Raw genomic sequence first — 94,904 nt, 5'->3', positions numbered from 1 at the left:
ATCCGCCGCGCCCGCGGTCGCATCGGACCCGTTCGGGGACTCGGCGGTCCCGCACGCCGCGAGCGCACCCCCCCCCCCCCCCCCCCCCCCCCCCCCCAACACCCCCCCCCGGGGGGGCCCCCCCCCCGCCACCCCCCCCCCCCCCCCCCCGGCGGGTCCCACCCCGGGGGGGGCGCGCCCCCCCCCCCCCCCCCCCCCCGCAACACGACAGCATCACCGGCCGCAGCAGGCTGTCGATCATTGTCCGTTCAGGACAACTTGAACAGTGCCGAGCTGTGCGGCTGGAGCTTCACCCGCAGATGATCCCCCGGCACGATGTCCGAGCGGCTCCAGCAGTCGCGCACATGCACCGGCTGCGCCAGCCCCAGCGTTTCCCAGGGCAACTGCAGCTCGGCCGCTTCGGAGCCGCGGTTGAAGACCGCCGCGAAGGCCCCATCGGCGGAGGCCCAGGCGACGTGCCGGCCCTCGCGCCAGACCTCGCGGGCGTCGGCGGAGTGGCGCTGGGCCGCCAGCACTTCGGGGTTCGTCAGCAGTTCGATCGTTTCAGCGCTCGACGTCGGCAGATCGGCGCCGACCATCAGCGGTGAGCGGGCGATGCACCACAGGGTGAGCATCGTCCGCTGCTCGTCGGGCGTCAGCAGGCTCTGCCTGGGCTCGCCGACCTCGGCGCGGATACCCATGTGCCCCAACGGGAGCATGTCGGCGTCGGGCCAGTGGCCCGGGCCCGCGAAGGGCGACCAGTCGCGGAGCAGGTCGAACTGGGTGTCGATGTCGCGCCAGCGGTCCCACAGATCCGCCGAGATGCGCCACAGGTGCGAATGCGCCTGCAGGTGCTCGGCGTGGTCGGTCGAGAGGCTCATCCCGGGGGAGAGGCTGAGCACGATGTCGCGGTCGACCGCGTCGACCGCGTGCCAGAACGCCTCGACCTCGTCCTCCCAATAGGGGGCGATCATGTCGTCGGCCTTGATGTAGTCCACGCCCCATGCCGCGAACTGGCGGACCAGCGCGTCGTAGTAGGCCTGCCCGCCCGGGTGGGAGTGGTCGATGCCCCAGTTGTCGTCGATCCACGAGGAGACCCGCTCGCGGTCGGGGATCTGCGCCGCCGAGTACTCGCTGCCCTTGATGGGGGTGTCCGCCGCGACCGCTTGGCGCGGGATGCCCCGGAGGATGTGGACGCCGAACTTCAGACCCAACGAGTGCACGTAGTCGGCGAGGGGCTTGAACCCGGCCCCGTTCGCGGCCGACGGGAAGCGGTTCGGGGCCGGCTGGGGCAGGCCGTACTCGTCGAGGGTGAGGCGGGTGCCGAGGTTGTAGCCGCCCGCGCGGGCCGCGGGGTCGTACCACTGGATGTCGACGACCACGTACTCCCAGCCGTGTCCGGCCATGTGCTCGGCGATGAAATCGGCGTTCGCGCGGGTCTCGGCTTCGGTCACTGAAGTTCCGAACACATCCCATGAATTCCAGCCCATGGGTGGCGTAGCAGCGAGTCGGGTCACAGAAACCTCCTCGGGGGTCGGGGCCCATTACGCTACCCGCGCCCGCCGACGCCCCTGACCACGCCTCCGGAAGGGGTTGCGGCCCTTGGGTTCGGCCAGTTCAACCCCGTGCGAAAGGGAAGGCGTGCCCGCGGAGGGCCGCCGTCACGTTCGCGGCAATGCCGCATGGAGCGAGTGACCGGCGGTGCTGTACAGTGTTCACGGCGGTGCGCAAAGTGCACCTCCTGGCCAGGTAGCTCAGTTGGTACGAGCGACCGCCTGAAAAGCGGTAGGTCGCCGGTTCGATCCCGGCCCTGGCCACCACTCGAATCCCGTTCGCCGGTCGTGAGACCGACGGACGGGATTTCTTGCTGCAGGGGGTTGCCGCAGGCCTTGTGACTGCCGACATGCGGGCATCGCGTGAGGTGAACGTCCGCGATGAATACACTGGTCGCGAATGTCCCCCGAGACGCGGCGGGCGTCCGCATCACGCAGAGGGATCCACGGCATGGCAACACGCAAGACCCTGCTCTCCATGGCGGCCGACTCCTGGCCCGTCGCCAAGGAGGAACTCCTCCACCATGTCGAGGACGCCGTCGAGGTCCGCCGCGTCGGCGAGGAGTCCGCCGTCATCGAGACCGCGCACTCCACCGCCAAGGACCTCGCCGTGCTCGCCAGCCGGGCGCCGCTGGTCTTCCCGCGGCACCTCACCAACGTCGTCGCCGAATACGACCACGCCGCCACCGGGCTCGAATCGGTCGTCGACTTCCTCGACACCGCGATCCGGGAGTACGCGACCTCCGAGGTCGCTCTGCAGATCTGGTTGAGCGGCAAGACCGCCTACAAGTTCAGCCGCCACGACGCCTGGGAGCGGGCCGCCCAGGTCCTGACCGACCGCGGCTACCAGGTCACCCGCACCGGCAGCCCCGTCGCCGTCTCCATCTGCTTCACCCCCAAGACCGCGATCGTCGGCGTCAACCGCGTCGCCGACAGCCTCTCCTCCTGGCCCGGCGGCGAAGTCCGCCTCTCCAAGACCCCCGACCAGGTCTCCCGTGCCGAGTTCAAACTCGAAGAGCTGTTCAAGGCCTATCCGATCGACGAGGGCATCGAGCCCAAGGGCACCGCCCTCGACTACGGCGCCGCGCCCGGCGGCTGGACCCGCATCCTCGCCGAACGCGGCTACCGCACCACCGCCGTCGACCCCGGCGACCTCGATCCGCGCGTCCTGAAACTCCCCGGCGTCGTCCACGAGCGCACCACCGCGGGCAACTTCCTCCGTGAGACCGGGGACCGGTTCGATCTCCTCGTCAACGACATGAAGATGAGCCCCGACCGCTCCAGCCGCCTCATGGTCGACTCCGCCCGACTCCTCAAACCCTTCGGCGTGGCCGTGACCACGCTCAAGACCGGCGCCCACCACGTGCTGGAGCAGATCGACGAGTCCTTCGCGATCCTCGGCGCCGCGTACGACATCGAGTTCGCAAGGCAGCTGCGGCACAACCGCAACGAGCTCACCGTGGTCCTCCGCCGCTTCGACTGAACGCGAGCGCCCGCCGCGGAGCCTGGCTCGAATTGGGGATATCGGCGTCGGCCCGTCATGACAGAGTTGTGACGGGGGGTTCTAGCGTTGCGAATCCAATCGCCGAAACAGGAGCCGTCGCATGAAGCCACTCCGCGATGACCAGCCGCGGGAGATCGGGCCCTACCGGGTCCTCGCCGAACTCGGCGAGGGAGGCATGGGCCGCGTCCTCCTCGCCGCCGCAGGCGACGGACAACTGGTGGCGCTCAAGGTCATGCGTCCCGACCTCCTCCACGACCCCCAGTTCCGGTTCCGCTTCCGCCGCGAGGTCATCACCTCCCGCGAGGTCGCCGCGAGCCGTTGGACCGCCGCCGTCCTCGGCTCGGACGAGCACGCCCCCGAACCTTGGCTCGCCTCGGAGTTCTTCCACGGCCCCACCCTCGCCGAAGCCCTGAACGCCAACGGGCCCTTGGATGAAGCCTCCACCAGGCGCCTCATGCACGGCCTCGCCGCCGCGCTGGCGGAGATCCACTCCTACGGTGTCGTCCATCGGGACCTGAAGCCCTCGAACGTGATCCTCGCGGACGACGGCGTGCGCCTCATCGATTTCGGGATCGCGCGCGTCACCGAGGAGGCCGGGGGCGAGGCTTCGATCACGCAGACGGGCGCGCTCATCGGAGCGCCCGCGTACATGTCGCCCGAACAGGTCGCGCGGCAGTCCATCGGGCCCGCCTCGGACCTGTTCTCCTTGGGCACCACGGTGATCACCGCGAGCACGGGCGTGAATCCGTTCGATGCCCCAGCGCTGTACGAGATCATGAACCGGGTCGTGCACGGCGACCCCGGTCTCGAGCGTCTGCCCGAGGCGCTGCGGTTCCTGGTCGAACCCTGCATGCGCAAGCAGCCCGCGGAGCGGATCAGCGCGGCCGAGCTGGTGCTGCGCATCGGTGAGCCGTTGGCCGCGCCGTGGCCGCCCGCCGTCGCCGCTGCGGAGCAGCGGCAGCGGGCCGAGGTCGCCGAGCTGGCCCGCCGTCACGGCTGGGACACGTTGGTGCGTCCTGACCGGACGGTGGTGATGTTCGGCCCGGGCATCGTCCCCGCGCGGCCGGGGCCGTCCGAGCCGGCGCCGATCAGCTATGCGCCTGAGCCGCCGTACATGTCGGCGCCGCAGGGGTATGCGCCCGTGCCGCCCGCGGCTCCGGCGTACGCGCCCGCGAACCCGGTTCATGCGCCCGCGGGCGCGCCGACGCAGCCCGGCGGGCCGGTACTGCCGCCGGCTGGTCCCTATCTGCCGCAGCAGGGCCCGAAGCAGGACCGGACGGTCTTGTACGCGGTGCTCGGGGTGCTGGCCGTGGTGGTCATCGCGTTGATCGTGGTGCTCCCGAACCTGGGCGGGGACGCCGGCGAGGACCCGGACCGGGCGCTGAGCGACGGGGCGTCGGACGGGGACGGCGGTGGCGACTCGGGTCTGGGCGGTGAGGAGACCGATCCGGTCGAGACCGAGACGGATCCGGTGGTCGCCGCGGTGGTGGGCGACTGCTTCTGGGATTACGGCGATGCGACCTCGGCGGACCTCGAACCGTCGTCCTGCGAGGACGGGAGCTTCGAAGTGGTGGAGGTCGTCGACGGCACCACTGACCTGTCCTCGTGCGATTCGGTCGACGACGTGACGACCAGCGTCTCGTCTTCGGCGGGGAACCTGGTGCTGTGCTTGAGTTACCTGCACCCCAACGGGGAGGCGTATCACGCGGAGGTCGGCGAGTGCGTGTTCGGGCCGAACGACAGCGTCTCGGAGTGGTATCCGATCGACTGCCAGGAGGGCGCGTTCGAGGTGCTGGAACGCCTTGAGGGCGTGAGTGATCCGGGTTCGTGCTCGGCGTCGGTGTACTACAACCAGAACTACACGTTCACCACCGCGCAGTCCTATCTGGATGTGGTGTTGTGCTTGAGCATGATCTATCCGGACGACATGGGGTACGCGACGCAGGACGACTGCATGTCGATGAGCGGTGACCCGGATGCGGGGACGGCGTTGTTCACGTTCGCGGACTGCGACAGCGCGAACACCTATGTCACCGGTCGCATCGACGAGTACGAGAACCTGGACTGGTGCGGGAACGACGGCTGGAGCACCTGGATGAGCAATGACTTCCCGGAGCACGCCTACACGGTCTGCTGGCGTTACCTCTAGGTCCAAAATAGACTGGAGCGTCCTGTAGAGTCCTACGACTTCCTTGGGGGCGTGGGTGATCCGGTTCCACCGGCCCTGCTCTAGCGCGCGCAAGTGAGTTGGTATGATCTTTGCAGACTTGTCTTCGAGGGGTAGAGCCCTGGCCGTCGTCACCGTCGGCCAGGGCTCTTTTTTCGCGCCCCGGGGCGTCCTCGGCTCACGCGAGCCTTCCGAGCAGGCCCAGAACCGCGTCGGCGATCGCCTCGGGCGCGTCTTCGGGGGCGTGGTGCCCGACCTCCTCGCCGATGCTCGCGACCTCCAGGCCCGCCACGTGCTCGCGGGCCCATGCGATCATCGCGGGCGAACCGAGGCCGTTCGGGCCGGCCGTGAGCAGGAGCTTCGGCACGTCGGGGGTGCGCGCCATCCAGTCGCCGTAGGCCCTGAAGCGCTCGGCCACCGCGGCCGGTTCGTGGACGCCGCCGTCCTCGGCGAGCGGAATCTGCCTGGGCCAGGCCAGGAGCGGCTTGCGCGAGGCCGGGTCGGGATAGGGCTTGCGGTAGACGGCCAGGTCCTCGTCCGAGATGCCGCCGTTGGTGGCGCGGAGGGCGTTCTCGATGAACCAGTTCTCCTCCAGGGCCATCTGTTCGCCCGCGCCGGGGGTGCGCAGGGTGCGGAAGAACTCGACGGCTCCCGCGGGGAACTCGCTCCAGGTCATGGGCCGCAGGAAGGTCTCCATGAGGACGACGCCTCGCGCCCGCCCGGGACGCTTCGCGGCATGTCTCGAAGCGGCCCAGTCGAGGGCGAGCGAGCCGCCCCAGTCGTAGCCGACGAGGACGGGGTTCGCGACGCCGAGCGCTTCGAGGAAGGCCTCGAGGTACGCGGCGTGGTCGGCGTACTCGTAGGCGATGTCGGGTTTGCCGGAGGCGCCCATGCCGATGAGGTCGGGGGCGATGACGCGGGCCGCGCCGGAGATCCGGGGGATGACGTGCCGCCAGATGTGCGACGAGGTCGGGTTGCCGTGCAGGAGCACCACGGTGGTGTCGCCTTCGCCGGCTTCGACGTAGGACAGGTGCGAGTCGAGGAGGTCGACGGTGTTCATGGTCTGGGGTCCCTTTCGGTTGCGGTGGGGCGGTTCAGAGGGCCCGGTCGAGGGCGGTGGTCAGGGCGACCGGCTCGACTCGGAGCCGGTCGAAGCGCCAGCCGTCCTCGGTGCGGCGGGCCCGGTAGTGGTGGATGCCGGCGGCGATCGCCGCCGTCTCGTCGTCGTAGATGAAGACGCCGATGTCATGGGCTCGGACCGTGGCGGTGTCGCCGTCGAGGTCGATGATGACGCCGGTCTTGTTGTGCAGGGTGCTCGCGATGGTGTCGTGGCCCTTGTCCACGAGTGCGATCAGCGCTTCGATGCCGTGGGCTTCGCCGCGGAGGGACGAGGCGACGACGTCGTCGGTGAAGAGGCGGTCGGTCTGGTCCCAGCGCGCCTCGTCGATCCACACGCTGTGGCGGGCGACGAGGTCGTCGAGCGCGGCGCGGTCGGCGAGTTCGCGGATGAGGGTCGCGGTGTCGGTGCTGTCGAGGGACACGGGAACGCTCCTTGGATTCGTTCGTCTGACTAACGGTTTTGGGTGCAGTGCGGCCCTGTCGCGGATCGCGAAGGGGCGCTACAGGGTCTGCTCGACGCCGACGGTGCGGGCGATCGGGGTGACGGCGATGCTCGAGAAGCGCCAGCCGTCGGCGGTGCGGCGGGCGCCGAACCGATAGCGGGCCTCGACGAGCTGGACGGCCTTGCGTCCGTTGACGATGAACACGGCTTTGACGCCGCAGTCGACGACGGCTTCGTCGCCGGCCAGGTCGATGATCGGGCTGTGGATCGCGTGGACCGTGCGGTCGTACTCGCCGTGGCGGCTGATCGCGTGCTCGGCGACGGCCTCGGCGCCGTGGACGTGGCCGCCCGGGGTGCGGGCGACCACGTCGGCGGTGAAGATCTCGGCGGTCCGGTCCAGGGCGCGCTCGTCGAGCCAGAGACTCTGGCGGGCAAGGAGTTCGGTGATCTCGGCGCGGTCGGCGAGTTCGCGGATCAGGGTTTCGGCGGTGCGCATGAAGGGCTCCTTAAATTGATTAGTGTTACTAACGTTCGTGTTGCTAACGAATATACATCGTTAGGAACACTAACGCAAGCGGGCTAGGATCGATCCATGGACAACAACGCTGAACTGCGGTTCGACCTCGGGGACAAGACACCGCAGCCGCTCAAGCGCCAGTTCTCGCGCCTCATGGGCATGACCGCCGCACAGGTGAGCAAGGTGGCCCAGGAAGCGCTGGCCGCGGTCGGCGCGACGAGGTTCCACTTCGTGGTGCTCGCGACGCTCCACCAGTTCGGGCCCTCCAGCCAGGCCGCCATCGCCGACCGCACCGGGATCTACCGCTCAGACCTGGTCGCGGTGATCAACGCGCTGGAGCACGGCGGCTACGTGCAGCGCGGACCCGACCCGGCCGACAAGCGCCGCAACGTCGTCACCATGACCGAGGCCGGAGCCGGACGCTTCGCCGAACTCGACGGCCTCCTCGCCGGCGTGCACGAGCACGTCATGGCGCCGCTCAGCGAAGCCGAGCGCGAGCAGTTGTTCAGCCTGCTGACCCGCGTCAACGCCCACCTCGCCGGGAGCTTACGGTCAGCGCAGCCGCCGCAGCACCTGCTCCTTGAAGGCCGTGAACGGCGGGTACACCACCCGCATCGTGTCCGGCGCCAACGGCTTGTCCAGCACCGACTTCGCGTGGCTGAACGTCTCGATCGAGGCCTTCCCGTGGTACGCCCCGAGCCCGGAGCGCCCGACCCCGCCGAACGGCAGGCCCGGGACGTCGATGTGCGCCATCGGGACGTTGAAGCCGACCGCGCCTGACGCCGTGCGGGTCAACAGCTTCCGCCGTGTCAGGTCCGAGTTCGTGAAGGCGTACAAGGCGAGCGGCTTCTCGCCCTCGTTGACGTAGGCGATCGCGTCGTCGATGGTGTCCACGGCGAGGATCGGCAGGATCGGCCCGAACACCTCTTCGCCCATCACCGAGTCGTCAGGAGTGATGTCGGCGAGGACGGTGGGCGCGATGTAGCGGCTCTCCCGCTTGTGCCCGCCGCCGATCACGAGCCGGCCTTCGCCGAGGAACCGCGCGAGGCGGTCGAACGCCCCCTCGTCGATGACCCGGCCGAAGTCGGGGCTCTCGCTCGGCGAGTGGCCGTACATCTCCCGCACGGCCTCCGCCAGGTGCTTCTCCAGCTCGGGGCCGACGCCGTCGACGGCGAGCACGTAGTCGGGGGCGATGCAGGTCTGCCCGGCGTTCATGAACTTGCCCCACGCGATGCGCCGCGCGGCCGTCGCCAGGTCGGCGCCCGGTTCGACGATCGCCGGGCTCTTCCCGCCCAGTTCGAGTGTGACGGGCGTGAGGTGCTCGGCGGCGGCCTTCGCGACGATCTTGCCGACCCGCGCCGAACCGGTGAAGAAGATGTGGTCGACCCGCTCCGCCAGCAGCGCCGCCGTCTCGAACGGGCCGCCCTGCACGACGGCCACCGCGTCGCCGTCGAGGTACTCGCGGATGAGCCGGTCCAGCACCGCCGCCGTGGCCGACGCGGCCTCGCTCGGCTTCACGACCACCGCGTTCCCGCAGGCCAATGCGCCCGCGAGCGGGGCGAGGAGCAGCTGCACCGGATAGTTGAACGGCCCGATGACGGTGACGACGCCGAGCGGTTCGCGCAGCACGTACGCCTTCGCGGGCTGGAGGTGCGGCGGCGTGTGGACCCGCTTGGGCCGGAACCAGGTCCGCAGGTGCTTGCGCAGCGCCCGCACCTCGGCGGCGACGAAGTCGATCTCGGCGAGGAACGACTCGGGGGCGGACTTGCCGAGGTCGGCCCGGAGGGCGTCGGCGAGTTCGTCTCCGGCTTCGCGCAGCATCCGGTCGAGGCCCTTGAGCTGCTCGAGCCGCCACGGCAGCGGCTTGGTGCGTCCGGTGGCGTAGTGCGCGCGGAGTCGGGTCACCGAGGAGTGAATGTCGTTGCCGGTCATGCCATGAGCCTAGCGGGAATCGCCTCGGGGCGGGAGGGCCGCGCACGCGCCCGGTGCCCTCCGATGCTGCCAGGGACAATGGGGACGATCAACGGTGTGTGGGCGGTTCCATCGGATCGGTGAAGACGCACTGCCGCGCAGGCGGTTTGTGAAACCATGCGCCCATGGCCGCCGTCAAGGGAAACCCGCTGCTCGCTCCCCATGTCATCGCCCCGATCCTCGGGGTGGCGGTACTGGCCGGGGTCTGGGGCCGGGAGCTCGGTGCGCCGCTGGTGATCCTCGCCGCGCTCGCCCTCGTCGCCACCGTCCTCGCCGCGGTCCACCACGCCGAGGTCGTCGCCCACCGCGTCGGGGAGCCCTTCGGCTCCCTCGTCCTCGCCGTAGCCGTCACCGTCATCGAGGTCGCGCTCATCGTCACCGTCATGGCCGGCGGCGGCTCCGAAGCCGAGACCCTCGCCCGCGACACGGTGTTCGCCGCCGTCATGATCACCACCAACGGCATCGTCGGCATCGCCCTCCTCGTCGGCGCCCTCAAATTCGGCACGACGCTCTTCAACCCCGAAGGCAGCGGTGCGGCCCTCGCCACCGTGGCCACGCTCGCGACGCTCGGTCTGGTGTTGCCGACGTTCACCACCAGTGAGTCCGGCCCGGAGTACTCGTCGTCGCAGCTGGTCTTCGCCGCGCTCGCCTCGATCACGCTCTGGGGTCTGTTCGTGTTCACGCAGACGGTGCGCCATCGCGACTTCTTCCTGCCGGTGACGGAGGGCGGGGTCGTCGCCGAGGAGTCGCATGCCGAGCCGCCGAGCGGGAGGACCGCGCTGCTGAGTCTCGTGATGCTCATGGTCGCGTTGGTGGGCGTCGTGGGTCTGGCGAAGGCCGAGTCGCCGGCGATCAAGGCCGGGGTGCTCGCGGCGGGGTTCCCGGCGTCGTCGGTGGGTGTGGCGATCGCGCTGCTGGTGCTGCTGCCGGAGTCGATCGCGGCGATTCGCGCGGCGTCGCGCAACCGGATCCAGACCAGCATCAACTTGGGCTACGGTTCGGCGATCGCGTCGATCGGTCTGACGATTCCGGTGATCGCGGTGGCGTCGTTCTTCATGGACGGGCCGCTGCTGCTGGGTTTGGGTTCGACGGAGATCGTGCTGCTCGGTCTCACGGTGGTCGTCAGCGTCCTGACGATCGTGCCGGGCCGGGCGACGCGCTTGCAGGGCGGCGTGCATCTGGCGCTGCTGGCGGCCTATCTGTTCCTGGCGGTCAACCCTTAGCGGCCGGTGTAGACGTCCCAGGTCAGGCGGGCCAGGAGTGCGAGGACGACGATCACGAGGACGATGCGCACGAACTTGCTGCCCTTGGACATCGCGGTGCGGGCGCCGAACCAGGCGCCGAGCATGGTGCCCAGGCCCATGACGGCGCCGAGCAGCCACCAGATGTTGTCCTGGGCGGCGAAGACGATGAGCGCGCCGAGGTTGGTGGTCGCGTTGACCACTTTCGTGTGGGCGGCGGCGGCGAGGAAGTCCATGCCGAGGAGGGTCGTGAAGGCGACGGCGAGGAAGATCCCGGTGCCGGGGCCGATGATGCCGTCGTAGAAGGCGATGGCGAGTCCGCACACGACCATGACGGCGGCGCCGCGCAGCCGGGTGTGCAGTTCGGGTTTCGCTTCGAGGCCGAGTTGCGGTTTCGCGGCGACGAGGACGAGCACGGCGAGGAGTACGGCGATGATGATGGGTTTCAACGCGTCCGAGGAGACCGAGAGGGCGGCGAGGGCGCCCGCGCCGGAGCCGAGCAGGGCGAGGCCGACGGTGGGCCACAGCAGCCGGTGTTCGAGTTTGATCTTGCGGGCGTAGGCGATCGCGGAGGTGGTGGTGCCGAAGACGGAGGCCATCTTGTTCGTGCCCAGCATGAGCGCGGCGGGTGCTGTGGGAAAGGCCACCAGGAGCATGGGGAGCTGGATGAGGCCGCCGCCGCCGACGACCGCGTCGACCCATCCGGCGAAGACGGCCGCGGCGATGAGCAGGGCGAACAGGCCGGGGTCGATGTCGAAGGGCACCTCGCCAAGTTACTTGCCGAGCGGCTGGCAGACACGCCGATGAGGTGAGGAACACGTGTCGGTGTGTAATCGTCTGATATCAACAGGTCATGGACATGACGAAGCCTATGACCCACTTGGTGAAACGCGGCTACGAGTATACGTTCGACCCCGATGAGCAGCAGCGGCGGAACCTGGAGGAGACGCTGGAAGCGGTTCGGGCCGTGTACAACTGGTCGCTGTCGGTGTTCCAGCGTGAGTGGCGCGCGAAGGGGGAGAAGATCTCGTACGCGGAGATCTCGGCCCGTCTCACGAAATGGAAGAACCAGCCCGCGAACCGGTGGGTGAAGGTCTATTCGTCGGTGCCGCTGCAGCAGATCGCGCGGCAGCTCCACACGGAGTACCACTCGTTCCTCAACGGCCGCTGCCGTGAGCCGGCGCCGAAGGAGCACGGGGAGCAGACGCAGCTGGTGTACTCGCGGGCCGGCTACTACCTGAAGGGCCGTGAGGTGAAGCTCGCGAAGCACCAGGCGCCCTTGGACATCATGTGGGGCCTGGAGCGGCCGAGCCGGGACGACATCACGTCGATCACCGTCAACCGCGAGGGCGACGGGCAGTGGAAGCTGTGGATCGTGGCCGAGGAGTTCATCGAGGTGCCTCGCCAGAAACCGCCGGAATGCGGCGAGTGCGGGCGGGTCCTGGAGGACTGACCCGCGAAGCGGACGGGCCCGGCGGTGCGAACCGCCGGGCCGCTTCGCGTTCAGGGACAGCCGGTTCGGGGCGCGGGGTCGAGGATGCGATGTTCAGGGTGCTGCGGCCGCGGACGCGAAACGCCCGGTCGGGGTGCCCTTCCCAAGGCCCCGACCGGGCGGTCGGATTCGGGCCGGCGCCCCTCGCGGGCGCACCGGACCGGATCGCTGTCGAGAAGCCGCGGGCCTGGCGGCTACTCCCGCCCGCCGCTCTCAACGCGTCTTACTTGCGCAGCTCCGCTACCGCGGTGGCGAGGCGCTTGCCGTAGTTCTCGTCGGCCTTCGCGAAGTTCGCGATGGCGCGCTCGGCGATGTCGTCGCGGCTGACCTTCGCGATGAACCCGGCGAGGTTCGCGATGAGGCGGTCCTGCTCGTCCTCGCTCATGAGGCGGTAGAGCTTGCCGGCCTGCACGTAGTCGTCGTCCTCGGCGTGCTTGGGGGTCTCCCACTCGCCGGTCGGGCCGCTGAGCTGCGTCGGGCCCCACAGCGGCCGGCCGGTCTCGTACGGGCCGCCGAAGGAGTTCGGCTCGTAGTTCTTCTGGCCGCCGTGGCGCCCGTCGTAGCCCTGGCCGTCGCGGTTGCCGTTGCGCGCGACGGTGGCGTGCGGGCGGTTGACCGGCAGGTGGTCGGCGTTGACGCCGACGCGGTAGCGGTGCGCGTCGCCGTACGCGAACAGGCGGCCCTGCAGCATCTTGTCCGGCGACGGGCCGATGCCCGGCACGAAGTGCGCGGGGGAGAAGACCGACTGCTCGACCTCGGCGAAGATGTTCTCCGGGTTGCGGTTGAGCTCGAGCTTGCCGATGGTGATGCGCGGGTAGTCCTCGTTGAGCCACACCTTGGTGAGGTCGAACGGGTTGTACCGGTAGGTCGCGGCCTCGGCGGCGGGCATGATCTGCACCTGCACGGTCCAGGACGGGAAGTCGCCGCGCTCGATCGACTCGCGCAGGTCGCGCTGGTGCGAGTCGGGGTCCTCGCCCGCGAGCTTGTTGGCCTCGTCCTGGGTGAGGTTCTTGATGCCCTGGTCGGTCTTGAAGTGGTACTTGACCCAGAACTGCTCGCCGGCCTCGTTGACCCACTGGAAGGTGTGGGAGCCGAAGCCGTCCATGTGGCGGTAGGACGCGGGGATGCCGCGGTCGCCGAACAGCCAGGTGACCTGGTGGGTGGACTCGGGGGAGAGGCCCCAGAAGTCCCACACGTTGTCGGCCTCCTGCGAACCGGTGTACGGGTCGCGCTTCTGGGTGTGGATGAAGTCGGGGAACTTGATGGCGTCGCGGATGAAGAACACCGGGGTGTTGTTGCCGACGAGGTCGTAGTTGCCCTCTTCGGTGTAGAACTTCAGGGCCCAGCCGCGCGGGTCGCGGCGGGCGTCGGCGCCGCCGAGGGAGTCGGCCACGGTGGAGAAGCGCAGGAACGTCTCGGTCTCCTTGCCCACCTGGGAAAGGAACTTGGCCTTCGTGTACTCGGTGACGTCGGCGGTCACGGTGAAGGTGCCGTAGGCGCCCGCGCCGCGGGCGTGGACGACGCGTTCGGGGATGCGCTCGCGGTTGAAGTGGGCGAGCTTCTCGAGCAGCACCTGGTCCTGGATGAGCAGCGGCCCGCCGACGCCGGCGGCCTCGCTCTGGTTGTTGTTGGAGATCGGCGCGCCGGACTCGGTGGTCAGCGGCCCAGCAGTGTTGTCGAACTGCTCGCTCATAGCGTGGCCCTCTCTTGTGTTCGCAGATCCCCGCAGCACGGCCGCTGGCGGAATCCTTGGTTTCGACACGATCCTAGCTTAGACTAAGTCTAAGACAAGATCCAGTCCAGGGTAAGTAGTGCCACAGCGTTTCGCCTGCTAGAGTGGTGTTCAATGCCCCGACCGCGTGAGAGAACAGTATGAGCGACCTCGTTACCCGACTTCGGCGCCACAACTGGCGCATCACTCCTCAGCGACGCGTGATCGCTGAGACGCTCGAGGGCTCCCACGTGCACTTCACCGCCGAGCAGATCCTGGAGCGCGCGGTCGAGCGCATGCCCGAGCTCTCGCGCGCCACGGTCTACAACACGCTCAACGAGATGGTCGCGCTCGGCGAGGTCCTCGAGCTCACGCTCGACGGCCGTTCGAAGCGCTATGACCCGAACGCCGACCACGAGCACCACCACCTCATCTGCGAGGGCTGCGGCCTCATGAAGGACGTGCACGCCATGGCCGACCCGGTGGACTGGCTCCCGGGCGACGAGCGGCACGGCTTCAGCGTCACCCGCGCCTCGATCACGTACCGGGGCCTGTGCCCGGAGTGTCGAACGGCCGCTGCTGAAGGCGCGCAAGCCTGAGGGGCGCGAGCACGCTCGAGTGACGGCTGCGCGGACGGACTGTCGCGCTCTAGTCGCGCTTCGGTGACGAAACGGTCACGACCACGCCATTGGCTTGCTTTGTCCTATTCCGCTCCGTTACGGTCGGCGGGCCGTCGGCGACCCTGAACCGGTGGCGCACACCCTGCTCGCCAACCAGGTTCAGGTCACGAGCCTGCCCGCCGCCCGATCGAAGGAGCCCCGAGTGGACGACCTCGTCAAGCAGATACTGACGGTCAACGACCAGTTCTGGCAGTGGGGCATCATCCCGCTGATCGTCATCACCAGCGTGATCTACCTCGTCGTCACCAAGGGCGTGCAGTTCCGCCTGATCGGCCAGATGTTCCGCGGGCTCCGCGAGGACCCGGGCGACCTGCCCGACGGCACGAAGAACATCTCGGCGTTCCAGGCGTTCGCGGTCTCCTCCGCGGCCCGCGTCGGCACCGGCAACATCGTCGGCGTCTCGGCCGCCATCGCCGTCGGCGGCCCCGGCGCGGTCTTCTGGATGTGGCTCATGGCGATCGTCGTCGCCGGCACCGCCTTCGCCGAGTCCACGCTCGCGCAGGTCTACAAGGAGCGCACCGCCGCGGGCGGTTTCAAGGGCGGCCCGGCCTACTACATGAAGCACGGCCTCGGGCTCCCGTGGATGGGCGTGATCTTCTCGGTCATCCTCATCTTCACCTACCCCTTCAGCTTCAACATGGTGCAGGCCAACACGTTCACCGGCGCGGTCAACGACTCGCTCTCCGGCATGGGCGTCGCGACGAGCGACGGCACCTCGGTCGTGGTCGGCATCGTGCTCGCCTCGCTCACCGCCGTGGTCATCTTCGGCGGCCTCAAGCGCATCGCCCACGTCACCCAGATCGCCGTGCCCTTCATGGCCCTGGTCTACCTGCTCATCGGCACGGCCGTCGTGGTCGTCAACGCCGACCGGATCCCCGGCGCGGTGTCGGACATCTTCAACTCCGCCTTCGGCATCGAGCAGTTCGCCGGCGCGACCATCGGCACCGTCCTCATGATGGGCGTGCGCCGCGGCATGTTCTCCAACGAGGGCGGCATGGGCTCGGCGCCGAACGCGGGCGCGACCGCGTCGGTGTCCCACCCGGTCAAGCAGGGCCTCACCCAGGCGTTCGGCGTCTACTTCGACACCCTCTTCCTGTGCACCATCTCGGCGTTCATCATCCTGACCACCAGCCCGGTCTACGGCGACTCGAACGTCAACCTCGTCACCCGCGGCGTCGACGCCGCCCTCGGCGGCTGGGCCCTCCAGATCATGGCGCTCATCCTGGTGCTCTTCACCTTCACGTCGGTGGTCGGCAACTACTACTACGGCGAGGCCAGCGTCAAGTACCTGTTCGACCGGCCCTTCATGGTCCACGGTCTGCGGATCATCGTGGTGGGCCTGGTCTTCCTCGGCTCGATCGCCTCGCTCGACACCGTGTGGAGCTTCGCCGACGTCACCATGGGCCTCATGGCCACGGTGAACCTCATCGCCGTGCTCGCGCTGTCCGGTGTGGTCGTGAAGGTCCTGCGCGACTACGACCGGCAGCGCGGCGAAGGCCTCGACCCGGTGTTCACCCGCGAGGCGGCGCCCGGCTTGAAGGGCTTGCGCGTGTGGGAGTCCGAGACCGCCGAGGAGGCACCGGCTCCCGCATACGAAAAGTGACGACACTTGTACATGCGGCCTATGCGTCGATAGGCTCTCCCGCATGGAGCAGTCGAAGGAACCGTGGAAGTCACCCATCTGGCGCTCGGAGCCGGCGTTCCTCTACTCGCGAAGCTCGTTCGCCCGTTACGTAGGCCGCCCCGCCGCCGAGTTCCTCAAGATCGAACCGGCGGCGGGCGTCGTCCTCGTCGCCTGCGCCGTCGTGGCCATGCTGTGGGCGAACTCCCCGTGGGCCGACTCCTACACGGCGGTGTGGGGCCTCGACATCACGTTCGCCTTCGGCGACTTCGAACTCCACCACACGTTCAAGGACTGGATCAACGACGGCCTCATGGCCATCTTCTTCTTCGTCGTGGGCGTGGAGATCAAGAGCGAGATCGTCTCCGGTGAACTCTCCAACCCCCGCAACGCCGTCCCGCCCATCGCCGCCGCCGTCGGCGGCATGGCCGCGCCCGCCCTCATCTACATCGCCCTCAACAGTGGCGGCGCGGGCGCCGACGGCTGGGGCATCCCCATGGCCACCGACATCGCGTTCGCCGTCGGCGTCCTCGCCCTCTTCGGCTCCCGCATCCCCTCGTCGGCGCGGATCTTCCTGCTCACCCTCGCCATCGTCGACGACCTCGGCGCGATCGCCGTCATCGCCCTGTTCTACACCGACGACCTCTCCATGCCCTGGCTCGCCGCGGCCGGCGTCCTCACCGCCATCGCGATCCTGCTGCGGATCCTCAACGTCTGGTCCGGGCCCGTCTACCTCATCATCGGCGTGCTCCTGTGGCTCGCCATGCTCGAATCCGGCGTGCACGCCACCATCGCCGGCGTCATCATGGGCCTCATCATCTCCGCCAAGCCCCTCCTCGACCCGCAGGTCGCCCACGCCGAAGCCCAGCACATGGCCAAGGGCGGCCTCACCGCCGAGGAGACGGAGCAGCTCGTCAAGTTCGCCCGCGACGCCGTGCCGCCCACCGAGCGCGTCCAGGCCCGCAACCACCGGTTCTCCTCGTTCGTGGTCCTCCCGCTGTTCGCCCTCGCCAACGCCGGCGTCGCCCTCTCCTCCGACCTGTTCGCGACCGCGCTCACCTCCACGGTGACGCTCGGGATCATCCTCGGCCTCGTCGTCGGCAAACTCGTCGGCATCACCGCCGTCACCTGGATCGTCGTGCGACTCGGCTGGGGCCGCATGCCCACCGGCACCACCTGGCCGCTCCTCGCCGCCATCGCCATGGTCGCCGGCATCGGCTTCACCGTGGCGCTGTTCATCACCGAGCTCGCCTTCCGCGGCGGCGGCGCCCAGCTCCTCACCGACGAAGGCAAGATCGGCGTCCTCTGCGCGTCCTTCATCGCCGCCGCACTCGGCGCCCTCGCGGTCCACCTGACCGCCCCGAAGACCCCGCAGTCCGAGGAAGATCCCGAGGACCAGCGGGCTGTGGAGGACGCCGCGAACGCGGGGTTAGGCTTGGCCCACTGCTTTCACAGCGACTCGACCCTAGAGTGAGAACCCTACTTTTGGAGGGACGCCGTCTTGGCTCCGCAGAATCTCATGTCCCAGCCTCCGGCGACGAAACTGCCCGAGGACACCGAGGCCAGGAAGTTCCTCGACGAGCACACGCCCGAGGACACGGTCCGCCGCTTCCCGTGGTTCTGCGCCGCCTGGGCCCGCCTCGCGAAGAACGCCCTGGAGTCGGGCGACGACGTCGCCGCGTACGCCTTCGCGCGCACCGGATACCACCGCGGCCTCGACCAGCTGCGCCGCAGCGGCTGGAAGGGCCACGGCCCGATCCCCTGGGACCACAAGCCGAACCGCGGCTTCCTCAAGTCCCTGCACCAGCTCTCCCGCGCCGCCGCGGCCATCGGCGAAGCCGACGAGGCCGCCCGCTGCGCGCAGTTCCTGCGCGACTCCGACCCGGCCGCCGCCGACGCCCTGACGTAGGGCGGCGCCCGCGAACCGGACGGGGCCCGCGGGCCCGAACCGCTCGGAGCGAAACCCGAGAGCCCTGAACGGGCAATGCGAAAGCGGCCGGAGCGCCAAGCGCCCCGGCCGCTTCTCGCTGGTGCCTAAGCGAGTGAGATCTGGCCGTCCTCGACGGTGATCGCCACCTCGGACAGGGCCGACTCCGCCGGGCCCTGCTCCAGCTCGCCCTCGATCGTCCACGTCGACTGGTGCCGCGGGCAGATGATGTTGCCGTCCGCGTCAGGGGCCGCGACGATGGCGCCCTGATGCGGGCACACCGCCGAGAACGCCAGGAACTCGTCAGCAGTCGGCTGCACGATCACCGTCTCGTCCACCACGAGGCCCCCGCCCACGGGAACGTCCGAAGTCGACGCGATGCCCGCCGCGCCGCCGCCGTCCGTCGAACCGCCCTCAGTGGACGAATCCGCCGCGCCCGCGGTCGCATCGGACCCGTTCGGGGACTCGGCGGTCCCGCACGCCGCGAGCGCACCCGCCGCCCCCAGCCCCGCCAGCCCGCACATCACGCCGCGGCGTGAGGCCACGCCCCTGGACAGCACCTGCCCCGCCAGATCGGATCCGTTCGTGGTATCGGTCATAGTCAAGCTCCTCGCGCTCGGGGCGCCATGGCCGGCCGCGGCGTGCCTGCGAGCCGGGGCCGTGCCGTTGCGACGCCTGCGGCCGCAACGCTAACGCCGCAAACCCGAGCTTGTCACGCCGCAACGCCCCAGATCAAGGACTTTAGTTGAAGCTTCATCAAGTTCTCAGGAAGCTCACAGGCCCGACCCCGACCCCCTACAACCCCAACGACCGCGCGATCAGCATCCGCTGCACCTCATTCGTGCCCTCCCCGATCTCCAGCACCTTGCAGTCCCGCCACGCCCGCGCCACCGGCGTCTCGTTCATGAACCCGTACCCGCCGAAGATCTGCGTCGCCTCCCGCGCGTTCTCCACCGCCGCCTGCGACGCATGCAGCTTCGCCAACGCCGCATCCGTCCCGAACGGCTCCCCCGCATCCGCCTTCACCGCCGCGTCCTGCCACGCCAACCGCGACGTATGCGCACGAAGCCGCATGTCCGCCAACATGAACGCGATCGACTGGTTCTCCGCGATCGGCCGCCCGAACGCCTCCCGCTCCTTCGCATGCGCCAGCGCCTCGTCCAGGCACCCCTGCGCCGAACCCGTCGCCAGCGCCGCCAACGCCACCCGACCCGAATCGAGCAGCTCCAGGAACTGCACGAACCCGCGACCGCGCTGGCCGACGAGGTTCGCCTCGGGCACGCGGCAGCCGTCGAAGTAGACGGGCCGGGTGTCGGAGGCGCGCCAGCCGACCTTGGAGTACTCGGGGCCGATCTCGAGTCCGGGGGTGCCGGGTTCGACGGCGATGCAGGAGACCTCGCCGGGGCCGGTCTGGGCGGTGGCGACGATGAGGTCGGTCATCTCGGTGCCGGCGTTGGTGATGAAGCACTTGGCGCCGTCGATGACCCATTCGCCGTTCTCCAGGCGGGCCTTGGTGTCGGTGTGCCCGGCGTCGGTGCCGCCGCCGGGTTCGGTGAGGGCGAAGGCGACGAGGCCCTGTCCGGCGGCGAGGCGCGGGAGCCATTTGGCCTGCTGCTCGGGGCTGCCGAAGCGGGCGATGCCTTCGGCGCCGAGGGTCACGGAGGCCTCGACGGTGACGGCGACGGAGGCGTCGACGCGGGCGATCTCCTCGAGGGCGAGGCCGAGCATGACGAGGCCGGCTCCGGCGCCGCCGTGCTCCTCGGGGAGGGTGACGCCGAGGACGCCGAGTTTGCCGAGGTCGCGGACGAGGTCGGCGGGGAATTCGCCGCGCTCGTAGAAGTCGCCGATGACGGGTTTGATCCGGTCCTGGGCGAAGGCTCGCACGGCGGCGGCGAATTCGGTCTGCTCGAGGTCGAGTCTCATGGCTGCTGCTCCTTCGGTATTGCGGCCGCGGCTACACCGGTGTGATCGGGTGTCTGCGGTCGGAGAACCGGCGGTCCTTGTGGGTGAGCCGGCGGTATCGGGCGATGAGGTCGTCGCGGAGTGCGGCGGGTTCGAGGATGTCGTCGACGACGAGTTCGCCGGCGAGGCGGCGCAGGTCGACGTCGGCTTCGTACTCGGCCCGTTTGTCGGCGACGAACTGCTCGCGTGCGGTGGGGTCGTCGATCTGTGCGATCTTGTTGGCGTACACGGCGTTGACGGCCGCTTCGGCGCCCATGACGGCGATGCGGGCGCTCGGCAGCGCGAGGCAGGCGTCGGAGCCGAAGGCGGGTCCGGCCATGGCGTAGAGGCCGGCGCCGTAGGCCTTGCGGACGACGACGCAGATCTTGGGGACGGTGGCTTCGGCGACGGCGGCGATCATCTTGGCGCCGTGGCGGATGATGCCGCCGTGTTCGACGGCGGAGCCGACCATGAAGCCGGGGACGTCGGCGAGGAACAGCAGGGGCACGTTGAATGAGTCGCATGTGGATACGAAGCGGGCGGCCTTGTCGGCGGAGTCGGAGAAGAGGACGCCGCCGCGGACCGCGGAGTTGTTGGCGACGATGCCCACGGGCCTGCCGTCGAGGCGGGCGAACGCGGTGATGAGCTCTCCGGCCCAGCGGGCCTGCACCTCGAGCAGGGAGTCGCGGTCGACGAGCCCGTCGAGCACGGTGTGCATGTCGAACTGCGCGGACTCGCTGGCGGGGACGGCGGCGGCGAGGTCGACCGGGAGCGGGGGGCGGGCCGCGCGGACCGGCGCGGGCTGGGTCCAGTTCGAGGGCAGGTAGGAGAGCCACCGCCGGACGGAGGCGATCGCTTCGTCCTCGTTGCGGCACAGGAAGTGCCCGACGCCGGACTGCTCGCAGTGGACGCGTGCGCCACCCATCTCCTCGAGGGTCGTCTTCTCGCCGGTGACCATCTCGACCATGCGGGGGCTGCCGAGGTACATGGAGGCGTTGCCGTCGACCATGGCGACGATGTCGCAGAACGCGGGGATGTACGCGCCGCCCGCGGCGCTGGGGCCGAAGAGCGCGCACGCCTGGGGGATGCGGCCGGAGGCGCGGACCTGCTCGTGGAAGATCCGGCCGGCGCCGCGGCGGCCGGGGAAGAGCTGCACCTGGTCGGTGATGCGGGCCCCGGCGGAGTCGACGAGGTAGACGATCGGGTGCTGTTCGAGCTGGGCGGCCTCGACGGTGCGGATGATCTTCTCGACGGTGCGGGCGCCCCAGGACCCGGCTTTGACCGTGGAGTCGTTCGCGACGAGCCGGATCGGGCGGCCCTGCACGGTGGCGGTGCCGACGACGACGCCGTCGGCGGGCAGCTGCGGGTCGGGGTTGGCCCAGAGGTTGTCCTCGCGGAACGAGTCGGGGTCGCACAGGCGGCGGATGCGCTCGCGCGCGTGGTACTTGCCCGCGGCGGCCGCGGCCTGGTGGTACTTCTCGGCGCCGCCGCGCTCGATCCGTTCCCGTTCGGCCGGGTAGTCCCCGAATTCCACGGCACGGCCTCCTCGCCGATGTCGGTCCCTTAACGATCGTTAAGGCAAGCATATTGTGTCCCGCGAATCCTCGCGTGTCAACGCATTCGCCGCACGGGTAATTCAGTTGATCACCGGCGGGTTCGCCCCTGCCGCCGCGCGGCTGTCGTACCCGTAGGGCATCATCGATCCAGGGGCGCCCGCGAACGCCCGATTTGCGAAGAACCGCCGAGGCGCGCCGCATCCGCGGGCCGCCACCGGCCGCGACACCGCCCCACGAGACCCCGCCTGACGCGCCCCGCCCGACCCGGTCCAGTCCGGTCCGCTCCGGCCGCCCCGAGCCGTCCCGCGACCCGCCGCGGCTACCCTCGGAGGACCACCGCACCGAGCCGCCAGATCGTGCCCCCAGCACGCCGCCTCTCCCGGAGTCCGATGACCAGCCCCGCGAGCACCAGCGCCCCGACCGGCGCCGCCCCGCCCCCCGCTCCCGCGCGGCCGCCGCGCCTGCACGAGATCGACGGCCTCCGCGGCCTCGCCATCGTCGTGATCGCCGTCTACCACATCTGGTTCGACCGCGTCTCGGGCGGCGTCGACGTGTTCCTCCTGCTCTCCGGCTTCTTCATCACCGCGAGCCTGCTCCGCTCGCTCGAACGCACCGGCTCCGTACGCCCCCTCGCCTTCGCCGCCCGCATCGTGCGCCGCATCTTCCCGCCCGCGCTCGTCGTCGCCGCGGCCGCCGTGCTCCTCACCGTCCTCTGGCTCCCGCGCGCCACCTGGAACCAGCAGCTCGGCGACATCCTCGCCTCCGCGCTCTACTACGGCAACTGGAACCTCGCCGTCCACTCCGTCGACTACCTCTCCTCCAACAACGGCGCGAGCATCGTCCAGCACTACTGGTCCATGGGCGTCCAAGCCCAGTTCTACGTGCTGTGGCCGGTCCTCATCGCCGCCAGCGCCGGGCTCGCCGCCCGCACCCGCTGGAGCCGCCGCCGCGTCCTCGCCGCCGCGCTCGCGCTCGTCTTCGCCGCCTCGTTCGCGTTCGCGCTGTGGGAGACCGACGCGAACCAGGCCTTCGCGTACTTCGACCTCCGCGCCCGCCTCTGGCAGTTCGCCACGGGCGGACTCCTCGCGGTCGCGCTCCCGCGCCTGCGCACCGCCTTCGCGGAACCCGATGCGCCGCAAGCCAAATGGACGGCCGCCATGCTCGGCTGGGCGGGCGTCGCGGTCCTCCTCGGCGCCGGGTTCTTCCTCGAGAGCACCGAGTTCCCGGGTCTGGCCGCGCTCTGGCCGGTCGGCGGCGCCTGCGCGGTCGTCGTCGCGGCCTCCCTCAGCCCCGGCGGCGGCGCGGGCCGGCTGCTGAACACGCGACCGGTGCAGTGGCTCGGCGACCTCTCGTACACCCTCTACCTGTGGCACTGGCCGATCCTCATCTGCTACCTCACCGCCACCGGCCGCGACACCGCGACGGTCCTCGGCGGACTCGGCGTCCTCGCCGCCGCGACCCTCCTCGCCTGGGCCACGCACTGGGGGCTCGAACAGCGGCTCCCCGCAACGGGATTCGGCCAGCGGACGATCCGCGGCGCGTTCGCGCTCGGCGCGGCGTGCCTCGCTCTCGTCCTCGCCGCCCATGCGGCCCTGACCTGGTACATCTCGTTCGAACGTGACCGCCTCGCCGAGGCGGCCGCCGACACCGGCCGGTACCCGGGCGCGGCCGCCCTCGCCGAAGGCCTCACCGTCCCCGAAGCCGCCTTCGCCCCCTCCACACTGGACGCCGCCGAGGACTACGACCCGGCGCTCTCGGGCCGCTGCAACCAGACCATGGAAGGCTACGAACCGATCCGCTGCGACTTCGCCGGAGGCGAACTGGTGCAGAGCGCCGGAGTCGAACTCGTGCAAGGCGGTCGGGAAGCGGAAGACGCCGCCGCCACGGTCGTCATGTACGGCGGCTCCAAGATCTGGCAGTGGCTCCCGGCCGTCCTCGACGCCGCCGAGGCCCGGGACTGGCACGTCATCGCGTACACCAAGAACGCCTGCATCATCGAGACCGGCCAGGAGGCCCTGGGGGAGGAGCGCTACCGGTCGTGCGCGGCGTGGAACGACGCCGTCGTCGCCGAGATCGACCGGATCGCCCCCGACCTGGTCCTCACCTACGGCTCCCGGGTCGGCTACGAGGCGTACGAGACCTTCCCCGACTACACCGACCGCTACGGGCAGCTCGTCGCCACCGGCGCTGCGGTCGTGGCCCTGCGCGACACCCCGAGCCCCCGCTTCGACATCCCGCTCTGCGTGGACCTCAACGGCCGCAGCGCGAGCGAGTGCACCGTGGACCGGGCCTCCTATTACGACGAGGGCGCGTTCGAGGCCCTGGAGGTCCCTCCGGGCGTCCACAAGGTCGACCTCACCGACTACATCTGCGGGCCGCGGGCCTGCCCGCCCGTGGTCGGGAACGTCCTCGTCTACCGCGACGACGCCCACCTCACCAACACCTACGCCGCGACCCTCGGCCCCTACTTGGAGGCCGAGCTCGCCGCCGTCCTCGCGGATCCCGCCGCCGGATAGGCGAAAGGCCCGGCTCGCGCGAGCCGGGCCGCTCATCGAAGTCCTAGGCGGTGACCGCGTCCAAGGCGATCTCGACCATTTCGGAGAACGACTCCTGACGGTCGGCCGCGGGCAGCTCGGTGCCGTTCAGGATGTGGTCGGAGATCGTGCACAGCGCGAGCGCGCGCGCCTGGAACTTCGCGGCGAGCGTGTAGATCGCCGCGGCCTCCATCTCGATGGCGAGGATGCCGTAGTCGGCGAGCTTGGCCTCGACGTCGGGCGCGTCGGTGTAGAACGTGTCGGAGGAGTACAGCTGGCCGACGTGCAGGTTGATCCCGCGCGCGGCCGCCGCGTCCACGGAGGCGCGGAGCAGGCCGAAGTCGGCGACCGGCGCGTAGTCGACGACGCCGTTGAAGCGGATGCGGTTCATCGAGGAGTTCGTGGACGCGCCGATCCCCGCCACCACGTCGCGCAGCTCGATCCCGTTGTGGATCGCGCCCGCCGAGCCGACCCGGACCACCGTCTTGACGCCGTAGACGTCCAGCAGCTCGTGCGTGTAGATCGACGCGGACGGCTGGCCCATCCCGGTGCCCTGCACGGACACCCGCTTCCCGTTGTACGTGCCGGTGTAGCCGAACATGTTCCGGACCTCGGTGTAGCGGGTCGCGTCCGTGAGGAAGTTCTCGGCGATCCACTTCGCGCGCAGCGGGTCCCCGGGCAGGAGGACGCTCTCGGCGATGTCGCCCGGCTTGGCGGAGATGTGTGCAGTCATGACGCCAGCTTCTCATAAACATCCCATGAATTTGCGAGGACCGGCTGTGAGCTGGATCGCCGAGCCCGGTTCTGCACGGGCCGCCGCAGTCCGGTAGTGTTCTCCGCGGTGGCGTGTCCGAGCGGCCGAAGGAGCTCGCCTCGAAAGCGAGTGTTGGGTAACCCTCAACCGTGGGTTCAAATCCCACCGCCACCGCCATAAGCAGTACGAACGCCGGGCCTCCCGATCGGGAGGCCCGGCGTTCGCGTTTCAGGGTCTCATCAAGGGTCTCAACAGGGCCCTGTCCAGCGGCGGCATCGCCCTTCTGACCGCCGTCCTCCTCGGCGGCCTTCCAGAACGCCTCCCCGACACGCTTGGCGATGTCCTGGCGGATCGGGTCTACGACGTGCGTGCGGAGACTGTCGCCGTCTCCGCTCTCGCGCAATCGAGCATTTCCCCAGAGCTGCAGGTAGCGTGGCCAATGGGGTTCTAGTTCACGGGTAGGACGAGTGGGGCACTGTGGCACACGGCATCGCGGACCTGGATTATGCGGCGTTCTTCGAGCTGACGCCGAGCCCGTCCGTGGTGCTCGACCCGGATCTGGTGATCGTGGAGGTCAACCATGCCTATCGCAAAGCCACCGGTCGCACCCGCGAGGATCTGCTCGGGCGGCACCTCTTCGACGCCTTCCCGGGGAACCCGGCCGATCAGGAATCTGACGGGGTGCGGAATCTGAGCGCCTCGCTGCAGAGGGTCATCGAGTCGCGGGAGCCGGACACGATGGCCCTGCAGAAGTACGACATCGCCATCACGGGTCGGCCCGGCGTGCACGAGGAGCGCTGGTGGTTGCCGACCAACACGCCGATCCTGGGTCCGGACCGCGCACTCAAGAGCATCCTCATTCGGATGGACGACGTGACCCCGCTCGTCAATGCCCTCTCCTCCGGCGACCGGCCGCCGGCGAGAACGTCGATCGAGGGGGACGGCTTGGGGGCCGAGCTGTACACGCGGGCCCGCGAGCTGCAACTCCTCAACCAGGGACTGCGTTCGGCCCACGATCGCGAGCACGAAGTGGCCGTCACCTTGCAGAAGACCATGCTGATGACGCCGGACCTCCAGCACCACGACGGCGTCGCGGTGCGCTACCTGCCCGCCGTCGAAACCCTGAACGTGTGCGGGGACTGGTACGACTTCATCGACCTGCCGGGGGACCGCGTCGTGCTGACGATCGGCGACGTCGTCGGCCACGGCTTGGAGGCGGCCGCGGTCATGGGCATGATGCGCAGCGCGCTGAACGCCGCCATCCGCACCTCGGAGCGCCCCGCCCAAGCCCTGGAGGTCCTGGGCCTCTACGCCCGCTCGCTGGAGGGGGCCGTGAACACCACGGCCGCCAATGCGATGGTGGATCCCGACAGCCGGGTGATCACCTACAGCAACGCGGGGCACCCGCCACCGGTTCTGGTGCGCGCGAACGGCGAATGCGAGCTGCTGAACCAGATCGTCGACCCGCCGCTGGGCACGCGCCCCCGCCACGTCCCCCGCTCGCAGGCCGGGCATGTCTACACCCCCGGAGACACCCTCGTGCTCTATACCGACGGACTGATCGAGCGGCGCGGGGAGGACATCGACGAGGGTCTCGCCCGCCTCGTCGCGACGCTGGGTCGCCACGGCGCCCACAGCCCCGAACGCATGGCCGACGCGCTGCTTTCCAACCTCGTGGTCGCGGGCGGCGCACGCGACGACATCGCCTTGATCATCTTCCGGCTGTGACCTCTTCCCGCGCGTCGCCGGCGTCGCCCGTCGACTCGGCGCATGAGCCGGGGTCTCGGCGGCATCGGGTTCGAGTCCCTCCGCCACCGCCAACGTCGGGAATGCCGGGCCTCCCGAATCGGGAGCCCCGGCATGTCGTGATTGCAGGGCTCGAGCAGCGCCTCATCAAGGTCGCGCCCTACGGCGTCAACGCGCCGGCGAGGACCTCGTCGCCCGCCGCGCGGTCGCCCGACCAGGTGATCGACGCGTCATCGGCGGACACCCTGCCCCAGAGCACGAGGAGCAGCCGCTCGGCCGTCCCCGAGACCTCGGCGGCGGGCTCGCCCGGACCGTACGTCCAAGACCCGCCGGTGTCGGTGGCGCGCACCCGCAGCGCATGCCGAGGCGGCACGGCCCGACCCAGCCCGACCTGGCGCGGCGCCATCGTGTCGAAGACCTCCGCCACGCCGTCCTCCGCGAGCGCCGGGTCGAAGGGCAGCGCCCGCCCCAGCGCGTGCTGCGCGTCCCACCGGTGGATCAGCGTCTCCTGGGCGCGCCGCCGATGCCAGAAACCGACGGTGCGCGGCGGATGGAGCGTCCACGCCTCCTGCTCGGGGTCCGTGTCCAGGACGGCCAGCAGATTCTCCGCCGAGGCGTCGAACCAAGCCCGGATCGCCGCGTCCGACGCCGGCGCGGGCGGCGCCTCGAAGTCGCCGCGCCGCTCGGTCACCGCGGCGATCACCCAGCGGTTGTCACGGCCCAGATGCCCGGCGAGGTCGCGCAACCGCCAGTCCCCGCAATGGGGAACGGGCACAGCTAGATCGCCGTCGAGGCAGGCGCTGAACGCCGCGGACTCCGCACGCAGCAGCTCGAGATAGGGGAGGGACGCCATGGCGCGAATCCTATCCGGGTCGCGGCCCACCCGCCGGTACGCTCGGTTGCCGCCGGCCCGGGGCGCCGTCACGGGCCGCATTCGCCGCTGTTCGCTTCGGGCGGCTAACCTGTCGGGACCGCGCCGCCGCCGGCGGCGCGCAAGGCGCAGCGGCGCCGCTCACACTGAGAAAGGCGGGCAGCGGGTGAGCCGATCATCGACGGGCGGGAAGATCTTCAGCGGGGCGCTCATCGTCCTGTCGCTGCTCCTCGCCGCGATCCTGCTCCTCCACCGGTTCATCCCCAACCGCTGGTTCAACCTCGGCAGCCTCATCGAGACCTTCCTGCCGTGGTTCGGCCTCGCCGTCCCGCTCCTCCTCATCCTCGCCGCCATCCGCCGCAGGCCCCTCGCCATCCTCTGCGCCCTGCTCCCCGGCCTCGTCTGGTTCCAGATGTACGCCGGGCTCATCCCCGACAAGCACGGGGGCGAGGGCGACTTCCGCATCGTCGCCCACAACGTCAACGCCAACAACACCGACACCGAGGGCACCGCCGCGACCCTCCTCGCCGCCGAACCCGACGTCATCGTCCTGGTCGAACTCACCGAGGACCAGCGCTACGCCTGGGCCGACCTCCTCGACGACCAGTACGAGTACTCGGTCTCCTACGGCACCGTCGCCCTCTGGTCCACCCACCCCGTCGTCGACTCCTACGAGGTCGACCTCGACCTCGGCTGGGCCCGCGCCTTCCGCGCCGCCGTCGAGATCGACGGCGAACCCGTCGCGGTCTACGTCGCGCACCTCCTCTCCGTGCGCGTCAACACCGAGGGCTTCACCTCCGTCCAGCGCAACGAGACCGCGCGGCTCCTCGGCGAAGCGCTCGCCGACGAGCGGCTCGACCGCGTCGTCCTCGCGGGCGACCTGAACGGCACCTCCCAGGACCGGGCGCTCGCCCCGATCACCTACCAGCTGCATTCGGCGCAGGCCGACGCCGGGAAGGGCTTCGGGTTCACCTGGCCCGCCGACACGCCGATGGCGCGGATCGACCAGGTCCTCTACCGGGGCCTCGAGGCCACCGGCTCGGACGTCCTGGACGCGACCGCCTCCGACCACCGCCCGGTGATGGCCGACTTCGCCTTCGACTGAGGTTCGCGGACTCGGACCGGTCCGGCGTGCAACCACTCGCGACGGTTCGGGCGTCTTGGAGACGTGACCGAAGACGACGCGACCATGATCCTGCCGACCGTCAGCGGCGGTGCCGCGAACGGCCCTGCCGCCGTTGACGACACCGCGGTGTTCGCGCGCGTCGAGGCCGGGCCCGCCGAGAGCGGCCGTGCGCTGATCGAACTCGACGGCGTGGGCATGACCTATCCGGGCCCACCGCCCGTGGAGGCGCTGAAGCCGGTCGAGCTGCGGATCGAGGACGGCGAGTACGTCGCGATCGTCGGCCCCTCCGGCTCGGGCAAGTCGACGCTCCTCAACCTGCTCGGGCTGCTGGATGCCCCCACGGCGGGCACCTACTGGCTCGACGGGCACGACACGTCGAAGATGAAGGAGGCGCACCGCACGCAGCTGCGCGCCGACAAGATCGGGTTCATCTTCCAGGCATTCCACCTCATGGCGCACCGCACCGCGACCGAGAACGTCGCGATGTCCCTGGTCTACCAAGGGGTCCCGAAGCGCAAGCGGCGCCAGATCGCGCGCGAGAAGCTCGAACTCGTCGGCCTCTCCCACCGGCTCGACGCGCTGCCGACGACCCTCTCGGGCGGTGAGCGCCAGCGGGTCGCGATCGCCCGCGCCCTCGCGGCCGGGCCGAGCCTGCTGCTGTGCGACGAGCCCACCGGCAACCTCGACTCCAGGACCGCCGACTCCATCATGGCCACATTGGACGAATTGCATGCCGAGGGCCTGACCATCCTCATCATCACCCACGACCACGAAGTGGCCGAACGCGCCCAGCGCGCGGTGACCATCCGCGACGGCCGGCTCCGCGAAGGCAACCACCTCCACGACGACGGCCGCCAGACGATCCCCACCGACCGGGCCGCCCCCGGCACCCTGGTGATGCCGAAGTCCCCCTGACGACCTTCCTTCCTCCCAAAAGGACTGCGGGCCCGCGCCGAGAGGCGCGGGCCCGCAGTTCGCTTACGGCTCAGTCCTGACCGGGTGGCGTGGTCCCTGTCGGCGGTGTCTCGCCGTCCTCGGGCTTCTCGTCCTCCTCCTTGTAGCCCGAGCCGTTCGAGACGAGGATCCAGATCGGCGTGCCTTTCGGGGCGGAGCCGGTCATCGAGGTCGAGAACGCTTCGCCCTCTTTGCATTCGGAGTCGAACCGGCCCGACGCGATGGAGGCCTCGAAACCGGCGTTGGCGACCCGCGACCGCGCGTCGTCGGCGTCCATGCAGTCGATCTTGGGGATCGACACCAGGTTCTTGCCGTTGGTCATCTTGTCGTTCGGTTTGCTCCAGTCCTCTTCTTCGAGGTCCTTCACCGCCGATTTGAGGATCGAGACGCCGACCTCCTTGACCGAGACCTTCAGATCCGCAGTGGCCACATTGGACCGGAAGCTGGCGTCGGGGTCGCCGACGAAGGTCGCGGTGGTGGCGTTCGGAGTCGAGGCGATGAACCAGTAGGCGCGGTCGGAGTCGGCGGTGCCGGTCTTGCCGAAGAGCGGGCGTCCGAAGTTCCCGGTGTAGCCGGCGGCGGTGCCGTTGCCCGAGCAGCGGGTGCCCTCGGCGTTCTGGCCGACCACGCAGCGTCCGGCGCTGACGGCGGCGTTCGCGACTTCCTTGGGGAAGGCCTGGTCGCATTGCGGCGCGGCCGCATCGGCCCATTCCTTGCCGTCGGAGCCGATCACCTGCATCACCGGCAGCGGCTCGCAGTGCACGCCCTCGGCGGCGATGGTCGCGTAGGCCTCGGCCATCTCCAGCGGCGTGGTCGCGTCGAACCCGAGGGTGAACGTGCCGTAGTTGTCGAGGTCGTCCTTCTCGGCGCGTTTGGCGGCCTCGCTGCTCGGAGCGAAGTCGATGCCGGCGGCCACCGCGGCCTCGTACGCCTTGCTGGTGCCGACGGCCTGCTGCAGTTGCACGAACGCGGTGTTGGAGGAGCGCCCGAACATGGCCCACATGTTCATCGGCCCGGCCGACCAGTTGCCGTCGTTGCTGGGGCACCAGTGGCGCTGGTCGTTGTTGACGATGCTGCCGCACGCGGACGGGTCGTCCTTGCCCGTGAGGTACTGCGAGGTGAGCCGCCCGGGTGAGGGCAGCGCGGTCCGCAGCGGGAATCCCGCGTCGAGGGCGGCGACCATCGTGAAGATCTTGAACGTCGAGCCCGCGGGGAAGCCGGAGACTTCGTCGTTGCCGCTGAGGAGCGGGATCGTCGTGTTCGGATAGTTCGAGGGCTTGCTGTCGTCGCCGTCGGTCCGGGGTTTGTTCTCGGTCTGGTCGAGACTGTAGTTGCGGTTCACGGCCATCGCGCGCACGTGCCCGGTGCCCGGGGTGATGGTGACCGAGCCGAGCGCGGCGGAGTTGTTCACGCTCACCTCTTCGGTGAGGCGCTCGGTGGCCTTGTCCTGGAGCTCGGCGTCCAGGCTGGTCACGATCTTGAAGCCGCCGCGCTTGAGCAGGCTGATGCGGTCGCGTTCGGTCTCGCCGAAGGCCGCCTGGTCCGCCCACCACTCCTTGAAGTAGTCGCAGAAGAAGCCCCAGTTGGAGGTCGCGACGTCGACGCATTCGCTGCGGACGGGGCGAGGGTTGAGGCCGAGCGGCTGGGCCTTCGCCTCGTCGGCCGCGGCCTGGTCGAGGGTGCCGAGGCTGACCATGCGGTCGAGGACCCAGTTGCGGCGCTCGACGATCCTCTGGTCGTCGCCTTCGCCGTCGAGGAGGCCGTCGGCGAAGGAGGGGAATTTCGGCAGCGAGGCGAGGGTCGCGGCCTCGGATGCGGTGAGCTCGCTCGGCGGCTTGTTGAAGTAGGCGTACGACCCGGCGTGGACGCCGTACGCCTGGTTGCCGAGGTAGATCACGTTCAGGTAGCCCTCGAGGATGTCCTCTTTGGACATCGTCTCTTCGATGCCCATGGCGTATCGGGCCTCTCGGAGCTTGCGTTCGTACGTGTCCTCGGACGCGGCGATCACTTCGTCGATGGTTGAAGCCGAGTAGATCAGGGTATTGCGTACGAACTGCATGGTGAGGGTCGACGCCCCCTGGGAGTCGCCGCCCTGGTTCGCCACGGCGGCCCGGATGATCCCGGCCCAGTCGACTCCGTTGTGTTCGTAGAACTTCGAGTCCTCGGCGGCCAGGAGTGCGTCGATCATGACTGGGGAGACCTCGTCGAGGGTGACCTCGCGGCGGTTCTCCTCGTAGAAGGAGGTGATGAGCGTCTCGCCGTCGGAGGCGTACACATAGGTCGTCTGCGGCAGGGTGGGTTTGGTGAGCTCCGTCGGCAGCGACTCGAACGAGTCGACGCTGTTCTCGGCAACGAGGCCGCCGAGTCCGACGAGGGGGAAGGCGGCCGCGGCCGCGAGCACACCGGCGAGTACGCCACAGATCAGCAGCGCGATGCCGTCCCTCAGGGGACTCCGGTCGCGTTTCAAGGTCTCCACCGCCTCAGATTAGAACGAACGTCGGGAAGTGCGGCACGGCGGCATCCGGGGTATCGGAAGGCGGCTCGCAAGCAAGGCGACATGTATGCCCGTATTTTGATACGCCGCGATCCGGAAGAGCGGATGCGCTCGTATCGGAATCGTTATTATCGCGAGCCGCCATCGCGTAATGAGCCGTAGGGGTGAAGCCATCCCGCGGAGTCCGATTTTCGTCTCGGAGAGTAGTCAAACCCTTACGAGAGGTGTAAGGTCCGTTCTGACGGCCACATTCTGTGATCGAGAGATCACTCGAATGTAGTCGTCGGGGGGTATGAAGGGAAAGATCTCACGGGGAGGTCATGCGGATGGGACTGCTGATCGACTGGACGACCAAGGCGCTATGTCAGGAAGGTGATCCTGACGCCCTGTTCGTGCAAGGAGCAGAGCAGAACAACGCGAAGAAAGTGTGCCGCGGCTGTCCGGTACGGCTGGAATGTCTCGCCGACGCGCTCGACAATCGCATCGAGTTCGGTGTCTGGGGCGGCATGACCGAGCGGGAGCGGAGGGCACTGCTGCGCAGACACGCGGACGTCCGCTCCTGGAGAGCGGTCTTCGAGGTCGCACTTGAGGAGGAGCAGCGAAGCGCCCGCAAGGGCAACCGGCGCCGGATACCGGTGGACGTCAACTACTTACCGGCTGGCCTCTCGAAGAAAGGCACGGGCACCGCGCCTGGGCGGCATCACCGTCCGGGCGCGTTTTTCATGCCCTGTGGAAAACACTGCGCCTCACGAACAGGCAAAACAAACAATGCTCACGAAGTTATCCACAGGTGGAAAAAGCGTGCTTGGCTTTCGCTACCGGACATGTGATCGTTGAATGGAAAAAACGACTGCTTCAGGTGGAGGAGGAGCGAAGCAGGAGACCGGTCCGGCAGGACTGGCGGCGAAGAGGGAACCCCGGGGGCCGCCCCCGAAGACCGAGCGCGGGTGCACCCGCGCTCGGCTCCTGCCGGAACATCTCGCGAGGTGAACGCGGGCGCCTCGGCACCCAGCCGAGGCGCCCGCACCGAACCCACCGGGCCCGAGCGAACACCCGACCGCGAACACCCAGAACCGCGCCCCGACCGAACCGAGGCCCTCACCGCACCGGACACGGCTCGACGGGCCGCCACCGGCGAACGGGGACCGGAATGCGACCGGCCGGACGCACAGGCCGGTGCCTAGGCGCCCGCGGCCACCGCGCCGAAGGCGCGCAGATCGTCCAGGTCCACGACCTCGACGCCCAGCGCAGGCAGCCAGCGCTGCGGGACCTCCGGGCATGCCGCCGCGTACCGGGCCGCGACGCGCTCTTCAGCGGCCCGCCGCCGGGCCAGATCCGCGTGCGTGCGCAGGACCGCCGCGACCGGGTCGTCCGCGTCGTCCTCCTCAAGGGACGCGGCCGCGCCGAGGGCCCGTTCGGCCGTCAGGTCGGCCGCGACCGGGGTCAGCCGGTTGAGGATCATCCCGTCGAGGGGCATCCGCTCCTCGGTGAGCCTCCGCGTGAAGTACACGGCCTCGCCCACGGCCGCGGGCTCGGGGGCGGCGATCACCAGGAACGAGGTCTGGTCGTCCTGCAGGGCCCGGAAGGTCGCTTCGGCCCGCTTCCGGAAGCCGCCGAAGGTGTCCTCGAGGCTCGCGGTGAACTCGGCGACGTCCGTGAGCAGGTGCCCGCCGAGGACCTTGTTGAACACCCGGGTGAACACCGCGGCGCTCGCGCCCATCAGGGAGAGCATCGACCGCCGTGCGCCGGGGGTCGAGGCCGAGAGGAGGCGGATGACGCGGCCGTCGAGCAGCCGGGCGAGCCGCGCGGGGGCGTCGAGGAAGTCGAGGGCCGAGCGCGAGGGCGGCGTGTCGAGCACGATGAGGTCCCATTCGCCGGTCGCTCGCAGCTGGCCGAGCTTCTCCATCGCCATGTACTCCTGCGTGCCCGAGAACGTCGACGAGACCGCTTGGTAGAACGGGTTCGCGAAGATCTCCGCCGCCCGCTCCGGGGTCGTGTGCGAAGCCACGACCTCGTCGAACGTGCGTTTCATGTCGAGCATCATCGCGTCGAGGGACCCGCCGCGGGCGGCCGTGACCGCCTTCGGGGCGTTGTCGAGCGACTCCACCCCGAGCGATTGGGCGAGCCGCCGCGCCGGGTCGATCGTCAGCACCACCGTGCGCCGCCCGTGGACCTCGGCCGCGCGCAGCGCCAGGGCCGCGGCGGTCGTGGTCTTGCCGACGCCTCCCGAACCGCAGCAGGCGATCACGTGCTTGTTCTCGTCGCCAAGCAGGGCGTCGACGTCGAGTGCGGGGATCTCAGACATGGCGTCGCTCTCCCATGACGCCGGGCCGCAGCTCGCCGGCGAGCTGGTACAGGCCGGACAGGTCGACCCCTTCGGGCAGCAGCGGCAGCTCCTCGACGGGGCGGCCCAGCTGCTCGAGCCGGTCCCGGTAGGCGTCCACCGACTCGATCTCCGTCCTCGCCGCCGCGTACTCCTCGACCAGGCCGGAGACGAGGGCGTCGTCGGGGTTCAGGCCGGCCCGTTCCAGGCCCGCCCTGATCGCCTCCGCGCCCACTTCCACGGCCTTGGCGCCGGCGACCTTGTTCAGCACCAGGCGCCCGACCGGCAGGTCGGCGGCCATGAGCTCCTTGTACGCGTCCACGGTCTCCTGCACCGGCATCGCCCCGGGGGTCGTCACGACGTGGACGGCGGTGAGCGAGGAGTGCAGCATCCGCGCGACCGACCGGGAGTGCTTCCCGATCGGGCCGGTCTTCGCCAGCCGCCCCGATTCGACGGTCACGTTCAGGAACTTCACCACCCGGCCCGTCGGGGGCGCGTCGAGCACCACCGCGTCGTACGTCATCCGCCCGGACTCGCTGCGCGACACGGCCTCTTTGAGCTTGCCGGTGAGGAGGATGTCCCGCAGGCCCGGCGCGATCGTCGTGGCGAAGTCGATCGCCCCGAACTTCTGGAGCACCTTCCCGGCCGAGCCGAGCCGGTAGAACATCGTCAGGTAGTCGAGGAGGGCCTCGTCGGCGTCCACCGACTGCCCGAACACCTCCCCGCCGTCGAGGCCCGCGGCGAGGTGCCGCTCCTCGTAACCGAGCGAAGGGGCCTCGAACAGCGGCGCGATCCCTTGGCGCCCTTCGACCTCCACCAGGAGGACCCGCCTGCCCGTCCCGGCCAGCGCCAGCGCCAGCGCGGCGGCGACCGAGGTCTTTCCCGTGCCGCCCTTCCCGGTGACGATGTGCAGGCGAGGCACCGGGAACGCTGAGGCTGTCATTCATCGGAGTCTAGTCTGCCGCCGTGATCCCGCAGATGAGCCATTGCGGGTCGCCTTCCTCGGCGACGAGCGAGAACACCCATGTCGCGGGCTGGGAGAACGCGCCGGCCTCGCCGATCCGGATCTCGGCGGCGACGGTGGCCGCGCCGACCGAGCGGCCGGTCTCGGTGACCTCGTCCCAGGCGAACTCGCCGGTCCCGCCGTCGGTGTCGGCGAGGGTCGCGACGGCTTCGCTGAGGTCGCGGTCGGCTTTGTCGGCGCACAGCCAGTCGGCGGCGGCCTCGGCGTCGCGCTGGTCGAGGAGTGCTTCGAGGAACGCGTCGACGGTGCGCACGGGGGTGTCGGTGACGTCGTCGACGCCGGTGTAGAGGCGCATCGCGCCGAGGACGAGCGCGACGCAGAACGCGGCGGCGGCTGCTGTGATGGCCCAGGTCCACGGGCGGCCCGGCTCGCGGCGCGGCGGTTCGTGGCGGCCGGGCATGCCCGCGGCTTGGACGCGCCGCTCGGGGATCTCGGGCGGTGCGGCCGCCGCGTCCATGTTGGTCGGTTCGGCGGCACGTCCGCCGCCCGGCGCGCTTCTTGAAGAGGGCGCGGTTGAGGACGGCGCAGTCGAGGACGGCGCACTGGTGTCTGACGACACGGGAACTCCCTGGTTCGACTGGTGCGGTCCGAGTCGGCGCACCGTAAGGACTTCGGGGGAGGCGACGCACTCTGAGCGTAGCGGTGCGACGCCTCCTGATCAAGACGCCGTACTGTGGGCGCATGGAGAAATGGGAGTACCTCACCGCGCCGCTGCTGATCCACAACACGAAGATGATCCTCGACAATTTCGGGGACGAGGGCTGGGAGCTGGTCACGGTCCTGCCCGGTCAGAACTCGGAGCAGCTCGTGGCGTACTTCAAGCGCAAGAAGGAGCAGTAGCGGTGACCGATGTGGACAAGGCGCTGGCGCGCCTGGGCCTTTCGCTGCCGGCGGTGGTGCCGCCGTTGGCCGCGTACCAGCCGGCCGTCCGCTCCGGGGACTACGTGTACACCTCGGGGCAGTTGCCGATGGTCGACGGTTCGCTGGTGGCGACCGGGAAGGTCGGCGCGGAGGTCGATCCCGAGCAGGGCTATGACCTGGCTCGGGTCTGCGCGTTGAACGCGCTGGCCGCGGTGGCCTCGATCGCGCCGCTCGATCAGGTGGTGCGGATCGTGAAGGTCGTCGGTTTCGTGGCTTCGGCGCCCGGGTTCACCGGTCAGCCGAAGGTGGTCAACGGCGCTTCGGAGCTGCTGGGCGAGGTCTTCGGGGAGGCCGGGCGGCACGCGCGCAGCGCGGTCGGCGTGTCCGAGTTGCCGCTGGGCGCTCCGGTCGAGGTGGAGCTGATCGTGGAGCTCGCCCCGAGTGCGAAGACCGTTCTGGTCTGATCGGTGGTTTCCCGGCCGGTACCGCGCCCGCGGTACCGGCCGGTTCGCGTTCCAGGCGTGTTCGCCTGGATGCCGGTCAGGTGATGGACGGCAGGACGCGGGTCTCGACTTCGCCGAGGGCGATGGTGGTGCCGCGCGGGCCCGGGGCGGTCGCGGTGACCTTCACGGTGTCGCCGTTCTGGAGGTTGAACTGTCCGGTGACGGCTTCGCCGGAGCCGTACAGCAGGCCGGCGCGCAGGAGCGCGCCGCCGGCGGTGAGCTGCGCGAGCTGCTGCGCGGGGGTCCAGTAGGACTCCGCGAAGTCGGCGCCGGCGACGGCGACGCCGTTCACTTCGATGTTCAGGTGCAGGTCGAATCCGTACCGGTCGGACTCCTTCAGGTAGGAGGCCATGTCGGCGTTGGGTTCGGGTGCGGCGGTGCGGGCGGCGTTCAGCGCTTCGATGGGGGTGACCCATGCGCTCATGGAGGTCGCGAACGATTTGGAGGCGAACGGGCCGAGGCCGTCGGTCTCGAGTTCGGCGAAGTCGCGGGCGGTCCAGTCGTTGAGGAGGACCGCGCCGAACACGTGCTCTTCGAAGGCGTCCGGGGAGACCGGGTGTCCGAGGGCGGATTCGCCGCCGATGAGGAAGCCGACTTCGGCTTCGATGTCGAGGGCCCGGGTGGGCCCGAACACGGGCTGGCCGTCGTCGCCGCGGCGGTGCCCGGCGGGGCGCACGAGGTCCATCCCGGAGGGGATGAGGGTCGAGGCCCGGCCGTTGGACGCGCGCGGGTGGATCCGGGCGGCGTCGGGTGTGCGCATGGTGAAGTCGACGTAGTCGGTGACCAGGAGCGGGGCGTGCATGATCGCTTCGTTCAGCGGCGTGAGCCAGTTGGTCGCGACGCCCTGGATGCTCGATTCGGTCAGCGCTTCCTGGGCTTGGGCCCGGATCTGCTTCCACGCTCCTTTGCCGAGCGTCAGGAGCCGGTTGAGGGCGGGGTCGCGCAGGGCGGTGCAGGCCGCGCAGGTCTGGCAGTCGCCGGAGAGCACCGCTTTGTGCATGTCGAGGATCTGGTCGCCGATGCGCACGCCGATCCGCGGCAGCGTCTCGTCGGCGGTCGAGAAGACCCCGAACGGGAGATTGTGGATGTTGTAGAGGCTCTCGTCGGCCCCGGGAACCCAGCACGTCGTCACTAGCTCGTCCTCCAAAGTTCGTGGTGAAGGACTAACGAGCGCCGCGCGTGAAAGGTCACTCGGGGTTGCGGTGCCTGCGCAGAACTGTGAACCATCCCACCCATGCGGCGGCGGCGATGAGGGCGAAGCACAGTCGCGCGCCGGTGTCGATCGCGCTGCCGAACAGGGCCGGGAGCGCGGAGGCCACGGCGACGCCGAGCAGGATCGACCGGCCGAGCGCGCCGCGGAACATGCCTTGGCCGAGGATCTTCTGGCGCCATTCGGGGTCGTCGGGGTCGGCGTCGACCCAGCGGCGCGGGGGGCGTTGGACGTCGGTCGGCATCGCGGGCATGGGGACGCCGTTCTGTTCCGGTCCGAGGTCGGCGGCGGCCTTCCGGGAGCGTCTGGCGAGGTCGTCCATGGCGAGGCTCTCGGCGATGGCGGCCAGCGCGAGGTGGGTGCGCGGCTGTGAGGGGGCGAGGTTGACGGCGTTCCACGCGGCGTCGAGGGCGGGCTGGCCCGCGCCGGCGCGGCGGGTGATGAGCGCGTAGTGGACGTGGTGCTGCCAGGATTCGCGGTCGAGGTCGAGCATGCTGGCCGCGACCTGGAGGGCTTCGTCGCGTCGGCCGGCGTCGGCGAGGGCGTAGCCGCGGGTGATCATCGCGCGGGGGTGCTCGGGTCGGTGGGCGAGGGCGGCTCCGGCGTAGGTGAGCGCCTCGTCGGGGTCGTGGGCGGCGAGCGCGCAGGCGGCCGCCATGGCGTTGGCGTCGGGGTCGAGGGGGTCGACGCGCAGGGCGGCGTCGGCTTCCGCTCGGGCGTCGAGGACCTGGCCGAGTTCGTACAGCATCTCGGCGCGCTGGAGGTATTCCTCGACGGTGCGGCGGGTGGGGTCTGCGTCCATGGGATAACTTCCGAACGGCGGTCAGTGCTGGTACAGCAACGCTACCGCGGTCGCGGCCAGACCTTCGCCTCGTCCGGTGAAGCCGAGGCCGTCGGTGGTGGTGGCGGAGAGTCGGACGGGCGCGCCGACGGCGGCGGCCATGGCGGTCTCGGCTTCGGTCCTTCGGGGGCCGATCTTGGGGCGGTTGCCGATGATCTGCACGGAGACGTTCCCGATCGACCAGCCCGCGGTGCGGACGCGGCGGGCGGTCTCGGTGAGGAGCGCGGTGCCGGAGGCGCCGGCCCATTCGGGCCGGGCGGTGCCGAAGTTGGAGCCCAGGTCGCCGAGTGCGGCGGCGGAGAGCAGGGCGTCGCAGGCCGCGTGGGCGGCCACGTCACCGTCGGAGTGCCCGGCCAGACCCGCCTCGCCGGGCCAGGAGAGGCAGGCGAGGCGGCATGGCTGGCCTTCGTCGAATCGGTGCACGTCGGTGCCGTGCCCGATGACGAAGGGCGTATGGGGACTCGCACTGGCGCTGGCGCGTTCGTGGGAGTCCGCGGTGTGCTCGAAGTTCACGCTGTTGGCGGTGCTGACGGGGGACCGGCTACTTGACCGGGGCCTCCGAGAGCAGGACCTTGTCGAGGATGTTGTCGGCCTCGTCCTTCACGCAGTCCTCGGCGAGGGCGATCTCGCCGGTGAGGATTTCGCGGGCCTTGGAGAGCATGCGCTTCTCCCCGGCGGACAGTCCGCGCTCGCGGTCGCGCCGCCAGAGGTCGCGGACGACCTCTGCTATCTTCAGCGGGGAACCGGAAGCGAGCTTCTCGACATTGGCCTTGTAACGCCGCGACCAGTTGGTGGGCTCTTCGGTGTGCGGCGCGCGCAGCACCTCGAAGACCTCTTCGAGGCCTTCGGCGCCGACGACTTCCCGGACGCCGACGAGCTCGACGTTCTTGGCTGGAACCTTGACCGTGAGGTCACCCTGTTCGACGCGCAGCACGAGGTATTCCTGTTCGATACCGCCGATGGTGCGAGTCTCTACAGCTTCAACGAGTGCGGCCCCGTGGTGGGGGTAGACAACGGTCTCGCCGACACTAAAACCCATAGGATCGAAACCCCTTTCGCTGTGTCCAGCTTAACACGGGATCGGGGGTTTCCCCGACAGCGGATCGCCACGAATTCCCTGGTCAATTGGTATGTGACTGATTACTCTACGGCACCTTGGGCTTCCAGGCGGCGGGCAGAGGAGACAAATGAGGCCTGCGTCCCTCTTTCGTGTCCGGCCCCGCCCGGGCGGCCGGCGTGCCGCTCCTCTGTGGCGCCCGCGTGCGAGTCGCCGGCGTCGCCGGTGCGGCGGCGACCTGCCCTGATGTGCTTGCGAGTGATGGATACCGTTGCGCTGCAAGGTGTTCGGGCGCTGATCGGGCTCGGGTGAGATCCAGGGCTCGCCTCGCGCCCGGCCAACGGAAACGAGGAGTGCTCGTCGTCTACGCTGTCGTCAGCATGCCTGTCGGAACTCAGGGAGGACCAGCAGTGGTCAGGGGAATCAGCACGGCGATCACGGTGCGTCGCGCGGCCGCTATCGCGATCGCGGGGGCCGCTGCGACCGCTCTGTCCGCGTGCGGCGCGAGCGTCGGCGCCCAGACCGAGGTCAAGCAGTCCGCGATCGCCGGAGTCAACATCGACTCCGCCGACGGCACGATCGCGCTCCGCGACCTCCAGGTCGAATTCGAGTCCGCCGAGGGCTACGCCGCCGGCGACGACGCTGCCCTGCGGCTGTGGATCGGCAACGAGGGCACCGAGGAGATCAGCCTCGAGAGCATCGAGACCGAGGCCGGCACGGTGACCTACGTCGACCCCGCCGTCCAGGCCGCGGAGGCCATGGAGGAAGCCCGCGAGGCCGCGGACGAACCGACCTCCGGCGACGCGGCCGCCGATGGCGAGTCCACCGAGGAACCCGGTGACGAGGCGACCGGCGAGGCGCCCGCCGCCGACGGGTTCGACGGTGTGGAGGCCTACGCGCCCATCGTCATCGCCCCGTCCGAATACGTGCGCCTCGACCAGGGCGTCGCCTCCGGCACGTACTTCCTCATCGAGGGCCTGCAGGAGGAACTCGTCTCCGGCGACGCCATCGAGGTGGTCTTCCACTTCTCCGACGGCACCGCGATCCCGGCGAGCCTGCCGGTCGGCCAGGCCCTGGAACCCGCCGAGCGCGAGTACTACGAGCCCGAGGAAGCGGCCGAAGGCCACTAACCCCTGCGCCGGTACGCGAACCGAACTCGCAATGCGGGCCCCGATCAGTGGATCGGGGCCCGCATTCGGTTGTTCGGCCGGTTCGCTGCCGGACCCCTGCCACGATCGGCGGTGGGCCCGCCCTCCCCTCGAGCGGCGGGTGGGGTTCGCGGACGGCCGATCGCCGGAAGCCCCATCCCGCGATCACGCGGAACGGCGCGAAGGCGACGACGCCACGGGCCGAGCGGCACGACGGCCGACGCCGCCCGCCTCTAGCGGCACAGCGGCCAGCGCCGCTCCACCGCTTCCTCCCGGCCCTTGCGGCGAAAGTACGCCTCCAGGCTCGCGGCATCCTCGGCGTGCCACAGCACCTGCGCCGCATGGAGTTCCCGTGCCGTGATGCCGCCGACCTCCGGGTACGTCGCGCCGATCGCGCGCGCCAGGGCGACCGTGGCGGCCGCGTCGCCCGCCGCCGAGTGCGCTTCCGAATGCGCCACACCGTAATGCGCGGCCGTCATCCCCAGCGTCCGTTTCCCCTTGCGGTAGCGGTCCACGCGCTTGTCGAGCACCGACGGGTCCACGACCGTCATCCGCGCCCAGTCCGGCTGCTCGATGCCGTGCCGCTCCAGCTCGTACGACAGGAGCGTGCAGTCGAATCCGGCCCGGAACGCCACCACCGGCACCCCGGCGTCGACGGCCGCGCGCAGCGCCGACGCGACCTCGGTGAGGGCCGCGACCGGGGGGAGCCCTTCGGCGCGCACCCGCTCGTCGGTGATCCCGTGGACCCTGGCGGCCCCCGGCGGGATCGGCACACCCGGGTCGATGAGCCAGGTGCGCGGCGTCTCGACGCCCGGCTGCGCGCCGCTCACCAGCGCCGCCTGGACGATCCGGTCCCGGTCCACCGCCACCCCGGTCGTCTCGGTGTCGAAGCCGAGGAGGGGTCCTTCAAACCATCGTTCACTCATCGGCACACCGTACCGGGAGGGCCCGACATTCCCTTATATGCTCTGCGGGCGCGGGAGCACCCCGACTATCCGCGCATACCTCCCCTGAAAGGAGCATGTGGACTTCATGGACTTCCTTGACCCTGTAACGAATGCCATCCAGTCCTGGGCGGACGGCCTGAACCGGGACTTCGGCGACGAGGTCGCGGTGGTGGGCGAAGCGGTGTGGGGCCCGGTCCTCATCTTCACCCTGTTCGCCGTGGGCCTGGTCTTCACGATCGCGCTCAGAGGCGTCCAGTTCACCAAGCTCGGCTACGCCCTCTGGCTCGCGCTGTTCAAGCGCAATGAGAACTCGCAGTCCAAGGGCGACCTGAGCCACTATCAGGCGCTCTCGGTGGCGCTGGCGGCGACGGTGGGCGTCGGCAACATCGGCGGCGTGGGCGCGGCGATCGCGATCGGCGGCCCGGGCGCGCTGTTCTGGATGTGGGTGACCGGCTTCCTCGGCATGGCCACCAAGTACTCCGAGGCGCTCCTCGGCGTCAAGTACCGGACCACCAACGAGAGGGGCGAGCAGTCCGGCGGGCCGCAGCGGTACCTCTCGGCGGGCATCCGCGGCCCGGTCGGGAAAGTGCTCGCGTTCCTGTTCGCGCTGTTCGGCGTCATCGCGAGCTTCGGCATCGGCAACGCGGTCCAGTCCGGGAACGTCACGAGCGCGATCGACGCGCAGCTGCCCGCCGACTCCTGGTGGAGCCCGGATCTGACCGGCCTGGTGATCCTGGTGCTCGTGGGCGTGACGATCCTCGGCGGCATCAAGTGGATCGGGCACGTCGCGGCGGCGCTGGTGCCGTTCATGATCGTGTTCTATGTGCTCGGTGCGCTCGCGGTGCTGGTCTTCAACTCGGACGTGCTCGGGACGACGCTCGTGATGGTCTTCGAGCAGGCGTTCACCGGCGGCGCGGCCGTCGGCGGCTTCACCGGTTCGGCGATCCTGCTGACCATCCAGATCGGTTTCGCGCGCGGCATCTTCTCGAACGAGTCGGGTCTGGGCACCGGCGGCATCGCGGCCGCCGCCGCCAGGACCGACCAGCCGGTGCGGCAGGCGATGGTGTCGATGACGCAGACGTTCATCGACACGATCATCGTCGTCTCCCTGACGGGCCTCGTGATCATCTCGACGGGCGTGCTCGGCTCGGTCGACGAGAACGGCGAGCTCGTGACCTCCGCCTCCCTGACGCGTCTCGCGTTCGAAGAGGGCCTCGGCGGCGCGGGCTCGACGGGCGGCGCGATCGGCGGCTTCATCGTCGCGGTCGGCCTCGCCACGTTCGCGTTCTCGACGATCATCGGCTGGTCCTATTACGGCGAGAAGTGCCTGGAGCGGTACACGGGCCGGGTGCTGATCCTCCCCTACCGGCTGGTGTACGTGGTCGTGTCGTACCTCGGCGCGGTCACCAGCCTCGACCTGCTGTGGGGGCTGTCCGACATCGCGAACGGCTTGATGGCGCTGCCGAACCTGATCGGCCTGCTCATCCTGACGCCGGTGGTCTACCGCGAGACGAAGGCGTTCTTCGCGCGGCCGGACTGGCGCCTGCTGCCGTCGAACGCGGTGGAGGGCACGGACGACCCGCCGACGGCGACGCACCGGCTCGTGCTCGCCGACGAGAAGGGCGAGGGCGGACCGGAGCAGGACTGACGCACCCGCCGTCTACCGTTGCCCCATGGCGGAACCCCGGGCCGGAGGCACGACTGAGCACACGACGACGCTGGCGGCGGTCCTCGAGCGCGTCACCTACGCGAACGAGGAGACCGGCTACACGATCGCCCGCGCCAGCCCGGCGCGCGGCGGTGGTGAGCTCGTCACGATCGTCGGCCCGCTCCTGGGCGCCCAGGTCGGCGAGTCGCTGTCGCTGACGGGCCGCTGGTCGAGCCACCCGAAGTACGGCCGCCAGTTCGAGGTCCGGTCGTACCGGACGGTCCTTCCGGCCACGGTGCAGGGCATCGAGCGGTATCTGGGGTCCGGCCTCATCAAAGGGGTCGGGCCCAAGACCGCCGCGAAGATCGTGGCGCATTTCGGCGTCGAGACGCTCGAGGTGATCGACGCGGACGCCGCCCGCCTCGTCGAGGTCCCCGGACTCGGGCCCAAGCGCACCAAGGCGATCGCGGTGGCCTGGGAGGAGCAGCGGGCGATCAAGGAGGTCATGGTCTTCCTCCAGTCCGTGGAGGTCTCCACCTCGCTCGCCGTGCGCGTCTACAAGCAGTACGGGGACGCCGCGATCGGGGTGGTCAAGAACGAGCCGTACCGCCTCGCGAACGAGGTGTGGGGCATCGGGTTCCGCACCGCCGACTCGATCGCCCGCGCGGTCGGCATCCCGCACGACGCGCCCGAGCGGATCAAGGCGGCCCTCCAGTACACGCTGTCGCAGGCCTCGGACGCCGGGCACTGCTTCCTGCCCGCCCCGAACCTCGTCGCCGACACCGTGGAGCTCCTCGGCCTGGAGCCGGGCCCGGTCGCGCGGGCCCTCGACGAGCTCGCCCGCGATGGTGAGCACGTGATCGCCGACGACGTGCCGGCGAAGGACGCCACGGTTCCCGCCCGCTACCTCGCGCCGTTCTTCCACGCCGAACGCGGCCTCGCCGCCGGGCTCACCGCGCTGCTGCGCACCGGCGAGGACCGTCTTCCCGCGTTCGCCGGCGTCGACTGGGACAAGGCCTTCGCGTGGCTGGGGCGCCGCACCGCGACCGAGCTCGCGCCCGAGCAGACCGAGGCCGTGCGCCTCGCGCTCACCGAGAAGGTGGCGGTCCTCACGGGCGGTCCCGGCTGCGGCAAGAGCTTCACCGTCGCCTCGATCGTGGCCCTCGCGAAAGCGAAGGGCGCCAAGGTCATGCTCGCGGCCCCCACCGGCCGGGCCGCGAAGCGCCTCGCCGAGCTCACCGGTTTCGAGGCCCGCACGCTCCACCGGATGCTCGAACTGCGGCCCGGCGGCGACGCCGCCTACGACCGCGACAACCCCCTCGACGTCGATCTCCTCGTCGTCGACGAATCATCCATGCTGGACACGATCCTGGCGAACAGGCTCGTGAAGGCCGTCCCGCCCGGCGCGCACCTGCTGCTCGTCGGCGACGTGGACCAGCTGCCGAGCGTCGGCGCCGGCGAGGTCCTCCGCGACCTCCTCGCCGCACCCGCGATCCCGCGCGTGCGCCTCACCCGGATCTTCCGCCAGGCCGCCGAGTCGGGCGTGGTCGCGAACGCCCACAAGGTGAACCAGGGGCAGCTCCCCGAACTCGACGGCTACCCCGACTTCTTCTGGTTCGCGTGCGACGACAACGAGCAGGTCGCCGACCGGGTGGTCGAGATCGTCGCCCACCGCATCCCGAAGCGCTTCGGCATCCACCCGGTGCGGGACGTGCAGGTCCTCGCCCCCATGCACCGCGGCGGCCCCGGCGCCGGGAACCTCAACGCCCGCCTGCAGGAGGCGCTCACGCCCGCGAAGGAGGGCCTGCCCGAGCGCCGCCACGGCGGCCGCGTCTTCCGCTTGGGCGACAAGGTGATCCAGATCCGCAACAACTACACGAAGGGCAAGGCCGGGGTCTTCAACGGCACCGTGGGGCTCGTCCAGGCCATCGACGCGGTCGCCCAGACCATGACCGTGCGCACCGACGAGGACGAGGAGGTCGACTACGAGTTCGCCGAACTCGACGAGCTCGTGCACGCCTACGCCGTCACCGTCCACCGCTCGCAGGGCTCGGAGTACCCCGCCGTCGTCGTCCCGGTGACCACGAGCGCGTGGACCATGCTGCAGCGCAACCTGCTCTACACGGCGATCACGCGCGCGAAGCGCCTCGTGGTGCTCGTCGGTTCGAAGCAGGCCCTCGCGGTCGCCGTGCGCACCAAGGGGACCGGCAAACGCCATACGGGGCTGACCCACCGCCTCAGCGGCTGATTCAGTCCTCTTGCGCGGGCGCCGGCTCGATCGGCTTCTCGCCTTTGGCGGTCGGGTAGACCACCCAGTGCTCGGACTGCTCGTCCTTCTTGTAGCTGCGCTGCGTGATCGTGACCATCAGCGCGACCAGGCCCCCGCCCACCACGAACAGGGCGAGGACCAGCACATTGACGAGCGAGACGTTCATCGGTCTAACGGTAGTTCGTGAATTGGAGCGCGACCTCGAGGTCCTTGCCCTTGAGCAGCGCGATGACCTCCTGCAGGTCGTCGCGCTTCTTGCCGGTCACGCGGAGCTTGTCGCCCTGGACCTGGGGTTTGACGCCCTTGGGGCCCTCGTCGCGGATGATCTTGCCGATCTTCTTCGCGTCCTCGGTCGAGATGCCCTGCTTGAAGGTCACATCGATCTTCGTCTCCTTGCCGGACTGGCGCGGCTCGCCCGCGTCCAGCGCCTTCAGGGAGATCCCGCGCTTGATCAGCTTCTCCTTGAGCACCTCGAGGGCCGCCTTCACGCGGTCCTCGGTCTCGGCCGTGATCAGCGCCGCCTCGTCGCCGGAGCGCTCGACGCTCGCGCCGGTGCCCCGGAAGTCGAACCGGGTGGCCAGCTCGCGCTGGGTCTGGTTGATCGCGTTGTCGAGTTCGGCCAGGTCGATCTCGGAGACGATGTCGAACGAGGCGTCAGCCATGGCAGTCCGGTCCTTCCTTGCGGGTGCAAAGCTCGGTACTTCAAAGCGCAGTACTTCACAGCGCGGTGGGGCGGCGTGAGGGGCGCGACCGCCAAGCTTAGTCCTGCCCCACCGGCCCGGGCGGGCGCATTGCGGGCCGGCCGCAGTGAACGCGGTCTCAACTGGGGATAACCCGCTTGCGCGCCCCCGTGGAGGGGAGGTTATTCTTGCTCTCGCTACAAGCCGCGGCAGGTTACCCAAGCGGCCAAAGGGAGCTGACTGTAAATCAGCCGTCATCGACTTCGCAGGTTCGAATCCTGCACCTGCCACCAGTAGTGGAAGGCCCCCGGTCATCGATCGGGGGCCTTCCTCGTGCCCGGTCCGAAGACGGGCCGCGCGCTACCCGGGCACGGTCGTCTCGCGGGGGAGCCACGCGGCCGTCTCCCAACCGCCCTCAGGCCTCGCCTGTGCCCTGAGCCGGCCTCCGACCGCTTCGATGCGTTCGCCCAGACCCAGCAGGCCCATCCCGGCCCCGGAATCGGCGAGCCTGCCGCGCGCGGCCCGGCCGTCGTCGCGCACCGACACCTCGAGGCCGTTCCCGCTCGCCGCCGCCACGACCACCCGCACCCGGGTCGCCCCGCGGGCGTGCTTGCGCACGTTCGTCAGCGCCTCCCGCACGATCCGGTGCGCCGTCGCCGCGATCTCCGGCGCGACCGCGTTCCCCGCCAGTTCCGGGGAGATGAAGCAGGTCGTGTCGGTGCCCTCCCGGTTGAACCGATCCACGAGGTCCTCGATCTGGGCGAGGTCCCCGAGCGGGTTCACGCCCGCGCCGCCGTCGTCGTTGCGGAGCATCTTCACCATGCGCCGCATCGAGGTCAGCGCGGCGAGCCCGGCCTCCTCGATGTCCGCGAACGCCTGCTTCGGGTCGGTGTCCGTCACCTGCGCGGCCTGCGCGAGCACCACCATGCCGGTGACGTGGTGCGCCACGAAGTCGTGCATCTCGCGGGCCAGTTCGAGCCGCTCGGCCTGCCGCACCTCCTCCTGGGTCTCGCGCCGCAGCCTGTCCAGGCCGCGCAGGTACGCGCCGAAGCCGATCATGGTCGTCATCGCCATGACGATCAGCACCTCGCCGCCGATCATGGCGCTCTCGAGGTCGTCGTCGAACAGGCGATACCCGATCACCAGGACCGCCGCGCCATTGGCGAACGCGACCCACCGGCCGGGCGGCGCGTCCCAGTGCCGCACTGAGAAGAGCATGAGCAGCCCCAGCGCCAGCAGCTCGGCGGTCCCGACGCCGCGCACCCCTTGGTCGTAGACGACGTCGAACCCGGTCACCGCGAGCGATGCGATGGAGGCGGCCGCGATCCAGCGTTTGCGCCCCGGCCGGTACCAGATGTACACGCCGATCACGAAGACCGAGTTCGCGAACTGCACCCAAGCCATCCACGAGACCATCGGAGGCCGATAGCCCGTGCCGCTCGACAGCATCTCGGCCGCGAGGGTCAGCAGCAGGCACCCGATGATGAAGATCTTGAGCAGCAGTATCACCAGCCGGTTGATCCGGCTGTGCAGGCCGCGCGAGGTGGACGTGGAGGTCATGCCCCGACGGTAACCGCCTTTCCAGGACCCTCGGCCGAACGGCCGACCCGCGGCGCCCGAAACCGGCCGCCGAGCCGAAGTGGACGGCCCCCGGTCCCGGACAAGCTGGTCCCATGAACGAATTCCTCGAGATCAGCATGGTCGTGAGCCTGGTGCTCACCCTCGCGTTCCTCATCGCGGGCACGGCCCTCCCCTTCCTCCCGACCGAGAGGAAGGCCCGCCGATGAAGCCCCCGATGCTCACCGCCCGCGCCCTCACCAAGCGCTTCGGCACCGCCCCCGCCCTCGACGGCGTGGATTTCGGCGTCGGCCCCGGCGAGTCCGTGGCCGTGACCGGGCCCAGCGGGTCGGGGAAGTCGACGCTCCTGCACTGCCTGGCCGGCATCATGCGGCCCGACTCGGGGGAGGTGCGCCTGTTCGACGAGCGCATCGACAGCCTCTCGGAACGCCGGCGCAGCCATCTGCGACGCACCCGATTCGCGTTCCTGTTCCAGTTCGGGCAGCTCCTCCCGGAGCTCCCGGCCGACGAGAACGTGGCGCTGCCGCTCATGCTCGGCGGCACTCCGCGCCGGACCGCGCTCGAACCGGCCCGCGCCGAACTGCGGCGGCTCGGCCTGGAGGGCAAGGAGGGACGGCGTCCCGGTGAGCTGTCCGGCGGCGAGGCCCAGCGGGTCGCGCTGGCCCGGGCGCTCGTGGTCCGCCCGGCGGTGGTGTTCGCCGACGAGCCGACCGGCGCGCTCGACCGCGCCACGGGCGACCAGGTGATGGGGGTCCTGCTCGACACGGTCGGGGAGCTCGACGCGGCGCTCGTCGTGGTCACGCACGACCCGCGGATCGCCGCGCGCTGCACGAGGACCATCGAGATCCGCGACGGGCGGCTGAGCGGCACGCCGCGGGCCGGGGACGGTTCGGGGAGCGGCTTCGACGGGTTCGCGGACGAGCCGGCCGCGGTGGGCCTGCGGGCCGGGTCGGCGCCGCAGGGCGCGAGTGCGCTCCCGGTGCGAGGCGGCGATGCCGCACGGCCGGGCGGTGCGGTGCGCGGCCCGGCCGCGGGTCCGCAGGCAGACCCCGCGTCGTCTGCTCCGCGGCGCAGCACCGGGCCGAGCTTCGGTCCCGAGTCGGTCATGGAGGTGTGGCGATGACGGAGCTGGCCTGGCGGCTGACGCGCCTCGGGGGCCGCAGCGCCCTGCTGAGCACCGGCCTGACCGCGCTCGCCGTCGCCGTCGCGACGCTGCTGCTCCAGTTCGCCGTGGCCGGGAACTTCGCGTTCGACGAACGCGCCGACCGCACCGCCTGGCGCGATCCGGTCGCCGCGACCGGCACGGCCGAAGCGGTCATCGCGACGGCCGCCGACTACTTCGGCGGCGACTCGGTCAACCGCGTGGACCTCGCCGCCGTGGGCGACGACGCACCGGTGCCGCCCGGCATGGACGCGTTCCCCCAGCCCGGCGAGGTGTGGCTCTCTCCGGCCGCCGCCGAGCTGCTCGAAGGCGTCCCCGCATCGGACTTCCTCGCCCGCTACGGCGACGCGCACCTCGCCGGCGAGCTCGGCCCCGAAGCGCTCGCGCACCCGAACGAGCTCGTGGCCGTGGTCGGCCGCGACGCCGCCGACCCCGCGATGACCGCCGAGCGGACCAGCGCGGACGGCGTGTCGCCCAGGGAGATCGACTCGTTCGCGGTCGGCGGCGCGGACGCCGTCTACGGCTTCTACATGATCCTCATGGTCCTGGCCGCGATCCTCATGGCCGTGCCCGCCGCGGTCTTCGGCGCGGCCGCCGCCCGGCTCACGGTGGCCCGCCGCGACGAGCGGCTCGCCACGCTGCGGCTCGTCGGCGCGACCCCGGGCCAGGTCATGCGGCTCACGTTGATCGAGACGACGCTCGCGGCCGTCGCGGGTGCGGTCGCGGGCACGATCGCGTGGATGGCGGTGACGCCGCTGGTGGCGCTCATCCCGATCGACGGCGGCCGCTGGTACGTGAGCGACCTGTGGGCCGGGGCCCCGTGGATGCCCGCCGTGGCGGTCGCGGTGCCGGTCCTGGTGGCCGGCTCGGCGCTCATCGGCCTGCGCAGCGTCGTGATCAGCCCGCTCGGGGTGGCGCGGCGCGTGAAGCCCAAGGGCCTCAACGCGATCCGCCTGGTCGTGTTCGCGGTGCCGGCGCTGGCGTTCATGGTCGGCTCGAATCTGGTGGGCGGCGACATGATCGCCGTGGCGATCCTCATCGGCCTGTTCGCCGGGACGCTCGCGGCGGTGAACCTGGTGGGCCCGTGGATCGTCCAGAAGTTGGGCCGGATCCTGGCGTACACCGCGAGGGGCCCGGCGCGGCTGCTGGCGGCCCGGCGGCTCGCGGACGACCCGAAGGCCGCGTGGCGCGCGGTCGCCGGGGTCGCGATCGCGGGGTTCGTGGCCGGTTCGGTCGCGATGTTCCCGATGCTGCAGACGGACACGAGCGCGCAGGGCGCGGAGTCGATCGCGGCGACGGTCCCCGCCGATGAGGCCGACGCGCTCGCGGCCGACCTCAGCGGCAGGCTCGGCGACGCCGCGGAGGTCGCGGTGGTCGAATCGAGCGGGTACCTCACGGCCGACGGCGACCGCGCGGTGATCGAGGCGACGACGACGGGCGGGCGGCTCGAGGCGGTGCGCACTGCGATGACCGCGGCCCTGCCCGGTGACCCGCCCGAACGCGAGGTCGATTCGAGCATCATGTCGAATCGGCTCGTCGGCTCCGTCCGCACCGGCGTCACCGTCGTGCTCGCGGTCGTGTTCCTGACGGCGGCCGTCTCGGCGGCTACGGCTGCGATCGGCTCGGTCCTCGACCGCCGCCGGACCTACCGGCTGCTGCACCTCGCCGGAACCGAGCAGCGGGTCCTCGACCGGGCCCGCCGCCAGGAGACGCTCCTGCCGCTGGGCGTCATCGGCGGCGCTTCGATCCTCACCGGGATGGTCCTCACCTCGCCGATCATCGGCGCCATGGGGTTCGACGCGAGCGGTGCGCTCATCCTCGGCTCCACGGTGACCGCGGGCGTCGCCGCGGTGATCGCCGCCGGGGCCCTGTCGCGGCCGCTGCTGCGCTCGGTCATGCGGGACGTGAGCCCGCGACCCGATTGAGGGGGGCACGCGCCGGGGCCGCCGCGCTGGGGGTGCGGCGGTCCCGGTTCGTGTCCGATCCCACTGGCGGCCCCCGGTTTCCAAGTGTGATAGTTAGGGAAACCTAAGTAGCTCGTGCCGAGGTTGCCGGACGGCTCGCAGGCGCCGTCGGCGGGGAGTATGAGCCATGTATCGGAGGAGCCGCTATGGCTGAAGGCCGAGGACGCCGGACCCCCAGGGTCACCACCGCCGAGGTGCTGCGCACCGAGCGGATCACCCCGCACATGATCCGTGTCGTGCTCGGCGGCGAGGGCCTCGCCGACTTCGACTGCGGTGCGTGCACCGACCACTATCTGAAGCTCCAGTTCCCGCTTCCCGGCGTCGTCTACCCCGAGCCGTTCGACCTGGCCCGCATCCGCGAGGAGCTCCCGCGCGAGCAGTGGCCGGTCACCCGCACCTACACCGTGCGCAAGTGGGACAGGGCCGCCCGCGAACTCTCGATCGACTTCGTCTACCACGGCGACGAGGGCGTCGCCGGCCCTTGGGCCGCGAACGCCCGGCCCGGCGAGCTCGTGCGCTTCGCCGGACCCGGCGGCGCCTACGCCCCCGCCCACGACGCCGACTGGCATCTGCTCGCGGGCGACGAGAGCGCCCTCCCGGCGATCTCGGCAGCCGTCGAACGCCTCGACCCCGGCGCGCGCGCCCACGTCTTCCTCGAAGTCGAAGGGCCCGAGGAGGAGCAGCAGTTCAAGTCCGCGGCCGACCTCCGCGTCACGTGGGTCCACCGCGGGGACGCCCGCGTCGGCGAGCGCCTCGTCGAGGCCGTGCGCGGCTTCGACTTCCCCGCCGGCGACGTGCACGCGTTCGTCCACGGCGAGGCCGGTTTCGTCCGCGACCTGCGCCGCCTCCTCCGCTTCGACCACGAGGTCCCGCGCGAGCGCCTCTCCGTCTCCGGCTACTGGCGCCTCGGCCACGACGAGGACGGTTGGCAGTCCTCCAAGGCCGAATGGCGGAAGGTCGACGACGAGGACGAGGCCAAGGCGCAGTCCAAGCTCACGGAATCCTGAACGGCGCGAACGAATGCGGGGCCGCCCGGCCCCGCGTTCGCGCGTCGGGTGCGCTCAGTCGGCGGTGTCCGTCGGCGAGGCCGCGTCGGTCGGCTCCTCGGCCTGCCCCGCGAGCGGGTCGCTTTGCTTCACCCAATGCGGGTTCGCGGCCGTCCACGCGTCCATGGTGTCGTTCTGGAGGGCCTCCCACAGCGACGCGGCGGCCTCCGCCTCCGCGCCCTCGTGGATCCGCTCGATGCTCCCCCAGTCGGTGCCCTCCTCCGAGCTGGCCGGGACCCGGACCGTGGTCATGCCGTCAGGGTCGATGTCCCGGAAGTTCACCGCCAGGTCGACGATCGAGAGGCCGTCGGGCTTGGCGATGGTGACCTTGTCCCCGAAGCCCTCCAGGAGCCCGGGGATCTTCGTCGGGTCCTCCAGGTAGCCCTGCGCCTTGAGCTGCTTCAGCAGCGACTTGATCGCCTGCTGCTGGAAGTTCTGCCGCGCGTAGTCGCCGTACAGGCCCAGGTCGTAGTCGATCGTGTCGTAGAAGTCGTAACGCTGGCGCACCAGGTCCAGTGCCGCTTCCTGGTCGTAGTCGTGGCACCCCTCCTCGAAGATCCGCTCGGTGTGGTGCGACCGGAACTCCTTCCAGGTGCAGATCTCGATGGTGCCGACCAGCTCCACCATCTCCACGAACCCGTTGAAGTCGGCGGTCGCGCCGAGCTCGAACTTGAGCCCCGTGAGGTCGTGGACCGTCTGCACGACGTTGTTGCGGGTGACCTCCCAGTCGTCGGAGATCGACGCCGCGTGGTTGAGCTTGTTCCGGCACGGGCTGCTGTAATCGGGGCCGCAGTCGGGGATCTCCACGAGCAGGTCGCGGGGCAGCGACACCATCGTGGCGTCGGTGAGGTCCTGGTCGAGGTGCACGATGATCATCGTGTCGGAGCGGGTCGAGCCGCCCTGCTTGTCGGTGCCGAGCACCAGGATGTTCAAGGGCCCTTCGATGTTCTCGACGTCCATCTCGGCCTGCACGTCGCCGAGGATGTCCTCGGTCGGCACGGCGTTCTCCGCGGTCGTGGAGGCGAACTGCGCCACGCCCGCGGTCGCGCCGGCGACGACCATGGTCAGGCCGCCCGCGTACATCATCAGGTGCGCCCACCAGGGCGCTCCGCTCTTGCCGGCCATGTCACTCCAGTGGTCCGATCCACATTGCCGTAGGAGTAACGCTCCGGCGGGAGCCTGCGGTTGCACGCGCGGGCCGTCAGTCGCCGGTCTCGGTGGCGGTCCCGTCGACTGTGCCGTCAGCCGTCTCGTCGGCGGCCCCGGTCGTCTCCGTGGCCGCGCTTCCGGTCTGCTTGACCCACTCCGGGTACTGGGCGATCCACTGGTCCATGGTGTCGTTCTGCAGGGCGTCCCAGAGCGCGTCCGCCGCGACCTGCTGCTCGCCCTCGGCGATCACCTCCGAAGCGCCGACCTCGGTGTCCTGCGACGTCGCGGGGACCCGGATCGAGGTGATGTCCTCGGGATTGAGGTCGCGCAGGTTCATGGCCAGGTCGACCGCGGTCAGGCCCTCGGGCAGGTCCAGCGTGAGCTTGCCCTCCAGACCCTCGAACAGGTCGGTCAGCTTCCCGACGTCCTTGTGGTAGCCGTCGGCCTTGAGCTCCTTGATGAGCGCCTTGATCGCCTGCTGCTGCATCGCCTGGCGCCCGTAGTCGCCGCCCAGGCCGTTCTCCCAGTCGGTCCAGCCGTAGCGCTGCCGGATCAGGTCGAGCGACTCTTCCTTGCCGTAGTAGTTGCAGCCCTCGGGGAAGACCCGCTTGTCGCCGTGGATCGACTGGATCTCCTCCCACGGGCACAGCTCGATCTCGCCGACCAGGTCGACCAGGTCCATGAAGCCGTTGAAGTCGACCGTGGCGGCCATGTGGAACTCGACGCCGGTGAGGTTGTCGATCGTGCTCACCACGTTCGGGAGGGTCTCGTTCGTCCAGTCGTCGCTGATCGACGCGGCGTGGTTGAGCTTCTGCATGCAGGGGTTGCTGCCCCAGTCGGGGCCGCAGTCGGGGATCTCGACGTACAGGTCCCGGGGCAGCGACACCATCGACACGTCGGTCAGGTCCTTGTTGACGTGCACCATGATCATCGTGTCGGAGCGGGTCGAACCGCCCTGCTTGTCGACGCCGAGCACCAGGATGTTCAAGGGCCCTTCGATGTTCTCGACGTCCATCTCGGCCCGGTTGTCGAGGATCTCCTCGTTCTCGACCGCGCCGTTCGCCGTGTTGTAGCCGATCTGCGCCACCGCCGCCGCGCCCCCGGCGACGACCATGGTCAGGCCGCCCGCGTACATCATCATGTGCGCCCACCAGGGCGCGCCGCTCTTGCCAGCCATGCAACTCCAATGGTCAGGTCAGCATTATTCACTACATGTCACGCTTCGATAAACGCGAGGGGTTGCGAGGGGGCTGGCCTGCGGCGCGACCTCAATTCACCGTGGGCTCGTCACTCGTCGCCTCCTCGCCGGCGGCCTGCCCGCCGTCGACCGGCGCCACGGCGCAGTCGGGCTTCGAGTCGCCGCTGAGCCACTGGTCGTTCTCGCACGCCCACTCGTTGATCGTGTCGTTCGCGATCGCCTCCCACAGCGCGTCCGCCGCGACCTCCTCGTCCGTGCCCTCGTGGATCAACACGAACGACGTGCCGTTGATGTTCCCCTCGGAAGAGGGCGTGCCGATCGAGATGATCTCGTTCGGGTCGACGTCGCGCATCTGCGTGATCATGTCGATCAGACTGTAGGCGCCCACGTCCAGGGTCAGCGCGTCGCCGAAGCTGTTCAGCAGGTCCACGGCCTTCGTCGGGTCGGTCGCGTAGCCCATCTCCTTGGCCCGCTCCAGGATCTTCTTGATCGCCTGCTGCTGCATCTTCTGGCGGCCGAAGTCGCCCCAGGTGCCGTTGGCGTAGTCCTCGTCGGAGTCCCAGCCGTACCGCTGGCGCACCAGATCGAGGGCGTCCTCCTTGTTGTACTCGGCGCAGCCCTCCTCGTAGGTCTTCTTGTCGCCGTGGATCGAGGTGATGTCGTGCCACGGGCACAGCTCGATCGTGCCGAGCTCGTCGACCATGTCGAGGAAGCCCTCGAAGTTCGCGATCGCGCCGCCGTCGAACTGGATCCCCGTGAGGTGCGTGATCGTCTCCGCGGTGTTCTGGAACGACTCGCCCCAGTCCTCGGAGTACGCGAACGCCTCGGTCAGCTTCGTCTCCGACGCCGGAACGCCCGAAGGGATCTCCACGTACAGGTCGCGCGGCAGCGAGATCAAGCTGACCTGCGTGAGGTCCTCGTTGACGTGCACGATGATGTCGGCGTCCGTGCGGGCCTCGCCCCCGGCGCCCACCCGCTCGTCGGTGCCGAGCACCAGGAAGTTCAGAGGGCCGGTGATCTTCTCGCCCTCGGACTCGACGCGCTGGTCGCCGAGCAGGTCGGCCTGGTTGACCGAGTCCTCCAGGACGGTCACGCCGATCTGCGCCGCGATCGCGCCGCCGCCGGAGACGACCATGACCATGGAGCCGGTGACGACCATGGCCTTCGCCCACCAAGGCGACGACGCCTTGACGACGGCGTGTTTCATCGGGCTGCCCATTGCCTCTCCCGGAACAGTCTGTGGGGTGTCGAGGCGCCGTCGGGGGAGACTGGCGCGCTCTGAGGGCTACACGCGCAGCTCAGCTGACGCGTTGCATCCCAGGAACCATAGAGCATGTACATCGCGTGCGCGTGTCCTCCACCGTCCGGCCGCCTTACGGACCAGGACGAAAGGGATAACAAGCCGAAATACAGTATGGCTCCCGCCACAGCCGACGCGAGGAGCGCCGCGGAGAGCAGTTTCGCCCCGCTCACCGGCCGCTCGCCCACCACCCGACCGCTCTCGCCGTGCACCGCGACCATCCGCCGCCGTCCCCGGTGCGCGTACGACACCAGCCACACCGGCAGCAGCACCAGCCGGTACCCCAGCCCCGCGTACGCCGTCTCGATGCTCGGCACGTGCTGCTCGTCCCCGCCCACCCGCGCCCGGACCTCCCGCTCCACCTCGGCCGCCATCCGCGCCTTCGCCAGCTCCAACCCCACCTCCGGCTCCAGGTCGTACGCCTGCGTCCAATACCCGTCCAGCATCCGCGGCTCGAACGCCACCGCATCGCCCAGCGTCCAGTCCCGCAGCAGCGCCGCCAGCGCCGTCCCCTCCAGCCGCACCGTCGCCGCCACCGGCACCGCCGCGAAGTCCCGGTCCACCACTCCCGCCGCGGGCGACCACCGGATGCCGCGCACCCGGCCCACGCCGCCCTGTGTCCACTCGTAGTCGCCCCTCGCCGCCTGGTACCGCGACCGCGTGCGCGCCCGCCACACCCAGAACGGCAGGTACGCGCCCCGGAACGACTCCGATTCGTCGATGCGCCGGAACGCCCGCGGTGTGAACCAGGGCCGCCGCGCCCACTCCCGCAGCAGCCGCCGCGCCGTGGCCCGCTCCACCCGGAACGGCACCAGCGCCTCCGGCGCCGTCAACAGCTCGGGGGTGTCGTCGGCGTACCGCAGTTTCGCCTTGGGCGCCAAGGCGACCCAGTCGGGGTCCACGAGCCGCCGGGAGGCCGGTCGGCCGTGCAGCTCGGTGCCGCACGCCTCGCACGCGAGGACCGTGGCACCGGGAGTCGTCGGCAGGGGCTCACCGCAGGAGCCGCATGGCCGCGCACTGTACGGACGTGAAGGGAGCAAAGCCCACCATCCTTCCATTTCGGGCACTGCTCCCACTGTATGCGGCGAGTCCGATGCACGGAGGAAAACGGTTCGGGCGCTTGCCCATTCGAGGACGAAAGGCGAATACGGCCACGACGTGCCGCACTGGATATATCGGCTCCGCGGTGGCAGGATAGAGCGCGTGACGCCACGGAGGGGGATCACGTCTGCGCGTGATTATGCCGATCAGTATCGGCGTCTGCGCGCCCTCATGCGGTCCGGACAGGTCGCCGAGGCCGTCGCCGAGGCCACCTGGATCGTCTACAACTCCGACACGGTGCATCAGCGCGCCCAGGCCTGGCTGTTCATCCTCCAGGGCCAGATCTCACAGCGTGCCACCGACAAGATCCCCGGCACCATCGACCAGGCCGGCGCCGCCGTCTCCCGCTGCCAGGACGCCCGCCTCACCGGCAAGTACCACGCGCTCGCGGCCTGGTACTACCACCACTACATCAAGGCCCTCGGCCTCACCGCCGAGCAGCTGGTGCTCTCGCGCCGCGCCCTCCAGGCCATGACCGAGGAGAGCCAGGCCGCCGTCGACGCCTGGTACGACCTCGCCGTGATCCTCTCCAACTGCGGCTACCAGCAGCAGGCCTCCCAGGCGCTCGACCAGTGCCACACCCTCGCCGGGGGCACCGGCGTCGGCCGCGCCTCGGTGGAGGGCGTCGAGGTCCGGGTCCGGGACGCGCTCCTGCGCTACTACACGGGCGACGCGCGGGCCTGCAACTACTTGCTGCTCAAGGAGCTTCGCCGGGTGAAGCCGATCCTGCACGAGCTCGACGCGCGCGAGATCGAGTGGATCCACTACGCGCTGGCGCGGGTGAGCCTGCTCGGGGTGGGCGAGAACTGGACCGTGGAGCATCTGCTGCCGGACGAGACGTCGTCGGTGGAGGCGATGGACCTGCGGACGCTCGCGCGGGCGTCGCGGTTGATCGCGCAGGCGCGGGGCCTGGAGGCCTTGGAGGTGCTGGAGGCGCGGGAGATCGGGGACGAGACGCTCGGGGTGATGGAGCCGCAGCATCTGCGTTCGCTGGCGCTGGTGGCGAAGGGCGATCATGCGGCGTCGATCCTGGCGGCGCATGCGACGACGTACGCGTTGTACAAGCAGATCAACGAGTTCCACACGATCTACTTGGATTCGGCCGGGGCCCTGGTGGACCGGGACCAGTTGCGGCGGGCGGTCGCGGGCTGGGCGGACCGGGCGAACACCGATGACCTGACGGGTCTGCCGAACCGGCGGCGCCTCGACGAGTTCTTGTCCGATGTGGATGGGGACGGGATGATCGCGGTGCTCGACCTGGACGGGTTCAAGGCGGTCAACGACACGCACGGCCATCAGGCGGGCGATGCGATCCTGCAGCGGGTGGCGGCGCTCCTGTCGAGTGTGGTGCGGACCGGGGACCTGTTGGCGCGCACCGGCGGTGACGAGTTCATCCTGGTGCTGCCGGGGGCGACCGAGTACGACGCGGACGCGGTGTCGCAGCGCATCCGGGTGGCGGTGTCGGGCGAGAACTGGGAGTACTCGGTGCCGGGCACGCCGGTGGACGTGTCGATCGGCTGGGCGCGTTTGGCGGCCGGCGGCAACCCATCGCAGACGCTTTGGGCTGCCGACCAGGCCATGTATCAGATGAAGCGGTCGCGCAAGATGCCTTACGACGGGACGGCGGGTTCGGGCTCCTCGTCGTGGTAGGAGCCGGCCCATTCGCGTTCGGGCCTCCGTCCGAGGCGGCCGAAGATGAGTGCGGCGGCCAGTGCGGCGCCCCATCCGGGGAGCATCGAGTAGACGCCGCCGGGTGAGCCGATCTGCTCCCACCAGACCACGACGGTGGCGCCGGTGACCATGCCGGCCAGGGCGCCCGCCCAGGTCATGCGCTTCCAGTACAGCGAGAGCACGATGACCGGTCCGAATGCGGCGCCGAAGCCCGCCCATGCGAACGCGACGATGTCGAGCACCGTGCCGCCCTGCAGCGCCAGGAAGTAGGCGATGACGGCGACGACGACGACCGCGCCGCGGCCGATCCACACCAGTTCGCCGTCGCCGGCTTCCCGGCGGAGGTAGCGGCGGTAGAAGTCCTCGGTGACGGCGGTGGAGGCGACGAGCAGTTGGGAGTCCGCGGTCGACATGACCGCCGCCAGGACGGCGGCCAGGAGAATGCCCGCGATCCAGGGCGCGAACTGGTTCTCGACCAGGACGAGGAACACGGTCTCGGGGTTCGCGAGCGGTTCGTCGATGTAGACGATGCCGACCAGGCCGATGATGACGGCGGCGGCGAGGGCGAAGAACGACCAGCCGGTGGCGATGCGGCGGGCGGCGGGGATGTCCTTGACCGAGCGGATGCCCATGAAGCGGGCGAGGATGTGCGGCTGGCCCGGGTAGCCGAGGCCCCATGCCAGGAGCCCGGCGACGGCGACGAAGCTGAGCGACGTGCCGGCGGTCCACGCGCCGTCGGCGTAGGCGGCCTCGTCGACCCAGTCGAGCAGGTTGGGGCTCGTCGCTCCGATCCCGTCGAACATCGGGCCGATGCCGCCGATCGCGAGGATCGCCCCGATGGGGGCCACGACGAGGGCGAAGAACATGAGGATGCCCTGGACGAAGTCGGTGAAGGACACCGCCAGGAATCCGCCGAGGAACGTGTAGACCACGATGACGATCACGGCGACGGTGATGGCGACGGTGGGCTCGACGCCGAAGATGGTCTCGAACAGCAGGCCGCCCGCGACCAGGCCGGAGGCGACGTACAGCGTGAAGAAGACGCCGATGACCAGGGCTGAGACCACGCGCAGCAGGTGGGTGCGGTCCTCGAAGCGGGATTCGAGGTACGCGGAGAGGCTGATCGAGTTGTGGGCCCGCTCGGTGTAGGTGCGCAGGCGCGGGGCGACGATGCGCCAGTTGAGGTAGATGCCGACGAAGAGGCCCACGGCGATCCAGGCCTCGCCGATGCCGGCGGCGTAGACCGCGCCGGGCAGGCCCATGAGGAGCCAACCGGACATGTCGGAGGCCTGGGCGGAGAGGGCGGCGGTGGGGGCGTTGAGCGATCGGCCGCCGAGCGCGAAGTCGGAGAGGGTCTTGGTGCGCTTGTACACCCAGACGCCGATCAGGATCATGAAGAGGAGATAGAGGATGAAGGTCGTGACGATCGGACCGGAGAGTTCGACCATTGGTTTACCTCGCAATCGAAGGTATTCAGGCAATGGCGCTTATCATACAGTGGCCTTCATCGCAGAATTACCTCTGTTTCTGTCCCCCAAACGCGCGAAAGTTCGATAGATCACCTCCAATGCCCGTCTGGGTGGTCTCTCCGCCCAGTTTAAAAGGGATTTCGGGGGCGTTTTCGCGAAGCAGGCACACCGGTTTCCCGTTCCGGCTCGAGAGGCGCAGGTCGGGGCTCAGGGGCAGGGCGCGTAGATCGCGTCGAGGTCGACCCCGGCGACGGCCCCCGCGAAGCCCTCGTCGTCGTAGCGCGCGCAGGCCGCGGCGATGTTCGCCGGCTCGGAGGCGTAGTCGACGGCGAGCACCAGTTTCCCGGCGTCGCGGATCGCGCGGGTGTTCGCGAGGTTCTCGCCGCACCAGTCCTCGGCGCAGGGCTCGTCGGCGTTGAGGAAGAAGAGCTCCTCGATGCCGATCCCGTCGATGGCGTCGAGGTAGCCGGGGTATTCGCGCAGTTCGGGGGAGTTCTGCGGCAGGACGGCGAGGGAGCCGCCCGCGTAGGCGTCGACCGCGATGATGAGGTCGACCATCTTCTGCGCCAACGACTCCCGGGTCTCGCCGGGGACGAGCGCGAGGTCGATCTCCTCATAGGCATTGGGCACGTCGAGGTAGACGCCGTCGAATCCGGCGGCCATGGCCTGGTCGAGGCGGGGTCGCATGACGAGGTCCCACCAGCGCTGGTCCCAGTACTCGACGAAGTACTCGTCGGGCCAGTCGCCCCACCGGTTGAGGACGAGGTCGTGGGCGGCGACGGCGGGGTGCTCGGGCCGGTAGGTCTCGATGGAGCCCATGGTGAAGTACGCGTAGACGGTCTTGCCCGAGTCCTTGAGGGCGGTGATCTCGTCGGCGGTGAAGTAGTCGTCCCCGCCGTCGCGGGCGAGGTCGATGACGGCCGCGTCATGCGGGGCCGCGGTGAGGGCTTCGAGGCCGTCGTCCTCGTAGCCGGAGAGCTGGTAGATCCAGCTGGAGGGGTGCCGGTCGGACCCGGCGCCGTCGGCCGAGGGATCGGCCTTCGGTTCCGCTCCGGCGTCGCCGGTGCCCACCACGAGGAGCAGCGGCAGCACGAGGAATGCGGTGCGAAGGCGTCTCATATGGTGCAGCATAGGCGGCACCTGCCCCGGAACCGGCCGCGCGACGTTGTCGGAACCGGGGGCGACCGCGAACGCCCCCTCGGACGCTCCGTCCGCCTTCTCGCCGTTCAGAACCCTTCGGCGATCGCTTCCGCGACCGCCTCCACCGCGAGGGCCCGCACCACGTCGACCGACGCTTCGAGATTCCCGGTGGAGGCCGCGACGAACGCGTCGCCGTCCATCCTCGTGTGCACCGGGCTGATCGCCTTCGCGAGGCCGTCGTGCGCGCCCTGCGCGACCAGCGCGCAGTCCACTTTGTCGAGCCGCGCGTTCGTGACCACGACCCCGATCGTGGTGTTCCGCCCGAACGAGCCCGCCGCGAAGCCTTCGGGCCGCAGCAGCCCCCGGTCCAGCGGCCCTGGTTCACCGAACGCGTTCACCGCCGCGAGCGCGCACACCGCTACCGGCCCGGCCCACACCGTGGCCGTCCGCAGCCCCGAGGGCAGCGTCACGCCCCGCCATTGCCCGACCGTCGCGCCCCGGCCCGCGCCGATCGGCCCGTCCAGGGCCGGCTCGAACGGCGCCATCGCCGCATCGCAGGCCTCATATCCTTGGGCCGCAGCGGGAACCGTGCCCGAGCCGTCGAGGTCGAAGAGTCCGAGCGTCGGCACGATCGGCACCTTCCCTCCCGGTGTCGCGACGCCCCGGTCGTGCTCGGCCAGCCACCGCATCACCCCGTCGGCGGCGGCCAGGCCGAAGGCGGAACCGCCCGTGAGGAGGACCGCGTCGATGCCGGTGTTCGCGCGCAGGGGGTCGAGCAGCTCGATCTCCCGGCTGGCCGGGGCGCCGCCCCGCACCTCGCCTGAAGCGGTCGTGCCCTCCTCGAACAGCAGCACCGTGCAGCCGGTGTGCTCGCCGGTCCAGTGGCCGACGCGAACTCCCAAGTCCCGCATCCGGACAGACTACCGCCACGCGTCCGCGAACCGCTCCTGGAATTCGATAACCGAACGGTAACTAAGCTCTTTGTGGACAGTGTTGCGGGACACCTGTGACCCACGCAAAATCCCTGGATTTACCGGACGCGCACGCCTTAGCATTGATGATGAAGCCGAGGGGAACAGGAGCGGGACGGTGAACCCGCAACCGCTCTCAGACCCCGGCCCGGAGGCGGTCCATCGCGATCGCACCGGATTCCCGCCGTCGACAATGGCGTCATCGACGAGCGGTCCCCAAGAAAGATCCACGAACCGGCTTACCCTGCCGGGAAGGAATCATCATGAACGAGCTCGTAGGTGCATACCTCGCAGTCGACGCCGCCAACACCGTTGCCACCTCGGCCCTGCCGAACGCCCCGGTCGTTGACGACGGGCGTGCCGACAAGCCTTACGCTTTCGGCGTCACCCGCCCGGAGAAGGTCCGCCTCTCGACCGCCGGCGTCCTGCGCCGGGCGGCCAACCGCATCGAGGGCCGCGCCCTCGCCGGTCTGGCCCGCTAAGGATCGAAGGCGAGCGCGCCCACAAGGCGCCGGCCGAAGACTGCCAACTCGAACATCACCAGAACGCGACGCGCTGCGGCTTCTCAAGAGCCGGGCGCGTTTCGCTCTCCCGGAGGCGGGCCCGGCCGAAAGGCGGGGCCCGCCTCCGGCGTCCCCGCGCCGCAACGCCGCACGGACGCGGACGGGCCCCGGCCATTCGGCCGGGGCCCGTCACCTCTGGTCTCCTCGCGGGAGCGTCCTACTCCGCGTCAGTCGCCTTGCGGCGGCGCGAGGAGAGCACGAACAGCACCACGCCGACCACGAGCACCAGCGCCGCGACGCCGATGATCAGCCCGAACGAGGTACCCGTCTTCGGGAGCTTCGGCGAACCGCTGCCGTTGACCGTGATGTCGGCCTTGTCGTTCCGCTTGTCGCCGTCCGCGACACCGGGATAGCCGTCGTTGTCGATCGCGGCGACCTCGAGGGAGCCCTTGCCGCTCGCGCCGGCGTCGGTGATCTTCACGGTGAACTTGAAATCGAACGACTCGCCCGCGCCGAGACTGTAGAAGAGGCACACGAAGTCGGCGTTCTTCAGGTCCGACCCCGGGAACGAGTCCTTGACGAACGCGTCGCCGGACTCGAAACAGTTCAGGTCGTCGCCGTCGCTGTCGATCGTCACCAGCTCCAGGCCCTTCGGCAGCTCGCCGATGAGCCCGTACGAGCCGGGCCCGTCGAAGAAGCCCCACGCGTCAGCGGTGCCGAGGTTCTTCACCGGGACCGTGAGTTGCGCCTGGTCGCCCTTGGCGCCCTTGGCATTCGAAGCGGCCACCGACAGGTCGAAGGGGTGCGGCGCGGTCGTGATGCCGATGTACCCGGAGTGCGAGTCCTCGAACTCCGATTCGGGCTCGGTGACGACGCGGAACCCGAACAGGTTGTCCGAACCCTCGTCCCAGAACACGCCGCCGTAGTGCTCCTCGAGCTCGTCCGCGTCGACGGTGCGCACCATGTAGCTGCAGCCGCACACCTCGACCGGGCCGGGCGCGGTCCCGCTCACCTCGTAGGTGATCGGGTCGGCGAAGCCGAACACCGTCTCGGGCAGGTCCTCGAAGTCGGTGACGACGCAGGAGACCGTGTCCTCGTACTCGGTGCAGTTGTCGTAGCCGGCGGTCGCCCGGGTGAGCCCGTTGAGGGTGTAGTCGGAGCCGAACGCCGTGACGACCACGGCCGCGGTGTCCTCCGGGAGCGGCTCCACCTGGAGGAAGTCGGCCGCGACCTGGACGCCCTCACCGGGCTTGGCGTCCGTGTACTCGGTGCTGCCGTGCAGGTAGGGGCGGTCCTCGGTCGGGTCCCCGTCGTCGCCGTCGACCTCGACGGTGCCGTTGATCGGCTCGAGGTTCACTCCGTCGACGCCGATGAGCAGCGAATAGTCGTACTCCCCGGAGGGCGTCCCGGCGTCCGCCGCGTAGTCGAACGCGAAGTCGATCTCGGCCTCGGCGTCCGCGGCCGTGCAGTTCACCCACTGCTCGGGGGTGCCGCCGAGCTCGCAGGAACCGTCGTCGGTCGTGCCGCCCGCGAGCCGCCAGCCGTCGCCGTAGACGCTCAACTGGGCGGTCACGTCGTGCTCGCCGGGTTCGAAGTCGCCGCCGAAGGCGAGGTGGATCGCGCCGGTGGCGAAGTCCGCGCCCGCCTCGACGGGTTCGTCGAACACCACGTCGGCGGCGGGCTCCGGGGTCTGCGCGGCGGCCGGGAGCGCGAACGCCCCGACGCCGAGTGCGGCCGTGCCGAGCACGGCGAGTGCGCGCCTTCCAGCGCGCCGAGGGTATGACGAATGCATGGGTGGGTTCCTTTTTGGAGTGACGGCGGCGCCGTGGTCAGGGGCGATGCGAAGTGGAGGGACTTATACGTACTAGACGCCTTCGGCTCGTCACCTGTTGCAACCGGATTTCAGAAATCTCCCGGACGTGACCGGGAGCACGCGAAAGGGGCGCCCGACCCGCTGGTCGAACGCCCCTCTCCGCTTGCGCTGCTTGACCTTACGCCTGCCAACCCGGGATCGGGAACGCCTTCGTGTGCTCCCGGATCTCGCCGGCCACGACCTCGAGCTCGGCGTCCTTGCCGTCCTTCGCCGCGGCGACGGCCCGGTCGATCCAGCCCGCGATCAGGTCCATGTCGCCCTCGGTCATGCCGCGGGTCGTCACCGAGGCCGTGCCGATGCGCAGGCCCGACGGGTCGAACGGCTTGCGCTGGTCGAACGGCACCGAGTTGAAGTTCAGCTCGATGCCGGCCGCGTCCAGGGCCTTCGCCGCCGGCTTGCCCGGGATGTCCTTGCTGGTGAGGTCCACCAGGATCAGGTGGTTGTCCGTGCCGCCCGAGACCAGGTCGAACCCGCGCGAGCTCAGGCCCGCCGCGAGCGCCTTCGCGTTCTTGACGATCTGCGCCGCGTAGTCCTTGAAGGAGTCCTGCGCGGCCTCCTTCAGCGCCACCGCGATCGCCGCCGTGGTGTGGTTGTGCGGGCCGCCCTGGAGGCCCGGGAAGACCGCCTTGTCGATGGCCTTCGCGTGCTCCTCCTTGGTGAGGATCATCGCGCCGCGCGGGCCGCGCAGCGTCTTGTGCGTGGTGGTGGTGACGACGTCGGCGTGCCCGACCGGGGTCGGGTGCGCCCCGCCCGCGACGAGACCGGCGATGTGCGCGATGTCGGCCATGAGCACCGCGCCGACCTCGTCGGCGATGGCCTTGAAGCCCGCGAAGTCGACGGTGCGGGGGATCGCGGTCCCGCCGCAGATGATGAGTTTCGGCCGCTCCTGGCGCGCGATCTCGGCGACCTCGTCGAGGTCGATGCGGCCCGTGTCGCGGCGGACCCCGTAGTGCACGGCGTCGAACCACTTGCCCGTGGCCGAGACCTTCGCGCCGTGGGTCAGGTGCCCGCCCGCGGGCAGCCCCATGCCGAGGACCTTGTCGCCCGGGTTCAGGAACGCCATGTAGACGGCCAGGTTCGCAGGCGAGCCGGAGTACGGCTGGACGTTCGCGTGGTCCGCCCCGAACAGGGCCTTCGCCCGGTCGATGGCCAGCTGCTCGACGACGTCGATGAACTGCTGGCCCTCGTAGTAGCGCTTCCCGGCGTACCCCTCGGAGTACTTGTTGGTCAGGATCGACCCCGTCGCCTCCATGACCGCCTGGGACACGTAGTTCTCGGACGCGATGAGGCGGATCTTCTCGGACTCGCGGCGACCCTCGTTCTCGATGGCCTGTTCGATCTCGGGGTCGACGGCCGCGAGTGACGCGGTGAGGGCCTCGTAGGCGCTGGACATGCAATGCTCCTCGCTGATCGGCATGATCTCGCACGGCGACCGGGCAGGTGGCCTTGATGCCCCGAGCATAGCCGGGCGTCCTGAGCTGGGGCCCCCGCGTTTCCTCACCTGTGAGACGGCGCCGACCGGACTCGCCTGCGCATCCGGGTCGAAAGCACGCAGCGCCGTCCTCACGCGATCGGCCGTCGGAGACTGCATTGCGTACACGCAGTACGGTGCGACGTATGTCACCTAGATACGCCGCGAAGACCGTCGGCGCCGGGTTCGCGGTCGCGGCGCTCGCCGCGCTCGCGCAGCTCGGACTGGCCTACGGCTTCGGGCTCCTCTCCTGGGCGGACGCCGCACCCGGCGCCGCCGACCCCGTCCTCGACTACCGCTCGAACGCCAACCTCGCGTGGGTGGCCTGGTTCTCGGCCGCCTCGTGCGTGGTGGGCGGCCTCGCCTCCGGCGCGATCGGCTCCCGGGCCTCGGCCCGTCTCGGCCCCGGCATCCGAGTGACCGCCGTGTTCGCGAGCGCCGTCGGCGCTTTCGCCGTCGGCCCGCTCGTGTCGCTCTCGGCCGAGCAGGGAGCGGTCTTCAACAGCTTCCCCGTCGACCCGCTCATCGCGGCCGGGCTCGGCGCCGCCGTCGGCTTCGCGCTCGCGCTCATCGGGCTGAGCTCCCGCTCGGTCGCGGTCAACGTCGGGGCCTCGGTGGTCCTGGTGTGGGTGCTCGCGATCCTCGCCGTGTTCATTGAGATCGGCGACCGGGCCACCCCGGTCAACGAGCTCGCCGTATGGGGCTCGTGGGCCGGACCGGACTCGTTCCTCGGCACGCGCGGCTTCGCGATCTCGCTCCCGTTCGTGGTCGGCTCGGCGCTGATCGGCGTGGTCGTCGCGGTGCTCGCGCGCCGCGGCCCGATCTCCAGCTCGGGCTACCGCATCGCGGCGGCCTCGGGCATCGCCGGCCCGCTCATCGTCACCGTCGCGCACCTCTACGCGGGGCCCGCGCCGATCGACGGCGCCGACGCGATGTCGGTGATCCTCGTCGGCCCCTATGCGGCGATCGCCGGGCTCCTCGGCTCGCTCATCGTCTGCGCGCTGCCCAAGGCGGGCGGCCAGATCGACGACGCCCCGCAGCCCGAAGCCCGGGAGGACCGCACCGGCCTCGTCGAGACGGCTCCGGGCTGGACCGTCCCCGAACCCGCCTCCGCGTATGACGACTCGCAGAACGGCGACACGAAGCACCTCCCGGGGAGCGGCCCCGACCCCGAAGTCGACTGGGTCCAGGAACTCAAGCCCGTCGAATCGGGCGCGACCCTCACGGCCGAGCCGGAGGCGAAGACCGAGGAGAAGCCCAAGCGCCGCGCCCGGAAGTCCACCGGCCGCTCCCGCCGCAAGCTCGGCTCCGACGAATCCACCCCTGAGACCGACACCAAGTGACCGGGCCGGCAGGGCTCGCCGGGCTCCGCATCAGCCTGTGGGAATGCGAATGCGGAGCCCGACACGGTCGAGACGAGAACGCCGAGATCAACATCGGACGCGAAGGCGAGCGCCTCGTGGCCGCCGGGCTGGCGGACACGTAGAACGCCTGCCGAGCCTGCGTCAGACTCGGGAGACCGGGCAGCGGGCGTTGAAACAGGAACCCACCCGTAGACGGGCCCCACCGGGGCCCGCAGGCCGGGAAGCCCCTCCCTCGGGACAGGGCGGAGGTCAAACCTCCCAGTCGTGCACCGGCCTGCCGTCCGCCGAACGGGCCGCGTAATCGAGCACCATGGCCCGCAACGCGTCCCGCCGCTCCAGCCGCTGCCGGTGCTCGGCCACCTGGACGCGCGCCACCTGCCAGGTCGCGCCGTTGACGCCCCGGCGGCACCGCGCCTCGATGACTCCGAGGAAACGCCCGATGTCCCGACTGACCACGCCCATCGCCGCCAGACCCTCCTCCGCCTTGGGCAGCAGGTCCTCCAGCACGAGCGCGCGCGCCGGGACGAGGCCCCGGCCCGGCCACCACTGGTCGGCGTTGATCCCGTGCCGCGCCGCCGAACGGAAGTTCGCCGCCGCCTGCGCGAACGCCATCTGCTCGCTCAACGGGACCGGCGCGTTCGCGAAGTGCACCACCAGGCCGTAGAACAGCGCCATGTTCGCGCAGATGTCCATGGACGTCGGCCCCGCCGCGACCACCCGGTTCTCCACCCGCAGATGCGGACGGCCCGAGCAGATGTCGTAGACCGGGCGGTTCCACCGGTACACCGTCCCGTTGTGGTACCGCAGTTCTCGCAGCGACGGCACCCCTCCGGCGGCGGTCACCGCGAGCGGGTCCTCCTCGTCGCACAGCGGTAAAAGCGGCGCGAAATGCCGGTAGTTCTCATCGAACAGCTCCAGTACCCCGTCGATCCACCGCTCGCCGAACCAGGCCCGCGGCCTCGCCCCCGCTTCGCGCTGGTTCGCCCGCCGCGTGTCGGTGCCCTGCTCGAACAGGATCACCCGCGTCTCCGCCCACAGCTGCCGCCCGAACAGGTACGGCGAGTTCGCGCCCATCGCCACCTGTACGCCGGCGATCGCCTGCGCGGCGTTCCAGTACCGCGCGAAGTCCTCAGGGGACACCTGCAGGTGGAATTGCACGGACGTGTTCGCCGACTCCGGCGCGATCGACGAGCACGTGAAGTCCACCGACTCCGCGCCGCGGATGTCGATCCGCAGGTCCTCCCCGCGCTGCGACATGATCTGCTCGTTGAGGATCCGGTACCGCCGCGCCGTCGACAGCGCCTCCAAGCGCATGTGGTCCGTGAACAGCGTCGGCATCGTCCCGATGGGACATGCCTGCACCCCTACCTTGTCGGCGGCCTCCCGCACCTCCGACAGCACCGCCGCCATATCGCTCTCGTACCAGGAGATCCCGGCCCCGTCCATGAGCCGCGGCGGCAGGTTCAACTCGATGTTGAAGGCGCCCAGCTCATGTTGGGCGCCGTAGAGCGCGTCCTTCTCGCCCGAGGTGTGCAGGTGCTCGAGCACCGCGTCGTTGGCGAACGCCGGATCCCCGGTCGGCTCAACGAGGTCGAGCTCGAGCTCCAGGCCCGTCATGGGCCGGTCGCGGTCGAGTCGCCGGTCGTCCAGCAGCTGCGCAAGGGCTGTCCGACCCGCCTGGAGTCGCGCCGTGTACGCGGGATGATCCCAGTGCCGCAAGGCAGAACCGGTCACCTCGTCCCCCATATTTTCCTCCCCAGGAATGAAATGTCCATCAACCTTAAGACTTTCGGTCATGTGCTGGCTACCGAGGGAGAAGCACTTTCGTCCCAAAAGGTGTGGATCGCGCTCATATTAGGGACCGGCGGTCGCGCGTAGTGTCGGGATCTTGACACAACAGGGTTTCGGGAGTTCACTATCTGTATCAGGGCAGCTCATGACCGGCGTCATCGGCAACACGTTCCGCGGCCGGATGGGAACGCGCCGTGTGCGCTATAGGATGCCCGCGTGACTCCACCGCGTCCGAACCACCGGCCCGCCGACTTCCTCGCCGCACACCGCGGCGGCGGCCTGGCCACCCTGCTCGACCAGCGCGGCGCCGCCTACTTCGCTTACGCCGCATGGCGAACAGGCCTCAAGCCCACCCACCTCACCCTGCTCAACCTCGTGCTCGGACTGGCCGCGAGCGCCGCCGTCATCGCCTACCTCCCGGCCGCCCGCGACGGCGCGCCGTGGTGGCCCGTGGCCCTCGCCGCGCTCGTCCTCTGGCAGGTCGCCTACATGCTCGACTGCGCCGACGGCCAGCTCGCGCGCGTCACCGGCGCGGGCTCCGACGCGGGCGCCCGCGTCGACATCCTGAGCGACATCGCGATCCAGGCCTCGGTCGTCGCCGTGGTCGTGGCCGTCGCCGACGCCTACACGCCTGAGCTGCCCGCCTGGTGCGGTGCGGCCTTCGCGGCCCTGTGGATGACCAACCTCGTCACCTCGGTGATGGCCAAAGAGGACGGCGACGTCTCGATGGTGAAGAGCACCAATATCATCGTGCGCTTGATCAAGCTCGTTCGCGACTACGGGTTCATCATCGTGGTGATCGCCCTCGCGCTGATCTGGCCCGGCCTGATGTGGGTGGTCCTGGTGGGCTTCGGCGCGGTGAACGCGCTGTTCCTGCTCGCGAGCATCGCGGGCAACGCCCGCGCGTCCCTGCACTAGGGACGTTCCCTCGGATCAGGCCTCGACGAGTTCCCCGTAGATCTCGATGAGCCGCCGGAGCGTCACCTCGGGCGCGAACACCGATTCGTAGCGGGCCCTGGCGTTCCCGGCGTACGTGGGGTCGTTCGCGACCGCCTCGAGCCCGCGCGCGAGCGCCGCGGCGTCCGGCGCGACCGCCACGCCGGCGGGCGCGTCGGTGTCGGCCCCGGCGATGAACGGCGCCCCGCCCATCCGCGTCGCCACCACCGCGCGCCCGGCGGCGAGCGCTTCGATCCCCGTGGTGGGCAGGATGTCCTGCCAGATCGAGGGCACGACCACCGCGGCGGAGGCGGCGAGGGCCGCGTCGCGCTCGGCGGGTTCGAGCTGCCCGAGGTAGGCGACGTCGTCGCGTTCGGCCGCGGCCCGCTCCACGAGGGACCGCAGCGGCCCGTCGCCCGCGATGCGCAGCACCCGCCCGGGCAGGTCGGCCTGCCGCCACGCGTCGAGCAGCAGCGCCACGCCCTTCTCCGGCACGAGCCGCGCCCCGAACAGGAAGCCCTCGCCCAGCGGCACGAGTCCGGGGTCGGCCACGGCGTTCGGCTTCACCCGGATCTGGTCGTCGCGGATGCCGATGCTCCGCAGGTAGTCGGCCATCGCGTCGGTGAGCGCGATGAATCGGTCCACGCCGCGCCACGTCCCCTGGTGCACTCCGAGCGCGACCGCCATCACGGCGCTCTGGGCGCGCGAGCCCCGGTAGCAGGCGTGGACCACGCCGGGCGCGTTCCAGCGCTTCCCGTGGCAGTCGCGGCAGTCGTGGCCGTCCCTGAAGTAGAGTCCGTTCACGCAGTCGTGCCGGTAGTTGTGAATGGTCTGCACCACTTTGACCCCGTGCTTGTGGGCGGTGCCGACCACCGACGGGGACAGCAGCGGATACGGGTTGTGCAGGTGCAGCAGGTCGGGCCGCTCGCGTTCGAGGAGCGCCGCGAGTTCCCGCTGCGTCCCGGCCGCGTGGACCGGTGAAGCGGCGAGTGCCGCTTTCTTATGGGCCGGAAGCGAAGCGATCTCGTCCGAGGAGCGCAGGAACGGCACCACCTCGACGCCGGCCTCGCGGAGCGCCCCGATCTCGTAGTCCACGATCGTGTTCTCGCCCGACGGCTGCGCCGAGGAGTACCGGTTGTGGGCGATGACGATCTTCACAGGGCGATCCTTCTGCGGTGCTGTCGTATGCGGTGTCGGGGTGGCGTGGACGGCTTTCAGCTCGGCCGAACATACCGCAGGAGCGGAATAGGTGTAGGTTGTCGGGTACCGTGTCGGCGGGCCGCCCGGTAGATGGAGACGCAGCGCTGATCTCCGCCCCCGACACTCACCTCCACCGTAAGCTGACGACCGCAGGGATGTGCAGTGGCTACGAGCCTGGAACGCCCAGCAAAGGATCTCCACGGAAGTGGGGGTGCTCCGTACGGACGGACGGGGACGCCGGTGGCCCGAACTCGCGAATCCGGTGACCCGCAGCTCGTGACGAACGGGGTCACCCGCTCCACTTGGCGCCGCCTCGTCCGCGCCTCCAACTGGCACCGGTACTACCAGGCCGCCCTGGTGGGCGCGGACCTGCTCGCCGCCCTCATCGCCAGCGTCATCACCGTGAACTTCACCGCCTCGCCCAGCGCCGGTTTCGACACGGACAACCAGCAGCACTTCTTCTACCTCACGGTCTGGCTGCTCCTGCCCCTCGCGTGGCTGCTGGCCCTGTGGGGCACCGGCTCCTACGACCGCCGCTACTTCGGCATGGGCAACGAGGAGTTCAAGCGCACCATCCGCGCCTCCATGTTCATGCTGGCCCTCGTCTCCTTCGCCGCGCTCACCTTCAAGGCGGACGTCTCGCGTGTCGCGGTCGCGGTGATCCTGCTGGCCGCGGCCGTCCTCGTCTGCGCGTTCCGCTACGGGGCCCGCTTCGGCCTGCACCGGATGCGCGCCTCCGGGCGCGGCGTGCAGCGCGTCCTGCTCATCGGCTCCTACCCCGAGGCCCTCGAGGTCTACCGGACGGTCCGCCGCGCCTCCGCGGCCGGCCTCGTCCCCGTCGGCATATACGTGACCGAAGGCGCCTCCTCGGTCCGCAATCTCGACACCCCGGTCCCGGTCTTCGCCGGGACCGACGTCGTCACCTGCGCGGAACAGCTCGAAGCGGACACGCTCGCCGTGTGCGGCTCCGCCTCGGCCGACGCCTCCGACCTGCGCCGCCTCGCCTGGCAGCTCGAGGGCACCGGCCGCGACCTGGTCGTCGCCCCGCAGCTGACGGACATCGCGGGCCCGCGCGTGCACATCCGCCCCGTCGAGGGCCTGCCGCTCCTGCACGTGGAGGAGCCGAAGATCTCCGGCATCGGCTGGCTGATCAAGAACGTCCTCGACATCTCCTCCTCCGTGCTCGGCCTGGCGCTGCTCTCGCCGCTGTTCCTCGGCGTCGCGATCGCCATCAAGATGGACAGCCCTGGACCGGTGTTCTTCCGCCAGAACCGGGTCGGCCGCGACGGCGAGACCTTCAGCTGCTGGAAGTTCCGCACCATGTACATCGACGCGGAGGAGCGCCAGGCCGCGCTCATGATGCACAACGAGACCGACGGCCTGCTGTTCAAGATGAAGGACGACCCGCGGATCACCAATGTCGGGAAGTGGCTTCGCCGTACCTCCATCGACGAGTTCCCGCAGCTCATCAACGTCGTCCGCGGCGAAATGAGCCTCGTCGGCCCCCGCCCGCTCCCGGCCGAGAACGGCGACTTCCTCGGCGACGTGCGCCGCCGCCTCCTCGTGCGCCCGGGCATCACCGGCCTGTGGCAGGTCTCGGGCCGCTCGGACCTGTCCTGGGACGACGCGGTCCGCCTCGACCTCTATTACGTCGACAACTGGTCGCTCACGACCGACCTTCAGATCCTGTTCCGCACGGTCGCTGTAGTGTTGCGCCGAAAGGGCGCGTACTGACGGGGCACATCGGGGTGCTTGGAGCGAATTCTCAGCTTGCGCCCAGGTGAACGCGAGGCCAACCCTGATAATCTTGGATCTTGATGACTACTTACGGAACAGGCAGCCGCATCCTCGTCACCGGTGGCGCGGGCCTGGTGGGAAGCCACCTGGTCGACGCGCTCCTGGCGAAGGGCTGCGACGTGACCGCGGTCGACAACTTCGTGACCGGCTCGAGGGACAACCTCGCCGAGCACCCCCACCTCACCGTGGTCGAAGCCGACGTCACCGAGGGCCTGCCCGTCGGGGACGAACCGTTCGACGCGGTCCTGCACTTCGCGTGCCCGGCCAGCCCGGTCGACTTCGAGACGATCCCGCTCGAGATCCTGCGCGTCGACTCCATCGGCACGTTCCACGCGCTCGACCGCGCGCTCGCCGACGGCGCCCGCTTCCTCATGGCCTCGACCTCCGAGGTCTACGGCGACCCGCTCGTGCACCCGCAGCCGGAGTCCTACTGGGGCAACGTGAACCCGATCGGGATCCGCTCCTGCTACGACGAGGCCAAGCGCTTCAGCGAGGCCGCCGTCGCCGCCTACCACCGCCACAAGGGCCTCGACGCGGCGATCGTGCGGATCTTCAACACGTACGGCCCGCGGATGCGCCCCGACGACGGCCGCGTCATCCCCAGCTTCGTGTCGCAGGCCCTCGCGGGCAGGCCGCTCACCGTCACCGGCGACGGCACCCAGACCCGCTCGCTCTGCTACATCGACGACCTGGTGCGCGGTCTCATCCTGCTCCTCGAGTCGGGCGAGTACGGCCCGGTGAACCTCGGTACCGAGTACGAGCTCACCGTCCAGGAGATGGCTGAGATCATCCTGCGGCTCACCGGCTCGCCCTCGAAGATCGAGTACATCGACCGCCCGGCGGACGATCCGGAGCGCCGCCGCCCCGATCTCACCGCCGCCCGCGAACTGCTCGGCTACGAGCCGCAGGTCCACTATGAGGCGGGTCTCAAGATGACGATCGATTACTTCGCCACGAAGCAGTAGGGTGCTCGGACTTACCGGCACCTGAGAGGATTCCGAGATACGACCGGGGCTTCCACACCCGAGGTCTCTGGCGGACACCACGTAAGCTGGGGCCATGACGCAATATGGCTCCAATTACCGCGGCAGCGCCTCGGTGCCGCCCGCAGGCGGCAGCGGCGGCGGAGCCCGGGTCGCCCAGGCGGCGGCCGGAGGCCCCACCCGCCGGGGCCTCATCGGCTCCGGGATCGGCCTGGTGGCCTCCATCGCGGCGGCCGGCGGCGGTTTCGCCGTCTGGTCCACCGCCAACAGCACCAACGCCGACCTCGACCGCGCGTTCGACCTCGACGCGATCCCGGAAGAGGACCGTCCGGAGCGCCTCAACCAGGCGTTGAACCTCCTCGTGATCGGCTCGGACCACCGCGAGGGCAACGACGAGTCCGACGCCCGCTCGGACACCACGATCCTCATGCACGTCAGCGAGGACGGGAACGCCGCATACGGCATCTCGATCCCGCGCGACCTCTACGTGTACATCCCCGAAGACCCCGACGCGACGGTCTCGGACACCATCGACAAGTTCAACGCGGCCTACGCGTGGGGCGGCGTGAACCTCACCGTCCGCACCATCGAGAACCTCACCGGCGTGCGCATCGACCACATCGTCGAGATCGACTTCGGCGGCCTCGTCGAGGTCGTCGACGCCCTGGACAGCGTCACGATGGACATCGAGCCGGCCGACGCCGACGGCTACATCACCGACCCGCCCGGCGTCGAGTCGATCCACGGCGACCACAGGTTCTTCCCGGCCGGGCCGACCGAGCTGACCGGCGAGGAGGCCCTCGACTATGTGCGCCAGCGCTACCAGTACAACGAGGGCGACTTCGCCCGCATGCGCCACCAGCAGGAGCTCATCAAGGCCATCATGGACTCCGCGCTCAGCGCCGGGGTGCTCACCGACGAGGACAAGCTCACCTCCTTCATCGCCTCCACTTCGGACGCGGTGAAGGTGGACACCCAGTTCAACGCCGTCTCCACCGCCATCAACCTGATGGACATGCGCAGCGACGACCTGGTCTTCATGACCACGCCGAACCTCGGCACCGGCACGCAGGGCGGCCAGTCGGTCGTCATCTACGCCGACGACCCCCAGGACCCCGAGCCGAGCAACCCCGAGGCCGTCAGCCTCTGGGAGGCCGTGCGCGACGACAGGGTCGAGGAGTGGATCGCGGCCAACCCCGAGGGCGAAGAGGAATAGCGACGTCGAACGAGGGGCCCGTGCGGTTGCGCACGGGCCCTTCGCCGTCTTCTCGGTCGCGAGCGACCGCAGTGGACCGTTGACACCTGAAGTGGTTGGAGGGGTTGATGATTCGATTGAATCAAATGTGAGCACTGTGGCCCGATGGAGTGATCCCGAAGTTCGTCAATGTGATCCAGGTCGTACGATATTTTCACCGTTCCTTCGACGAAGAGGCTGAACCGATGGCAGAGAACGCAGAAGAGTACGTCCCCGACTTCGACATCTCCCGGCCCACCATCGCCCGCGTCTACGACGCGATCCTCGGTGGAAAGGACAACTTCGCAGCCGACCGCGAGGGCGCGGCCGCCTACATGAAGCACGTGCCCAACTCGAAGGAGGTTGCCATCGACAACCGCCTGGGCCTCGAAAAAGGCGTCGCCTACATGGCGAGGCACGGCATCGACCAGTTCCTCGACATCGGCGCCGGACTCCCCACGATGCGCAACACCCACCAGGTAGCCCAGGAGATCAACCCCGACGCGACGGTCGTCTACGTCGACAACGACCCGATCGTGCTCGCCCACGGCCGAGCCCTGCTCGCCACCAACGAGACCACCACGATCGTCACCGCCGACCTGCGCGACCCCGAGGGCATCCTCGACCACCCGGACGTCAAGAAGGTCATCGACTTCGAGCGCCCCATCGGCCTCATGGTCGTGGGCCTCTTCATGCACTTCCACGACGAGGAGAACCCCGGCGAATGGGTGGGGACCCTCCTTGACGCCTGCCCGAGCGGCTCCTACCTGCTCATGACCGACTTCGCCGACACCGGTGAGCCCCAGCAGAAGGCGATCGAGCAGGCGGGCCTCGAAGCCCTCGGCAACGGCTGGGTCCGCAAGCCCGAGAAGATCCTCGAGCACTTCCAGGGGCTGCCGCTCGTGGAACCGGGCCTCGACTGGGTGCCGCGCTGGTTCCCGGGCGAGCCGGACCGCGAGGTCCCCGCCGCCGAGGACCTGGCGCCGCACAACCGGATCATGATGGCCGGCCTCGGCTACAAGGCTTGACAGGGATCGCTTGAAGGCGCGCGGTGGGGAAGTCGCGCGCCTTCGTCGTGCCCGGCGCGCGGAGGCTCACTCGATCGAGTGATTTTCGGATTTGCGGACGGGATCGTCCAGACGGCTCCGGCGGTTACTAGTTGTAACGTTCGCGGAGGATCTCGCTCAGGAAGTCCTGCGTCTTGTGCGGCTGGGTGGCCTGCACGCACAGGTGCTCCATGGCCGCCTGGTACGCGTCGATCTCGTTGTCGCGCTCAAGGTAGAGGCCGCCGGTGAGGTGCTCCAGGTAGATCACGTCGCTGAGCTCCTCGTACGCGAAGCGCAGCCACGTGAAGGGCGCGCCCGCGCCGGAGTGGGCGCCGGCGGAGAACGGCACGATCTGGATGCGCACGTTCGGCTTGTCGCAGAAGTCGATCAGGGTCTGGATCTGCGAGCGCATGACGCCGCGCCCGCCGAACGGGCGGTGCAGCGCGGCCTCGTCGATCACGGCCCACAGCTCGGGGCGCTTCTCCGAGCGGTCCAGGATCTCCTGGCGCTTCAGTCGCACTTCGATCCGCTTGTCGATCTCGGTGAGCGGGGTGTGTCCGTAACCGAGCATCATGACCGCGCGGGCGTAGCCCTCGTTCTGCAGCAGACCGGGGAAGACCTGCACCTCGTAGGTGCGGATCATGGAGGCGGCGCCCTCCATCTCCAGGTAGTTGCTGAACCAGTCGGGCAGGAAGTCGTTGTACCGCTTCCACTTGCTCGGCCGGTTGGCCTCGCGGGCCATCTCGACGACGCGCTCGATCTCGTCCTCGTCCGTGACGCCGTACATGACCATGAGGTCGCGCACGTCGCGCAGCCGGAAGGAGACGCGGCCCAGTTCGACCCGGCTGATCTTGGTGGCGTCGGCGCGGATCTCGTAGGCCGCCTCCTCGCGGGAGATGTCGGCGTCCTGGCGCAACTGCCGGAGCTTGCTGCCGATCATGACGCGCAGCGTCGTAGTCCCGCTCGGCAGGTCTTCCGAACTCACCTTCGCCATCGCGCACCTCCCTCCGAGATCAATTCGCAGCGGACGAAAAACTCACCCTGACAGGGTAGCCGTTCGACCGGTCCCGCCAGGGTGAGTGTGCTGCCCAAGGGCTCTCGCCCGAAAGCGTGCTATTTGATCATGTCGTCGAACTCGCCGTCCTTGGCGCCTTCGACGAGCGCTCGGATCTCCGCGACCGTGTAGATGAGGGCCGGGCCCTCGGGGAAGCGCGAGTTCCGGACTGCGATCGCTTCCCCACCAGGAAGGGTCGCCAGTTCGACGCAGTTGCCGCCGTTCGGGCCGCTGCGGACGCTCTTGCGCCAGGTCAGCGTCGACGGGAGTTCTCCTGCCGGGATGCCGTTGCGTGCCTTGTCCATTCGAGATCCTTCCACCAGTGGCCGGCGTGTCCGACCGGATCTTTCGGAATTGTGACCGGCATCCGGTTCGGCCGGACATTCCGGGCGCGGCCCTACCAGAGCGGCCGCGTGGAGGAGTTTTCCGACATCCCCATCGCTGGTCGGATCAAGTGTCCCACATTACACAGAGTGAGTGCACATGAGGATGCTCGCGCAGATGCACGTGCATCTGCCCCGTGTCGATGCATGTTACGATTCATGTGAGAATGCACATAGACACGGAAGCCGAAAGTGTGCGACCGTGGTCACGGACTCGAAAAGCCGTCAAACCGGCGCTCGTGTACGCGACGACGCAACGTCGACTTCGGGATGCAAACCTCCCGGCCCGGCAATCGTCTTCGCCGCACGGCGACCCGCATCGCACAACCGGAAACGCCAGTGGTTTTGCAGAGCCTGGCCGGGCTGTCCCGGTGAGGTCCGATCGTCGCCGGAGAGGGGTTGAGTGCCATGGAACGTCTTGAGGCCCAGACGTTGCTGGGGGCGGCCGCCGCAGGCAAGCTGCGGAGTTCGATGTGCCAGCAGGTGATGGCGATCGAATACGACCGCAGCGGGCACGTGCTCTACCGCTGCGCCCGCTCGTGCGGGAAGCACACCGCGGATGCGGCCCAGGTCCAGGCAGGACTCCTGTGGCACTACCGCGGCCGGAGTCTCGGCGAGCACTACGGGCTCCCGGATGAGGAGATCGTCGACGACATGTTCGCCTCGCTCCAGCTCGCCTGGATCCGCGACGGCGACATCTACACGGCGCGGTTTCGTTAAAGGCGCAGCCGGTAACGAGCGCGTCAGCGCGGCTCTGGCAGCGGCCGCGCGACCCGGGACTTTGTTCTGTTTGGTGGGATAGAGCCTCGGGGAGGCCGGTGGGGGCCTCCCCGAGCTCTGCACCAGGGATTCAAGCTTGATCGTTCGCGAACAGTGCTGACACACTGAGAACAGCGGGCGGGACCTCGGGCCCCGCCCGCTTCCGGGTCTCCAGGACCGGTGGCGCTGCACCAGGTCCAGCGGCCTCGACACCAGCGCCGCGAGCGCCGCGAACGGACTCACCAGGCGCTCCACGGCCTTCAGTCTGCTGTGGATCCGCCGCACCGGCTTCGCCTCGGCGACGGACGCCTCGAGATCGTCGACGGCGTCCTCGATGACCTCGTACTCGTCCCCGACGCTCTCGCGCAGCGCGGCCCGCAGGTCGCCGACGAGCCGCAGCGGCTCGCCCTGCGCCGGGTCAGCTCACCCAGATGTTGGAGCGGCCGCTGGACTGGTAGCCCTCGGTCGCCAGGATCATGTAGTAGTTGAACGAGCCCAGCCGCATGCCCTTGCCCGCCCAGGCGTCGAAGTGGTTGCCGGTGGTGATCTGGCCGCCGGTGCTCTTGGCCTGGCGGACGCTCCAGTACTGGTCGAAGGTCTTGGTGCCTTCGACGGACGGGGCGTTGTACCGGGTGGTCTGGTAGATGTCGTAGGTGCCGCCGTTGCTGGAGACGGTGCCCTTGTGGGTGCCGGTGGGGCGGTAGGTGCCCCAGCTGTCGACGATGTAGTACTCGACGAGCGGGTTCGAGGTCCACCCGTAGAGGCACAGGTACCCGTTGCCGGAGGGGGCGAAGTTCCCCGACCAGTTCACGGTGCGCCGGCCGCCGTTCGCCCAGCCCTTGCCGCCGACCCAGTTGCCGGTGTTGCTCCACTGCGAGCTGTAGTTCCCGCCCGCGCCCAGGGTCATCGAGACCGTGCCGGGAGCGTCGGTCCAGAAGGAGTAGTAGTACCCGTCGTGCGTGCCGGTCGCGTTCTGCGTCAGGGTCTGCGCGTTCGCGGCGCTCGGCGCCACGAGCGCCGAAGCCGTGCCGAGCGCGAGCGCCCCGCCGCCGAGCAGCAGCCCCCTGCGGCTGAACGGCGTTCCCCGGTCCTTCGGTTCTGCGGACATCCGTCCTCCAAATCCCATCGAAGATTGTCGATTTGAGAAGTATGCGAAGGATATCAACGTACGTCAATAAGTTTCAAAGAACTTTCGGAACTTTCTCCGGAACTTCCGGGGCTGGAGCCGGGCGCGCTCTCCGTAACGTCGAGGTGAACACCGATCGGCCTGCGCCACCCGGCGCGCTGCTTCGGTGCTTGCAGGGGTTGTCTCGGTTGAATAGTCTGGAGCGGCCCCTTCGCCTTGAGACAAACGGAGTGAACAGTGCCGTCAGTGTTCGAAGATCCCGAGGGCTACATGCGGGACTTCCAGTCCCGGATGCAGGCCATGGCCGAACGAGCGTCCAATCTGAACGAGGCCCTGCAAGCGGCGGCGGCCACCGCGACCTCTCCGGACGGGGAGGTGACCGTGACCGTCGGCGTCGGCGGCTCGCTTCAGGACCTGCAGCTCAGCCCCGAGACGCGGAAGATGTCGGCGCAGTCGCTCGCCGCGCTCATCAAGGAGACGTACGCCGAGGCCGCGATCAACGCCGGCAGCAACTCGACGAACGCGCTCGCCTCCGTGTTCGGCGAGGACAGCTCCCTCGTGCGTGAGGCCCGGTCGGCCACGCAGGAGCGGGAGTAGCGCATGGGCGACCGCATCAACGTCCCGGACCCGGAGGCCTTCGAGGCCCATGTGGACGGCATCGACTCGAAGGTCATCGGCCCGGTGGTGCAGGCCCACAACGCCGCCGAGGCGAAGGGCATCGGCAGCGCCATGGACTTCGGCATCGTCAACATGCAGTTCGCGCTCATGGCATACGGCCTGGCCGAACTCGCGACCTTCGTCATCGAGAACGCGCGTGAAGCGGCGAAGGAAGCGTCCGTGCAGGTGAAGGGCGCCTGCGACTCCTACCAGGAATGCGACTCCTCCGTGGCCGAGACCTTCAACGTCTACATCAGCGAGGTGGGCGGATCATGAACGACCTCATCGTCAACCCCGACGAATCGGCGCCCGACTGGGGGCAGTTCACCGGGGCCCGCGCGCTCGGGAGCGCCCAGGCGCTGTTCCAGTCCGACACCGGCCTCGAATACGCCCTCAACGGGACCGTGGCCGCGCTCGACCTGCTCGCCTTCGTCGCGAACCCCTTCAAAGAATGCATCATGGCCGGGGTGGGTTTCCTCATCGAGCACTTCGAGTTCCTCAACGAGCCGCTCGAATGGGTCGCCGGGGACCCCACGTCCATCAACGCCACCAAGGACACCTGGGGCAACATCGCGCAGTCCCTCGACCAGGCCGGACAGGACCTGGTCGCCGAACTGGAATCGCTCTCCGAGTGGGAGGGCAAGGACGCCGACGCCTACCGGGCCCTGATCGCCGACTTCGGCAGCGCCATCTCCGCCTCGGGCACCGTCTCCGGCATCATGAGCAACTACATGATGGTGATGGGCATCTGGACCGCGGTGACCCGCGGCCTGCTGCTCGAACTCATCTGCGACTTCGTGTCCCGCGCGATCATGTACGCCCTGGCGGCGCTCGCCTCCTCCTGGTTCACGTTCGGCGGCTCGATCGCCGCGCTCATCGGCGGGCTGGTGGCCGACGCGATGAGCGTGATGGCGAAGATCTCCCAGCACATCTCCAAGCTCGGCCAGGCCATGTCGCAGCTGGGACAGCGGATGGGGAAGGTCGGCGAGATCATCGACGACATCGGCAGGGCCCTCGACCGGTTCGGCACCGGGAAGAAGTTCGACCTGAGCTTCTCTTCCCTGCAGAAGGGCATGGACCTGAAGTTCGACGCACTCTCGAAATCGATCTGGGACGACGCCATGCCGACGCCCGGCACCGCCGGTCCCCGGTCGAACTACCAGCTCGACAACACGCACTCGATCTACGACACCATGAACGACATGTTCGGGTCGGGGAACCTCCCGACCGGCTGGGCCAACAACGCGCACGCCTGGAACAACGTCGGCAACATCCTCACGGGCTATCCGATGACCGGGCTCAAGAGCCTGCTCGGCGGCGGTCCCGGCGCGATCCAAGACGGCGGCTGAACGATGGGAACGCATTCGTGGCGGCGCTGATCGGCGTCGTGGCCGTGCTGGCATGGCTCGGCGGGGCGTTCATGGTGATGGCCCGCGGGTACATCCTGCCGGCGATGCGCTCGGAGGAGTGGCGGCTCGAGGTCGCCGAGGAGCGCGGGTGGTTCGACGGCATCGACACGCCGTCGCCGCCGCCCGCCTCCGAGACCGACAGGGCCTCGCTCACCGGCCTGATGGCGACGGCTTCGGAGGTCGGGAAGCGGAAGCGGGCCATCGTCGCCAAGGCGTGGCAGGAGGACCCCGAGTTCAAGGCCGAGGTGCGCCGCCGCTATCGCGAACACTACGTGAAGTACCACGCGGAGTACTCGCTCTTCATCGGCGGTGCTTGGGCGTTCACGTTCGTGCTCGTCGAACCGGTGAACGAGGCGCTGGTACCTGAGGGCCTCGACGTCCTCGCCCCGGTGTACGCGCTCGTCGCGCCGCTGTGGATCGCAGCCGCCATGATCGCCCTGCTCGAAGGCCTGAAGACGGCACGCCGCCGATCGAAGGGACGCCGATACTGACCATGCGCATGAGTGGAAGCGGCGTACCGGCGACGCGGTGGGCACTCGCGCGGGCGGGCCTCAGCCGCCCCGGAGCCGCGAGCGTCGGAGGCGTTTCTCGGCGGCCACCACGAGACTCGTGCCGGCCGCGATGAGCAGGATCCGCAGCCATGTGTCCACACCGATCGGGGCCGTGCCGAACACGCCGTTCATGGCCGGCAGGTAGGTGATGGCGGCCTGGGCGACCGCCTGCACGGCGAGACCGCCGATGAGCCATCGGTTCGAGAACAGCCCCAGCCGCCAGGCCGACCGTTCCAGCGACCGGCAGCTGAACAGGTAGAACGCCTCGACCGTGACGAACACGTTCATCGCCGCGGTGCGGGCCTCGGCCGGGTCGGCGCCGTGCCCTATCTCCCAGTCGAAGAGCCACCACGTGCCGGCCACCAGCAGCGTCGACACCAGCAGGGTCCGTGCCATGAGCGCTCGGGTGAGCAGGGGCTGCGCCGGATCGCGGGGCGGCCGGGCCATGATGCCCGGCTCCTTGGGTTCGAAGGCGAGCATCAGCCCCAGCGCGACGGCGGTGGTCATGTTGATCCACAGGATCTGGGTGGGGAGGACCGGCAGCGCCGCGCCGACGAGGATCGCGGCGAGGATGACCAGGCCCTCGCCGATGTTCGTGGGCAGCGTCCAGGCGATGAACTTGGTGAGGTTGTCGAACACGCCGCGCCCTTCTTCGACCGCGGCTTCGATGGTGGCGAAGTCGTCGTCGGTGACCACCATGTCGGCGGCGTCCTTGGCGACCTCGGTGCCGCTCGCGCCCATGGCGACGCCGATGTCCGCCTGGCGGAGCGCTGGGGCGTCGTTGACGCCGTCGCCGGTCATCGCGACGACGTGTCCGCGCCGCTGCAGGGCCGCGACCAGTCGCAGCTTCTGCTCGGGCGAGACCCTCGCGAAGACCACGGCGCGGTCCGCGGCCGCGGCGAGGTCCTCGGCGGGCAGCGCCGCGAGCTCGGCACCCGACAGGACCGCAGCCGGGTCGCGGCGGTCGAGCAGGCCGATCTGCTCGGCGATCGCGGAGGCGGTCAAGGCGTGGTCGCCGGTGACCATCTTCACCGAGACGCCGGCGGCGCGGCAGGCCGCGACCGCCGTCGTCACGGCGGCGCGGGGCGGGTCCTGCATCGCCTGCAGCCCGGTGAGGACCAGCGTGCCGCGGAGCGAGTCCTCACTGAAGTCGCCCGGGTCCAGTGCCTCCGTCGCCGGTCGCACGGCGGTCGCCAGCACCCGCAGCCCCTGGTCCGCGAAGGATCCCGCCTCACGGACGACGGCCGCACGGTCCAGGGGCCGGACCGTGCCGTCGGCGTCCATCTGGCCGCGGCAGAGGTCGAGCAGCCGTTCGACAGCGCCTTTCGCGAGTGCGAGGTGCCGCGTCGGGAGCGGACCCTCGGCCACCGGGTGGAGGCTCGCCATGAACCGGCTCGCGGAGTTGAACGGCACGGTCGCCACGCGGGGGCCGAGCCCGTCGGCCGGGTCCGTCCCGGGGCCCGCCTTCTTGGCGACCACGAGCATCGCTCCTTCGGTGGGGTCGCCGACCACGCCCCAGTAGCCTTCGCGCTCGGCCAGTGCGGCGTCGTTGCACGCCGCGCCGGCCAGGAGGGTCCAGCGCAGCGCCTGGTCGGCGTCGACCACCGCCGTGGCGCCCGTCGCGTCGTGCACCGCGCCGTCCGGCGAGTAGCCGGAGCCGCTGACCCCGTACCGGGTCTGGGGCGTCCAGACCGCCCGGACGGTCATCTGGTTCCTGGTCAGCGTGCCGGTCTTGTCGGTGCAGATGACCGTGGTGCTCCCCAGGGTCTCGACCGCCGGCAGGTGCCGGATGACCGCGCGCCGCCGCGCCATCCGGGCGACGCCGATGGCCAAGGTGATGGTGACCGCTGCGGGGAGTCCTTCGGGGATCGCGCCGACCGCGAGCGCGAGGGCCGCGGTGAACATCGCCACCGGCTCCTGGCCGCGCAGCAGCCCGATCGCGAAGGCGAGCGCCGCGAGCGCGAGGATGCCGACGGTCAGGAGCTTGCTGAACCTCGCGAGTTTCCGGGTCAGCGGTGTCGTCAGGACCTGCACGGTGCCGATGAGCCGGTGGATCTGCCCCAGCTCCGTCTCCGCGCCGGTAGCGCACACGATGCCCTCGCAGGCGCCGGTCGTGACGAGGGTGCCCGAGTAGACCATGTTGCGGCGGTCGGACACGGGCGCCGGGTCGGGCAGCACGATCTCGTCCTTGTCCACCGGAGTCGATTCGCCGGTCAGCGCCGACTCGTCCACCCGCAGTCCGTCCACCAGGGTCAGCCGCATGTCGGCGGGGACCTTGTCGCCGGCCTCGATGAGGACGAGGTCGCCGGGGACGAGTTCGTCGGAGGGCACGGTCCTGCGCCGTCCGTCGCGGATCACCGCGGCGCGAGTCCGCACCATCGACCGCAGGCTCCCGAGTTCGGCCTCGGCCTTGGACTCCTGAACGAACCCGACGATCGCGTTGACCACGACCACGCCGAAGATCACGCCGGCGTCGGTGTATGCGCCCAGCCCGGCCGCGACCGCTCCGGCACCGAGCAGCACGTAGATCAGCGGGTGGTGGATCTGATGGAGGAGCCGCATCAACGGCCCGGCGACTTCGGCGACGGGCAGGGTGTTCGGCCCGAACCTGGCGTAGCGCTCGGCGGCCTCCCGATCGGTCAGGCCCCGTCGCGCGTCGGTACCGAGCAACAGCAGCACCTCGTGCGCCGCCAAGGTGTGGTACTCGGGGCGGGAGGCGGGGTCAGCCGCGGCCATCGCGCTTGCTCGATTCGCCCATGACCTCAGCATGGCCGTTCCGGCGCCGCGCGGCTGGAGGACTGCCATTCCTTGCCGGCCGCCGGGCCGTGGGCGTTCGAGAACGGCGCCCCGCCGATGTCGACATGCGCGCCGCACCGGGCGACCCGGTCCTCGCCGACGAGTCGCTTCGGAGAGCAGTGGATTGCAGGTCCCATCGGACAGTGGACGGGTCCCGATGCGATTCGGCCGCCGTCACTGTGATGGCGTTGTCGCCCGCCGATATGCTCGTCGGCATGGACGATTCTCCCAGCCATAAACCCTGGCTCACCTCGGGGCGGCCCATGCCGGACCCAGCCATGTCGCAGCGAGGTGAGCGTTGAGTACGGAAGTCTGGGGCATCCTCGCGGGTGTCATCCTGACCGTCGGCACCGGCCTGTTCGTCGCCTCCGAGTTCGCCCTGGTCAACCTCGACCGGCCCGAGCTGGAGCGTCGCCGCTCCCAGGGCGAGAAGGGCCTGAGCCCGACCATCAAGGCCCTCAAGGTCACCTCGACCCACCTGTCCAGCGCGCAGCTGGGCATCACCCTCACCACACTGCTCGCCGGTTACACGTTCGAGCCGGCGATCTCATCGCTCCTGCGCGATCCGCTGACGGGCCTGGGCGTCGCCGAGCCCGCGGTCCCCGCGGTCGGCGCGATCGTCTCGATCACGGTGGCGACCCTGTTCTCGATGATCCTCGGCGAGTTGGTCCCGAAGAACTTCGCGCTGGCGGTCCCGCTGGCCACCGCGAAGCTGGTCGTCCCGTTCCAGATCGGATTCACCTTCGTATGCAAGCCGGTGATCGTGTTCTTCAACGGGACGGCGAACCGGGTGATTCGGTCGATGGGCATCGAGCCGAAGGAAGAACTCTCCGGTGCGCGCAGTGCCGAGGAGCTGAGCTTTCTGATCCGGCGCTCGGCCACCGAGGGCGCGCTCGATCGCGACGAGGCGGCGATGCTGCACCGCACCTTGACGTTCTCGACGCACACTGCCGAAGAAGTCATGACACCGCGCGTGCGGATGGCGACGCTCGATCGGACCGCCACCGCGGCCGACGTGATCGCCCAGTCCGCCGTTTCGGGGCACTCCCGCTTCCCGGTGCTGGGCGAAGACGTCGACGACGTCATCGGTGTCGTCCACGTCAAGACCGCCTACGGCGTCGACTTCGACCAGCGAGCCTCGGTTCCGGTCACCGAGGTCATGTCCGAGCCGCTGAAAGTCCCCGAGACCGCGGGTGTCGGCTCGCTGCTGGGCACGCTGCGCGGACGCGGTTTCCAGATCGCGGTCGTCATCGACGAGCACGGCGGTACCGCCGGCATCGTCACGCTCGAAGACCTCGTGGAGGAGCTGCTCGGCGAGGTCCAAGACGAGCACGATCAGGCCCAGCGCCAGATCCTGAAGCAGGCCGACTCGATCCTGATCGCGGGCTCGCTGCGGCCCGACGAGCTGTGGGAGCGCGCGGGTGTGCGCATCCCCGAGGGTGAGGACTACGAGACCGTCGCGGGCTACGTTCTCGACGTGCTCGAACGCATCCCCGCCCCCGGCGAGGAAGTCCGACTTGAACGCGGGCGCCTGCGAGTGGACCGGCTGACCGGTTCGCGGATCGAGCGCCTGCGCTACCTCCCCGATGACAAGGCGACCGATCCGGCCTTCGGCGGGACGCGCGAGCGCGTCATGGAAACGTTCGAGCAGGAGGCCACCCGATGAGCGAGTATGTCCCCGGACTGGTCTGGCTGGTCGTCCTCCTGGCCGCCAACGCCTTCTTCGTGGGCGCCGAGTTCGCCGTCATCTCGGCGCGCCGGTCCCAGATCGAACCGCGCGCCGCCGCCGGCAGCCGCGCCGCCAAGACCACGTTGTGGGCCATGGAGCACGCGACCCTGATGCTGGCCACCAGCCAGCTCGGCATCACCGTGTGCTCCCTGGTGATCCTCAACGTCTCCGAACCGGCCATCCACCACCTGCTCGAGTACCCGCTGGGCTGGACCGGGCTCTCCCCGGCCGCCGTCACGGGGATCGCGTTCGCGGTGGCGCTGCTGCTGGTGACGTTCCTGCACGTGGTCTTCGGCGAGATGATCCCGAAGAACCTCGCGTTCTCGGTCCCGGACCGCGCGGCGCTGATCCTGGCGCCGCCGCTGGTGTTCGTCTCCCGGGTCGTGCGCCCGGTCATCTGGTCGCTGAACGCGATCGCGAACGGCGCGCTGCGGCTGTTCCGGGTCGAGCCGAAGGACGAGGCACAGAGCGCCTACACGATCGACGAGGTCGCGACCATTGTGGAGGAATCGCAGCGCGAGGGCACCCTGGTGGACGACTCGGGGACGCTGACCGCCGCGTTCGAGTTCACCGAGAAGACCGTCGCCGATGTCGAGGTGCCTCTGTCCGACCTGGTGCTGCTTCCTGCGAACGCGACCCCGCGCGATGTGCAGCAGGCAGTCGCGCGCGCCGGCTACTCCCGCTACGTGATCGCGGATCCCGATCGGACGCCGCGCTCGTACCTGCACCTCAAGGACGTGCTCGACCTGACCGGTCCCGACGAGCTCGACGCGCCGATCCCCGCCGAGCGCCTGCGTGACCTGCCCGTGGTGGCCGGTGCCGCCGAGCTGGAGGACGGCCTGGCGCAGATCCGCGCCGAGGGCGCCCACGTCGCCCGCGTGACCGGCCCGGACGGCGCTGCCACCGGCGTGCTGTTCCTGGAAGACATCGTCGAAGAACTCATCGGCGAAGTCCAGGACGCCACCGCCAAGGCCTGACGAACGACTACGGCGGGCACGGGCCACTGGGTCCGTGCCCGTCCTTCCCGCCTATGGGCGCTGCGGTTCACACTGGGGCGAAGCCTGTCCGGGGTTCGATCATCGTGTGCGGCCGGTTCTCACCCGGGGGAGGGGACGCGAGGGCGCTCCGAGAGCGGCCGCCGGGTCAGGAAGGGGCGGTTGCCGTGCTGCCGTGCGGGTGGTTGCCGGTGGGTGCGGTGATGGGGATCCCGTCTGGTGCGGTGGCGGCGCGCATGAGGGCTGCGGTCTCCTCGTCGTCGGGCATGCGCCCTTCGGTGGCGGTGAAGTAGGCGTGGAGGAAGTCGCGGACGGGCGCGGCGGTGACGCGGCCCGGACCGGCATCCACGGACGGGTCGATGTGGAGGGTGATGAGCAGCATGCCGCGCTCGCGGTGGCTGCCTTCGCGCAGGGCGGGCTGGAAGTAGGGCAGCTCGAGCGTCTGGGCGCCGTGCCGTTTGTAGAAGGCGTGCCGGCGAGCCGGGTCGCCCCATTCAGGGCGGTCCGCGGCGCGGTCGGGCCGCTCGATCTCGGCGACGATCAGGCTGGGGGAGAAGCGGCGGACCCAGGCGTCGAGGGCTGTCTCCAGCAGATGCCCGCCGATGCCGTGCGAGCGGTGCGCGGGGTCGACCGCGAGGTAGGCCAGGAGTACCACGCCGGCTCGGTCGTACCATTCGGCGATCGCGGCGCCGAGCGGCCGACCGGCCGCATCGAGCGCGGCGAGAATGTGCGCTTGTCCGGTGTCGTGGGCATCGCGCAGGTCGGCGAGGGTGTCGAGCTGATCGGGCGGGAACGCGGGTGCCAGCAGGTCACGGTAGATCGATGCGAGCCGGGCGTCCCCTGGTTCGATCGCGGCGATGTCCACGGCGTTCACGACTGCATTCTCGCACCGGGTTCACTCCCGGCCGTTCCCGGCCGACCGGGACCATCGAAAGACGGCCAGGCTGCACACGGTCGCCATCACCAGGATCCCGGCGACGGCCCAGCCGGCGAAGCCCGGCCGTGTGAGCCCGGCGGCCTGGAGGATCTGCACCACACCGGAGACGCCGAAGACCGCGATGGCCGCGAGCAGGGCGTCGACGATCCCGCGGTTGAAGCGTTCCTGGCGGGCTCGATCGGCCTCGATCCGCTGCTGCAGCTTGGTCGCCATGGCGTCGATCCGTACTTCGATCCGGTCGCTGAGCAGCTCGCGGAGCTTGGTGGCGAAGTCGAGCTCCTGCTGCTCGATCTCGGCGGCGCGCAGCAGGACGGCCAGCGCCGCGGCGTCGGTGGGCGAGGTGACCAGGTTGGGCGAGTGGATGAGCGAGAGCACCGACCGGGTCTCGGTTGCGAAGTCGTGGAGCGAGAGCTGCTCCAGGTGCAGGCGCTCGCTATAGCGGGCGAGCGCCTCGACGCTCTGCTCATCGGTCGATTCGCCGATCAGGTGGACCACGCGGGGGTGGTGGGCGGCGAGGCGGTCGTGCCAGGTGCTGAAGAGGCCGTCGAGGGAGCCGACGAACTCCGCGAGGGTCCGGTAGGTCCCGATCATGAAGCTGGGGCTGCCGAACAGTGCGATGACGGTGGTGTTCTCCGTGGCCGCGACCAGGTCGCCCCGCTTGCGGACGTCGTGCAGCAGCTGTGCGGGGTCGATCGCGTAGCGGCTCCAGTCGCCGACCGAGCCGATGCCGTTGGGGACCGGGTGCAGCACCGCTTGGGAGCCGAAGAGCCCGAGTAGGTCGTCGCCGGAGGTGACGGGCCGGCGCTGGTGCGCGGGTGCTCCGGGCCCGGTGCCTGCGCTGAGCTCGTGGAGCGCCACGAGGACGTGGTAGCGGCCGGGGCGGGCGGTGACCGCGGCGGTCGCGGGGGCGGTGCCCGAGAGCAGGTCGGCCACTCCGGACTGGAGGTCGGTGACGAAGTCGGCGAGGCGGTCCCACCGGCGCTGGCCGCACTCGACGGTGATGCGTCCGTGCCCGCGTTCGGCGCGGAAGAGCGTCATCTGCGTTTCGTGGGGGTCGGCGTCGTGGATCTCGGTCTCCAGTCGCAGGTAGTGGTTCCCTAGCTGCGAGAGTCGGACTTCGGCGGTGAACTCGGTGATCGGCGCGCCGTCGAGGTGGCGCAGGCACACCGGGGGGAGTTCCAGTGCGGCGCCTTCGAAGCGGCGTTCGAGGTAGTCGGCCCCGGCCCAGACGTCGTCGAGCTGGAAGGACCGGCGCAGGGCGCGGGACTCGACCCCGGCGACCGGCGGAGGGGCGTCCATGGCGCGCAGCTCTTCGACCGCGTCGACCGGGGAGCGGCCGTTGAGCCCGAAGGGGAACACGAACGTGACCTCGGCACTGTCGACCGTCAGCCATTCCTCGCCGGCGGCGGCGGCGAGCCGCTCGAGGCTGAACCGGTGGGCGCGCAGCTCGCTGCGCTCGATGAGCGAGAGTTCCGGGCGGCGTTCGGCCTCGGCGAGGGCCTGGACGCCGGCCCCGAGCCCGTCGACGCGCCCCCGGAGGGCCTCGGCCGCCGCCGCGACGGCGGCCCGGAGCGCTCCGTAGTAGACGATGCGTGCCTCGGCCAGGGTCTGGAGGTAGGCGCGCAGGGACGTGAACCGGTCGCCGATCACGGCGCTCGCTTCGAGCAGTTCCTCGGCGGCTTGCAGCGTGTCCGCGGTGGCGTCGGCCTGCCGGGTCAGGTCGCCACGGCACATCGCCGCCTCGGCCTCGATCTCCAGGATCTGCAGCCGCGCCAGTGCCGCGCCGGCGTCGCCCGCGGCCCGGGCGTCGCCATCGGGCTCACTCGTACGCCGAGCGGTCCACAGTGCAGCGAACGATTCGAGGGTGCCGAGCATGCGGTCGAACTGGTAGGTGTGCTCCCACTCCTCCGCGCACAGGTTCCACACGTGCAGAGCGAGCAGCGCAGCGCCGGCCGGTTCGCCGCGGAGCACGTCCAAGGCCTCGCCGATCGCGGTCTCTCGCTCTTCGCGATCTGAGCGGCCTTGCTGCTCATCGGCATCGGGCTCGTCGTTCCACCGCGGCAGCCGCCACAGCCGCTCTACGTCGACGCTCAGCGAGGCGAGGTGGTCCGAGAGCGGGATGGGATCTTCAAGGGCGAACGCTTCGATCGCGGCGGTCGCCGCGGCGCTCAACGGTTCATGGACGGAAGCGAGCGAAGGCGAGGGGTCTGCCATTCCCCCAGGCTAACAACGCATCCGGGTCCGCGGGCTCCCCGAATCGTCCCGACCTGGTCAACCTGACGGGCCATTGCGGAGCGCTGCGCGCACCGTCCGATCATGAGGCCGCCGCCCGAGCGCCCGCCGCAACAGCACCGGGAGTCCATCTGCTCTGAACTCGCGCATCAGCCGGTCACCTTCGCCGCCAACGCCATTCCCTGCCTCGTGCTCGGACGCGAAGCGATTTCGGTCGGCTGCATCTTCATCGGCGCGGCCTCCTCTGAGCCGCTGGTCCGCAGGACTGGCCGTCTTGTCTGCGCTCCGAGTCAGGGGCTCAGCTCGCTCCGAGGAGGTAGATCGCGGCGCCGGCGCCGGTGACGAGCAAGGTAACCGTGAGCAGTCCCAGGGCTGCCCCGTCGACCGGGATGCGACCGGTGTCCTTGAGCGCAGCCTGCGCCGTCCGATACCGGCGAGCTGACACAAGGTAGGACGCGAGCGCCGCGGCTATTCCCACCGCGCCGAGGACTGCCGCGAACGGTCCGAGGGCCTCGGCCGCGAACCGCACGGCCACGACGGCGGCCACACCAAGCGCGAGGCAGGTGCGCTTCCAGGCCAGCAGGGTCCGCTCCGGCTGCAGGCCGGGGTCGAAGGGTGCGTCACTCACACGAACATCCCCGCGACGAGGAGCAGCATTCCCACCGCGACCCCCGACACGACGACGATGCCGATCGAGCTGCCGGGCAGGCTTCGGCCCTCGCGGAGCGCGCGCTCGGTGCGCATCCAACCGACCCACGACTGGACGGCGGCTATGAAGCCGAGACCCACGAACACCGCCGCCGAGCCGGCCCGGAACCCGGGCGCGACCGGCACCTCGAGCGCTTCCAGTGCGACCCCGGCCGCGAACAGCGCCAGGGAGGTGCGCACCCACGCGAGGTAGGTGCGCTCGTTGGCGAGGCTGAACCGGGGATCGGGCTCGCTGCCGGTCCCGTACACGGATTGAGGGAACCTCGTATCGGTACTCACCGTTCTAACCTGCACCGGCTGCCCGCGCCGCGAGCGGGCGCAGGAGGTCTTCGGTGCGGCCGATCACGGCTCGCCCCCGCCATCGCGGCCGAGGCGCCGCCCGGGTGCTTTCCCCTCTGCATGCACGGCGATTTCCAGGCCCGTGGTGTGCCACCTCGGAGAGCGGGGAACGGCTGTGACCGTATGATTGTCCGGTGCCTACCCCTTTCGGTTTAATGCTGCGAGATCTGCGGGAGCGTGCGAATCTCACACAGCAGCAGCTGGCCGATAAGGCTGGGGTAGCCGTTCGCACGATCGGCCGGTATGAGGCCAACGCGCGCAGCACCCCGAAGGCCGACACCGTTGAACTCCTCGCCCGCGCGTTGGATCTGGCACCGCACGAGGTGACCGAGCTGTCGGCGGCAGCCGGGTTCCCGGTCCATCGTGCCGAACCGCCCGCCGGTGCGCCACTGGGGCAGTTCGACGCTCGGCTCGTGGAGGCGGCCAAGCAGCTCGCCGGCGAGCTGATACCGCGCTGGCGGCGCGAGGAGGAGCAGCGCAAGGTCCACATCGCGCCGCTGCCGGTAGGTTGGCGCACCGCTGAGCACCTGTCCGACCATTGGGAGAACGTCTTCGCCGCGACCGGCGAGGCGCCGCGCCCCATGGACCTGGACGCGCGCCTGGAACAGGTCGTCGACGTCTACCGCGGCGTCCCCTCCCGTCGTCTCGTCGTCACCGGCGAAGCCGGATCGGGCAAGACCGTCCTCGCGATGCGGCTCGCCATGGGACTCTTGGACATCCGAGAGGACGACGGCGCTGTCCCGGTGATCCTCGGCCTGGAGTCGTGGCACCCCGGGACCGACCTGCGCGCCTGGATCACCGCCCGCATCCTGCGCGACCACCCTGGCCTCGGTGCGCCGTTCCCCGACGGGACCACGCTCGCCGCCGCCCTCGTCGAGCACGACCTCATCCTCCCGATCCTCGACGGCTTCGACGAGATCGCCCCCGGCCTCCAAACCGACGCGCTCGCGCGGCTCGACGACGCGTCGCGAATGCCGCTGGTGCTGACGAGCCGCACCGAGGAGTACCGGGCCGCCGTGGACGCGACGAAGCCGCTCACCGGCGCCCCCTGCGTCGAACTCGAGCAGCTCGGCCTCGACGACCTCGCCGAGTTCCTGCGGCTCACCGCTCGCAAGTCCGACCAGGGAGTCCCGCTGTGGCAGCCGGTCCTCGACGAGATGCGCCGCGAGCCCCGCACGCCCGCGGGCGAAGCGGTCGCCGCGGCGCTCGCGACCCCGCTCATGCTCACCCTGGCCCGGACCGTATACGGCGGCACGCCGAACCGCGACCCGGCCGAGCTCATCGAACCGCGCCGGTTCCCCACCCCCGGGTCGATCGAGACGCACCTGATGGAGCAGCTCGTCCCTGCCGCCTACCGCCGCAGCACCGAGGGGCGCCGCTTCGAACCCGATCGCGCTCGGCACTGGCTCGGCCGTCTCGCCCGTCACCTCGAACGGCTCGGTAGCCACGACCTCGCCTGGTGGGAGCTGGGGACCTCCATGCACCGGCTCGCCCGTGCCGCGGTGATGGCGCTGACGGTCGGGTTGGTGTTCACCGTGCTCGACACGGTCGCGGTCGGCCTCCTGTCGGGCTTCGGTGCGCTCGACATCGCCTTGATCGCCGCCGTCGACCTCGCCGCGGGCACGGCCTTCGCCATCGCGCACACGCTCCTCGCCGGGCGCGACGGCCGCGCGCTCGCGCCCTCCGGCGTCCAGATCCGGTTCCGCGGCGCGCGCACCGGCGGACGCAGACATCTCGGGCGGCGGTTCAGGATCGGCTTCACCGCCGGGTTCCTTCTCGCCGCGGCCGCGATCGGCGCCCGCGACCTCGTGCAGGGCTTCGTCTTCGACCTGCCGCCCGGCTTCGTGGCCACGATCCTGACCGCCGATGTGGTCGCCTTCGGCGGCTCGGTCGGCCTCTCGACCGGGACCACCTACGTCCTCCTGTCGCTGTGGGAGCGGCCCATGGACTTCGAGTCCGTGCACAGCCCCGTCGACCTCCTCCGGGCCTGTCGCCGAACGGCCCTCGCGCAGGCCGTCGTCTTCGCGCCCGTCCTCGCCGTCGTCGTCCCCGGCACCGGCTGGGCCGTGGTCCAAGTGCTGCAAGCCCTCCCGCCGGTGTTCGGGGAATGGCGCTGGGACTTCGCGTTCGGACTCCTCATCGGCGCGTACGCCGCGACCATGGGCCCGATCGGGTACGTGCTCGCCCTGACGGTGTGGGGCCGGTGGCTGGTCTTCGGCCGCCTCTGGCTGCCGCTCACCGGCCGCCTGCCGTGGGCGGTGCCCGCCTTCCTGGACGACGCCTACCAGCGCGGCGTGCTTCGCCGGGCCGGCGTCGTCTACCAGTTCCGCCACGCGCGACTCCAGCGCCACCTGTCCGGCGACCGCTCCGGGGCCGCATAGCCGCAGCCAGCGGCGTCGGACATGAATGACCGATCGATGACCGGCTGAGGATCCTGGCCTCCACGATGGCTCGACGCGACGATCGAGAGGTCCACACCGCCGAGATCCGGCGGGCAGGCGCGGAACGGCCGGGGTCGCAAGGGCGCCGGCGGTCCGCGGTCAAGGAGGGAGCCGACATGACAGGGAAATGCATGCGGTGGCTCGCGGCGGTCGCACTCGCGATCGCGGTGGTGCTGCCGGCCGCACGGGCGCAGGCACAGGACCACGCCGATATCCAGGCCCTGCTCGACCAGTACCGGAGCCAGGCCGGTCCGGGCGCGGGCCTCTACGCCGGTGACGTGACCGGCTCCTGGACGCTGAGCAGCGGCACGGCGACGATCTTCCAGAACCGCGCGCTCACTGCGGACGACCACTTCCGCATCGCGAGCCAGACCAAGACGTTCACCGCCGCGGTAGTCCTGCAACTGGTCGACGAGGGCTTGGTGGACCT

At 70.0% G+C, this 94,904-nt stretch carries 82 protein-coding genes, 3 tRNA genes and 2 pseudogenes (1 of these 87 cut by a window edge); 43 read left to right on the top strand and 44 right to left on the bottom strand.

All coding sequences use genetic code 11. The features are described from left to right. Positions 1-248 precede the first annotated feature (248 nt). Positions 249-1,469: a glycoside hydrolase family 27 protein gene (locus tag JHY01_RS12440; protein WP_240192708.1), complete on the bottom strand. Its 1,221-nt coding sequence runs from the start codon at positions 1,467-1,469 to the stop codon at positions 249-251. A 253-nt stretch (positions 1,470-1,722) separates the two neighbouring features. Between JHY01_RS12440 and JHY01_RS12435 the strand changes: the two genes are divergently transcribed. From JHY01_RS12435 to JHY01_RS12425, 3 genes are all read left to right on the top strand, one after another. Continuing rightward, a tRNA-Phe gene (locus JHY01_RS12435) sits at positions 1,723-1,799 on the top strand. A 184-nt stretch (positions 1,800-1,983) separates the two neighbouring features. Beyond that, positions 1,984-3,015: an SAM-dependent methyltransferase gene (locus JHY01_RS12430; RefSeq protein ID WP_205325960.1), complete on the top strand. Its 1,032-nt coding sequence runs from the start codon at positions 1,984-1,986 to the stop codon at positions 3,013-3,015. Between the two features lie 121 nt (positions 3,016-3,136). Continuing rightward, on the top strand, positions 3,137-5,185 hold the full coding sequence (locus JHY01_RS12425; protein ID WP_205325959.1) for a serine/threonine-protein kinase: 2,049 nt from the start codon (positions 3,137-3,139) through the stop codon (positions 5,183-5,185). A gap of 196 nt (positions 5,186-5,381) precedes the next feature. Here JHY01_RS12425 and JHY01_RS12420 read toward each other — a convergent pair whose 3' ends face one another. The 3 genes from JHY01_RS12420 to JHY01_RS12410 all read right to left on the bottom strand — a co-directional run bounded on the left by JHY01_RS12420 (position 5,382) and on the right by JHY01_RS12410 (position 7,260). Then, positions 5,382-6,263, bottom strand: a complete 882-nt coding sequence (locus JHY01_RS12420) for a haloalkane dehalogenase (RefSeq protein WP_205325958.1) — start codon at positions 6,261-6,263, stop codon at positions 5,382-5,384. Positions 6,264-6,297: 34 nt separating this feature from the next. After that, the gene (locus tag JHY01_RS12415; protein WP_205325957.1) at positions 6,298-6,744 is read right to left on the bottom strand and encodes a nuclear transport factor 2 family protein; all 447 of its coding nucleotides are present in this window, start codon (positions 6,742-6,744) and stop codon (positions 6,298-6,300) included. A 78-nt stretch (positions 6,745-6,822) separates the two neighbouring features. Beyond that, positions 6,823-7,260, bottom strand: a complete 438-nt coding sequence (locus JHY01_RS12410) for a nuclear transport factor 2 family protein (RefSeq protein WP_205325956.1) — start codon at positions 7,258-7,260, stop codon at positions 6,823-6,825. A 96-nt stretch (positions 7,261-7,356) separates the two neighbouring features. On the opposite strand from JHY01_RS12410, the pseudogene JHY01_RS26645 reads away from it, so the two are divergent. Further along, positions 7,357-7,683 (top strand): annotated as a pseudogene (locus JHY01_RS26645) (MarR family winged helix-turn-helix transcriptional regulator); the annotation flags it as partial. A 150-nt stretch (positions 7,684-7,833) separates the two neighbouring features. On the opposite strand, the gene JHY01_RS12405 reads toward JHY01_RS26645, so the two are convergent. Then, on the bottom strand, positions 7,834-9,213 hold the full coding sequence (locus JHY01_RS12405) for an aldehyde dehydrogenase family protein (RefSeq protein WP_205325955.1): 1,380 nt from the start codon (positions 9,211-9,213) through the stop codon (positions 7,834-7,836). A 164-nt stretch (positions 9,214-9,377) separates the two neighbouring features. On the opposite strand from JHY01_RS12405, the gene JHY01_RS12400 reads away from it, so the two are divergent. Further along, positions 9,378-10,475, top strand: a complete 1,098-nt coding sequence (locus tag JHY01_RS12400) for a calcium:proton antiporter (protein ID WP_205325954.1) — start codon at positions 9,378-9,380, stop codon at positions 10,473-10,475. On the opposite strand, the gene JHY01_RS12395 is transcribed toward JHY01_RS12400, so the two are convergent. Next, positions 10,472-11,245, bottom strand: coding sequence for a TSUP family transporter (locus JHY01_RS12395; protein WP_374199525.1), 774 nt, complete (start codon positions 11,243-11,245; stop codon positions 10,472-10,474). The genes JHY01_RS12400 and JHY01_RS12395 overlap by 4 nt on opposite strands. 107 nt (positions 11,246-11,352) lie before the next feature. On the opposite strand from JHY01_RS12395, the gene JHY01_RS12390 reads away from it, so the two are divergent. Next, a complete protein-coding gene (locus JHY01_RS12390; RefSeq protein WP_205325952.1) occupies positions 11,353-11,946 on the top strand; it encodes a helix-turn-helix domain-containing protein in 594 nt (197 codons plus the stop codon). A 262-nt stretch (positions 11,947-12,208) separates the two neighbouring features. On the opposite strand, the gene JHY01_RS12385 is transcribed toward JHY01_RS12390, so the two are convergent. Then, on the bottom strand, positions 12,209-13,678 hold the full coding sequence (locus tag JHY01_RS12385) for a catalase (RefSeq protein WP_205325951.1): 1,470 nt from the start codon (positions 13,676-13,678) through the stop codon (positions 12,209-12,211). Positions 13,679-13,857: 179 nt separating this feature from the next. Here JHY01_RS12385 and JHY01_RS12380 point away from each other — a divergent pair, with 179 nt between their 5' ends. The 4 genes from JHY01_RS12380 (at position 13,858) to JHY01_RS12365 (ending at position 17,906) form a co-directional block, all read left to right on the top strand. Beyond that, a complete protein-coding gene (locus JHY01_RS12380; RefSeq protein WP_205325950.1) occupies positions 13,858-14,295 on the top strand; it encodes a Fur family transcriptional regulator in 438 nt (145 codons plus the stop codon). 151 nt (positions 14,296-14,446) lie between these two features. Further along, positions 14,447-15,979: an alanine/glycine:cation symporter family protein gene (locus JHY01_RS12375; protein WP_307814412.1), complete on the top strand. Its 1,533-nt coding sequence runs from the start codon at positions 14,447-14,449 to the stop codon at positions 15,977-15,979. 43 nt (positions 15,980-16,022) lie between these two features. Next, positions 16,023-17,471, top strand: a complete 1,449-nt coding sequence (gene nhaA / locus JHY01_RS12370; RefSeq protein WP_205325949.1) for a Na+/H+ antiporter NhaA — start codon at positions 16,023-16,025, stop codon at positions 17,469-17,471. Positions 17,472-17,516: 45 nt separating this feature from the next. Continuing rightward, on the top strand, positions 17,517-17,906 hold the full coding sequence (locus JHY01_RS12365; RefSeq protein ID WP_205325948.1) for a DUF3151 domain-containing protein: 390 nt from the start codon (positions 17,517-17,519) through the stop codon (positions 17,904-17,906). A gap of 125 nt (positions 17,907-18,031) precedes the next feature. Here the strand turns inward: JHY01_RS12365 and JHY01_RS12360 are convergent, their stop codons facing one another. The 3 genes from JHY01_RS12360 to JHY01_RS12350 form a co-directional block, all read right to left on the bottom strand. Further along, a complete protein-coding gene (locus JHY01_RS12360; protein ID WP_205325947.1) occupies positions 18,032-18,523 on the bottom strand; it encodes a Rieske (2Fe-2S) protein in 492 nt (163 codons plus the stop codon). Between the two features lie 196 nt (positions 18,524-18,719). Next, positions 18,720-19,847, bottom strand: coding sequence for an acyl-CoA dehydrogenase family protein (locus JHY01_RS12355; RefSeq protein ID WP_205325946.1), 1,128 nt, complete (start codon positions 19,845-19,847; stop codon positions 18,720-18,722). A gap of 31 nt (positions 19,848-19,878) precedes the next feature. Beyond that, positions 19,879-21,399 (bottom strand): acyl-CoA carboxylase subunit beta, encoded by a 1,521-nt coding sequence (locus JHY01_RS12350; RefSeq protein ID WP_307814411.1) that lies wholly within the window; start codon positions 21,397-21,399, stop codon positions 19,879-19,881. A 411-nt stretch (positions 21,400-21,810) separates the two neighbouring features. Here JHY01_RS12350 and JHY01_RS12345 point away from each other — a divergent pair, with 411 nt between their 5' ends. Then, positions 21,811-23,937: an acyltransferase family protein gene (locus JHY01_RS12345; protein WP_205325945.1), complete on the top strand. Its 2,127-nt coding sequence runs from the start codon at positions 21,811-21,813 to the stop codon at positions 23,935-23,937. Positions 23,938-23,980: 43 nt separating this feature from the next. Here the strand turns inward: JHY01_RS12345 and deoD are convergent, their stop codons facing one another. Beyond that, positions 23,981-24,688 (bottom strand): purine-nucleoside phosphorylase, encoded by a 708-nt coding sequence (gene deoD / locus JHY01_RS12340; RefSeq protein ID WP_205325944.1) that lies wholly within the window; start codon positions 24,686-24,688, stop codon positions 23,981-23,983. A gap of 107 nt (positions 24,689-24,795) precedes the next feature. Between deoD and JHY01_RS12335 the strand changes: the two genes are divergently transcribed. After that, positions 24,796-24,886 (top strand) — tRNA-Ser (locus tag JHY01_RS12335). Between the two features lie 300 nt (positions 24,887-25,186). Continuing rightward, the gene (locus tag JHY01_RS12330; protein ID WP_307814410.1) at positions 25,187-26,437 is read left to right on the top strand and encodes a SpoIIE family protein phosphatase; all 1,251 of its coding nucleotides are present in this window, start codon (positions 25,187-25,189) and stop codon (positions 26,435-26,437) included. A gap of 178 nt (positions 26,438-26,615) precedes the next feature. On the opposite strand, the gene JHY01_RS12325 is transcribed toward JHY01_RS12330, so the two are convergent. After that, positions 26,616-27,308 carry a maleylpyruvate isomerase family mycothiol-dependent enzyme gene (locus JHY01_RS12325; protein WP_205325943.1) on the bottom strand — a complete coding sequence of 231 codons (693 nt, stop codon included), beginning with the start codon at positions 27,306-27,308 and terminating at the stop codon, positions 26,616-26,618. A gap of 184 nt (positions 27,309-27,492) precedes the next feature. On the opposite strand from JHY01_RS12325, the gene JHY01_RS12320 reads away from it, so the two are divergent. Both JHY01_RS12320 and JHY01_RS12315 read left to right on the top strand, forming a co-directional pair. Beyond that, entirely contained in the window at positions 27,493-28,431 is a 939-nt protein-coding gene (locus JHY01_RS12320) for an endonuclease/exonuclease/phosphatase family protein (protein WP_307814409.1), read from the top strand. 216 nt (positions 28,432-28,647) lie between these two features. Beyond that, entirely contained in the window at positions 28,648-29,367 is a 720-nt protein-coding gene (locus JHY01_RS12315) for an ABC transporter ATP-binding protein (protein WP_205325969.1), read from the top strand. A gap of 70 nt (positions 29,368-29,437) precedes the next feature. On the opposite strand, the gene JHY01_RS12310 is transcribed toward JHY01_RS12315, so the two are convergent. After that, positions 29,438-31,882 carry a transglycosylase domain-containing protein gene (locus JHY01_RS12310; protein ID WP_205325941.1) on the bottom strand — a complete coding sequence of 815 codons (2,445 nt, stop codon included), beginning with the start codon at positions 31,880-31,882 and terminating at the stop codon, positions 29,438-29,440. Between the two features lie 344 nt (positions 31,883-32,226). Between JHY01_RS12310 and JHY01_RS28130 the strand changes: the two are divergent. Beyond that, positions 32,227-32,502 (top strand): annotated as a pseudogene (locus tag JHY01_RS28130) (WhiB family transcriptional regulator); the annotation flags it as partial. 578 nt (positions 32,503-33,080) lie between these two features. On the opposite strand, the gene JHY01_RS12300 reads toward JHY01_RS28130, so the two are convergent. From JHY01_RS12300 to JHY01_RS12290, 3 genes are read right to left on the bottom strand one after another with little or no spacing between them, the layout of a single operon-like run. Continuing rightward, positions 33,081-34,205 carry an ArsA-related P-loop ATPase gene (locus JHY01_RS12300; protein ID WP_205325939.1) on the bottom strand — a complete coding sequence of 375 codons (1,125 nt, stop codon included), beginning with the start codon at positions 34,203-34,205 and terminating at the stop codon, positions 33,081-33,083. Then, on the bottom strand, positions 34,198-35,166 hold the full coding sequence (locus JHY01_RS12295; protein ID WP_205325938.1) for an ArsA-related P-loop ATPase: 969 nt from the start codon (positions 35,164-35,166) through the stop codon (positions 34,198-34,200). The genes JHY01_RS12300 and JHY01_RS12295 overlap by 8 nt, the downstream gene beginning before the upstream one ends. A 10-nt stretch (positions 35,167-35,176) precedes the next feature. Continuing rightward, positions 35,177-35,806, bottom strand: coding sequence for a hypothetical protein (locus tag JHY01_RS12290; protein WP_205325937.1), 630 nt, complete (start codon positions 35,804-35,806; stop codon positions 35,177-35,179). 122 nt (positions 35,807-35,928) lie between these two features. Here JHY01_RS12290 and JHY01_RS12285 point away from each other — a divergent pair, with 122 nt between their 5' ends. Both JHY01_RS12285 and JHY01_RS12280 read left to right on the top strand, forming a co-directional pair. Beyond that, positions 35,929-36,087 carry a hypothetical protein gene (locus tag JHY01_RS12285; protein ID WP_205325936.1) on the top strand — a complete coding sequence of 53 codons (159 nt, stop codon included), beginning with the start codon at positions 35,929-35,931 and terminating at the stop codon, positions 36,085-36,087. 2 nt (positions 36,088-36,089) lie between these two features. After that, complete coding sequence (locus JHY01_RS12280) at positions 36,090-36,572, top strand: RidA family protein (RefSeq protein WP_205325935.1); 483 nt, start codon at positions 36,090-36,092, stop codon at positions 36,570-36,572. Positions 36,573-36,648: 76 nt separating this feature from the next. Here the strand turns inward: JHY01_RS12280 and JHY01_RS12275 are convergent, their stop codons facing one another. The 4 genes from JHY01_RS12275 to JHY01_RS12260 all read right to left on the bottom strand — a co-directional run bounded on the left by JHY01_RS12275 (position 36,649) and on the right by JHY01_RS12260 (position 39,701). Further along, on the bottom strand, positions 36,649-37,743 hold the full coding sequence (locus JHY01_RS12275; RefSeq protein WP_205325934.1) for a fumarylacetoacetate hydrolase family protein: 1,095 nt from the start codon (positions 37,741-37,743) through the stop codon (positions 36,649-36,651). Between the two features lie 55 nt (positions 37,744-37,798). After that, on the bottom strand, positions 37,799-38,623 hold the full coding sequence (locus JHY01_RS27335) for a tetratricopeptide repeat protein (RefSeq protein ID WP_205325933.1): 825 nt from the start codon (positions 38,621-38,623) through the stop codon (positions 37,799-37,801). Positions 38,624-38,644: 21 nt separating this feature from the next. After that, positions 38,645-39,103, bottom strand: a complete 459-nt coding sequence (ispF, locus tag JHY01_RS12265) for a 2-C-methyl-D-erythritol 2,4-cyclodiphosphate synthase (protein ID WP_205325968.1) — start codon at positions 39,101-39,103, stop codon at positions 38,645-38,647. 100 nt (positions 39,104-39,203) lie between these two features. After that, complete coding sequence (locus tag JHY01_RS12260) at positions 39,204-39,701, bottom strand: CarD family transcriptional regulator (RefSeq protein ID WP_205325932.1); 498 nt, start codon at positions 39,699-39,701, stop codon at positions 39,204-39,206. Positions 39,702-40,129: 428 nt separating this feature from the next. Between JHY01_RS12260 and JHY01_RS12255 the strand changes: the two genes are divergently transcribed. Continuing rightward, on the top strand, positions 40,130-40,849 hold the full coding sequence (locus tag JHY01_RS12255) for a hypothetical protein (RefSeq protein WP_205325931.1): 720 nt from the start codon (positions 40,130-40,132) through the stop codon (positions 40,847-40,849). A 251-nt stretch (positions 40,850-41,100) separates the two neighbouring features. Here the strand turns inward: JHY01_RS12255 and JHY01_RS12250 are convergent, their stop codons facing one another. Further along, entirely contained in the window at positions 41,101-41,793 is a 693-nt protein-coding gene (locus JHY01_RS12250) for an exonuclease domain-containing protein (RefSeq protein WP_205325930.1), read from the bottom strand. A gap of 106 nt (positions 41,794-41,899) precedes the next feature. On the opposite strand from JHY01_RS12250, the gene JHY01_RS12245 reads away from it, so the two are divergent. Then, positions 41,900-43,462 carry a sodium:alanine symporter family protein gene (locus JHY01_RS12245; RefSeq protein WP_205325929.1) on the top strand — a complete coding sequence of 521 codons (1,563 nt, stop codon included), beginning with the start codon at positions 41,900-41,902 and terminating at the stop codon, positions 43,460-43,462. Positions 43,463-43,487: 25 nt separating this feature from the next. Further along, positions 43,488-45,710 (top strand): ATP-dependent RecD-like DNA helicase, encoded by a 2,223-nt coding sequence (locus JHY01_RS12240; RefSeq protein WP_205325928.1) that lies wholly within the window; start codon positions 43,488-43,490, stop codon positions 45,708-45,710. A 1-nt stretch (position 45,711) separates the two neighbouring features. Here JHY01_RS12240 and JHY01_RS12235 read toward each other — a convergent pair whose 3' ends face one another. After that, complete coding sequence (locus tag JHY01_RS12235; protein WP_205325927.1) at positions 45,712-45,897, bottom strand: hypothetical protein; 186 nt, start codon at positions 45,895-45,897, stop codon at positions 45,712-45,714. Between the two features lie 4 nt (positions 45,898-45,901). Next, positions 45,902-46,393: a YajQ family cyclic di-GMP-binding protein gene (locus JHY01_RS12230; protein WP_205325926.1), complete on the bottom strand. Its 492-nt coding sequence runs from the start codon at positions 46,391-46,393 to the stop codon at positions 45,902-45,904. A gap of 226 nt (positions 46,394-46,619) precedes the next feature. Here JHY01_RS12230 and JHY01_RS12225 point away from each other — a divergent pair. Further along, a tRNA-Tyr gene (locus JHY01_RS12225) sits at positions 46,620-46,704 on the top strand. A 67-nt stretch (positions 46,705-46,771) separates the two neighbouring features. Here JHY01_RS12225 and JHY01_RS12220 read toward each other — a convergent pair. Further along, the gene (locus JHY01_RS12220) at positions 46,772-47,971 is read right to left on the bottom strand and encodes a sensor histidine kinase (protein WP_205325925.1); all 1,200 of its coding nucleotides are present in this window, start codon (positions 47,969-47,971) and stop codon (positions 46,772-46,774) included. 223 nt (positions 47,972-48,194) lie between these two features. Between JHY01_RS12220 and JHY01_RS12215 the strand changes: the two genes are divergently transcribed. The 3 genes from JHY01_RS12215 (at position 48,195) to JHY01_RS12205 (ending at position 52,122) form a co-directional block, all read left to right on the top strand. Then, on the top strand, positions 48,195-49,112 hold the full coding sequence (locus JHY01_RS12215; protein WP_205325924.1) for an ABC transporter ATP-binding protein: 918 nt from the start codon (positions 48,195-48,197) through the stop codon (positions 49,110-49,112). After that, the gene (locus tag JHY01_RS12210) at positions 49,109-51,076 is read left to right on the top strand and encodes an FtsX-like permease family protein (RefSeq protein WP_205325923.1); all 1,968 of its coding nucleotides are present in this window, start codon (positions 49,109-49,111) and stop codon (positions 51,074-51,076) included. Before JHY01_RS12215 ends, JHY01_RS12210 begins: the two co-directional genes overlap by 4 nt. A gap of 185 nt (positions 51,077-51,261) precedes the next feature. Beyond that, positions 51,262-52,122 (top strand): siderophore-interacting protein, encoded by an 861-nt coding sequence (locus JHY01_RS12205; RefSeq protein WP_205325922.1) that lies wholly within the window; start codon positions 51,262-51,264, stop codon positions 52,120-52,122. Positions 52,123-52,176: 54 nt separating this feature from the next. Here JHY01_RS12205 and JHY01_RS12200 read toward each other — a convergent pair whose 3' ends face one another. From JHY01_RS12200 to JHY01_RS12185, 4 genes are all read right to left on the bottom strand, one after another. Beyond that, positions 52,177-53,286: an LCP family protein gene (locus JHY01_RS12200; RefSeq protein WP_205325921.1), complete on the bottom strand. Its 1,110-nt coding sequence runs from the start codon at positions 53,284-53,286 to the stop codon at positions 52,177-52,179. Between the two features lie 76 nt (positions 53,287-53,362). Continuing rightward, complete coding sequence (locus JHY01_RS12195) at positions 53,363-54,487, bottom strand: LCP family protein (protein ID WP_205325920.1); 1,125 nt, start codon at positions 54,485-54,487, stop codon at positions 53,363-53,365. A gap of 91 nt (positions 54,488-54,578) precedes the next feature. Further along, positions 54,579-55,727 carry an LCP family protein gene (locus tag JHY01_RS12190; RefSeq protein WP_205325919.1) on the bottom strand — a complete coding sequence of 383 codons (1,149 nt, stop codon included), beginning with the start codon at positions 55,725-55,727 and terminating at the stop codon, positions 54,579-54,581. After that, on the bottom strand, positions 55,712-56,848 hold the full coding sequence (locus tag JHY01_RS12185; protein WP_205325918.1) for a hypothetical protein: 1,137 nt from the start codon (positions 56,846-56,848) through the stop codon (positions 55,712-55,714). Before JHY01_RS12185 ends, JHY01_RS12190 begins: the two co-directional genes overlap by 16 nt. A gap of 232 nt (positions 56,849-57,080) precedes the next feature. Here JHY01_RS12185 and JHY01_RS12180 point away from each other — a divergent pair, with 232 nt between their 5' ends. Next, complete coding sequence (locus JHY01_RS12180; RefSeq protein ID WP_205325917.1) at positions 57,081-58,559, top strand: diguanylate cyclase; 1,479 nt, start codon at positions 57,081-57,083, stop codon at positions 58,557-58,559. Here JHY01_RS12180 and putP read toward each other — a convergent pair. The 3 genes from putP to JHY01_RS12165 form a co-directional block, all read right to left on the bottom strand. Next, the gene (gene putP, locus JHY01_RS12175; protein WP_205325916.1) at positions 58,520-60,028 is read right to left on the bottom strand and encodes a sodium/proline symporter PutP; all 1,509 of its coding nucleotides are present in this window, start codon (positions 60,026-60,028) and stop codon (positions 58,520-58,522) included. The two genes, JHY01_RS12180 and putP, sit on opposite strands and share 40 nt — an antisense overlap. Positions 60,029-60,256: 228 nt before the next feature. After that, a complete protein-coding gene (locus tag JHY01_RS12170; RefSeq protein WP_205325915.1) occupies positions 60,257-61,168 on the bottom strand; it encodes an endo alpha-1,4 polygalactosaminidase in 912 nt (303 codons plus the stop codon). A 107-nt stretch (positions 61,169-61,275) separates the two neighbouring features. Then, complete coding sequence (locus tag JHY01_RS12165; RefSeq protein ID WP_205325914.1) at positions 61,276-62,100, bottom strand: P1 family peptidase; 825 nt, start codon at positions 62,098-62,100, stop codon at positions 61,276-61,278. Positions 62,101-62,423: 323 nt separating this feature from the next. On the opposite strand from JHY01_RS12165, the gene JHY01_RS12160 reads away from it, so the two are divergent. Beyond that, entirely contained in the window at positions 62,424-62,642 is a 219-nt protein-coding gene (locus JHY01_RS12160) for a hypothetical protein (protein ID WP_205325913.1), read from the top strand. 238 nt (positions 62,643-62,880) lie between these two features. Here JHY01_RS12160 and JHY01_RS12155 read toward each other — a convergent pair whose 3' ends face one another. Then, positions 62,881-64,455, bottom strand: coding sequence for an LPXTG cell wall anchor domain-containing protein (locus JHY01_RS12155; RefSeq protein WP_205325912.1), 1,575 nt, complete (start codon positions 64,453-64,455; stop codon positions 62,881-62,883). 199 nt (positions 64,456-64,654) lie between these two features. Next, on the bottom strand, positions 64,655-65,929 hold the full coding sequence (glyA, locus tag JHY01_RS12150) for a serine hydroxymethyltransferase (protein WP_205325911.1): 1,275 nt from the start codon (positions 65,927-65,929) through the stop codon (positions 64,655-64,657). 224 nt (positions 65,930-66,153) lie between these two features. Between glyA and JHY01_RS12145 the strand changes: the two genes are divergently transcribed. Then, complete coding sequence (locus JHY01_RS12145) at positions 66,154-67,350, top strand: hypothetical protein (protein ID WP_205325910.1); 1,197 nt, start codon at positions 66,154-66,156, stop codon at positions 67,348-67,350. Further along, positions 67,347-67,493, top strand: coding sequence for a transposase (locus JHY01_RS12140; protein WP_205325909.1), 147 nt, complete (start codon positions 67,347-67,349; stop codon positions 67,491-67,493). The genes JHY01_RS12145 and JHY01_RS12140 overlap by 4 nt, the downstream gene beginning before the upstream one ends. Positions 67,494-67,620: 127 nt before the next feature. Here JHY01_RS12140 and JHY01_RS12135 read toward each other — a convergent pair whose 3' ends face one another. Further along, complete coding sequence (locus JHY01_RS12135; RefSeq protein ID WP_374199524.1) at positions 67,621-69,117, bottom strand: glutamate--cysteine ligase; 1,497 nt, start codon at positions 69,115-69,117, stop codon at positions 67,621-67,623. A gap of 261 nt (positions 69,118-69,378) precedes the next feature. On the opposite strand from JHY01_RS12135, the gene JHY01_RS12130 reads away from it, so the two are divergent. Then, a complete protein-coding gene (locus tag JHY01_RS12130) occupies positions 69,379-70,080 on the top strand; it encodes a CDP-alcohol phosphatidyltransferase family protein (protein ID WP_205325907.1) in 702 nt (233 codons plus the stop codon). Positions 70,081-70,095: 15 nt separating this feature from the next. On the opposite strand, the gene JHY01_RS12125 is transcribed toward JHY01_RS12130, so the two are convergent. Then, a complete protein-coding gene (locus tag JHY01_RS12125; RefSeq protein ID WP_205325906.1) occupies positions 70,096-71,256 on the bottom strand; it encodes a glycosyltransferase family 4 protein in 1,161 nt (386 codons plus the stop codon). Positions 71,257-71,460: 204 nt separating this feature from the next. Here JHY01_RS12125 and JHY01_RS12120 point away from each other — a divergent pair, with 204 nt between their 5' ends. The 4 genes from JHY01_RS12120 (at position 71,461) to JHY01_RS12105 (ending at position 76,340) form a co-directional block, all read left to right on the top strand. Next, entirely contained in the window at positions 71,461-73,032 is a 1,572-nt protein-coding gene (locus JHY01_RS12120; protein ID WP_374199523.1) for a sugar transferase, read from the top strand. An 83-nt stretch (positions 73,033-73,115) separates the two neighbouring features. After that, the gene (locus JHY01_RS12115; protein WP_205325904.1) at positions 73,116-74,060 is read left to right on the top strand and encodes a UDP-glucuronic acid decarboxylase family protein; all 945 of its coding nucleotides are present in this window, start codon (positions 73,116-73,118) and stop codon (positions 74,058-74,060) included. Between the two features lie 94 nt (positions 74,061-74,154). Then, entirely contained in the window at positions 74,155-75,294 is a 1,140-nt protein-coding gene (locus JHY01_RS12110) for an LCP family protein (RefSeq protein WP_205325903.1), read from the top strand. A gap of 224 nt (positions 75,295-75,518) precedes the next feature. Continuing rightward, positions 75,519-76,340: an SAM-dependent methyltransferase gene (locus JHY01_RS12105; RefSeq protein ID WP_205325902.1), complete on the top strand. Its 822-nt coding sequence runs from the start codon at positions 75,519-75,521 to the stop codon at positions 76,338-76,340. Positions 76,341-76,467: 127 nt separating this feature from the next. Here JHY01_RS12105 and JHY01_RS12100 read toward each other — a convergent pair whose 3' ends face one another. Together JHY01_RS12100 and JHY01_RS12095 are read right to left on the bottom strand one after the other, a co-directional pair. Beyond that, positions 76,468-77,352 (bottom strand): helix-turn-helix transcriptional regulator, encoded by an 885-nt coding sequence (locus JHY01_RS12100; RefSeq protein ID WP_205325901.1) that lies wholly within the window; start codon positions 77,350-77,352, stop codon positions 76,468-76,470. A gap of 119 nt (positions 77,353-77,471) precedes the next feature. Then, complete coding sequence (locus JHY01_RS12095; RefSeq protein ID WP_205325900.1) at positions 77,472-77,717, bottom strand: DUF397 domain-containing protein; 246 nt, start codon at positions 77,715-77,717, stop codon at positions 77,472-77,474. Positions 77,718-78,203: 486 nt separating this feature from the next. On the opposite strand from JHY01_RS12095, the gene JHY01_RS12090 reads away from it, so the two are divergent. Beyond that, complete coding sequence (locus JHY01_RS12090; protein ID WP_205325899.1) at positions 78,204-78,515, top strand: hypothetical protein; 312 nt, start codon at positions 78,204-78,206, stop codon at positions 78,513-78,515. A gap of 457 nt (positions 78,516-78,972) precedes the next feature. Here the strand turns inward: JHY01_RS12090 and JHY01_RS12085 are convergent, their stop codons facing one another. Continuing rightward, on the bottom strand, positions 78,973-79,662 hold the full coding sequence (locus JHY01_RS12085; protein WP_205325898.1) for a glycoside hydrolase family 11 protein: 690 nt from the start codon (positions 79,660-79,662) through the stop codon (positions 78,973-78,975). Positions 79,663-79,926: 264 nt separating this feature from the next. Between JHY01_RS12085 and JHY01_RS12080 the strand changes: the two genes are divergently transcribed. From JHY01_RS12080 to JHY01_RS12065, 4 genes are read left to right on the top strand one after another with little or no spacing between them, the layout of a single operon-like run. Then, a complete protein-coding gene (locus JHY01_RS12080) occupies positions 79,927-80,277 on the top strand; it encodes a YbaB/EbfC family nucleoid-associated protein (protein WP_205325897.1) in 351 nt (116 codons plus the stop codon). A 3-nt stretch (positions 80,278-80,280) separates the two neighbouring features. Continuing rightward, on the top strand, positions 80,281-80,613 hold the full coding sequence (locus JHY01_RS12075; RefSeq protein ID WP_205325896.1) for a hypothetical protein: 333 nt from the start codon (positions 80,281-80,283) through the stop codon (positions 80,611-80,613). Beyond that, positions 80,610-81,686, top strand: coding sequence for a hypothetical protein (locus JHY01_RS12070; protein ID WP_205325895.1), 1,077 nt, complete (start codon positions 80,610-80,612; stop codon positions 81,684-81,686). The genes JHY01_RS12075 and JHY01_RS12070 overlap by 4 nt, the downstream gene beginning before the upstream one ends. Positions 81,687-81,703: 17 nt before the next feature. Continuing rightward, entirely contained in the window at positions 81,704-82,237 is a 534-nt protein-coding gene (locus tag JHY01_RS12065) for a hypothetical protein (protein ID WP_205325894.1), read from the top strand. Positions 82,238-82,297: 60 nt separating this feature from the next. On the opposite strand, the gene JHY01_RS12060 is transcribed toward JHY01_RS12065, so the two are convergent. Together JHY01_RS12060 and JHY01_RS12055 are read right to left on the bottom strand one after the other, a co-directional pair. Next, a complete protein-coding gene (locus tag JHY01_RS12060) occupies positions 82,298-85,033 on the bottom strand; it encodes an HAD-IC family P-type ATPase (protein WP_205325893.1) in 2,736 nt (911 codons plus the stop codon). Positions 85,034-85,059: 26 nt separating this feature from the next. Further along, positions 85,060-85,230: a hypothetical protein gene (locus JHY01_RS12055; RefSeq protein ID WP_205325892.1), complete on the bottom strand. Its 171-nt coding sequence runs from the start codon at positions 85,228-85,230 to the stop codon at positions 85,060-85,062. Positions 85,231-85,391: 161 nt separating this feature from the next. Between JHY01_RS12055 and JHY01_RS12050 the strand changes: the two genes are divergently transcribed. Together JHY01_RS12050 and JHY01_RS12045 are read left to right on the top strand one after the other, a co-directional pair. After that, complete coding sequence (locus JHY01_RS12050; RefSeq protein WP_205325891.1) at positions 85,392-86,759, top strand: hemolysin family protein; 1,368 nt, start codon at positions 85,392-85,394, stop codon at positions 86,757-86,759. Next, entirely contained in the window at positions 86,756-87,799 is a 1,044-nt protein-coding gene (locus tag JHY01_RS12045; RefSeq protein ID WP_205325890.1) for a hemolysin family protein, read from the top strand. Before JHY01_RS12050 ends, JHY01_RS12045 begins: the two co-directional genes overlap by 4 nt. Before the next feature lie 166 nt (positions 87,800-87,965). On the opposite strand, the gene JHY01_RS12040 is transcribed toward JHY01_RS12045, so the two are convergent. The 4 genes from JHY01_RS12040 to JHY01_RS12025 all read right to left on the bottom strand — a co-directional run bounded on the left by JHY01_RS12040 (position 87,966) and on the right by JHY01_RS12025 (position 91,973). After that, positions 87,966-88,691 (bottom strand): GNAT family N-acetyltransferase, encoded by a 726-nt coding sequence (locus JHY01_RS12040; RefSeq protein ID WP_205325889.1) that lies wholly within the window; start codon positions 88,689-88,691, stop codon positions 87,966-87,968. Between the two features lie 21 nt (positions 88,692-88,712). Beyond that, the gene (locus JHY01_RS12035; protein ID WP_205325888.1) at positions 88,713-90,968 is read right to left on the bottom strand and encodes a hypothetical protein; all 2,256 of its coding nucleotides are present in this window, start codon (positions 90,966-90,968) and stop codon (positions 88,713-88,715) included. Between the two features lie 316 nt (positions 90,969-91,284). After that, entirely contained in the window at positions 91,285-91,614 is a 330-nt protein-coding gene (locus JHY01_RS12030; protein ID WP_205325887.1) for a DUF202 domain-containing protein, read from the bottom strand. Next, the gene (locus JHY01_RS12025) at positions 91,611-91,973 is read right to left on the bottom strand and encodes a DUF202 domain-containing protein (RefSeq protein ID WP_205325886.1); all 363 of its coding nucleotides are present in this window, start codon (positions 91,971-91,973) and stop codon (positions 91,611-91,613) included. The genes JHY01_RS12030 and JHY01_RS12025 overlap by 4 nt, the downstream gene beginning before the upstream one ends. Before the next feature lie 194 nt (positions 91,974-92,167). Here JHY01_RS12025 and JHY01_RS12020 point away from each other — a divergent pair, with 194 nt between their 5' ends. After that, on the top strand, positions 92,168-94,414 hold the full coding sequence (locus JHY01_RS12020; protein WP_205325885.1) for an NACHT domain-containing NTPase: 2,247 nt from the start codon (positions 92,168-92,170) through the stop codon (positions 94,412-94,414). A 176-nt stretch (positions 94,415-94,590) separates the two neighbouring features. Continuing rightward, positions 94,591-94,904 carry the beginning of a serine hydrolase gene (locus JHY01_RS12015; protein WP_205325884.1) on the top strand. It continues 805 nt past the right edge of the window, so 314 of the gene's 1,119 nt are visible here — the first part of the coding sequence; it begins with the start codon at positions 94,591-94,593; its stop codon lies off the right edge, out of view.

This window comes from Glycomyces sp. YM15 (assembly GCF_016918015.1).
Classification (GTDB): domain Bacteria; phylum Actinomycetota; class Actinomycetes; order Mycobacteriales; family Micromonosporaceae; genus Glycomyces.
Note: the sequence above shows the minus strand (reverse complement) of the source record. Positions and strands in the feature narration are given on the sequence as shown.

Excerpts from the sequence above, each read along its gene's own strand:
- JHY01_RS12190 (WP_205325919.1), bottom strand. The coding sequence starts at position 55,727 with ATGGGCAGCCCGATGAAACACGCCGTCGTCAAGGCGTCGTCGCCTTGG.
- JHY01_RS12385 (WP_205325951.1), bottom strand. The coding sequence starts at position 13,678 with ATGAGCGAGCAGTTCGACAACACTGCTGGGCCGCTGACCACCGAGTCC.
- JHY01_RS12100 (WP_205325901.1), bottom strand. The coding sequence starts at position 77,352 with ATGGCGAAGGTGAGTTCGGAAGACCTGCCGAGCGGGACTACGACGCTG.
- JHY01_RS12260 (WP_205325932.1), bottom strand. The coding sequence starts at position 39,701 with ATGGGTTTTAGTGTCGGCGAGACCGTTGTCTACCCCCACCACGGGGCC.
- JHY01_RS12235 (WP_205325927.1), bottom strand. The coding sequence starts at position 45,897 with ATGAACGTCTCGCTCGTCAATGTGCTGGTCCTCGCCCTGTTCGTGGTG.
- putP (WP_205325916.1), bottom strand. The coding sequence starts at position 60,028 with ATGGTCGAACTCTCCGGTCCGATCGTCACGACCTTCATCCTCTATCTC.
- JHY01_RS12440 (WP_240192708.1), bottom strand. The coding sequence starts at position 1,469 with ATGGGCTGGAATTCATGGGATGTGTTCGGAACTTCAGTGACCGAAGCC.
- JHY01_RS12405 (WP_205325955.1), bottom strand. The coding sequence starts at position 9,213 with ATGACCGGCAACGACATTCACTCCTCGGTGACCCGACTCCGCGCGCAC.
- JHY01_RS12250 (WP_205325930.1), bottom strand. The coding sequence starts at position 41,793 with ATGAGTGAACGATGGTTTGAAGGACCCCTCCTCGGCTTCGACACCGAG.
- JHY01_RS12115 (WP_205325904.1), top strand. The coding sequence starts at position 73,116 with ATGACTACTTACGGAACAGGCAGCCGCATCCTCGTCACCGGTGGCGCG.
- JHY01_RS12400 (WP_205325954.1), top strand. The coding sequence starts at position 9,378 with ATGGCCGCCGTCAAGGGAAACCCGCTGCTCGCTCCCCATGTCATCGCC.
- JHY01_RS12380 (WP_205325950.1), top strand. The coding sequence starts at position 13,858 with ATGAGCGACCTCGTTACCCGACTTCGGCGCCACAACTGGCGCATCACT.
- glyA (WP_205325911.1), bottom strand. The coding sequence starts at position 65,929 with ATGTCCAGCGCCTACGAGGCCCTCACCGCGTCACTCGCGGCCGTCGAC.
- JHY01_RS12210 (WP_205325923.1), top strand. The coding sequence starts at position 49,109 with ATGACGGAGCTGGCCTGGCGGCTGACGCGCCTCGGGGGCCGCAGCGCC.
- JHY01_RS12060 (WP_205325893.1), bottom strand. The coding sequence starts at position 85,033 with ATGGCCGCGGCTGACCCCGCCTCCCGCCCCGAGTACCACACCTTGGCG.
- JHY01_RS12245 (WP_205325929.1), top strand. The coding sequence starts at position 41,900 with ATGGACTTCCTTGACCCTGTAACGAATGCCATCCAGTCCTGGGCGGAC.
- JHY01_RS12360 (WP_205325947.1), bottom strand. The coding sequence starts at position 18,523 with ATGACCGATACCACGAACGGATCCGATCTGGCGGGGCAGGTGCTGTCC.
- JHY01_RS12430 (WP_205325960.1), top strand. The coding sequence starts at position 1,984 with ATGGCAACACGCAAGACCCTGCTCTCCATGGCGGCCGACTCCTGGCCC.
- JHY01_RS12135 (WP_374199524.1), bottom strand. The coding sequence starts at position 69,117 with ATGGGGGACGAGGTGACCGGTTCTGCCTTGCGGCACTGGGATCATCCC.
- JHY01_RS12155 (WP_205325912.1), bottom strand. The coding sequence starts at position 64,455 with ATGCATTCGTCATACCCTCGGCGCGCTGGAAGGCGCGCACTCGCCGTG.
- JHY01_RS12090 (WP_205325899.1), top strand. The coding sequence starts at position 78,204 with ATGGAACGTCTTGAGGCCCAGACGTTGCTGGGGGCGGCCGCCGCAGGC.
- JHY01_RS12420 (WP_205325958.1), bottom strand. The coding sequence starts at position 6,263 with ATGAACACCGTCGACCTCCTCGACTCGCACCTGTCCTACGTCGAAGCC.
- JHY01_RS12295 (WP_205325938.1), bottom strand. The coding sequence starts at position 35,166 with ATGACAGCCTCAGCGTTCCCGGTGCCTCGCCTGCACATCGTCACCGGG.
- JHY01_RS12230 (WP_205325926.1), bottom strand. The coding sequence starts at position 46,393 with ATGGCTGACGCCTCGTTCGACATCGTCTCCGAGATCGACCTGGCCGAA.
- JHY01_RS12110 (WP_205325903.1), top strand. The coding sequence starts at position 74,155 with ATGACGCAATATGGCTCCAATTACCGCGGCAGCGCCTCGGTGCCGCCC.
- JHY01_RS12145 (WP_205325910.1), top strand. The coding sequence starts at position 66,154 with ATGTCACCTAGATACGCCGCGAAGACCGTCGGCGCCGGGTTCGCGGTC.
- JHY01_RS12215 (WP_205325924.1), top strand. The coding sequence starts at position 48,195 with ATGAAGCCCCCGATGCTCACCGCCCGCGCCCTCACCAAGCGCTTCGGC.
- JHY01_RS12195 (WP_205325920.1), bottom strand. The coding sequence starts at position 54,487 with ATGGCTGGCAAGAGCGGCGCGCCCTGGTGGGCGCACATGATGATGTAC.
- nhaA (WP_205325949.1), top strand. The coding sequence starts at position 16,023 with ATGGAGCAGTCGAAGGAACCGTGGAAGTCACCCATCTGGCGCTCGGAG.
- JHY01_RS27335 (WP_205325933.1), bottom strand. The coding sequence starts at position 38,623 with ATGGACGCAGACCCCACCCGCCGCACCGTCGAGGAATACCTCCAGCGC.
- JHY01_RS12315 (WP_205325969.1), top strand. The coding sequence starts at position 28,648 with ATGACCTATCCGGGCCCACCGCCCGTGGAGGCGCTGAAGCCGGTCGAG.
- JHY01_RS12355 (WP_205325946.1), bottom strand. The coding sequence starts at position 19,847 with ATGAGACTCGACCTCGAGCAGACCGAATTCGCCGCCGCCGTGCGAGCC.
- JHY01_RS12325 (WP_205325943.1), bottom strand. The coding sequence starts at position 27,308 with ATGGCGTCCCTCCCCTATCTCGAGCTGCTGCGTGCGGAGTCCGCGGCG.
- JHY01_RS12095 (WP_205325900.1), bottom strand. The coding sequence starts at position 77,717 with ATGGACAAGGCACGCAACGGCATCCCGGCAGGAGAACTCCCGTCGACG.
- JHY01_RS12200 (WP_205325921.1), bottom strand. The coding sequence starts at position 53,286 with ATGGCCGGCAAGAGCGGAGCGCCCTGGTGGGCGCACCTGATGATGTAC.
- JHY01_RS12035 (WP_205325888.1), bottom strand. The coding sequence starts at position 90,968 with ATGGCAGACCCCTCGCCTTCGCTCGCTTCCGTCCATGAACCGTTGAGC.
- JHY01_RS12085 (WP_205325898.1), bottom strand. The coding sequence starts at position 79,662 with ATGTCCGCAGAACCGAAGGACCGGGGAACGCCGTTCAGCCGCAGGGGG.
- JHY01_RS12285 (WP_205325936.1), top strand. The coding sequence starts at position 35,929 with ATGGAGAAATGGGAGTACCTCACCGCGCCGCTGCTGATCCACAACACG.
- JHY01_RS12160 (WP_205325913.1), top strand. The coding sequence starts at position 62,424 with ATGAACGAGCTCGTAGGTGCATACCTCGCAGTCGACGCCGCCAACACC.
- JHY01_RS12205 (WP_205325922.1), top strand. The coding sequence starts at position 51,262 with ATGGCTGAAGGCCGAGGACGCCGGACCCCCAGGGTCACCACCGCCGAG.
- deoD (WP_205325944.1), bottom strand. The coding sequence starts at position 24,688 with ATGACTGCACACATCTCCGCCAAGCCGGGCGACATCGCCGAGAGCGTC.
- JHY01_RS12300 (WP_205325939.1), bottom strand. The coding sequence starts at position 34,205 with ATGTCTGAGATCCCCGCACTCGACGTCGACGCCCTGCTTGGCGACGAG.
- JHY01_RS12240 (WP_205325928.1), top strand. The coding sequence starts at position 43,488 with ATGGCGGAACCCCGGGCCGGAGGCACGACTGAGCACACGACGACGCTG.
- JHY01_RS12045 (WP_205325890.1), top strand. The coding sequence starts at position 86,756 with ATGAGCGAGTATGTCCCCGGACTGGTCTGGCTGGTCGTCCTCCTGGCC.
- JHY01_RS12220 (WP_205325925.1), bottom strand. The coding sequence starts at position 47,971 with ATGACCTCCACGTCCACCTCGCGCGGCCTGCACAGCCGGATCAACCGG.
- JHY01_RS12180 (WP_205325917.1), top strand. The coding sequence starts at position 57,081 with ATGCGGTCCGGACAGGTCGCCGAGGCCGTCGCCGAGGCCACCTGGATC.
- JHY01_RS12105 (WP_205325902.1), top strand. The coding sequence starts at position 75,519 with ATGGCAGAGAACGCAGAAGAGTACGTCCCCGACTTCGACATCTCCCGG.
- JHY01_RS12425 (WP_205325959.1), top strand. The coding sequence starts at position 3,137 with ATGAAGCCACTCCGCGATGACCAGCCGCGGGAGATCGGGCCCTACCGG.
- JHY01_RS12390 (WP_205325952.1), top strand. The coding sequence starts at position 11,353 with ATGACGAAGCCTATGACCCACTTGGTGAAACGCGGCTACGAGTATACG.
- JHY01_RS12070 (WP_205325895.1), top strand. The coding sequence starts at position 80,610 with ATGAACGACCTCATCGTCAACCCCGACGAATCGGCGCCCGACTGGGGG.
- JHY01_RS12055 (WP_205325892.1), bottom strand. The coding sequence starts at position 85,230 with ATGGGACCTGCAATCCACTGCTCTCCGAAGCGACTCGTCGGCGAGGAC.
- JHY01_RS12075 (WP_205325896.1), top strand. The coding sequence starts at position 80,281 with ATGGGCGACCGCATCAACGTCCCGGACCCGGAGGCCTTCGAGGCCCAT.
- JHY01_RS12170 (WP_205325915.1), bottom strand. The coding sequence starts at position 61,168 with ATGAGACGCCTTCGCACCGCATTCCTCGTGCTGCCGCTGCTCCTCGTG.
- JHY01_RS12410 (WP_205325956.1), bottom strand. The coding sequence starts at position 7,260 with ATGCGCACCGCCGAAACCCTGATCCGCGAACTCGCCGACCGCGCCGAG.
- JHY01_RS12365 (WP_205325948.1), top strand. The coding sequence starts at position 17,517 with ATGTCCCAGCCTCCGGCGACGAAACTGCCCGAGGACACCGAGGCCAGG.
- JHY01_RS12165 (WP_205325914.1), bottom strand. The coding sequence starts at position 62,100 with ATGCGGGACTTGGGAGTTCGCGTCGGCCACTGGACCGGCGAGCACACC.
- JHY01_RS12345 (WP_205325945.1), top strand. The coding sequence starts at position 21,811 with ATGACCAGCCCCGCGAGCACCAGCGCCCCGACCGGCGCCGCCCCGCCC.